General features: G+C 63.8%; 104 protein-coding genes, 2 tRNA genes and 1 pseudogene. 49 read left to right on the forward strand and 58 right to left on the reverse strand.

Annotated elements, in window-relative coordinates; genetic code table 11:
* From Q0X62_RS10830 to Q0X62_RS10845, 4 genes are all read right to left on the reverse strand, one after another.
* Positions 1-304: HK97 family phage prohead protease (locus Q0X62_RS10830; protein WP_297735364.1), on the reverse strand; the 304-nt coding region annotated here is incomplete at its 3' end.
* Between the two features lie 380 nt (positions 305-684).
* A complete protein-coding gene (locus Q0X62_RS10835) occupies positions 685-924 on the reverse strand; it encodes a hypothetical protein (RefSeq protein WP_297735366.1) in 240 nt (79 codons plus the stop codon).
* Positions 917-1,972 (reverse strand): phage portal protein, encoded by a 1,056-nt coding sequence (locus tag Q0X62_RS10840; RefSeq protein ID WP_297735369.1) that lies wholly within the window; start codon positions 1,970-1,972, stop codon positions 917-919. The genes Q0X62_RS10835 and Q0X62_RS10840 overlap by 8 nt, the downstream gene beginning before the upstream one ends.
* A gap of 42 nt (positions 1,973-2,014) precedes the next feature.
* Positions 2,015-3,283, reverse strand: a complete 1,269-nt coding sequence (locus Q0X62_RS10845) for a terminase family protein (protein WP_297735372.1) — start codon at positions 3,281-3,283, stop codon at positions 2,015-2,017.
* Between Q0X62_RS10845 and Q0X62_RS10850 the strand changes: the two genes are divergently transcribed.
* Positions 3,243-3,761, forward strand: a complete 519-nt coding sequence (locus Q0X62_RS10850; RefSeq protein WP_297735375.1) for a hypothetical protein — start codon at positions 3,243-3,245, stop codon at positions 3,759-3,761. The genes Q0X62_RS10845 and Q0X62_RS10850 overlap by 41 nt on opposite strands.
* Before the next feature lie 541 nt (positions 3,762-4,302).
* Here Q0X62_RS10850 and Q0X62_RS10855 read toward each other — a convergent pair.
* On the reverse strand, positions 4,303-4,767 hold the full coding sequence (locus tag Q0X62_RS10855) for a YcgN family cysteine cluster protein (RefSeq protein ID WP_297735378.1): 465 nt from the start codon (positions 4,765-4,767) through the stop codon (positions 4,303-4,305).
* A gap of 99 nt (positions 4,768-4,866) precedes the next feature.
* Here Q0X62_RS10855 and Q0X62_RS10860 point away from each other — a divergent pair, with 99 nt between their 5' ends.
* Positions 4,867-6,804 carry a transglycosylase domain-containing protein gene (locus tag Q0X62_RS10860; RefSeq protein ID WP_297735380.1) on the forward strand — a complete coding sequence of 646 codons (1,938 nt, stop codon included), beginning with the start codon at positions 4,867-4,869 and terminating at the stop codon, positions 6,802-6,804.
* On the opposite strand, the gene Q0X62_RS10865 is transcribed toward Q0X62_RS10860, so the two are convergent.
* Complete coding sequence (locus Q0X62_RS10865) at positions 6,738-7,574, reverse strand: ion transporter (RefSeq protein ID WP_297735383.1); 837 nt, start codon at positions 7,572-7,574, stop codon at positions 6,738-6,740. The two genes, Q0X62_RS10860 and Q0X62_RS10865, sit on opposite strands and share 67 nt — an antisense overlap.
* Positions 7,575-7,778: 204 nt before the next feature.
* Here Q0X62_RS10865 and Q0X62_RS10870 point away from each other — a divergent pair, with 204 nt between their 5' ends.
* From Q0X62_RS10870 to Q0X62_RS10885, 4 genes are all read left to right on the forward strand, one after another.
* Positions 7,779-9,749: an EAL domain-containing protein gene (locus tag Q0X62_RS10870; protein ID WP_297735386.1), complete on the forward strand. Its 1,971-nt coding sequence runs from the start codon at positions 7,779-7,781 to the stop codon at positions 9,747-9,749.
* Positions 9,746-10,129 carry a PAN domain-containing protein gene (locus tag Q0X62_RS10875; RefSeq protein WP_297735389.1) on the forward strand — a complete coding sequence of 128 codons (384 nt, stop codon included), beginning with the start codon at positions 9,746-9,748 and terminating at the stop codon, positions 10,127-10,129. Before Q0X62_RS10870 ends, Q0X62_RS10875 begins: the two co-directional genes overlap by 4 nt.
* Positions 10,130-10,236: 107 nt before the next feature.
* The gene (locus Q0X62_RS10880; RefSeq protein WP_297735392.1) at positions 10,237-11,319 is read left to right on the forward strand and encodes a DUF2336 domain-containing protein; all 1,083 of its coding nucleotides are present in this window, start codon (positions 10,237-10,239) and stop codon (positions 11,317-11,319) included.
* A 43-nt stretch (positions 11,320-11,362) separates the two neighbouring features.
* Positions 11,363-11,836 carry a hypothetical protein gene (locus Q0X62_RS10885; RefSeq protein WP_297735395.1) on the forward strand — a complete coding sequence of 158 codons (474 nt, stop codon included), beginning with the start codon at positions 11,363-11,365 and terminating at the stop codon, positions 11,834-11,836.
* 159 nt (positions 11,837-11,995) lie between these two features.
* Here the strand turns inward: Q0X62_RS10885 and Q0X62_RS10890 are convergent, their stop codons facing one another.
* From Q0X62_RS10890 to Q0X62_RS10905, 4 genes are all read right to left on the reverse strand, one after another.
* Positions 11,996-13,189, reverse strand: coding sequence for a mechanosensitive ion channel family protein (locus Q0X62_RS10890; protein ID WP_297735398.1), 1,194 nt, complete (start codon positions 13,187-13,189; stop codon positions 11,996-11,998).
* Entirely contained in the window at positions 13,186-14,793 is a 1,608-nt protein-coding gene (locus tag Q0X62_RS10895; protein ID WP_297735401.1) for a peptide chain release factor 3, read from the reverse strand. Before Q0X62_RS10895 ends, Q0X62_RS10890 begins: the two co-directional genes overlap by 4 nt.
* 64 nt (positions 14,794-14,857) lie before the next feature.
* Positions 14,858-15,247: a hypothetical protein gene (locus tag Q0X62_RS10900; RefSeq protein WP_297735404.1), complete on the reverse strand. Its 390-nt coding sequence runs from the start codon at positions 15,245-15,247 to the stop codon at positions 14,858-14,860.
* Between the two features lie 55 nt (positions 15,248-15,302).
* Positions 15,303-15,632 (reverse strand): DUF1491 family protein, encoded by a 330-nt coding sequence (locus Q0X62_RS10905; RefSeq protein ID WP_297735407.1) that lies wholly within the window; start codon positions 15,630-15,632, stop codon positions 15,303-15,305.
* A 57-nt stretch (positions 15,633-15,689) separates the two neighbouring features.
* On the opposite strand from Q0X62_RS10905, the gene Q0X62_RS10910 reads away from it, so the two are divergent.
* The 5 genes from Q0X62_RS10910 (at position 15,690) to Q0X62_RS10930 (ending at position 23,595) form a co-directional block, all read left to right on the forward strand.
* Positions 15,690-17,360 carry a cellulose biosynthesis cyclic di-GMP-binding regulatory protein BcsB gene (locus Q0X62_RS10910; RefSeq protein WP_297735410.1) on the forward strand — a complete coding sequence of 557 codons (1,671 nt, stop codon included), beginning with the start codon at positions 15,690-15,692 and terminating at the stop codon, positions 17,358-17,360.
* A 101-nt stretch (positions 17,361-17,461) separates the two neighbouring features.
* Positions 17,462-18,382, forward strand: a complete 921-nt coding sequence (locus Q0X62_RS10915; RefSeq protein WP_297735413.1) for a hypothetical protein — start codon at positions 17,462-17,464, stop codon at positions 18,380-18,382.
* 287 nt (positions 18,383-18,669) lie between these two features.
* Positions 18,670-20,253, forward strand: a complete 1,584-nt coding sequence (locus Q0X62_RS10920) for an ABC-F family ATP-binding cassette domain-containing protein (RefSeq protein WP_297735415.1) — start codon at positions 18,670-18,672, stop codon at positions 20,251-20,253.
* Between the two features lie 401 nt (positions 20,254-20,654).
* On the forward strand, positions 20,655-21,080 hold the full coding sequence (locus Q0X62_RS10925) for a hypothetical protein (RefSeq protein WP_297735419.1): 426 nt from the start codon (positions 20,655-20,657) through the stop codon (positions 21,078-21,080).
* A 196-nt stretch (positions 21,081-21,276) separates the two neighbouring features.
* A complete protein-coding gene (locus tag Q0X62_RS10930) occupies positions 21,277-23,595 on the forward strand; it encodes a DEAD/DEAH box helicase (RefSeq protein ID WP_297735422.1) in 2,319 nt (772 codons plus the stop codon).
* A gap of 151 nt (positions 23,596-23,746) precedes the next feature.
* On the opposite strand, the gene Q0X62_RS10935 is transcribed toward Q0X62_RS10930, so the two are convergent.
* Entirely contained in the window at positions 23,747-25,486 is a 1,740-nt protein-coding gene (locus Q0X62_RS10935) for a HAMP domain-containing sensor histidine kinase (RefSeq protein WP_297735425.1), read from the reverse strand.
* A gap of 191 nt (positions 25,487-25,677) precedes the next feature.
* Between Q0X62_RS10935 and Q0X62_RS10940 the strand changes: the two genes are divergently transcribed.
* The 3 genes from Q0X62_RS10940 (at position 25,678) to Q0X62_RS10950 (ending at position 27,754) form a co-directional block, all read left to right on the forward strand.
* Positions 25,678-26,703, forward strand: coding sequence for a hypothetical protein (locus Q0X62_RS10940; RefSeq protein WP_297735429.1), 1,026 nt, complete (start codon positions 25,678-25,680; stop codon positions 26,701-26,703).
* 229 nt (positions 26,704-26,932) lie between these two features.
* Entirely contained in the window at positions 26,933-27,247 is a 315-nt protein-coding gene (locus Q0X62_RS10945) for a hypothetical protein (RefSeq protein WP_297735432.1), read from the forward strand.
* An 87-nt stretch (positions 27,248-27,334) separates the two neighbouring features.
* Positions 27,335-27,754 (forward strand): SufE family protein, encoded by a 420-nt coding sequence (locus Q0X62_RS10950; protein ID WP_297735435.1) that lies wholly within the window; start codon positions 27,335-27,337, stop codon positions 27,752-27,754.
* Positions 27,755-28,138: 384 nt separating this feature from the next.
* Here the strand turns inward: Q0X62_RS10950 and Q0X62_RS10955 are convergent, their stop codons facing one another.
* From Q0X62_RS10955 to Q0X62_RS11010, 12 genes are all read right to left on the reverse strand, one after another.
* Entirely contained in the window at positions 28,139-28,852 is a 714-nt protein-coding gene (locus Q0X62_RS10955) for a DUF6456 domain-containing protein (RefSeq protein WP_297735438.1), read from the reverse strand.
* On the reverse strand, positions 28,849-29,235 hold the full coding sequence (locus tag Q0X62_RS10960; RefSeq protein ID WP_297735441.1) for a helix-turn-helix domain-containing protein: 387 nt from the start codon (positions 29,233-29,235) through the stop codon (positions 28,849-28,851). The genes Q0X62_RS10955 and Q0X62_RS10960 overlap by 4 nt, the downstream gene beginning before the upstream one ends.
* Positions 29,236-29,395: 160 nt before the next feature.
* On the reverse strand, positions 29,396-31,123 hold the full coding sequence (locus tag Q0X62_RS10965; RefSeq protein WP_297735443.1) for a Na(+)/H(+) antiporter subunit D: 1,728 nt from the start codon (positions 31,121-31,123) through the stop codon (positions 29,396-29,398).
* Positions 31,120-31,437: a hypothetical protein gene (locus Q0X62_RS10970; RefSeq protein ID WP_297735445.1), complete on the reverse strand. Its 318-nt coding sequence runs from the start codon at positions 31,435-31,437 to the stop codon at positions 31,120-31,122. Before Q0X62_RS10970 ends, Q0X62_RS10965 begins: the two co-directional genes overlap by 4 nt.
* Positions 31,434-32,915 (reverse strand): proton-conducting transporter membrane subunit, encoded by a 1,482-nt coding sequence (locus Q0X62_RS10975; protein ID WP_297735446.1) that lies wholly within the window; start codon positions 32,913-32,915, stop codon positions 31,434-31,436. Before Q0X62_RS10975 ends, Q0X62_RS10970 begins: the two co-directional genes overlap by 4 nt.
* A gap of 4 nt (positions 32,916-32,919) precedes the next feature.
* Complete coding sequence (locus Q0X62_RS10980; RefSeq protein ID WP_297735448.1) at positions 32,920-34,443, reverse strand: monovalent cation/H+ antiporter subunit D family protein; 1,524 nt, start codon at positions 34,441-34,443, stop codon at positions 32,920-32,922.
* Entirely contained in the window at positions 34,443-34,958 is a 516-nt protein-coding gene (locus tag Q0X62_RS10985; RefSeq protein WP_297735450.1) for a cation:proton antiporter subunit C, read from the reverse strand. Before Q0X62_RS10985 ends, Q0X62_RS10980 begins: the two co-directional genes overlap by 1 nt.
* A 2-nt stretch (positions 34,959-34,960) precedes the next feature.
* Positions 34,961-35,419 carry a Na(+)/H(+) antiporter subunit B gene (locus Q0X62_RS10990; RefSeq protein ID WP_297735453.1) on the reverse strand — a complete coding sequence of 153 codons (459 nt, stop codon included), beginning with the start codon at positions 35,417-35,419 and terminating at the stop codon, positions 34,961-34,963.
* A gap of 2 nt (positions 35,420-35,421) precedes the next feature.
* On the reverse strand, positions 35,422-35,991 hold the full coding sequence (locus Q0X62_RS10995) for a DUF4040 domain-containing protein (RefSeq protein ID WP_297735455.1): 570 nt from the start codon (positions 35,989-35,991) through the stop codon (positions 35,422-35,424).
* A complete protein-coding gene (mnhG, locus tag Q0X62_RS11000; RefSeq protein WP_297735457.1) occupies positions 35,988-36,359 on the reverse strand; it encodes a monovalent cation/H(+) antiporter subunit G in 372 nt (123 codons plus the stop codon). The genes Q0X62_RS10995 and mnhG overlap by 4 nt, the downstream gene beginning before the upstream one ends.
* Positions 36,356-36,673 (reverse strand): monovalent cation/H+ antiporter complex subunit F, encoded by a 318-nt coding sequence (locus Q0X62_RS11005; RefSeq protein WP_297735460.1) that lies wholly within the window; start codon positions 36,671-36,673, stop codon positions 36,356-36,358. The genes mnhG and Q0X62_RS11005 overlap by 4 nt, the downstream gene beginning before the upstream one ends.
* Positions 36,673-37,179 carry a Na+/H+ antiporter subunit E gene (locus Q0X62_RS11010; RefSeq protein WP_297735463.1) on the reverse strand — a complete coding sequence of 169 codons (507 nt, stop codon included), beginning with the start codon at positions 37,177-37,179 and terminating at the stop codon, positions 36,673-36,675. Before Q0X62_RS11010 ends, Q0X62_RS11005 begins: the two co-directional genes overlap by 1 nt.
* Before the next feature lie 170 nt (positions 37,180-37,349).
* On the opposite strand from Q0X62_RS11010, the gene Q0X62_RS11015 reads away from it, so the two are divergent.
* On the forward strand, positions 37,350-38,258 hold the full coding sequence (locus tag Q0X62_RS11015; protein ID WP_297735466.1) for a diacylglycerol kinase family protein: 909 nt from the start codon (positions 37,350-37,352) through the stop codon (positions 38,256-38,258).
* Positions 38,255-39,040, forward strand: coding sequence for a metallophosphoesterase (locus Q0X62_RS11020; RefSeq protein WP_297735469.1), 786 nt, complete (start codon positions 38,255-38,257; stop codon positions 39,038-39,040). Before Q0X62_RS11015 ends, Q0X62_RS11020 begins: the two co-directional genes overlap by 4 nt.
* A gap of 178 nt (positions 39,041-39,218) precedes the next feature.
* Here Q0X62_RS11020 and Q0X62_RS11025 read toward each other — a convergent pair whose 3' ends face one another.
* Together Q0X62_RS11025 and Q0X62_RS11030 are read right to left on the reverse strand one after the other, a co-directional pair.
* Positions 39,219-40,310, reverse strand: coding sequence for a DUF2336 domain-containing protein (locus Q0X62_RS11025; protein ID WP_297735472.1), 1,092 nt, complete (start codon positions 40,308-40,310; stop codon positions 39,219-39,221).
* A gap of 79 nt (positions 40,311-40,389) precedes the next feature.
* Positions 40,390-40,821 (reverse strand): DoxX family protein, encoded by a 432-nt coding sequence (locus Q0X62_RS11030; RefSeq protein ID WP_297735475.1) that lies wholly within the window; start codon positions 40,819-40,821, stop codon positions 40,390-40,392.
* Between the two features lie 128 nt (positions 40,822-40,949).
* Here Q0X62_RS11030 and Q0X62_RS11035 point away from each other — a divergent pair, with 128 nt between their 5' ends.
* The 3 genes from Q0X62_RS11035 to Q0X62_RS11045 are packed head-to-tail and all read left to right on the forward strand — an operon-like array spanning position 40,950 to position 44,963.
* Positions 40,950-42,272 carry an MFS transporter gene (locus Q0X62_RS11035; RefSeq protein WP_297735478.1) on the forward strand — a complete coding sequence of 441 codons (1,323 nt, stop codon included), beginning with the start codon at positions 40,950-40,952 and terminating at the stop codon, positions 42,270-42,272.
* The gene (gene msrB, locus Q0X62_RS11040) at positions 42,256-42,663 is read left to right on the forward strand and encodes a peptide-methionine (R)-S-oxide reductase MsrB (RefSeq protein ID WP_297735481.1); all 408 of its coding nucleotides are present in this window, start codon (positions 42,256-42,258) and stop codon (positions 42,661-42,663) included. Before Q0X62_RS11035 ends, msrB begins: the two co-directional genes overlap by 17 nt.
* 23 nt (positions 42,664-42,686) lie before the next feature.
* Positions 42,687-44,963 (forward strand): S9 family peptidase, encoded by a 2,277-nt coding sequence (locus Q0X62_RS11045; protein ID WP_297735484.1) that lies wholly within the window; start codon positions 42,687-42,689, stop codon positions 44,961-44,963.
* Positions 44,964-45,199: 236 nt separating this feature from the next.
* On the opposite strand, the gene Q0X62_RS11050 is transcribed toward Q0X62_RS11045, so the two are convergent.
* The 10 genes from Q0X62_RS11050 to Q0X62_RS11095 form a co-directional block, all read right to left on the reverse strand.
* Positions 45,200-45,817: an energy transducer TonB gene (locus Q0X62_RS11050; protein WP_297735486.1), complete on the reverse strand. Its 618-nt coding sequence runs from the start codon at positions 45,815-45,817 to the stop codon at positions 45,200-45,202.
* A 221-nt stretch (positions 45,818-46,038) separates the two neighbouring features.
* Positions 46,039-47,514, reverse strand: coding sequence for a hypothetical protein (locus Q0X62_RS11055; protein WP_297735488.1), 1,476 nt, complete (start codon positions 47,512-47,514; stop codon positions 46,039-46,041).
* Positions 47,515-47,728: 214 nt separating this feature from the next.
* A complete protein-coding gene (locus tag Q0X62_RS11060; protein WP_297735490.1) occupies positions 47,729-49,249 on the reverse strand; it encodes a tetratricopeptide repeat protein in 1,521 nt (506 codons plus the stop codon).
* Positions 49,250-49,389: 140 nt separating this feature from the next.
* A complete protein-coding gene (locus tag Q0X62_RS11065) occupies positions 49,390-50,007 on the reverse strand; it encodes an energy transducer TonB (RefSeq protein WP_297735492.1) in 618 nt (205 codons plus the stop codon).
* 14 nt (positions 50,008-50,021) lie between these two features.
* Positions 50,022-50,423 carry a biopolymer transporter ExbD gene (locus tag Q0X62_RS11070; protein ID WP_297735495.1) on the reverse strand — a complete coding sequence of 134 codons (402 nt, stop codon included), beginning with the start codon at positions 50,421-50,423 and terminating at the stop codon, positions 50,022-50,024.
* 11 nt (positions 50,424-50,434) lie between these two features.
* Positions 50,435-50,842 carry a biopolymer transporter ExbD gene (locus Q0X62_RS11075; RefSeq protein WP_297735498.1) on the reverse strand — a complete coding sequence of 136 codons (408 nt, stop codon included), beginning with the start codon at positions 50,840-50,842 and terminating at the stop codon, positions 50,435-50,437.
* Entirely contained in the window at positions 50,839-51,375 is a 537-nt protein-coding gene (locus tag Q0X62_RS11080; RefSeq protein ID WP_366523972.1) for a MotA/TolQ/ExbB proton channel family protein, read from the reverse strand. Before Q0X62_RS11080 ends, Q0X62_RS11075 begins: the two co-directional genes overlap by 4 nt.
* Before the next feature lie 14 nt (positions 51,376-51,389).
* Positions 51,390-52,778, reverse strand: coding sequence for a MotA/TolQ/ExbB proton channel family protein (locus Q0X62_RS11085; RefSeq protein WP_297735501.1), 1,389 nt, complete (start codon positions 52,776-52,778; stop codon positions 51,390-51,392).
* Positions 52,779-52,802: 24 nt separating this feature from the next.
* Positions 52,803-53,585, reverse strand: a complete 783-nt coding sequence (locus Q0X62_RS11090; RefSeq protein ID WP_297735504.1) for a DUF3450 domain-containing protein — start codon at positions 53,583-53,585, stop codon at positions 52,803-52,805.
* A 634-nt stretch (positions 53,586-54,219) separates the two neighbouring features.
* A tRNA-Gln gene (locus Q0X62_RS11095) sits at positions 54,220-54,294 on the reverse strand.
* A 236-nt stretch (positions 54,295-54,530) separates the two neighbouring features.
* On the opposite strand from Q0X62_RS11095, the gene Q0X62_RS11100 reads away from it, so the two are divergent.
* Both Q0X62_RS11100 and sppA read left to right on the forward strand, forming a co-directional pair.
* Positions 54,531-54,607 (forward strand) — tRNA-Pro (locus tag Q0X62_RS11100).
* A 184-nt stretch (positions 54,608-54,791) separates the two neighbouring features.
* Complete coding sequence (gene sppA, locus Q0X62_RS11105; protein ID WP_297735507.1) at positions 54,792-56,579, forward strand: signal peptide peptidase SppA; 1,788 nt, start codon at positions 54,792-54,794, stop codon at positions 56,577-56,579.
* 72 nt (positions 56,580-56,651) lie between these two features.
* Here sppA and Q0X62_RS11110 read toward each other — a convergent pair whose 3' ends face one another.
* Entirely contained in the window at positions 56,652-57,890 is a 1,239-nt protein-coding gene (locus Q0X62_RS11110) for a DUF3667 domain-containing protein (RefSeq protein ID WP_297735509.1), read from the reverse strand.
* A 75-nt stretch (positions 57,891-57,965) separates the two neighbouring features.
* Positions 57,966-59,600 (reverse strand): peptide ABC transporter substrate-binding protein, encoded by a 1,635-nt coding sequence (locus tag Q0X62_RS11115; protein ID WP_297735512.1) that lies wholly within the window; start codon positions 59,598-59,600, stop codon positions 57,966-57,968.
* A gap of 131 nt (positions 59,601-59,731) precedes the next feature.
* Between Q0X62_RS11115 and Q0X62_RS11120 the strand changes: the two genes are divergently transcribed.
* Positions 59,732-60,334 carry a hypothetical protein gene (locus Q0X62_RS11120; RefSeq protein ID WP_297735514.1) on the forward strand — a complete coding sequence of 201 codons (603 nt, stop codon included), beginning with the start codon at positions 59,732-59,734 and terminating at the stop codon, positions 60,332-60,334.
* A 15-nt stretch (positions 60,335-60,349) separates the two neighbouring features.
* Positions 60,350-61,093, forward strand: coding sequence for a hypothetical protein (locus Q0X62_RS11125; protein ID WP_297735517.1), 744 nt, complete (start codon positions 60,350-60,352; stop codon positions 61,091-61,093).
* A gap of 234 nt (positions 61,094-61,327) precedes the next feature.
* On the opposite strand, the gene Q0X62_RS11130 is transcribed toward Q0X62_RS11125, so the two are convergent.
* Together Q0X62_RS11130 and Q0X62_RS11135 are read right to left on the reverse strand one after the other, a co-directional pair.
* Entirely contained in the window at positions 61,328-62,233 is a 906-nt protein-coding gene (locus Q0X62_RS11130; RefSeq protein ID WP_297735520.1) for an ABC transporter permease subunit, read from the reverse strand.
* On the reverse strand, positions 62,230-63,165 hold the full coding sequence (locus tag Q0X62_RS11135; RefSeq protein ID WP_297735524.1) for an ABC transporter permease: 936 nt from the start codon (positions 63,163-63,165) through the stop codon (positions 62,230-62,232). Before Q0X62_RS11135 ends, Q0X62_RS11130 begins: the two co-directional genes overlap by 4 nt.
* Here Q0X62_RS11135 and Q0X62_RS11140 point away from each other — a divergent pair.
* The 3 genes from Q0X62_RS11140 (at position 63,089) to Q0X62_RS11150 (ending at position 65,386) form a co-directional block, all read left to right on the forward strand.
* A complete protein-coding gene (locus Q0X62_RS11140) occupies positions 63,089-63,295 on the forward strand; it encodes a hypothetical protein (RefSeq protein WP_297735650.1) in 207 nt (68 codons plus the stop codon). The two genes, Q0X62_RS11135 and Q0X62_RS11140, sit on opposite strands and share 77 nt — an antisense overlap.
* A 232-nt stretch (positions 63,296-63,527) precedes the next feature.
* Positions 63,528-64,475, forward strand: a complete 948-nt coding sequence (locus Q0X62_RS11145; RefSeq protein ID WP_297735526.1) for a hypothetical protein — start codon at positions 63,528-63,530, stop codon at positions 64,473-64,475.
* Positions 64,472-65,386, forward strand: coding sequence for an MBL fold metallo-hydrolase (locus Q0X62_RS11150; RefSeq protein WP_297735529.1), 915 nt, complete (start codon positions 64,472-64,474; stop codon positions 65,384-65,386). Before Q0X62_RS11145 ends, Q0X62_RS11150 begins: the two co-directional genes overlap by 4 nt.
* A gap of 26 nt (positions 65,387-65,412) precedes the next feature.
* Here Q0X62_RS11150 and Q0X62_RS11155 read toward each other — a convergent pair whose 3' ends face one another.
* Together Q0X62_RS11155 and pdxH are read right to left on the reverse strand one after the other, a co-directional pair.
* The gene (locus Q0X62_RS11155; protein WP_297735531.1) at positions 65,413-66,204 is read right to left on the reverse strand and encodes a DUF1499 domain-containing protein; all 792 of its coding nucleotides are present in this window, start codon (positions 66,202-66,204) and stop codon (positions 65,413-65,415) included.
* Positions 66,205-66,231: 27 nt separating this feature from the next.
* The gene (pdxH, locus tag Q0X62_RS11160) at positions 66,232-66,900 is read right to left on the reverse strand and encodes a pyridoxamine 5'-phosphate oxidase (RefSeq protein WP_297735534.1); all 669 of its coding nucleotides are present in this window, start codon (positions 66,898-66,900) and stop codon (positions 66,232-66,234) included.
* A gap of 336 nt (positions 66,901-67,236) precedes the next feature.
* Between pdxH and Q0X62_RS11165 the strand changes: the two genes are divergently transcribed.
* The 5 genes from Q0X62_RS11165 (at position 67,237) to Q0X62_RS11185 (ending at position 71,333) form a co-directional block, all read left to right on the forward strand.
* Complete coding sequence (locus Q0X62_RS11165) at positions 67,237-67,746, forward strand: hypothetical protein (protein WP_297735538.1); 510 nt, start codon at positions 67,237-67,239, stop codon at positions 67,744-67,746.
* A 49-nt stretch (positions 67,747-67,795) separates the two neighbouring features.
* The gene (gene aroC / locus Q0X62_RS11170) at positions 67,796-68,887 is read left to right on the forward strand and encodes a chorismate synthase (RefSeq protein ID WP_297735540.1); all 1,092 of its coding nucleotides are present in this window, start codon (positions 67,796-67,798) and stop codon (positions 68,885-68,887) included.
* Between the two features lie 249 nt (positions 68,888-69,136).
* On the forward strand, positions 69,137-69,871 hold the full coding sequence (locus tag Q0X62_RS11175; protein ID WP_297735543.1) for a hypothetical protein: 735 nt from the start codon (positions 69,137-69,139) through the stop codon (positions 69,869-69,871).
* Positions 69,868-70,398: a glycine zipper domain-containing protein gene (locus Q0X62_RS11180; RefSeq protein ID WP_297735545.1), complete on the forward strand. Its 531-nt coding sequence runs from the start codon at positions 69,868-69,870 to the stop codon at positions 70,396-70,398. Before Q0X62_RS11175 ends, Q0X62_RS11180 begins: the two co-directional genes overlap by 4 nt.
* Positions 70,399-70,583: 185 nt before the next feature.
* Positions 70,584-71,333, forward strand: coding sequence for a hypothetical protein (locus Q0X62_RS11185; protein WP_297735546.1), 750 nt, complete (start codon positions 70,584-70,586; stop codon positions 71,331-71,333).
* 16 nt (positions 71,334-71,349) lie between these two features.
* Here the strand turns inward: Q0X62_RS11185 and Q0X62_RS11190 are convergent, their stop codons facing one another.
* On the reverse strand, positions 71,350-72,084 hold the full coding sequence (locus Q0X62_RS11190) for a TlyA family RNA methyltransferase (protein WP_297735549.1): 735 nt from the start codon (positions 72,082-72,084) through the stop codon (positions 71,350-71,352).
* Positions 72,085-72,564: 480 nt separating this feature from the next.
* Here Q0X62_RS11190 and Q0X62_RS11195 point away from each other — a divergent pair, with 480 nt between their 5' ends.
* From Q0X62_RS11195 to Q0X62_RS11210, 4 genes are all read left to right on the forward strand, one after another.
* A complete protein-coding gene (locus Q0X62_RS11195; protein WP_297735552.1) occupies positions 72,565-74,073 on the forward strand; it encodes a SulP family inorganic anion transporter in 1,509 nt (502 codons plus the stop codon).
* A gap of 11 nt (positions 74,074-74,084) precedes the next feature.
* The gene (locus tag Q0X62_RS11200; RefSeq protein ID WP_297735555.1) at positions 74,085-74,939 is read left to right on the forward strand and encodes a universal stress protein; all 855 of its coding nucleotides are present in this window, start codon (positions 74,085-74,087) and stop codon (positions 74,937-74,939) included.
* Between the two features lie 147 nt (positions 74,940-75,086).
* Positions 75,087-75,692, forward strand: coding sequence for a TetR/AcrR family transcriptional regulator (locus Q0X62_RS11205; protein ID WP_297735558.1), 606 nt, complete (start codon positions 75,087-75,089; stop codon positions 75,690-75,692).
* A 32-nt stretch (positions 75,693-75,724) separates the two neighbouring features.
* A complete protein-coding gene (locus tag Q0X62_RS11210) occupies positions 75,725-77,104 on the forward strand; it encodes a S41 family peptidase (RefSeq protein WP_297735561.1) in 1,380 nt (459 codons plus the stop codon).
* 150 nt (positions 77,105-77,254) lie between these two features.
* Here Q0X62_RS11210 and dxs read toward each other — a convergent pair whose 3' ends face one another.
* The 13 genes from dxs to Q0X62_RS11275 all read right to left on the reverse strand — a co-directional run bounded on the left by dxs (position 77,255) and on the right by Q0X62_RS11275 (position 87,608).
* The gene (gene dxs, locus Q0X62_RS11215; RefSeq protein ID WP_297735564.1) at positions 77,255-79,180 is read right to left on the reverse strand and encodes a 1-deoxy-D-xylulose-5-phosphate synthase; all 1,926 of its coding nucleotides are present in this window, start codon (positions 79,178-79,180) and stop codon (positions 77,255-77,257) included.
* A 14-nt stretch (positions 79,181-79,194) separates the two neighbouring features.
* A complete protein-coding gene (locus Q0X62_RS11220; protein WP_297735567.1) occupies positions 79,195-80,082 on the reverse strand; it encodes a polyprenyl synthetase family protein in 888 nt (295 codons plus the stop codon).
* A 59-nt stretch (positions 80,083-80,141) separates the two neighbouring features.
* Entirely contained in the window at positions 80,142-80,495 is a 354-nt protein-coding gene (locus Q0X62_RS11225; RefSeq protein ID WP_297735570.1) for a tRNA-binding protein, read from the reverse strand.
* 2 nt (positions 80,496-80,497) lie between these two features.
* Positions 80,498-80,746 carry an exodeoxyribonuclease VII small subunit gene (locus tag Q0X62_RS11230; protein WP_295696369.1) on the reverse strand — a complete coding sequence of 83 codons (249 nt, stop codon included), beginning with the start codon at positions 80,744-80,746 and terminating at the stop codon, positions 80,498-80,500.
* A gap of 89 nt (positions 80,747-80,835) precedes the next feature.
* Positions 80,836-81,435: a histidine phosphatase family protein gene (locus Q0X62_RS11235; RefSeq protein WP_297735573.1), complete on the reverse strand. Its 600-nt coding sequence runs from the start codon at positions 81,433-81,435 to the stop codon at positions 80,836-80,838.
* Between the two features lie 74 nt (positions 81,436-81,509).
* The gene (locus tag Q0X62_RS11240) at positions 81,510-82,445 is read right to left on the reverse strand and encodes a histone deacetylase family protein (protein WP_297735576.1); all 936 of its coding nucleotides are present in this window, start codon (positions 82,443-82,445) and stop codon (positions 81,510-81,512) included.
* A 64-nt stretch (positions 82,446-82,509) separates the two neighbouring features.
* Positions 82,510-82,917, reverse strand: a complete 408-nt coding sequence (locus Q0X62_RS11245) for an SET domain-containing protein (RefSeq protein ID WP_297735579.1) — start codon at positions 82,915-82,917, stop codon at positions 82,510-82,512.
* A gap of 421 nt (positions 82,918-83,338) precedes the next feature.
* Entirely contained in the window at positions 83,339-84,058 is a 720-nt protein-coding gene (locus Q0X62_RS11250; protein ID WP_297735582.1) for a DUF4386 domain-containing protein, read from the reverse strand.
* A gap of 100 nt (positions 84,059-84,158) precedes the next feature.
* Positions 84,159-85,343, reverse strand: a complete 1,185-nt coding sequence (locus Q0X62_RS11255) for a helix-turn-helix transcriptional regulator (protein ID WP_297735585.1) — start codon at positions 85,341-85,343, stop codon at positions 84,159-84,161.
* A gap of 46 nt (positions 85,344-85,389) precedes the next feature.
* Entirely contained in the window at positions 85,390-86,262 is an 873-nt protein-coding gene (locus Q0X62_RS11260; RefSeq protein ID WP_297735588.1) for an NAD(P)-dependent oxidoreductase, read from the reverse strand.
* A gap of 46 nt (positions 86,263-86,308) precedes the next feature.
* Positions 86,309-87,061, reverse strand: a complete 753-nt coding sequence (gene lepB, locus Q0X62_RS11265; RefSeq protein ID WP_297735591.1) for a signal peptidase I — start codon at positions 87,059-87,061, stop codon at positions 86,309-86,311.
* Positions 87,062-87,069: 8 nt separating this feature from the next.
* Positions 87,070-87,390, reverse strand: a complete 321-nt coding sequence (locus tag Q0X62_RS11270) for a YbjQ family protein (protein ID WP_297735595.1) — start codon at positions 87,388-87,390, stop codon at positions 87,070-87,072.
* 23 nt (positions 87,391-87,413) lie between these two features.
* Positions 87,414-87,608, reverse strand: a complete 195-nt coding sequence (locus Q0X62_RS11275) for a hypothetical protein (RefSeq protein ID WP_297735598.1) — start codon at positions 87,606-87,608, stop codon at positions 87,414-87,416.
* 198 nt (positions 87,609-87,806) lie between these two features.
* Between Q0X62_RS11275 and Q0X62_RS11280 the strand changes: the two genes are divergently transcribed.
* Positions 87,807-88,190, forward strand: a complete 384-nt coding sequence (locus Q0X62_RS11280; RefSeq protein ID WP_297735602.1) for a hypothetical protein — start codon at positions 87,807-87,809, stop codon at positions 88,188-88,190.
* 66 nt (positions 88,191-88,256) lie between these two features.
* On the opposite strand, the gene Q0X62_RS11285 is transcribed toward Q0X62_RS11280, so the two are convergent.
* The gene (locus tag Q0X62_RS11285; protein ID WP_297735605.1) at positions 88,257-88,784 is read right to left on the reverse strand and encodes a hypothetical protein; all 528 of its coding nucleotides are present in this window, start codon (positions 88,782-88,784) and stop codon (positions 88,257-88,259) included.
* Between the two features lie 105 nt (positions 88,785-88,889).
* Here Q0X62_RS11285 and Q0X62_RS11290 point away from each other — a divergent pair, with 105 nt between their 5' ends.
* On the forward strand, positions 88,890-89,582 hold the full coding sequence (locus tag Q0X62_RS11290; RefSeq protein WP_297735608.1) for a cytochrome b/b6 domain-containing protein: 693 nt from the start codon (positions 88,890-88,892) through the stop codon (positions 89,580-89,582).
* A gap of 65 nt (positions 89,583-89,647) precedes the next feature.
* Here the strand turns inward: Q0X62_RS11290 and Q0X62_RS11295 are convergent, their stop codons facing one another.
* Positions 89,648-91,405 carry an acyl-CoA dehydrogenase gene (locus tag Q0X62_RS11295; protein ID WP_297735611.1) on the reverse strand — a complete coding sequence of 586 codons (1,758 nt, stop codon included), beginning with the start codon at positions 91,403-91,405 and terminating at the stop codon, positions 89,648-89,650.
* 154 nt (positions 91,406-91,559) lie between these two features.
* On the opposite strand from Q0X62_RS11295, the gene Q0X62_RS11300 reads away from it, so the two are divergent.
* From Q0X62_RS11300 to Q0X62_RS11320, 5 genes are read left to right on the forward strand one after another with little or no spacing between them, the layout of a single operon-like run.
* Positions 91,560-92,165, forward strand: coding sequence for a YceI family protein (locus Q0X62_RS11300; protein ID WP_297735614.1), 606 nt, complete (start codon positions 91,560-91,562; stop codon positions 92,163-92,165).
* 1 nt (position 92,166) lies between these two features.
* Positions 92,167-92,745, forward strand: a complete 579-nt coding sequence (locus Q0X62_RS11305; RefSeq protein WP_297735617.1) for a cytochrome b — start codon at positions 92,167-92,169, stop codon at positions 92,743-92,745.
* A 6-nt stretch (positions 92,746-92,751) separates the two neighbouring features.
* Positions 92,752-93,300: a YceI family protein gene (locus Q0X62_RS11310; protein ID WP_297735620.1), complete on the forward strand. Its 549-nt coding sequence runs from the start codon at positions 92,752-92,754 to the stop codon at positions 93,298-93,300.
* Positions 93,301-93,350: 50 nt separating this feature from the next.
* On the forward strand, positions 93,351-94,319 hold the full coding sequence (locus Q0X62_RS11315) for an L-threonylcarbamoyladenylate synthase (RefSeq protein ID WP_297735622.1): 969 nt from the start codon (positions 93,351-93,353) through the stop codon (positions 94,317-94,319).
* Between the two features lie 31 nt (positions 94,320-94,350).
* A complete protein-coding gene (locus Q0X62_RS11320) occupies positions 94,351-95,790 on the forward strand; it encodes an FAD-binding oxidoreductase (protein ID WP_297735625.1) in 1,440 nt (479 codons plus the stop codon).
* Between the two features lie 220 nt (positions 95,791-96,010).
* On the opposite strand, the gene Q0X62_RS11325 is transcribed toward Q0X62_RS11320, so the two are convergent.
* Positions 96,011-96,646 (reverse strand): hypothetical protein, encoded by a 636-nt coding sequence (locus tag Q0X62_RS11325; RefSeq protein WP_297735628.1) that lies wholly within the window; start codon positions 96,644-96,646, stop codon positions 96,011-96,013.
* A gap of 490 nt (positions 96,647-97,136) precedes the next feature.
* Between Q0X62_RS11325 and yaaA the strand changes: the two genes are divergently transcribed.
* The 7 genes and pseudogenes from yaaA to Q0X62_RS11360 all read left to right on the forward strand — a co-directional run.
* The gene (gene yaaA / locus Q0X62_RS11330) at positions 97,137-97,928 is read left to right on the forward strand and encodes a peroxide stress protein YaaA (RefSeq protein ID WP_297735631.1); all 792 of its coding nucleotides are present in this window, start codon (positions 97,137-97,139) and stop codon (positions 97,926-97,928) included.
* A 2-nt stretch (positions 97,929-97,930) separates the two neighbouring features.
* On the forward strand, positions 97,931-98,446 hold the full coding sequence (locus Q0X62_RS11335) for a hypothetical protein (protein WP_297735634.1): 516 nt from the start codon (positions 97,931-97,933) through the stop codon (positions 98,444-98,446).
* Positions 98,447-98,964: 518 nt separating this feature from the next.
* Positions 98,965-99,765, forward strand: a complete 801-nt coding sequence (locus tag Q0X62_RS11340; protein ID WP_297735637.1) for a 3-hydroxybutyrate dehydrogenase — start codon at positions 98,965-98,967, stop codon at positions 99,763-99,765.
* Entirely contained in the window at positions 99,762-100,151 is a 390-nt protein-coding gene (locus Q0X62_RS11345; RefSeq protein ID WP_297735640.1) for a VOC family protein, read from the forward strand. Before Q0X62_RS11340 ends, Q0X62_RS11345 begins: the two co-directional genes overlap by 4 nt.
* Positions 100,148-100,615 carry an NUDIX hydrolase gene (locus Q0X62_RS11350; RefSeq protein ID WP_297735643.1) on the forward strand — a complete coding sequence of 156 codons (468 nt, stop codon included), beginning with the start codon at positions 100,148-100,150 and terminating at the stop codon, positions 100,613-100,615. The genes Q0X62_RS11345 and Q0X62_RS11350 overlap by 4 nt, the downstream gene beginning before the upstream one ends.
* An 8-nt stretch (positions 100,616-100,623) precedes the next feature.
* Entirely contained in the window at positions 100,624-101,091 is a 468-nt protein-coding gene (locus Q0X62_RS11355) for a TIGR02301 family protein (RefSeq protein WP_297735647.1), read from the forward strand.
* Positions 101,092-101,180: 89 nt separating this feature from the next.
* Positions 101,181-101,409: pseudogene (locus Q0X62_RS11360) on the forward strand (efflux transporter periplasmic adaptor subunit); the annotation flags it as partial.

The following is a 101,409-nucleotide window of genomic DNA, read 5'->3' on the forward strand; positions in this document are numbered from 1 at the left end:
GCGCGGCGCGGGTGCGAAAGCCGATGGAGAGCCCGTCCACCGCGCCGCGCCGGACCAGGGCCGAGGCGGCCCGGCCACGCGGACCGGAGGTGAGGATCTCACCGCGCACATGCAGGCCGCGCGCATCCTCGGTGATCGCGGTCCACACACCGATCGGCTCGGACGGGTCGTGCTGGAAGAGCATGGGGATGGTGCGGCGGGTGGCGAGCGAGGCGGCAAAGGCGCCAGGCGCCACCACGTCGCCGGAGAGGTCCGCCAACCCGAACAGGCTGGCATGACCCTCAATGGCGAGGGTGTCAGGCATGGGGGAACTCCGGGTTTGGGGAGGGATCGGGCTGAGCTACGGGGGCGACCCCCCCATTTTTCCCGGAAGCGCGCCAGCGCTATCCGGTACCAACGGGAGACTCAGCACTTCAAGGCACGTTCGGTCGGTCCCGGGTCTTCGCCCGGGAAAAATGGGATTGGATTGGAAGCAGAGTGCTTGTGTTGGAAACTCAGCGCCGCTGGCGCGCAATCCTCCATGGATCGCTTGTCAGCCAGCAGGCCGCATCCAGTTTTCCAGCTCAAGGGTGAAACCGCGCAGCGGCGCTTCGCGCCCTTGACCTGGAAAACCGGATGCGGCGACGTCTCGGCAAGCGATGAATGGATTGATGAGCGCAGTGGCGCCTCACCCTCACATCACAATCACTCCTCCATCCGCCGTTCGATCCGCACCAGGCTTTCGCGGGCCAGGCGCATTTCGGCTTCCAGACCGGCCAGGCGTTCGGCCAGCGGGCTCTGGCGGTCGCTGATCTGTTCGAGCTGGTTGAGACGCTCACCCACACGGCCGGACCAGATCAGGGCGCCGGAGGTTTGCAGCAGGATGGCGAAGATCAGGCCGAGCGTGACCTGGCGCTGGACGGTCCAGCTTTCGGCCTCACGCATCACCCGCCTCCCCGTTCTCCTCGAGCCCGGTGAAGTCGGGCGTGACGGCAAGATCGGGGCTCGACCAGGGCCGCAGCCAGACGCTCAGCGCCCGCGCCATTTTCATCACCAGGGGCCGCACGGTCTGGCGCAGGAAGGCGGCATTGGCCTCGGCGTAATTGGCGTAGGTATTATCGCCGGGCAGGCCGAGCAGGAGCGGCGGCACGCCCAGCCCCAGCGCGATCTCGCGCGCGGCTTCGCGGCGGGCGGTGGTGAAATCCATTTCCGCCGGGCTCATCGCCATCGGTGTCCAGTCCAGCCCGCCTTCCAGCAGCAAGGGCCGCCCGGCATTGTTCGGACCCGTATGACTGGCTTCCAGCTCGGCCTTCAGGCGTTCAAACTGGTCCGGCGAAAGCTGGCCATTCTCGCCCTTGAAGACCAGCGCGCCGGACGGGCGGGCGGCATTGTCCAGCAGGGCGCGGGCCCAGTCAGAACCCGCCGTGTGCAGATCCAGCGAGCGGCCCACTGCTTCCAGCGGTGACAAGCCGTAGTGGTCATCGCCGGGATGGAAGAGACGAATATGGAAAACCGGACTGCGACCGGATGCGCGATCACGCTGAAAGCGGCGTTTTCGGCCCGCCGCGGCATATTCCCAGCCCTCGGGCCAACCGGTCGGTCCGGCCAGCACACGCATGCGATCCGGGCGCAAGAGATGGAGGGTGCGCGGCTCGTCAGCCAGGCTGGCTAGTTCGAGATAGGCATTTCCCGCCAGCTGTAGATAACCATAGAGACTTTCCCACAGCTCGGGCCCGGACTGGTCCGGATTGGGCATGTCCAGGAGCCGGGTCATGGCCCCGTCCGATGCCGTCAACGGCACCGAGGCGGCCGCTTCCGCGGTCAACCTCACACAGCGATGGACAATGGCATTGCGGGCATAACCCGCTTGCATCATCGCCGGCAGGGATCGCGGCGACCAGCCGCTTTGCGCGCTGGCAGTCAACGCAATGAGACGGCTCGACAGGGCGGACTTCTCCTCCCGGCCGAACAGACGATCGAGCCAGTGGGGCATGGCTGCCTCCTTGGGGGTTGGGTTTTCAGGTCAGGCGGTCGGTTAGAGCCGACGCAGACGCGGGGCGGCGGTGCGGCCGAGCAGGAGATCGCTGATGGCCCAGACCAGGGCGTCGACCCGGTCCGGACTGGATTTGGCGGCCTCGGGCGCGCCGAAGGCGCACATCTGGTCTTCCAGGCCGGGAAAGGCCCGGGCATGGCGGACCCGACCGGCGGCATAGAGGGCGGCGACGGGTTCGGCCCGCGCCCGCTTGCCACGCGAGGCATGGACCAGACGCACGGGCAGACCCGGCGCGGCGGCTTGCAGCACGGCCCGCACCATTTCCCCGCCCTGATTGGCTTCGGCCACCAAAGCGTCGGCGGCATAATCCTCAAAGGCCGTTGCCGCCCGTCCGGCCCAGTCCGCTGGCAGGGCCGGACCGAAAGAGAGATCGGCCAGCACAACCGCCGACCGGGCCGGGCCCTCGCCATACCCACCGGCCACGACAATCCCGCATTCGTCGCTGCGCGGACCGCCACTGGCCGGCGGGTCGAGCGCCACCACAACCCGGTCCAGATCCGGCACACCGGTTTGCAACCGGGCCGCCTCGACCTGGGCCCGCGTCCACAGGGCGCCATCGGGATCGTCGATCAACAGGCCTTCGACCTCCTGGCGGCCCAGCATGGACCCGCCATAGGCGGCATTGAGCGCGGCCACGAAGCCGGGCGCGAGATTGGCTTCATTGGCGGCAGTCGGTTGATGGGTCAGGCGGACCGGACCCTCCGCATCCGCCGCCCGCACCAGCACCTTGAGCGCCGGGATGGGGCGCGGCGTGGTGGTCAGCAGGATTTGCGGTGCGCCGCCCAACCGGACGCCCATGCGCAGCGTGTCGAGGACACGTTGCGGGTCCGACCAGGCGGCGAACTCATCACCCCAGGCAAAGTCAAATTGCGGCCCGCGCAGCCCGTCCGCATCTTCGGCGGAAAAGGCATAGGCCTGGCTGCCCGAGGGAAAGACCAGACGTTTGCGGCTGGCTTCATAGCGCGGTTGTTCATCCGCACTGCCCAGGTTTTTCAGCCCGGACGGGCCTTCAATCATCACTTCGCGGACATCATTGAAAGTCGGCCCCACCAGGGCGATGCGGCTGACACTGCGCAGCGCCCGGTGACGCACCCATTCCGCCCCCGCGCGGGTCTTGCCCGCCCCGCGCCCGCCCAGAAACAGCCAGGTCAGCCATTCACCCGGAGGCGGCAGTTGCGGGCCCGTCGCGTGGTAGCGGAAGTCGGTGTGGATGGCGGCGTCCAGATGCGCCGAGATCGGGAGTGTCTCCATCGCCACCCCGGCTTTCTTCAGTCTGTACCAGGCATCGACGCAGGACAGCCGCATCGCCAGCAAGCTGTCGGGTGGCGTCGGCGTCTGGACCGGAGGCGGGGTCGGCGGCGTCATCGCGGTCAGCCTCCTTGTTCGGATCTGGTGGGTCGCGGCGGCGCTTGCTACCCAGCGGGGGAAGCTTGCACACGGCGGTGTAGGCCGTGGCCAGGCGCGAGGCCTTGGCCGGATCACCGCGGAGGAATTCAATGTCGATCTGCCGGCGGCGGCGTTCCATCGCGGTCTCGTGGAGCGCGGCCAGCTCCGCTGCCGGCAGGGCGCGCAGATCATTGATGCGCTTTCGCATATGCGCCTCGGTGAGGTCATAGTCCGCAGCGATCTCGCGCACCTTCATTCCGTTCAGGAACATCAGATAGGCGGGGTATATGTCCACCGCGTCGCGGCGGCCTCGTCCGGGTTTTCCAGTCATGCCGAACAATAGGCCGACGCTGTCACCGGTCGGATAAGTGCCAGGAAAAAACCCGCAACCGCCTGGACGGTCACGGGTTCTTCGGGACGGTGGCAGGGATAGCGGCGGGTTTATCCTCGCCTTGTGGCCCTGCCAGGCAATTTCACACGCGTGTCTGGAGCGGGCTCACATGGTGGCGCGGCCCGTCTGGCGGGCTTTGTGACGAATTTGGCTCGAAGTTGAAACAACGGAGTGAGGCAAGGGTTGCGTGCGGGTTAACGGCGCCGTCCTGTTTGTCACCCCTGATGGACGCCCCGCGGAGGCGGGGCGAAAGTCAGGGGCCTAGCTGGTGGCCACCCCATAGGTCCCCGCCTTGCGTCCGGCCTGCGCCGGACATTCAGCGGGGATGACAAGGCTGGAAGTGTTTCAAGACATGGCGCAACGCGCTCACCGATCCGTCAATCACTTGCCGGGAGACAGCCATATCGGCCCGCTGGCTGACAAGGGATTTAGGGGTGGGTCCGCGCCCTGATCAGGTCAGGGCTTCGCCCGGATGACAAAAGGAGAGGCACCCTCAATCCTCCTCCCCCTCACCCGGCCATTCCGTGATCCGCGCTTCCCAGTCCACAGTGTCGGGATCGGGGAAGGTACTTTCCGACGTCACCCGGCCGGCGATGGACATGCCGGCCTTGCGGGTTGAGTCGGGATCGCCGGTTTTCAGCGGGTGCCAGGCATAGAGGTCGCGGCCCTCCGCGATCAGACGGTAGGCGCAGGTCTGGGGTATCCATTTGAGCTGCGGGACATTCTCCGGGGTCAGCATGACGCAATCGGGCACATGCATGTGGCGATTGTCGTAATGGCGGCAGCCACCCTTGTTGCAGTCATAGAGTTTGCAGGCGACATCCGTGTCCAGATTGAGGCCTGTATCCTCGTCTTCCAGCTTGATCAGACAGCATTTGCCGCAGTGATCGCAAAGCGACTCCCACTCGGATTTGCTCATCTGAGCGAGAGATTTCATCTTCCAGAAAGGCAATGCCATGAGAAACGCCTGAATTTGGCCTCGATTGGAAGGCTTTAGACTGTGCCCGAGGGGGGTGGCTATAGCATGTATCAGGAGCCGTTTCGCGCGGATCACATGATGGAACGCGATCGACGCGAACAGCGGCGGCGAATGATTCTGGGCGGCCTGCTGGGCGGGCTTGTCCTGATTGGCACGGTATTGGGCGTAACCGGCTGGCACTGGGCCTTCCACGACCTGCCGCCCGCCCCGACCAGTGCCGCCGAGCTGTGGTCGACCCGGCGCGAACCCTCCGTCACCCTGCAGGATCGTGAGGGGCATGTGCTGGCGGTGCGCGGCCCGCTATATGCCCGCGCGGTGGGGCTCGACACCCTGCCCGACCATGTCCCGCAAGCCTTCCTGGCGATCGAGGACCAGCGCTTTTACGACCATGACGGGGTCGATTTGCGCGGGGTTGTGCGGGCGCTCTGGGTCAATTTCCGGGCCGGGCGGTCCGTCCAGGGCGGGTCGACCATCACCATGCAGCTGGTGAAAAACCTCATCCTCTCGCCGGACCGGCAATTGCGTCGCAAGATCCAGGAGATGCGCCTCGCTCGGCAGCTGGAGAACCATCTCACCAAGACCGAAATTCTCGAGCTTTATCTCAACCGTATCTATCTGGGTGCCCGGGCCTTCGGAGTGGAAGCCGCGGCGCAGCGCTATTTCGACAAGTCGGCGACCGAACTGACCCTGGCCGAGGCCGCCTTGCTGGCCGCCCTGCCCAAGGCGCCGAGTCGCTTGGACCCGACCGTCAATCTCGCCGCCGCCCAGGCCCGGGCCGCTACCGTACTGGATGCCATGCTCGCCGCCGGTTTCATCGACCAGGCAGCCCATGACGCGGCCATTGCCGAACCGGCCAGTCCTGTGGCCGACACGTCCGATCCCGGTGCCACCGCCAATTGGGGCCATGCCTTCGACTATGCCCTGGCCGAAGCCACCGGTCTGGTCGGCGATGACGTGCCGGACCTGGTCATCCGCACCACGCTGGACCCCGCCCTCGCCCGCGCCGCGCATGATCTGATCGAGGAAACCCTGGCCGCAGAAGGCGCCGCCCAGAATGCCGGAGAGGCGGCGATTGTGCTTTTGGCGCCGGACGGGGCGATCCGCGCCTTTGCCGGCGGGCGCGATTATGCGACCAGCCAGTTCAACCGCGCCATCCAGGCCCAGCGCCAGCCCGGCTCGGCCTTCAAACCCTTCGTCTTCACCGCCGCGCTGGAGGCGGGCTATGACCCGTCCTCGGCGGTCTGGGACGAGCCGATCGACCTGGAAGGCTGGACGCCGCAGAATTTCTCCGGTGGCTTCCGCGGTCTGGTGACCTTGCAGGAAGCGCTAAAGCGCTCGATCAATACGGTCGCAGCCCAGGTCGCCGACCAGGTCGGGATTGCCCGCGTGGTCGAGGTCGGACGCCGTTTCGGCCTCACCTCGCCCCTGCCCGAATTGCCGGCCATCGCGCTCGGCGCGGCGGAAGTGAACCTGCTCGAATTGACCTCGGCCTATGCCGTTTTTGCCAATGATGGCGCCCGCCGGGAGCCCTATTTCATCACCTCGATCACCAATTCACGCGGCGATGTCCTCTATGAGCACGCGATGGTCGCGGCGCAGAGGGCGACGACCGCCGAGACGGCCCGGGCCATGTCGACCATGCTGCAGGATGTGGTGTTGACCGGGACCGGGCGGCGGGCCCGGCTGGGCGATCGCCCGGCGGCCGGCAAGACCGGCACCAGCCAGTCTTTCCGCGATGCCTGGTTTGTCGGCTATACGGCCGATTACATTGCCGGGGTCTGGGTCGGCAATGATGATGACACGCCGATGGATGATGTCACCGGCGGGGGTCTGCCCGCCACCATCTGGCAGCGCTACATGACCACGGTCCATGCCGATCTGCCGGTGCGGGCGCTGTCGGCTCCGGCTCCGCGCACACGCTCGGAACGGGAGGAGCGGCTGGCCGCTTTTTATTCCGACTTGTCGGCGTCCTTCTCGGCGATACTGGCCGAAGAGTCCTCACCCAACGAGCGCTGAACCGCCGCCGTCAGTTCGGCCATTTCAGTGCGCATCTGGGCAATTTCCGCATGCAGGCGATCGCGGTCGGCATCGGCCTCGAGATCGCGGGCCTCCTCCTCGTCGAAATGCTTGGCCTGCAGGCTGTCGACGATAATGGCGATGAAGAGATTGAGCACGGCAAAACTGGTCAGGACGATGAAAACAAGGAAGAAAATCCACGCCCAGGGATGAAACTCCATGACCGGCAGGGCGACATCCGTGGCCCAGCCTTCCAGCGTCATCACCTGGAAAAGGGCAAAGGCCGACTCGCCCAGCGAACCGAAGCGCTCCGGATTGCTCTCGGAGAAGAATTTCGTCGCCATGACGGCCGAGACGTAGAACATCAGGCCCAGAACGGCGATCACGGCGCCCATGCCCGGAATGGCCCTGAGCAGGGCTTCCACCACCTTGCGCAGATCCGGCATGACCGAGAAGAGGCGGAAGGCCCGCACGATACGCAGGGCCCGCAGGACCGAGAAGCCGCCCGCGGCGGGCAGGATGGAAATGATGATGACGGCGAGGTCGAACCAGTTCCAGCCATTGAGGAAAAAGCGGTGCCGGTAGACGAAAAGCTTGAGCAGGATTTCGACGACGAACACGCCGACAATCACGCGATCCATGATCGGCAGCCAGGTCGTGAACCAGGCGCCCTCATAGGGGTAGGTTTCCAGTCCGAGCGTGATCGCGTTGAACACGATCAGCGTCATGATGAAATTGCGAAAACCCGAACTCTCGACGAAAGTTTTCACGCGAACCCCCTGCAATGATCCCGGCGCCCCTGTCCCGACAGGCAACGCAGGCCTGCTCCTAGCCCTGTCACCTAGGAAATTCAATCATCTGGTGCCAGTTCAAATTTGAGGAAAATCGCCGATAGTTCGAATTTTAGCGGACCGCTTATCCACGATTTAAGGCGCTTGAGGCATTAAGGTGCCAGACAAGCACGGGACGCAAACATGCGCCTTTCTGGCCCGAAGATCAGCACCAGGTCGACGCCCGCTCCGGGTCAGTCCCTGCAGCATGGCGAAATCACCATTGCCTACCAGCCGATCCTGCGCGGCGGGTCGATCGCCATCATGTGCTATTTCCTGTTCGACCTGGTCACCCGGCTCGCCTTTCCGGGCGAGTCCCATCATGGCGTCATGGTGCTGGCGGTCTCCTTCGCGGCGCTGACATCGATCAGTGTGCGCCTGTATCTGTGCCGGACCCGTTCGGCCGGCCAGCTGGAAGTCGCGGGCAGCATTCTCTGCCTCAGCCTGTTTGCCAATTCGAACCTGCAACAAGTGCTCTATTTCCAGGACGAGAACCTGCTCTACTCGGTCCTCATGATGCCGATTTTCGCCGCCCTCCTGCCGAGCCGGCGGACAATTGCGGTCGCCACACTGCTGTGTTTCGCCAGCCTCGTCATACTGGTCCAGAGCAATATACCGGCGCGTATGAGCGACTATATCTGGATCGGCTTTTCCGGCATTGCCGCTGGGGTCGCCATTTCCCTCATCCTGCGCAATGCGGTCCTCAACTCGGTCAAGGCGCGTCTCGATGCCATCCGCGATCGCGAAACGGCCGAGGCCCTGGCCGCGGAAACGCGCCATCTCGCCGAATGCGACGCACTGACCAATCTGCCCAATCGCCGCAGCTTCTTCACCGAACTGGAAAGCCGCCTGGAGCGCCTTCGCCGCCATGGCGAACCCTTTGTGCTCGGCCTGGTCGACCTGGACGGGTTCAAGCCGGTCAATGACACCTATGGCCACGCGGCCGGCGATGAAATGCTCAAACAGGTCGCCGAACGCCTCAGGACTGTTGCCGGCGACACGGCGATGCCGGCCCGTCTGGGCGGCGATGAATTCGCCCTCATCGCATCGGCGCCCTGCACACGCAGCGAGACCGTCCTGCAGCTGGGCCATCGTATCGAGGCACAGCTTTCCCGCCCCTATGAACTGGGCGAATACACCTGCAAAGGGTCTGGGTCAGTCGGGCTGCTGATCTGCAATGACCCGGACCTCTCGACCCATGACGTCATGGAACGGGCCGATCACGCCCTCTATTTTGCCAAGCGCGCCCTGCAGGGCAAGGCGGTCCTGTTCAACGCCGCGCTCGAACACGAGATGATGGCCTCGAGCCAGGTCGACAAGGCGCTGCGCCGCTGCAATTACGAGACGGAGTTTACGGTCAAATTCCAGCCCCAATACGATCTCATCAAATCGAGGGTCATCGGTTTTGAAGCCCTGGCGCGGTGGGACTCGCCGGAATTGGGCACGGTCTCACCGGACGTCTTCATCCAGGCTGCCGAGCGCGCCGGCATGATCCGTCCGCTGACCCAGGTCCTTCTGACCAAGGCGCTGACCGCGATGAAGGACTGGCCGGACGACCTGACCCTGTCCTTCAACCTGTCCGCCCATGACCTGATGTCACCGCAGGCCATGGAAAGCGTGCTGCAGACCGTGAGAGACAGCGGCCTGCCGACCAAGCGGATCGAGTTCGAGATCACCGAAACCGCCATGATGAGCGATTTCAACCAGGCCCGACGCGCCATCGACCAGATTTCAAAAGCCGGACATTCCGTGGCCCTGGACGATTTCGGCGTCGGCTATTCCTCTTTGCAGTATCTCCAGCAATTGCCGGTCTCGAAGCTCAAGATCGACCGATCCTTTGTCAGCCAGATGCTGGAAGATTCATCGTCCTTCAAGATTGTCCGGACCATGCTTTCCCTGTCCCAGACACTCGGTCTGGGTTGTGTGATCGAGGGCGTGGAGACGGAGGCACAAATGCATATCCTGCGCACACTCGGCGCCCGGCACGTCCAGGGCTATCTGATCGGCGAGCCGATGACCGCCGACGCCGTCCTGCCGCATCTGTCGTCCCCGCTCAAGATCGGCCGGCCCCGGCCGGACATCTGTCCGCCGGGGCTTCGCAAGGCGCGCGCATGAGGCCGCTCGCAGGCCTTCTCTGCGGTCTTGCGGCACTGGCCTGCGGTGCCCCCGCCTTCGCCGATGATGTCATGGAAGGTCATGCCCGGCGCGGCGCCGTCTATGCCCGCATCCTGATGGAAGACCTCACCCCGAATGCCTGTGCCGCCCTGTGCGACGGCGATGGCCAGTGCCAGTCCTGGGTCTGGACCCGGGCCGAGCTGACTGGCACCGATCCGGGCTGCCACCTCCTCTCGGCCGCCCCGACGCCCTATCGCGCGCCCGGTCGTGTCACCGGCCTGTCGGGTCAGCTCAGTGATCGCATAGAAGCCGCCGCCGAGCGCGCCCCCAGCCCCCGCGAGGAAGACGCGCTGCGCGCCACCTTGCGCGGGCCCTACTGAGCGTCCGCCGCAAAACTCCCAATTCCCGTACAATTTGAAACATCCCTCCTACGGTTTTTTTACCTGCTGCTGAGAGATTGAGGCCTCACCATCGCGTGGAGTGGGACATGGCGGTCATCAGCAAGCTCAACAATCTGGTCGGACTGGCGCGCGAGAAGTCGAGCGATCGCCGTCGGGCCCTGTTGCGCGAAGTGACTGACCTTTTCTTCGAGGAAACACCCGAGCGCGACAGCGCCGTCTCCGGACGTTTTGACGAAGTCCTCTCCGCCCTTGCCGAACAGACGGCCCAGGACGCCCGCGAGGAATTGTCCCACCGCTTTGCGGATACGCCGCTGGCGCCGCGCGGCCTTGTGTTGAAACTGGCCCAGGACGCCATCGAGGTGGCCGGCCCGATGCTGTCCCAATCCTCGGTGCTGTCCGAAGATGATCTGGTGAGCATCGCGGAAAAAGGCTGCCAGGACCGCCTCAAGGCTATGTCGAAGCGCGAAGAAGTCTCCGAACGCCTGTCTGACACGATTGTCCGCCGCGGCGATGACGAGACCGTGGCGACGCTGATCTCGAATGAAGGCGCACAGATTTCCCGCGAGACCTTCGAGACCGTGTCCGAACGGGCCGAGACCTCCGAAATCCTTCAGGCGCCGCTGGTCAAGCGCAGCGATACGCCCAATGACATCCTCGCGGACATGATGCTCACCGTACGCAATCACTTGCGTGACCAGATCATGGAACGCTTCGACAGTGTCGACCCGGCCATCATCGACCAGGCCATGGCCGTCTCGAAAGCGCGCCTGGCCGCCCGGATCCGGAATGACAAGCAGATCGAGGACGCGCGAAAATTCATTGCCTCCATGGCGATGCGCAAGAAGCTCGATGGCAGCCTGCTCGCCCGTCTCCTGCGTGAAGGTGAACAGGTGAAATGCCATGTCGGCTTCGCCGAGATGACCGGGGTCGATTACACAGCCGCCAAGCGTGCCATCGAGCAGGAAAGCATCGATCCGCTGGCCCTGATCTGCAAGTCCGCCGGTTTCGACAAGGCGCTTTTCGTGACCCTTGCCGTGCTGCGCCACAGCAATAGCGAAGACGCCTTCCGCGATGCCCGCGAACTGGGCAATCTCTACGACCGCATCACCGCAGATGACGCCGCCCGCGCGATGCGCTTCTGGCGCATGCGCCGGGACATGGCGGCCTAGGCAGCCCCTTCCCTGACCGCCTGGCCCGTGCCAGTCTTCCCCCATGCCCGAGGTCATTGATCCTGACATTGCGACCCGCGTGATCGCCCGGCTGGACACCTGGCTGGGCGAGGCGGGTTTGCGGCTGGAGATTGCGCCGTCGGAGTTTGGGGTCCTTCACGGCGATGCGGTCGATATTCTCGTCCACAGCGCGACACTGCCGCCGCTTCGCATCACTGTGTTTGACGAGTATGGCGACCTGGGCACCCACGATGCCCGTCTGGCCCTGGTGATGATCGGACGCGGGTTTGGTGAGCTGGACGATGCGGGCGATGCCGTCGTCTGGGCCCAGGCCGAGGGGCTCGATCCGGATGATCCGGCCCCGACGCTCCTGCACCAACAGCTGAGCGCGGCGCGCGCGGCCTTTCTGAAGGCCTGGGGCGAGCCGCCGGACGTCGTCACGGATCTGGACTGGCAGCTCAATGCCGGCACGGCGCAAGCGCTGCGGCGGGCGGCGGGGCTCTTGCCGAAGCGGTGACGGCCCTCCAATACCTTGTCATCCCCGCTGAATGTCCGGCGAAGGCCGGACGCAAGGCGGGGATCTATGTGGTCGCCACGAGTTAGGTCCCTGACTTTCGCCCCGCCTTCGCGGGGCGTCCATCAGGGATGACAATCACGCGAACTGTCCGCGCGCCGATCAGCCCTTGCCCGCCTCACTCGCCACCACAGCTTTCGCGCCATCATCACCCGGCGGCGTAAACACCTCGGCGCCGCTTTCGACATAGATACTGGTCGAGGGGAAGGCGAATTCGGTGCCGGCGGTTTCGACCGTGTCCTTGATGAAGAAGGCGAGCTCCTCCTTCAGACGCAGCCATTCGCCCCAGCTCGTGGTCTTGGTGAAGCAATACAGCATGAAATCGATCGAGGACGGGCCAAAACTGTCGACCCGCATGAAGGTCGAAACCTCCGGTGCCTGGGCATATTCCGGATGGCTTTCGATATAGCCCAGCACCTTGTCGCGGATCTCGCGCAGCTGCTCCGCCGTGGAGTCGTAGCGCACGCCGATGATCCAGTAGGTCCGGCGATGCGTCATGCGGGTGAAATTGATGACCGCATTGTCGGCAAGTTTCGAATTGGGGACATAGACCGGGCCCTTGTCGAAACGGCGCACCACGGTGGAGCGGAAATTGATCTCTTCGACCGTGCCTTCGACAATCCCGTCCACCTTGACCCAGTCGCCAGGCAGGAAGCGCTTCTCGGTCAGGATGAGAATGCCGGCGATAAGATTCTTGAACAGGTCCTGGGCGCCCAGGCCGATGGCGACGCCGAACAGGCCGAGACCGGCGACAATGCCGGCGACCGGAATATCCCAGACCTGCAGAACCGCGGCCGCACCGACAATGATGAAGACGATGCGCAATGCCTTGGTCATCCAGTCAATCATGACCGGCGTCAGCGCATTGCGAAGCCCCTGCAGGGCATGGGCGAGCGGACCGACCGCATTGTGCAACGCCCAGAAGAGCGCAATCACCACGAGGGACTGGACGAATTGATGACCGCGCAGCGTGCCCTCCCCGCCGAACTGCAGGATGTTGAGGGCGAAGAAGAGGGCGATGATCACGGGAACCAGTTTCATCGGCCCGGCCAGGGCATCGACCACCGCATCGTCGAATGTGGTCTCGCTTTTCGAGGCCAGGCGCTTGAGCGCGGCAATCAGCCAGCGCGCAATCATGCCGCGGGCGACAATCCCGATCAGCACGATCAGCAGGGCCAACAGGCCCTGGCCGATGCTCACGCCCAGGAAAGACGTGTTCCAGACATCCAGGATCAGGGCCCAGAGCTCCCGCGCCTGCTCCGGCAGATTCCCCTCGGTCGAGGCTGACGTCGTCATGCGGCCCGCTCCTTGGCACGGTGGAAGGTGAGGTCGGGGAATTTCTCTTCCGAATAGGAGACTTCCCAGGCCGATTTGGCGAGGAAAACCGGATCGCCATTGATATCCTCGGCCATGGCCGATTTGTGCCGGTCGGCAAAGGCCTCGATCTTGTCACGCGCGCCGGTGACCCAGCGGGCCGTGTCGTAAGGCGCCGGTTCGAAATCGACCTCCAGCCCGTATTCGGCGGCGACGCGCTCGCGCATCACATCGATCTGCAGCGCGCCCACGGCCCCGACGATGAAATCACCGCCCAGGGTCGGCCGGAAGAGCTGGGTCACACCCTCCTCGGCCAGGCTTTCCAGCGCCTTCTTGAGGTGCTTCGCCTTCAACGGATCGGCCAGGCGGGCGCGGCGCAGGATTTCCGGGGCGAAATTGGGAATGCCAGAGAAGCGCAACTTGCCGGTCTCGGACAGGCTGTCCCCGACCCGCAGCGTACCGTGATTGGGCACGCCCATGACGTCACCGGCAAAGGCCTCGTCGGCGATCTCGCGATCCTGGGCGAAAAAGAGGATGGGCGAGGACACGGTGAGCTGTTTGCCAGCCTCGGTCTTCAGCTTCATGCCGCGTTTGAAGGTGCCCGAACACAAGCGCACAAAGGCGACGCGGTCGCGGTGATTGGGGTCCATATTGGCCTGCACCTTGAAGACAAAACCGGCGACTTCCTTGCCGCCCGGCTCGAGCTCCACCGCCAGGCCATTCTTGACCGCCGGCATGGCGGCCGGCCCCGGAATGATGTCGGCCAGCCCGTCCAGAAGCTCGCGCACCCCAAAGCCGCGCAGGGCCGAGCCGAAGAAGACCGGAGTCATATGACCTTCCAGGAAGCTTTGCATCTTGAAGGCGGGGCACAGCTCGGCCGCGACTTCAGCGCCCTCTTCCAGTTCCGCGACCTCGTCCTCGGAGAGGTGATCGCGGATCTCAGTGCCGTCGAGCGCCCAGCGCGGACTGGCGGCGGTGTCGTCGCGGTCATCGCCGGGCTTTTGATAGCCGACGAAATTCTTTGTCCTGAGGTCGAGCACGCCCTTGAACCGATTGCCCGAACCGGAGGGCCACTGCATTGGCACGGTGTCCAGCGCCAGCTTGTCCTGGATGTCTTCGAGCAGATCGACCGGGTCCAGCGCCTCCCGGTCCATCTTGTTGATGAAGGTGACGATGGGAATGTCGCGCAGGCGGCAGACCTCGACCAGTTTCAGCGTCCGCGGCTCCACACCCTTGGCCGCGTCGAGCACCATGATGGCACTGTCGGCCGCGGTCAGCGTGCGATACGTGTCTTCGGAGAAATCCTCGTGGCCCGGCGTATCGAGCAGGTTGAAGAGGAGGGCCCGGTGTTCAAACGTCATCACCGAGGCGGAGACCGAAATCCCGCGCTCCTGTTCGATCTTCATCCAGTCCGACTGGGTCCGGCGGTTTTCGCCGCGGGCGCGGACCTGGCCGGCCAGGCGGATGGCGCCGGCGGACAGGAGCAGCGTCTCGGTCAGCGTCGTCTTACCGGCGTCGGGATGGGAGATGATCGCGAAGGAACGGCGGCGCGCCCATTCCGGGGCGTCTTGGGTCGGGGCAGTCATGGCGGGCTCATGTGTGATGCAGGGCGTCCGGTTACCCTGTTACCGCCCCCGCGCGCAAGTCACCTCACGCGGCAAGCCAGACCTGGTCATTGATCTGCCCGGCCGTGAGATAGCCCAGCTCCTGGTCCTTCCACAGCGAGGCCAGGGTCGTGATCGTGACATTGGCATAGCGCAGCCCGACCTCGGCATGGCTCGCAGCCCCGTCGGGGCGGACGGCCAGCAGGGCGTTCGCGCCCGGCGCGACATAGCTGATCAGGGCGACCAGGTGGCGCACATGTTCCGGCTTGTTATGAGCAATATTGGGATCAGCGAAGACAGCTTCCCGGACCAGGCTATTGAGCTGGGCGGCGGTCAGAGTCTCGATCTGCTCGGGCGAGAGCGGGATTTGGCCAGAGCGCAAAACCCCGTTCAGATCCCCCAGATCGAAAACGACATCGTTGAAGAGAAACAACATGGCGAACCCGAAGCGCTAGGAGCAATTTGAACCCTCCCAGCCTAGCGCCGGTGCGTTAAGGATTTTCTACCGGCTCGGTCAGGAAATGGCGCCCCTGCCGATCCTCGATCTCGACGATCCAGATATCCGGATCCTGATCGGCCCGCTTGTGGCAATAGGCATCCAGGCTCGCCTCATCCGTCTCGGGACGCCGGGTCCAGATCCGCTCACCCTGATCGTCCCGCGACGGGACATAAAGGTGTGCCAGTTGCGACCCCGATACCACTTTCACGAGTATCGCCCCGGCATCTTCGTCTCCCCGGCGAATCACATAAGCCGACGCAAACGCTGATTCAGCCCTGCGTATCAAGGCATCCAGCCAGAATTTCGATTTCAGAGCACTCATTTCGATTGCTGGCAGCCCAATTGCTTAATAATCTGTAAACGGGTGAGGGAGCGTTTCATGTTTGTAAGAGTATTGTCGTCTGCGGTCGCCGCATTGGCCATCCTTGCGTCCGGCCCGATGGCCGTCTGGGGACAGGACAATCCGGCTGCCAGCGCAGTAGAGACGATTCCGGTCAATACGGAAGAGCGCAGTCTTGCGGACCTTGATGGCGGTTCAAACGCCTTCATCCTGTCCACATCACGTGAGCGGGCGCAGATCCATTTCTCCCTGCCGCCGAATGTCGACACCACGGAAGCCTGGCTTCGCCTCGCCGCCCGTCCGGCCAGCGACAGCACATCCGGTCTCATCCATGTCTCGGTCAATGGCGGCGAAGCCATCACCATCCGCCCCCAGGCCCGGGCCATGGAAGCGCGCTTCGCCCTCTTCTCCGCCGATTTCCGCGCCGGCGATAATACACTCGAGATCGCCTACACCACAGACACCCCGGCGGCTGGCTGGATTGTCGATGCCCGGCGCTCGCAGATGCGCCTGACCCTGGAACCGGTTGCCGCGATCGACACGCTGGATGATCTGGAACACGCGCTCGGCGCCGATTATGCCGCGCCGCGGCGGATCGCGCTTCTCACCGAGGACAGCCGCGAACGCGTGACGCTGGAAGCCCTTGTGGCGCAGGGGCTTGCCCTGCGCGCCGGCCAGGTCCCGCTTTTCACCGCCAATGCCGAAGAGGCCGATCTGGTTGTTCGCATTGGCGACAATGCCCGCCTTGCCGCCGATGATCGCGCGGCCCTGCGCTCCGGTGACCTGTCCACCGGCCCCGAAATCGCCTTCCGCAATGACGGCATCCCGCACCTCATCATCACCGGTCGCTATCTCGATGAAGCCACGGCGGCCGCCCGCCTGATGGCGGCTCGCTCCTTCGATGGCTATCAACGCAGTTTTCTCGCCTCGGATGCGATGACAGCCACGCGACTGGGCACCCGCCAGGTCCGCGATGCCCGCACCCTGCACGCCAATGCCGACCTGAGGACCTTTGCCGATACGGGCCTGCCTTTCTCGGCTGACCAGGGTTCGCGCACGGCAGTCCAGTTCTCGACCCGTTTCGATGCCGATCGGCATGGTGCCCTGTCCGTCATGGCCCGCGCCGCCCTGATCAGCGGCGAAGCCTGGCTCTATGCCTGGTATGGCGATGCTGACGCGACAGCGCCCGCCAATCACAATCTCCTCGTCATCGGCCCGGGCTCGACCGAAATCGCGGCGATCGACCGCAATGCCCCGGCCGAGCTTCGCGCCGCATTGCGCGCTGCCGAACGGTCGCGCGGCCAGCGTGGCCTGATGCGCCTTGCCGCCGCAGCCTATGCCGACGCCGGCGATGTTGAAGCCGGCGCCGAGGTCGGGATCGGCGTAGCCTCGCTCTTCCGCGACCAGGCCAATCAAAGCCGCTGGATCGCCACGCTGACGGCGCCGGACATCGCCTCCTTCGAGGCGGCCGGACGGTCACTGGCCCGCTCCGATCTGTGGATGGCGCTGGAAGGCCGGGCCGCTGTCTGGAGTGCCCGCGGTGTCACGGCGCTGGATTATGCGGTGGTCTCGCCGACCCTGTCAGAACGGGCGCGTGAATTTGCGGTCGACCATACGCGTGACGCCGCCTTCATTCTGTTCGGCGCCGCCTTCCTGCTCCTGATGCGCGGCTTTCTGGGACGTCGCAAGCGGGTTTCCGCGCAATCCTAGTGATTGAATTCGCAGAGAATTAACTACCCTTCTTCACGCCGCATCAAACTCAGCCTGTTAGACATCTCCCCATGCAAGCGGGATTTGTCATGCACGCCAGAATGAAAGCGATTGTCCTCGGGCTGGGCCTCGGCCTGACCGGGATGGGCCATGCGGCCCTCGCCGATGACGCCGCCGCAGCCATTTTTGGCGAACGTCAGCTGGCCCTGGCCGTGGATGATCGCTGCCACCTGTTCACGGACGGTCAGCGCAATGCGCTGGACGCCGCGCGCCTCCAGGCCCGCGGCCTCCTCCTGCGCGAGGGCATCGCGCGCCAGGCGCTGGACGATTACACGGCCGATCTGCACCGCCAGGCGGCCGGTATCGCCTGTGCCGATGACGCGGTCGCCGATCTGCAACACCGGGTGGTCAACGCCTATGCCGGCTGGGTCCGCATTCCGGCGATGGAGTTTCCCGGTCGCCATTTCACCTGGACGGCCAGCCGCACGGTGATGCCGGACACGCCGGTCTGGTCGATCCGCCAGGATCAGGGGGATTTCGTCGTCGGTGTCAGCACGCGCGATGATCGCCGCCAGCTGAGTTTCGCGCTGGCCGGTCAGCCCGATGCGACGTCCGCAATCCTTGTCCTGCGTGACATGGACCGTCAGCCGACGCTTTATGACGCCACGATGGGGGGCATCTATGCCGGCCCGACCGAGGCCGCCTGGGCGCGCTGGACTCCGCCGCGCTTTGCCGAGACCCGGATCTGGGCCCGTGGCCACAATGCCGGACGTCTTGCCGCCACTCTGGCCGAGACGGAAGACGCCGCCACCCTGTTCGATTTCCCGATGAGCGCCGCCGACGCGCTCGCCGCCCGCGATCCGCGCGAAGCCGCCCGCATCGATCTGATGGACCGCCATGGTCGCATCACCGCCAGTCACTACATCGAGATCGGTGACTTCGCGGCTGCCCTCGCCTTCCTGCGTGGCGGCGATCAGCGCGATCTGGCGGGCAGCTCCGCGCCCGAACCGTCCGCGCCGTAAGTCTGCCTTCATCGCTCCTGCGTACCAGACCCCATCGCGCGCGATTATTCACGTGTCATCCCCGAAGGATGCCCGGCGAACGCCGGGCGAAAATCAGGGACCTAGCTGGTCGCCGCCACATAGGTTCCCGCTCTGCGTCCCGCCTTCGCGGGACATACGGCAGGGACGACAAGTCTCGCGTTTTCACTGGCACCGCAGGCTGCGCTGGCCGAATGCCATCCCAAGCGCTATGACCCCGGCTCCGCGATCCCCCGTCCCGCCCGCGCAGTGAAAGTTCGACCGACACGATGCTTACGATTTCCAATCTCGACTATCGCATCGGCGAACGGTCCCTGTTCGAAAATGCCTCGGCGCAAATCTCCGGCGGCTGGAAGGTCGGCCTGGTCGGTCGCAATGGCACCGGCAAGTCGACCCTGCTGCGCATCATCCGCGAAGAGATCGACCAGCCCTCCTCGGATTCGCCCATCCGCCTGCAGCGTGGCGCCCGCATGGGCTGGGTCGCCCAGGAGGTCCAGCCCTCCGACATGACCATTCTCGAGGTCGTGCTGGCCACCGATGCCGAGCGTCACGCTTTGATGCAGGAATCGGAAAGCGCCACCGATCCCGACCGGATCGCCGCGATCTTTGAGCGCCTGGCCGATATCGATGCCTGGTCGGCTGAAGCCCGCGCCGCGGAAGTGCTGATGGGTCTGGGCTTCAGCGATGCCGACCTCGCCCGTCCGACGCGCGAGTTCTCCGGTGGCTGGCGCATGCGCGCCGCCATTGCCGGCGTCCTGTTTTCCGAGCCCGACCTGTTGCTGCTCGACGAGCCGACCAATTATCTCGACCTTGAAGGCGCGGCCTGGCTGGAAACCTATCTCAAACGATATCCCCACACCGTGCTGATCGTCTCGCACGACCGGGAAATGCTGAACCGCTGCGTCACCCACACCCTGGCGCTGGAGCACAAACAGCTCTCCATCTCGCCGGGCGGTTATGATGCCTGGCTGAAACTGCGCGCGGCCAAGACCGCCCTGCTGGAAAGCCAGCGCGCCAAGCAGGAAGCCGATCGCGCCCATCTGCAATCCTTCGTCGACCGTTTTGGCGCCAAGGCCTCCAAGGCCAGCCAGGCCCAGTCGCGCGTGAAACGCCTGCAGAAAATGCAGGAAATCTCCATTCCGATCGCCGAGCGCACGACGCCCTTTTCCTTCCCCACCTCGACCGACAAGCTCAACGCCCCGCTCCTGCAATTGCGCGATGCGGCGGTGGGTTATGGCGAGGATGCGAAAATTCTCGACAAGATCGATCTGCGCCTCGATCCCGATGATCGCATCGCCATTGTCGGCGCCAATGGCCAGGGCAAGACGACACTGGTCAAATCCATCGCCCGGCGCCTGCCGCTGATGGCCGGTGAGCGCACGGCCGCGCGCTCCCTGCGCATCGGCTATTTCTCCCAGGACCAGATGGATGAACTCCATCCCGGCGAGACCGTGCTCGACCATGTCCGCGACGCCCTGCCCGAAGGCACGGCGCCGTCCCGCTGCCGCGCCGTGTCAGCCGCAATGGGCTTTCCGCACGAGAAAGTCGAGACCAATATCGAAAAGCTCTCGGGCGGCGAGAAAGTCCGGCTCCTGCTGGGCCTGATGTCGCTGGACAAGCCGCACATCCTGATCCTCGACGAGCCGACCTCGCACCTCGATATCGACAGCCGCGAAGCCCTGATCTACGCCCTCAACGACTATAATGGCGCCGTCGTCCTGATCACCCACGACGTCTATCTCGCCGAAGGCACCGCCGACCAGCTCTGGCTGGTCAAGGACGGCCGCGCGAAACGCTATGACGGCAATCTGAATGATTACAGGAAGCTGATCCTGCAGGCGGATAAGAGGTAGGCGCGGGCCTGGAGCGGGGTCCGGTCTTCTCAACCTCGCCACCACCGTCATCCCACGGTGACCGCAAAGCGGGCATCCGGGGGACCTCGACTAAGAGGTTCGCAGTACTGGCCCCAGCCTCACCGCTTCACCTCGCGCCCCAAGCGCTGAGGTCCCCCGGATCCCGGCAGGCGCCGGGACCGTGGGATGACGGTGGGAGTGAGGACAGGTCTTGCTGGAACGCGGTGTCCCAACGCGCCACGCCCTGATCCATCCTTGAATCACTTGTCAGCCAGCGGGCCGTTTGAATCGGAGCATGCGCCCGGGTCGCACATTCCAGACGCTGACGGCGTTTACCGCGCGTTACACGTTTAACTTTCAAGATGTCTCCCTACGCCTGATTTGCTCAAGAAAGATCCATCATGCCTTTTCTATCACTCGTCAGCGCCGCCATCGCGCTCACAGCTGGGACCAATCCGCAGATCGACCGGACAGTAGTTGAGGTGACCTTGCACGATGCCCTTGATGTCGCGCTGGGTGAGGCGAGACGGGTGCCCGAATTCACACTGACGGTGGACGATCTCAGCGTTGAAGGAGCCTTCGCCTGTGGCACCTACACAGTCATGATCGAGCAGTCCGGAGAGCAGTACTTTATTTCGAATTTCGGCTTCGTCGTTGAGTTGGCACCAAGTGACGGCCTGCGCGCGCTGCGCCTGAGTGCCTCAGGTAGCGAGATTGTCGAGCATTGCCCGGCCTTCGCCGACGCGCACTGGGCCGACCAGCAGCTTCTCTCGACGATGGGATCAGCAGACGCGTTTCTCGAAGAGGCCTATGCCCACATTCCCTGACCTTATCCGTCCCATCCTTCACCCCCACATCTGCATGCCCGCCCTGCTGCCACACCATTGGCCTTTTGTGGCCAGCCTGTGCTACATGCCTCGCTATTCCGGCCAGTCGCCTTTTATCGGCGTCCTTACCGGGACACTGATGGAACCCGGCCATTGATGGGTTTGGCCGGCATTTTGGCACTGGAAACAGCTTTATATGACCTTGAATCCCCGCATTGCGCCGGCGCTTGCCGCTGCGCTTGAAAAGAAGGGCTATTCTGCCCTCACCGAAGTCCAGTCCGCCGTGATCGCGGAAGAGGCCGACGGGCGCGACCTGCTGGTCTCGGCCCAGACCGGCTCGGGCAAGACCGCCGCCTTCGGCATGGCCCTCGCCCCGACCCTGCTCGGCGACGATACCAGCTTCAATTCCCCCGACCTGCCCATGGCCCTGATCGTCGCGCCGACGCGCGAACTGGCCCTGCAGGTCCAGCGCGAACTGGCCTGGCTCTATGGCGAAGCACGCGGCCAGATCGCCTCCTGTGTGGGCGGCATGGATCCGCGCACCGAGCGCCGCAATCTCGAGCGCGGCTGCCACATCGTGGTCGGCACGCCGGGCCGTCTGCGCGACCATATCGAACGTGGCGCGCTGGACATGTCCCAGCTCAAGGCCGTGGTCCTGGACGAAGCCGACGAGATGCTCGATTTCGGCTTCCGGGAAGACCTCGAATACATTCTCGACGCCGCCCCGGCGAGCCGTCGCACCCTCTTGTTCTCGGCCACCGTGCCGCGCGCCATCGCCGATATCGCCCGCCGCTTCCAGAAGGATGCCCTGCGCATCTCGACGGTCTCCGAGCGCGGCCAGCACGCCGATATCGAATACCGCGCCCTGTCGGTCGCCCCGTCCGATCGCGAGAATGCGATCATCAATGTGCTGCGCTATTACGATGCCGAGCGCGCCATCATCTTCTGCGCCACGCGCGAAGCGGTGAACCGCCTGTCAGCCCGGTTCGGCAATCGCGGCTTTGCCGCCGTCGCCCTGTCCGGCGAGCTGACCCAGAAGGAACGCACCCACGCCCTGCAGGCCTTGCGCGACGGCCGCGCCCGCGTCTGTGTGGCCACTGATGTCGCCGCCCGCGGTATCGATCTGCCCGGTCTGGAACTGGTCATTCATGCCGACCTGCCGACCAATTCCGACGTCCTCCTGCACCGCTCGGGCCGGACAGGCCGGGCCGGCGCCAAGGGCGTCTGCGCGATCATCGTGCCGCACACCCGCCGCGGCCGCGCCAATCGCCTCCTGCGCGATGCCAAGCTGCAGGCCGAATGGGCCGAGGCGCCGAGCTCGGACGATGTCCGCGCCCGCGACCGCGAACGCCTGATGGCCGACCCCATCCTCACCGACGAGATCGACGAGGCGATGAAGGTCGACACCGACGCCCTGCTCGAAAAATTCACCGCCGAGCAGCTGGCCGCCGCTTTCCTGCGCGCCCGCATGGCGACCCTGCCCTCGGCCGAGGATCTCCTGTCCGGTCCCGCCGCGCAGAATGATCGCCCCGAGCGCAAGCCGCGCGAGAATTTCAAGGCCAGTGTCTGGTATCGCCTGTCCGCCGGCCGCAAGGCCAAGGCCGAGCCGCGCTGGCTCTTGCCGCTGATCTGCCGCCTCGGTCATGTCACCAAGCGCGAGATCGGCGCCATCCAGATCGGCGAGAGCGAAACCCGGTTCGAGATCGATGCCGAGCACGCCGAACGCTTCACCAAGGCCCTGGCCGAAAATGGCGGCGGAGAGAATAATATCCGCGTCTCGCCGGATGACGGCTCGGAGATGCAGCGCGCCGGCCCCAATGACGGTCCGACCGATGCCCGTACCCCGAAAATGCGTCACCGCGAGAAGTCCCGTCATCGCGAAACCGACAGCGACGGCTATCCGATCAGCCGCAATCGCGATGACAGCGCGCCGCAATCCTATGAGGATCGCAAGCCGCATGATCAACGCGAGCGCGACGACGCTGCGGGTGACAAGCCGCGCTATGAGAAAAAGCCTTATGGTGACAAGAAGTCGTACGGCGACAAAAAGCCGTATGGGGACAAAAAGCCTTACGGCGACAAGAAACCCTATGGCAAAAAGGCCGATGGCGACCGTCCCTTCAAGGGCAAGCCAAAGCCGCACCAGGACCGGGCCGATACGCCCCTGACCGGCGATGACAAGCCCTGGGAAAAGACGTCCCATGACGACAAGCCGCGCCGTCCGCGTCAGGACAAGCCGCATCGCGCCGAACGTCCCGCTGCGGCAGGCGACGCCGCCCCGGCCCGCAAACCCCGTCCGGCCGGCGACCTGACCAATCCCAATGCCCGCCCCGACAAGGGCGAGGACAGTTCCTGGGCCCGCAAGCGCAAGCCCGCGGCCGGTGGTTTCAAGAAAAAGGCGGGCGGCTATGACAAGCCGGCCGGCAAAAAGCCCGGCTTCAAGAAGGATGGCGCCAAGCCGGGCGCAAAGCCGGGCCCGAAAGGCGCCACGCTGAAGCGCAAGCCGAAGGGCTAGGTCCACAACACCTTGTCATCCCTGATGGACGCCCCGCGAAAGCGGGGCGAAAGTCAGGGACCTAGCTGGTAGCGACCACTTAGGTCCCTGCCCTGCGTCCGGCCTGCGCCGGACATCCGGCAGGGATGACAAATGAATGTGAAATCTGCCCTCAGGCCACGTCCGCTTTCGCGGTCGTCATGTCCTGGCCGGCTTCCTGGGCGCGCTGGATTTGCTGGCGGACATCCATGCCCGGATGAGGCTCAACCTCTCCCTTGGCTTCGGCGAGGATGGGCAGGGAGATGGTCACCGTGGTGCCCTCGCCCTTGCGGCTGGCGATATTCATCGTGCCGCCATGCAGCTCCGACAGGGCGCGAACCAGGGACAGGCCCAGACCGGTGCCGCGCTTCTCGATGTCGCGCGCATTGGCCGCCTGCTGGTAGGGCTGGCCCAGACGGCCGGCCTCTTCCGGATCAATGCCGACACCGCTGTCGCCGACCGCCAGCACGAGCTGACCGCCCGTGGCGCGAGCCATCACCACGATCGCGCCGCCCTTCGGCGTGAACTTGACCGCATTGGACAGGAGGTTGAGCAGGATCTGGCGCAGGGCCTTGCGGTCGCCATCGACCAGGAGCGGGCCGTCATGGCGTTTGACCTTGAGATTGATGCCGGCTTCTTCCGCCTGCAGGCGCATCATCTTGGCGGAGAGATTGATCACCTCGCCGATATCAAAGGTTTCGCGCACCAGCTCATAGCGCTCGGCCTCGATCTTGGACATGTCGAGCACGTCGCCGATCAGCTCCATCAGGTGCTGGCCGCTTTCATGGATCAGGTCGGCATATTCGGCATAGCGCGCCGGCAGCGGGCCGAAGAGGCGCGCCTTCATGACGTCGGAAAAACCGATAATGGCATTGAGAGGCGTGCGCAGCTCATGGCTGACCGAGGCCAGGAACTGGCTCTTGGCGCGCGCTTCTTCCTCGGCCGCATCGCGGTCGCGGCGCGCCTGGGTCAGCGCGGCCTCCAGGGCCGGGCCGCTGTCCTTGGCCAGGGCAATGACCGAACCGCCATGAATAGGACGGGTGGTGATCAGCACATCTTCGCTGCGGCCGCGGACGCCGCGGACCACGAGCTGACCCTCGACTTCGCGCATCGCAGCACGCCGGCCGGACGCCGCGAGCTGGACGCGGTTTTCATCGTCAAAGCCGAGATCGGCCAGCGGCAGACCGGACAGGTCGCGCGGCAGGCCGGGAGAGAGATCCCGTACGCCCCGCGAGGCCGCGAGAATATGCCCATCGGCATTGCAGGCGATCAGGGGCATTGGCGAGGCATCAAACGCCTTGGCCCGAACGCGGCCACGCTCGGCCTCAGCCCGCGCCTTGTCGGCGTCATGGACCGCTCGCAGCGCACCAAAAGCAAATCCGGTCGACAAGGTCAGGACACAGCCCAGGACGAAGGGCAGGTGCAGCTCGACCGCCATCGGGGCGGGCGCGATAAATCCGGTGAGATGCAGGCCGGCCACGACCAGAGCGGCAAGACCCGACTGGGCGGCGGCCTTGACGACCCCATCACGCTCACCACAGGCGGCTGCCATGGCCGGTGCCAGAAGAAAGGCCAGAACACCGATCCCGGTGACGCCGCCGCCCGTCAGGGTGACGCCGACCGCGAAGCCGGTCCACACCAATGCCAGCAAGAAGCGTTCGAACGCGCGGTCCATGCGCGAAATGAGGAGGAAGGAGATCAGCGCCGGGGCCGCGACCGCCGCAACGAGCACCGCTTTTTCGAGCGCGGTGCCGTCAAGGATTGGCCAGAGTCGCGGCAAGGCAGCCGCCAGCGTGCCAAGCCAGAGAAGGTTGACGAGCGTCCCGCCTTGGCGTGCGAACCAGGCTGTTATGGCAGGCGATTTCGGCTTCATCTCGAATCGATGCGACTCGCTTTTTTCACTGATCGGAATCTTCGCCTTTTACGTTAACAAATACTGAATCTTAAACTTTGTTCGTTTACGCATCCCAGACGGTAAGGGTCGTGATAATTCATCCATCGATCCCCCTTGGATGCCGACCGCAGCCGAGGCAGTATGACGTGGGTTCAAAGGAGCATTGCCTAATGTTGACGACTCTCCTCGCCATAGGCGCGCTGAGCATGAGCCTGAGTCTGACGCTTCAGGAAAGCGGCGCCTCGGAGCAGCCGCCGGCCACGACCGACACCACTCCCGCCGCGCCGGTTCTGCAACTGGCTCCGCCTGAACCCACACTGGTCGAACGGTCCGCCGGTGAGTATGCCGCCTATCACGGTGTCATCTCGGATCTCCACTCGGCCCCGATCGGGTCCGGCGAGGATCTCGACGAAGCGATGAACCGCCTCACCGCCTTCTATGGCGAGGAACGCCTGGTCCGCGCCTGGATTGCCTATGCTGCCATCATCGCGGCGCGCCATCCCGAATATATCGATGAGGTTCGCGAACTGGCCGACTATTACGGTCCGGAAGCCGCGATGAGCGGCCTGATGTATGATCCGACCTATGCCACCAGTTTCGCCTCGTCTGAGGATGCGCAGGAGTCAGTCGTCGAAGCGCTGGCCCGCGACAATGCGGAAATCCTCGAGGTCTCGCAGCGGTATCGGGCCGCCGCCTATGACCTGCAGGGCGAACGCTGGGCCAATCGCAGCCATGGTGACCGCACCGACCGCCTGGCCGAGCTCTCCATCATGGGCCGCGAGCCGATCGATCTTTCCGACGAAGTCATGATGACCCTGGCCAACGGCCTCGATAACGGCCTGCCGGCCTCGGCCCTGTTCGATCATTACGACTCGCCGCCGTCGCTTGCCTCGTCTGTGGCACCGCAACTCACCCTGACCGTCGGCGAAGCCGCTCCGGATCCGGATCGTGACCGGATCGGTCGCATTCTCTCGGTCGCCGCCCTGCAATCGCTGACCGGCAATGACCCCGACCGGACCGACGAATTGGTCGAGGCGCTGCTCACCGATCCGGTGGTCGAACGCTGCCTGGCCTGGGTGCGTCTGGACCTGCAGCAATGCGTTGCCGCGGGCCATTTCATGTATGAGGACAGCTTCTGTATCGCCGAACACGCCCTCATGGACGTCAGCCGCTGCCTCGCGAGCAGTGCGAATTGAGTCAAATTTGATCGTTCTGATTGCCCGAAATCGGCGATTTGTTAACGAAGCGTGTGCCGATCAGAGACAAGATCGAATTTGCTGACAATTTTACACAAAAACGGCGCACCGAATTTGCACACCATTTCCGGTAAACCGCGCATTTGCTAGCTATTGCTGATTATTTTCCCTAGCCTCAATCCTGCATTGAGACCGGTACACCCGGTTTCGGTCATTGATGAGGTCGAACATGATGTTTTTGCTGCGTGCCGCGTTTTGGCTGGCAGTGGTCAGTTTCTTCGTTCCGCAGGATTTTGCGGGCGAAGCGATGGACCTGCCTTTCAATACGGCCGAGACCCGGATCGATGCATCCGGCAAGGTCTCGGAGTGGTGCGCCGAAAACGAAGTGATCTGTGAAGCCGGTGAAGAGGCCGCCCGTCTGGGCAGCTTCCTCGGCGAGATGGCCATGACCCGGATCGGGGCCGCGATCGAGGACCACCAGGAACGCCAGACTGCCGCAAGCGCACCGACATCCACGCCAACACCGGCCCGCGCGAAGTCCTGATTGTTCACTCGCACACCGCGCTCAACTGACCGCAAACCGCATTGACGGCTTGCCTCGCCGCCTCGCCCGCACTACCTCGGCGCTGACATGACGGCACAAGATATCCATACCGAAATTGACGAACTCGTCGACGAGTTCGACTTCCTGGACGATTGGGAACAGCGCTATCGCTATCTCATCGACATGGGCAAGGCCCTGCCCGACATGCCGGAAGCCGAGCGCACAGAAGACAACCGGGTCAAGGGATGCGTCAGCCAGGTTTGGCTGGTCACCGAGACCGCCGGCAACACCCTCACCTTCCGCGCTGACAGCGACGCCCATATCGTGCGCGGCCTCGCCGCCCTGATGGTGCGCTTGTATTCCGGCCGCACGGGTAAGGAAATCCTCTCCGTCGACGCCCGCGACGTCCTGGCCCGCATCGGCCTGTCCGAACACCTCTCCCCGCAACGCTCGAACGGCCTAGCCTCGATGATCGGCCGGATCCGAGGTGAAGCGGAGGCGCTTTAGCGGGGTCTGGGCCACTGAGCCGCTTGTCATCCCTGATCTGCGTCCTGCCTGCGAGGCTCGCCTCGCATCGATCCATACATCGCTTGTCAGCCAGCAGGCCGTATCCGGTTTTCCCGGGCTCGCCCTGGCGCAATCCGGGACCTACCGGGGGACTCTTCGCTTGCCGGACAGTTTCCTTGGTCCCGGGTCTGCGTCCGGGAAAAATAGTTTGGTGGGCAGCGCACGAGCCCGCTTCACTTCTACGCTTGTCATCCCTGATGGATGCCCGGCGCAGGCCGGGCGCAAGTCAGGGACCTAGGTGTTCGAGCAGTTAGGTCCCCGCTCTGCGGCCTGCCTTCGCAGGCCATCCGGCGGGGATGACAAAGGTTGGTGAAGCGGCCCCTCTCAAACTAGCCGATAAATCTCCGCCAGGCGGGTCAGTGCCAGACCCAGCACGGTCCGGCCTGACCGCGCCGCCCAGCCGAAACGGCGTTCCAGGGCGGCGGCGCTTTCCTCGCGCACCAGGGCGGCGTCGATGACGCTGGCGAAAGCCGGGCCGAGCTTGTCCTGGGCATCCAGGACGCGCTCCTTGGCGGCGATGGCGCTCAAGGCGGCATCCTCCGGGCCCTTGCGATGGCCTTCAGCGCGGCGCTGGGCGGTGGGGGACCAGTTTCGGGTGACCGGGCTCATCAGGGTCGACGTGTGATAATCGGTGATGAAGCGCTCGCCGGCCTGGCGTTGATGCGGCTCAAGGCCGTCCAGCCAGGGCCCGAGCGGCCCCTCGCGACGATTGGCCCTCGCTGTTCTCACCTGTCCGTCCCGATCCATCACCGGCCGTGCCTCCATCTCGCGATGGCGGGACGCGGGATCCGGCTCCTCGCCGCGCGTGCCCGCCTTCAACGCGGCCTGCCCGTTGGCGGACAGGACCAGGCCGTTTTCGCGCCGGGCCAGCCAGCCGCATTGCATGGCTTCGTCAAAGCGGGCCGGCGAAATCCGGGCGGTGGGACGACGGCGGCGATCGCCGCCCGGTAGCACGACAGCGCGGGCCTCGACATCACCGGGTGGGACGAGCCGGGCGTCCGGCCTTGCCAGCGCCCGCATCCAGCGCGGCGCGCTCATGTCAGATGCTCCGGGCGGTCGAACCGCTCCAGCCCGGCCAGGCGCTGAAGCCCGCTCAGGCGTGGCGCGGTGCGCAAGGCCGCCTCCAGCGCGTCCATATAATCGTCAAAGGCGCTGTCATCGCGACGGTCTTCGATGCGGTGACAGGCATGGGCGGCTGTTGATCGGTCCCGCCCGAAGGCGAGAGCGACCCGGCTCAGCGGCAATTCGAAGGCGACATGGGCGAGATACATCGCCACCTGGCGCGCCAGCGCGGCCTCCCGTGAGCGTCGGGTCGGCGCCTCCAGCTCGCGTTGCGACACGCCGAAGGCATACGCGACGGCGCTCTGGGCCAGACGCGCCCGGGCGACATCCTCTTCCAGTTTGCACATGATACGGCTCATCCGTGCACTCCCGTTCTGACGCGGCGCCCCGATGGCCGCGACTGACGTGATGCTAAGATGGCTACACCCAGGTGGGGATAATATTCCTATTTTTAGTGCAAAGAAAGAGGGCGCAACCTGTACGGGTTGCGCCCTCCGATCTGTCACAAGCCTTTGAGACTTATGGGGAGAGATAGGCGATCAGCAGGACAATAGCCAAAAGCGCGCTGGTCCAGATCGCAAGCAATCCACTGGGGATATCCCGGCTCAAAGCGCCAATAGGACTGAAAACCTCGAAGAGTTTTCCGCCCGTCCGGCTCCGCACACCGCTCACCAGATTGGTGATCGAGGCCCAGAGACGGCCGAACATGGCATGGCCCCAATTGAGCGTGTTGGCCAGGAAGCGGCGATAGACCCAGTCCGTGTCCAGATTCACGCCCCGCTTCTCGTCCGGATACCATTTCATCCGCACCAGGAAGGCGAAGGCGAACATGGCACCCAGCAAGAGCTGCATCTGCCCGACGATATGGTCAAAGGTGTAAGGCTCGTAGTGCAGCGCCGCCTCCGGGAAGGGAACGAGCTCGTAGAGCACACCGTAATTGATCCCGACATAGATGCAGATCAGGGAGGCAATCCCCATCGCCATCAACATGTTGACCGGCGCCTCGCGGACGCGGTGGCCACGGTCATGACTGAAGAAGGCGAAATACGGGATCTTGATGCCCGAATGCTCCAGCACACCGGCCGAGGCAAAGACCAGGACCAGCCAGACGACCCAATGACCTTCCTGGGCCACGGCCGCCAGGGTCAGCGCCTTGGCAACAAAACCGGAGAAGAGCGGGAAGGCGGAGATCGAAGCCGCCCCGATCAGGCAGAAAATGGTCGTCGCCGGCATCGACTTGAACAAGCCGCCCAGCTCGGACGCCTTGACCGTGCCCACACGCAGCAGGACCGCGCCCATACTCATGAAGAGGAGCGCCTTGTAGATAATGTGGACGAAGGCGTGCGCCGCGGCGCCATTGATCGCCAGCTCGGTACCGACACCGATGCCCACGACCATGAAGCCCAGCTGGTTGTTCAGCGAATAGGACAGGACTTTGCGCAGGTCATTCTCGACCACGGCGAAGAAGACCGGGAAGGCCGTCATCACGGCGCCGATCCAGATCAGTTGCTCGGTCCCGGCATAGCCGCGCGCCAGGGCGTAGACGGCCAGCTTGGTGGTGAAGGCCGAAAGCACGACCGCACCGGTGATCGTCGCCTTGGGATAGGCATCCTGCAGCCAGTTGTGCAGGAAGGGGAAGGCGCATTTGATCCCGAAGGCGATGAAGATCAGGAAGCCGCCCAGTGTTTCGATGGACAGGGTCTCGTCGAAGGCCCAGCTGCCGGTCTCGCTGGCCCGGATCACGGCACCGGTGAGCAGGAGCACGCCGGACAGGACATGGATGGCCAGATAGCGCAGGCCCGCCTTGTAGGCGGCATTGTTGCGGGCGCCCCAGATCAGGAAGACCGAGGAAATCGCGGTCAGCTCCCAGAAGAAGAAGAGCGAGAGGAGATCACCGGCAAAGACGGCGCCGAGGCCGGCACCGGCATAGATCAGACCGGAAGCATCAGCGAGGCGGTCCTTCTCATGCAGGCCGTAGAGCGCATTGATGAAGGCGGCGATGATGAAGATCAGGCCCCAGATCCGTGACAGGCCGTCAAAGCGGAAAGTCTCAAGCGTGAAACCACCCAGCTCGATAATCCCGCCGAGATGATCGCCCGAAGGCGCATTGAACCACAGGAAGACCGCCAGCACCGGCGCAATCAGGGCCAGACCCTTGCGCACATAATGCATGGGGAAAGCCGCCGCCAGCAGGCCGGCAATGATGACCGGCCAGGCCGGGGAGACGTCGTAGAGGGCCTCGATCATGACTGGCCCTCCTCGTCCGTACTGTCACCGTCCCAGTAATCCTCCTCACGACCCAGAAGGCCGCGGATCACCCACCAGCCGATCATCACGGCCAGCACGAAGGCGCCGAAGCCCCACATGGCATAGAAGCCGTAGAATTCGGCCAGCTCGACATATTCATGGCGGTGATGGAAAAAATCGACGGCGACCAGGCCCAGTGTCGCCACCAGGAAAATCCAGATCATCGAGGATTTCAGCCACGGCGCGTCGAGCCACAAAAAGGGTCGGGCAGCCGGGTGGATGAGTTCATCATGTTTGCCGTTAGGATCGCTCACAGTGCGGCCTCCGCAGCAAGGGTCGACGACAGAAAGACCGGCGCGAGATAATCGCGCAGCGGGCCGATGAGGAAGAAGAGCACAACCACGCCCAGCGCCGTGATGACCGGCGGCAGGATGACCAGCATGGGCGGTTGTTTCTTCAGCTTCGCCTCTTCCGGCGGCGAGAAGAAACCGCGCGCCGAGAGCGGCAGGAGATAGGCGACATTGAGGATGGAGGAGGCAATCAGCGCCACCATCAACCAGGCCTGCCCGCTATCCCAGGCGCCCTGGAGCAGGAAGAGTTTCGGCCAGGATCCACCCAGCGGCGGCAGGCCGATGATCGACAGCGCACCAACCGTATAGGCACCGAACAGCCAGGGCATGTAGCGGCCCAGACCATTCATCTGCGAGATCTCGGTCTTGCCGGTCGCGGTATAGATCGCACCGGCGCTCATGAAGAGAGTAATCTTGCCCCAGGCGTGCATGACGATCTGCAACGCCCCGCCCAGCATGGCCAGCGGCGAGCCGAGCATCACGCCCAGCGTCACATAGGAGAGCTGGGAGACGGTGGAGAAGGCCAGCCGGGCCTTGAGATTGTCCTTGGTCATGGCGACCACCGAGGCCAACACGATGGAGATGCCGGCAATCCAGGCCAGCGCATCGGCGGCCGGAGTAATCGCGATCAGCGCCGGTCCGAAGATATAGGTACCGACCTTGAGCATGGCGAAGACGCCCGCCTTCACCACGGCCACGGCGTGCAGCAGGGCCGAGACCGGGGTTGGCGCGACCATGGCATTGGGCAGCCAGGGATGGACCGGCATCAGGGCCGCCTTGCCGATACCGAAGGCGAACAGCACCAGAAGAACGCTGGAGATTGCCGGGGTGATCTCGTTCACCGCGAGCAAACCACCGGCGATGAAATCGGTCGAGCCGGCGAGGAAATGCGTGGCGATAACCGCCGGCAGCAGAAGACCGATCGAGGTGCCCAGAAGGATGGAGAGATAGATCGCCCCGCCCCGCTTGGCCTTGGCATCGCCCTTGTGCGTGACCAGCGGATAGGTCGACAGGGTCAGAACCTCGTAAAAGAGGAACATGGTCAGGAGATTGCCGGACAGGGCGACACCCATCGCACCGGCAATGGCGATACAGAAACAGACATAGAAACGGGTCTGGTTCTTCTCGTTATTGCCGCGCATATATCCGATCGAATACAGCGAATTGACGATCCACAGGCCCGAGGCCACGGCGGCAAAGACGGCGCCGAGCGGTTCCAGCTTGAAGACCAGGTGCAGACCGGGGGCCAGCGTCGCCAGGTTCAGCGTCGGATGGCCCTGCGCCACCTCCACCAGATAGGCCACATTGAGCGCCAGCAGGACGGCAGCGATCAGGGTCGCGGCTTCGCGCAGATTGGGGCGCGAGCCGAGCAGCGCCACGAAGACGCCGCCGATCGCCGGGATGGCGAGTGCAAGGGCGAGGGAGAGTTCAGGCGTCCACATCAGATCAGGATCCTCCCATCACGGCCTCGGCCGCGGAGCGGGCCAGCCAGACCAGCGGGTCGGCGTGGAAGAAGAAATAGATATTGGCCAGGGCCAGGATCGACATCGGGACCAGCACCATCCAGGGCGCGAGACGACGCTGGGTCAGCTCGCCATGATGGGTTGGCGGACTGTCCATCCAGATCGCCGACAACAGCCGCGCGACATAGGCCAGGGCCAGCAGCGAGGACAGCATCAGGGCCGCCACGGCCCACCACCAGCCGCGCTCAAGCGCCGCGGTGACAAGATACCATTTCGAGGTGAAGCCGACGGTCAGCGGCACCCCGACCAGGGACAGGCCGGCAATGGTGAAGGCCATGGCCGAGGCCGGCATGGTCTTGCCCATTCCGGCGAGGTCCTTGATCCGGCGCACACCGAAATTCAGCGCGAAGGCCCCCAGGGCCATGAAGAGCGCGCCCTTCATCAGGGCGTGGTTCATCAGGTGCAGGAGACCGGCGGACAGGCCGGACGCCGTGCCCATGCCCAGTCCCAGCATCATATAGCCGACCTGGGCGACCGAGGAATAAGCCAGCAGGCGCCGCGCATCGGTCTGGAAGACCGCCTGCAGCGAGGCCACCACCATGGCGATCGTCCCGACCACGGCGAACAGCCAGACGAAGGACATTTCGACAAAGCTGACATCCGGGTGGAAGACCGAGAAAAGGAATCGGATCAGCGCGTAGAAGGCCACCTTGGTTGCCGTCGAGGCGAGGAAGGCGGTGACAAAATTCGGCGCGAAGGCATAGGCATTGGGCAGCCAGACATGCAGCGGGAACATCGCCGCTTTCAGGCCCAGACCGACCACGATGAAGGCGAAGGCCGCCTGGCTCACCCGGTTATGGCCGTTGGCCTCCAGGATGGCCGCCATGTCGGCCATGTTGAGCGTGCCGGTGGCCATATAGAGGAAGCCGACACCGATAACGAAGAAGGTCGCGCCGATCGTGCCGAGGATCAGATAATTATAGCTGGCCGTCAGCGCCCGCCGATCCTTGCCGGCCCCCATCGCGATGAGGACATAGGTCGAGATCGAGGAGATTTCGAGAAAGACGAAGACGTTGAAGGCGTCGCCGGTAATGGTCACACCGAGCAGGCCGGCAAAGCAGACCAGGAAGGCGGAATAGAAGAGCGCCTGCTTGTTCTCGGCGATCTCGTCGGCAACGCTGGGCAGGGCGTAGAAGACGCATAGCAGGCCGACAAAGCCGACCAGGAGCAAGAGGGCGACATTGAGCATGTCGACCCGATACTCAATCCCCAGCGGCGGCGCCCAGCCACCCATATGGTAGGAAATCACGCCTTCATTCATCACCTGCCCGAGCAGGTTCAGGGACAACAGCGCGACAGCCGCGGCCGTGATCAGAGCCACGATCCAGGCGACACGTCCATTCGGCATCAAGGCCGCCAGGGCCGCCGTGATCAGCGGAATGACGACAATCAGGGCCGGGGCGTGCATGGCGATGCCGGCCGGCAGGAAGTCAGCCAGAAACTGCATTATTCGGCGCTCCCGGATTCAAGCGAGTAATCGGCGGTGTTGAGCGCATCATCCTCGATCGTGCCATAGGCTTCGCGGATGCGCACAACCAGCGCCAGGCCGACCGCCAGCGTCGCCACACCGACCACAATCGCGGTCAGGATGAGAACATGGGGCAGCGGATTGGAGTACAGGACCTCGGCCGCCTGATGAGCCGCGTCGGCAGCCGGCGCGGCCTGATCGGCGCCATGACCGGCAGCCGTCTCGGCGGCATGACCGGCCTCCGCGGCGCCATAGGCCTCGCCCTCACCGCCATGGCCGTAACCATCATCGGCCTTGTAGTCCTCAAGGATGGGCGGCGCGCCGCCGAACACCTTGCCGATGGTGATGTAGAGCAGGAAGACCGAGGTCTGGAAGATCGACAGGCCGACCAGTCGCTTGACCAGATTGCCCGTCGCGATCACCACATAGAGGCCGATCATCATCAGGATGATGATCGGGATGTAGTTGAAGCGTTCTGCGAGGATTTCCAGCATCGCTACCACTCCTCGTCCGGGATGTCCGGCACGCGGCCGGCAAAGGCATAGAAAATCGCCAGCATCACCGAGGAGACCGTCGTCAGCACGCCGATCTCGATCAGGATGATGCCGTAATGCTGGCCGGTATGGTGGCCCTGGTCCGGATGCAGGGCGTCATAATCGAGGTAATTGAGCGGCTCACCGGCCCCGTTCATGAACAGGGTCGCGACACCGACACCGGCGAAGATCAGGACGCCCAGCGCGGCGCCGAAGCGGACCACGACCGGCGGCACAGTGCGCCGGGCCGCCTCGATACCGAAGATCAGCGCGTAGAGGATCACGGCGACAGCGATGATGACACCGGCCTGGAAGCCGCCGCCCGGGCCGTACTCGCCATGGAATTGCACATAAAAGCCGAAGATCACGATCAACGGGATCAAAAGCTTGGCGACAACTTGCAGGATCAGATGCGGAGACATGGTCAATCCTCCCCCTCTTCACGGCGGCGCGCGCCGGTCCCGAAGCCCAGCAGCAGCATCACGCCGAGCGCGGCGGAGAAGACCACCACAACCTCGCCCAGCGTATCAAAGCCGCGATAGCTGGACAGCACCGCGGTGACGACATTCGGGATCGAGATGTCGTGCGGCACCTGTTCGAGATAGTCGCGTCCGACATAGGCATTGGCCGGGCTCTCCGGATCGCCATAGACGGGCATGTCCGGAATGGCGAAGAAGAGCGCCGCACCGGCCGCGGCGACCACGCCGAAAGCGGCCCAGTGACGCCCGGCCCCGGCCGGCTCGCTCTCGCGGGCGGTGAGCAGCATGGCGCCCAGCATAAGCACAGTGGAAATACCGGCGCCCACCGCGGCTTCGGTGAAGGCCACATCGACCGCGTCCAGTGACACGAACCAGGCGGCGCAGAGCAGGGAATAAACCCCGGTCAGCATCACCACGGCGAAGAGATTGCGCAGGCGGACAATGGCGAAGCCAACCGCGAGCAGCATCGCGATCAGCAGATAGTCCAGGTACTGCGTCAGATCGGCATGGTTCATTTTTGCCCCTCCGACGAACCGGCATCGGCCGGGTGTTTCGGCTTGAAGTGCGACAGGTCCGGCTTCTGGCCGGCGCGGTGCGCGGCATTGGCGATGGCATGGGTCGCGGTCGGGCTGGTCAGGAAGAGCAGAAGGCCGACCAGGGCCAGCTTGGCCGCGGTCTGCCAGTCACCGGCCTGGGCGATCAGGCCCAGAATGATCAGCTCGGCACCGAGCGTGTCGGTCACGCCGGCCGCATGCATGCGGGTGTAGAAATCGGGCAGACGCATGACACCTGTGGCGCCGGCGATCACGAAGACCAGGCCGACGGCCATGGCCCCGATCGAAAAAGCGTCGCGCGCATACTGGAAGATCTCGGCAGCGCTCATTTCTCATACTCCCCGTCCAGGGCCTTGCGCAGGGACATCTGGGCCAGGGCGATTTCCAGCGAGCGGTAGCGGAAGAATTTCAGGATCGCGATGGTGGCGACGAAATTGATCAAGGCATAGAGAAGCGCGATATCGATGGCATCCTGGCGCCCGACCAGGGCGGAAAAGACCAGCAGGAAGAGCACCGTCTTGGTGCCGAAGGAATTGGCCGCGAGCACCCGGTCATAGAGGGTCGGCCCGGCGAACAGGCGCGCCAGCATGATGGCCATCGCCACGGCCATGCCGATCGCGACCAGGAAAGTCAGGAAGGTCATCAGCGGTCTCCCGTCTTCTTGCCGTCAGAGGCGGTGTCGGACCGCGCCCCCATTTCCGCGAAACCGGCCGGGTCGGTGAAGGAATTGTCCAGGGCGTGGACGAGGAAGCCGTCATCCTCGACATCCACGGTCACCGTGCCCGGCGTCAGCGTGATCGAATTGGCGAAGACACACAGGCCCAGCTCCGAGCGCTGTTCAGCGGCCACGCGCACCAGCCGCGGTTCGACTTCTATTTCCGGCTTCATGATCAGGCGCAGCACGGCCAGATTCGACTTGACGATCTCGCCACCCAGCCAGCCCCAATAGGCGAAGAGCGGAATCGCCGGCCCGACCGGAACGGTCTGCCGGTCGACAATGCGCATGCGGTAGGTCAGGACCACCGTCACGATGATGCTGATAACACCCAGACCCATGACGATCGGGTAGTCGCCCGACAGGGTGAAGGGTCCGGACAAGGTGAGCCAGAGCGCCACCAGAATGGCGGTCAGGCTGATGCCATAGAACATGGAAACTCCCCGCGCGATAACGCTTATGCCCGGTAATTAGCTTCTCAGACGAGTCTTGACCAGATAAAGCGACCGGTCAGATGCAGACGCACTCGCAGTAGGGATATTTGTGTTTGGGGGCCACACTGGACGCCGCGGCTCAATCGCCCCACCTTCAAGGGCAAGCAGACATGCAGGGGCCGATGCTTCGCCTGGCCATCATCATCAATCCGCGCGGCGGCACGCTCGCCCGTGAGGGCGCGCCGCTGCTGGACGCCCTTACGGCGCATGACGCCGTATGTCAGGTGGAGCGATTGGAGGACGATGCGGCGAAAGCCCTGACCGCCATCGATATCGACGCGGTGGACGCCCTCGCCATTGCCGGCGGGGACGGAACAATCCGGGCGGTCACGGCCGCTGCGGTCGATGCCCGATGCCCCCTCCCCCTCCTGCCACTGCCGCTGGGTACCGCCAATCTCCTGCCGCGCGCCCTTTATGGCGACCGCGATGCCAAGGCTCTTCTCGATGAGGTCGACCAGTTCGAGCGTCATGATCTGGTCGCGGGCGATCTCAACGGACACCTCTTCCTGATCGCCGCCGCCATCGGATTTCCCACCGCCCTGGCCAGGGCCCGAGAGACCCTGCGCGACGAGGGCCGGCGCCATCCATTGACCAGCGCGCTTCGCAATGCCGTGGCGTCCCTGGGCCAGTCCTTCCGGCCGCGCCTGCATTGCCGTTTCGACGGAGAGGAAGTGCCGGGCCGCGCCTCCGGCCTCTATGTCACCCTGGCGACCGACCCGCTACACGAAACCTTCAGCCCGGTCCCGCAGGCCGGCGACACTGACGAGGCCAAGGGCGACTTCACCGCCGTCCTCACACGCTGGCGTCATATCGGCGATCTCGCCGCGGCACCTGTCGACACACTGACCCGCAACGACAATCCTGATGCCCGAACCCGCCCGCTCGCCTTCTCGCAAGCGGATATCCGCTCGCGCAAACCGCTCGCCGCCATGATTGATGGCGAACCGATCACCCTGGGCCGCGAGGCGCAACTGTCGCGCCGGACCGCGCCTGTCACCGTCCTGAAACCGCTCGCATGACCCGTCTCATCCACATTGCCGATTTGCATTTCGGCGCCGAAGATCCCGAGCTGGTGGCCGGTTTCGAACGCGCCTGCGCGGCGCTGGCGCCCGAGCTGATCATCGCCGCCGGTGATTTCACCCAGGCCGCCCGCTGGCGCGAATTGCGCGCCGCCGACGCCATGTTCGCCCGAATTGACCGGCCGGTCGTCGGGCGCCCCGGTAATCATGATGTCCCGGTCTACTCTCCGCTGGAGCGGGCCCTTCGGCCTTGGCGGCGCTATGACCGCACCCTGGGACGGATAATACGCCCGGACTGGTCGAGTGACGCCGTGCAGGTTTCCACGCTTCACACCGCAAGGCGCGCACAATGGCGGCCGGACTGGTCGCTGGGACGCGCCGCCCGGCGCGATGTCGATCAGGCCCTGTCCTGCTTCAAGCAGGCCGGGTCGCGCGCACGGGTGCTGGCCTGCCACCATCCCCTCATCGCCCCCGACCCGTCCGATCCGCGCGCCGCCACCCGCAATGGTCCCGAGACCGCCAAACGGCTGTCAGCCGCCTGCGATCTGGTGCTCACCGGCCATCTGCACGAAACCTTCGTCCTGCCCTCACCCGACACCAAACAGACCTGTTGGTTCATCGGCACCGGCACCACTTTCTCCCGCCGCACGCGGCAGGAATCTGCCAGCTTCAACCTGATCGAGATCGAGGAGGACGGCTTTCGGCTGACCCGCCAGGAAAGCGATGAAGCGGGCCGGTTTGGCGCCGGGCGGATCTGGGAGCTTGAGCGGGGGAAGAGGTAGGCGGAGGCCTGGCACCAGGTCCTCGCCCTTGATGGGCGAGGTGGATCGACGCGCCAGCGGCGAGACGGAGTGGGTGATGGGCGGCCGGCATTGGAACGCTGACGCGTCTCACCCCTTCCGACGCGGCGCGATGCGCCGCGCCACCTTCCCCATCAAGGGGAAGGACCCACCGCCGCCCCTATTTCCCGCCCTTGTCTTCCATGGACAGATTCCAGTAGCGCAACACGGTCTGGGCCTTTTCGACCGAGAGACTGTCATAGACCTTGCGGGCCTGCTCGACCGGTTCGCTGGTCAGGGGACGGCCAAGGCCGCGCCAGAAATGCTCGAAGCTCGGCCATTTCATGCCCGTCGCCTTGCACAGGATCGCGATCGGTTCGCCCGCCATATCATCGGCCATCTGCGCCACGAGTCGGCGATCGACATTGGCCAGAGTCGAGATTTCCGAGATGATTTCCGGCAGGGCGCCATCCATCGACATCGCCTCAAGCGTGCCTTCCAGCGACCCATAGGGGCTCAGCTCGGCCGCCTCGCGATTGCGCTGGCGTCGATCAATATAGCGCAGGATACGCGTCACCATCGGGTCAGACCATTCCTCCGCCGCGGCCATCGGGAAGATGTCTTCCGAGGCATCGATCAAAATCGTCCGGTCGACCGCGAAGCGTTCGAGAATCTGGTAGCGATCCATGTGCTCGCAGGCCCAGAACAGGCGGAAAGCCTGGGCTGGCCGCATCTCCTCGCGGCGAATCAGGAGATGCGCCAGACCGGTCTCCTCGGCCGCCATGCCGACCAGATGGTCGACCGTGGGCATGGCCAGAAGCGCGGTCTTGTTGCGCAGCAAGCGTTCGATCACCGGAATTTCCCCGCCGGCCGCCAGCGCGGCAGACACGGTCGCGGACAGGTTCTCGCGCTTGGCCAGGGCGAGACGGTGCTGCAACCTGCCGACGCGGGCCACTTCCATCATGTCGAAATCAGACAGAGCCTGGCAGTCTTCCAGGATCGGTTCGGCGACCTCGTAATCATCGCAGGCGAGCGTGCGCAACAGCCTGTGCGGTGCGTCAGACAGGGCCGAGAGGCGTTTCGCGCAACGCTTGCGCAGATCGATATCGCTGGCCCGGATCACGTCAAACAGCAAATCGCCGACAATCCAGCGCTCACGCGGGGTGATGCGGCTGGATGGCAAGCCGACAATATCCGCCAGCCGCTTGGCCAGGATGGCACGGGTGCGCGGCGTGACGGGCTCGCTGAGCTCAAAGGGTTCGGCATTCGCCATGGTAAGGCCTGTCAGATCCGGTCTGACCCACAGGATGAGGCCTGCGCGTTAATGAAAGGTAGGGCGGAAACCTTGCATGTCAGGCTTTGCCGACGACCGGCAGCTTGTCCTTGTCCATCCAGACCAGCACCGCCGAAAGCGTGCCGAAGACCACCGCCATGCCGAACAGCATGGGCGAATAGACATAGCCACCGCCCTCGGCGAAGGCGACGGGCGCGTTGATGCCGAGCCAGGGCGAGAAGTGGAAGACAATCGCACCGCCGATCACGCCAAGCGATAGCAGAGCGCCAAGCCCCTCGAAACGCTTGAGGAATACGCCCACGGCCAGCAGGAGAGCAGCGAGCATTTCCAGTACACCGGTCAGCAAGCGCACCTGCGGCTCGAAGAATTCCAGGCCCGATTCCGCCGCGATATGGCTGAAGACCGGATTGGCACCACCGAATTTCTGGATCCCCATGAAGATCATGAAGGCGGCGAGGAGCAGGGCGAGGCCCGGTTTGATGAAAGTCATGATGCGCGACTCATTTCTGGACAGGACAGATTTGCTTACAGCCAACATGTTGCTAGACAAGGCGCAATACAAATCACACCGGTTCACAAAGCCGATCCCCTCCCGTCCGCACGAGACCTGATCACACCTTGCCCGTTTTTCGTCCCCTCGCCGGCAATCGCAAGCTGCGCATGCCGCCCTTCGGCGCCTATCTGGTTCTCGTTGCCGGCTGGTTCTTCGGCTTCGGCCTGCAGACCACCCTCTTTCCCGGCGTCATCACCTTCACCCTGCAGGAAAGCCCGGAGCGGCTGGGTCTGGCCCAGGCGGCGCTGACGGCACCGATGATGCTGCTCCTGCCTTTCGCCGGCGTGCTGGCCGAACGCAAGGACCGGCGCGGTATCGTCTTCTATTTCTACATTTTCGCCGGGCTCTCGGCGGGAGCCCTCGGCCTGATGCTGCTGACCGATCATCTGACCTATTGGGTCATGGTGGGCTTTGCGCTGCTGATCGGCGTGGCGGGCGGTTTCGTGATGCCGGCGCGCGACAGTGCGATCAATCCGGTGGTCCGCATCTCGGCGCGCACCCGCCATGGCGGGATCGAGTTGCAGCGCGCCGTGGTGATGGCCTCGGCAGTCCAGTTCGGGGCCCAGATCGCCGGCATGGCTGTGGGCTATTTCGCGGCCTATACCGGGCCCGGCGCCCTTTTTCTGATGCAGGCGGCCGGTCTGTGCATTGGCGGTATTTCGGCCGCCTTCCTGCCGCGCCTGGGCTCCAAGCGCGACACGTCCACCGCCCATCCGATGGCCGATCTGGCCGATGGCGTGAAAGCCGTCTTCACCTCCCCCATCCTGATGCCGATGACGCTGATCATGATCGCGCTGGGCGTTCTGGTCGTCGGCGGCGCCTTCCTGGTCCTGATCCCGCTCATCATCCGCGAAAGCTATGGCGGCGGCTTCCCGGAGATCGCCTCGCTGATGGTCGCCTTCTGGGTCGGCGCGCTGGTCGCCAATGTCGCCCTGGTGAAATTCGGCCATATCGAGAAACCGGGCCGCGCCCTCATCCTCGCTCAGGCGGTGACGGTCATGGCCACCGGCGCCTTCTATTTCCATCTGCCCTTCTGGTCGCTCTACCTGCTGGTCTTCGGTTGGGGCCTGGGCGCCGGCGTCGCCATTTCCCTGTCCCGCTCCGTGGTTCAGGAACAGGCTCCGCCGGACAAGCTGGCGCGGGTCATGTCGGTTTATCAGCTGGGCCTGTTCGGCGGCATGCCCGCGGGCGCCGTCCTGATGGGGATTGTGGTCGGACAGCTCGGCCCCAACCTGTCGGCACTGATTCCAATGATCGGTCTGGGCCTCGTCCTGGTGGTCATCTGCCTGACAACCCCCATATTGTCGGTCAGACGCGGGTCGGCGCATACGCTTGCCGGCCCGAACCGCAACACCGAGCCGGAGCGCCAGGATGCCGAAACTGAGTGATGCCGAAATCGAGGCCCTGAAGGCCAAACTCGACCCCCACACCTATGCCATCGCCTTCGAGGAAGGCACGGAACGCGCTTTCACCCATCCCTTCAACGCGGAAAAGCGTGACGGCACCTATCACTGCAAGGTCTGCGAGGTGCCGCTTTTCGCCGCCAGCGCCAAGTATGACAGCGGCTCCGGCTGGCCCTCCTTCTGGGAACCGCTGGCCGGCGACAATGTCGAGACCAAGACGGATTACCAACTACGCCTGCCCAGAACCGAGATTCATTGCGCCAATTGCGGCGCCCATCTCGGCCATGTTTTCCCGGACGGTCCGCAGCCGACCGGCCAGCGCTATTGCACCAATGGCGGTGTGCTGGACTTTAAGCCCGAGCACGGCGAGAACTAAGCGACATTCATGAGGGGATACACATGCGTTATTTGCCGCTTGCCAGGCGGATGGGCGTGGGACTTGCCGGTCTCGCACTCGTCGCCTGCAGCCAGGAGACTGATATGACGTCCGACAATCCGGCCGCCACGACCACGACCACCACCGTCGACACGCACGGCGCCCTGATCACCCGCGCCCAGGGCCTGGAAGCCCCGCGCGCCGAACAGCGTCCGGTGACGATCGAACAGGTCGGCTTCACCCGGGTCGACGAGTATCAGTGGATCAAGGACGAAAACTGGCAGCAAGTGATGCGCGAGCCGGAGGTTCTGGACAGCGATGTCCGTGAGCTCCTCGACGCGGAAAACGCCTATCTCGACTCTGTCATGGCGCCGACCGAGGCGCTGCAGGAGCGAATCTTCCAGGAGATCCGCGGCCGCATCAAGGAAGATGACAGCTCCGTCCCCGAGCGCGATGGCGACTACGCCTATTTCACGCGCTATCGCGAAGGCGGCCAGTATCCGGTCTTCTCACGCCGCGCCGTCGATCCGGAAACCGGTGAAATGGTCGGCGAGGAGGAAATCCTCGTTGATGGTGACGCCGAGGCGGCTGATTTCGACTATCTCGACTTCTCCACCATGGAACACTCCCCGGACCACCGCTATGTCGCCTTCGGCGTCGATGTGCGCGGTTCGGAATATTACGAGATCCGGGTCAAGGACGTCGCCACCGGCGCCATCGTCGCAACCCTGACCGATGAAAGCTCGGGCGATTTCACCTGGGCCAATGACAGCGCCACCCTCTACTGGGTCTGGCGTGACGATAATGGCCGCTCCAAGCGCGTCTATCGCCAACCGGCCAGTGGCGGCGCTTCCGAGCTGATCTATGAAGAGCCCGATGACGGCTATTTTGTCTCGGTCGGCCTGAGCGACAATAATAATCACATCGTCATCAATGCCGGCGGCCACACCTCCAATGAGATCCGCCTGCTCGACGCCAATGACCCGGCCGCCGAGCCGGCCCTGATCGCGGCCCGCGAAGAGGATGTCGAATACTATCTCACCGAGGCCTCGGACCGTTTCTATTTCCGGACCAATCTGGACGGCGCCGTCGACTTCAAGATCATGTCGGCCCCGCTCGACAATCCGGGCCGGGAAAACTGGGAAGACTTCATCCCCCATCGTCCCGGCACGCTGATCAATGGCGTCATCGGCTTTGCCGACTGGCAGGTCCGCGTCGAACGCGAGAACGCCCTGCCCCGCATCGTCGTGCGCGACTACGCGACGGGCGAGGAATACAATATCGATTTCGACGAGGAGGCCTATTCGCTGGGCGCCTCGGCCGGTTACGAATTCGCAACCGATGTGCTGCGCTTCTCCTATGAGAGCCCGTCCACGCCGGAAGAGACCTATGACTACAATCTGCGCAGCCGCGAACGCACGCTGCTGAAACGCCAGGAAGTGCCGTCCGGGCACAATCCGGAGGATTATGTCGTTCGCCGCATCATGGCCGAAGGTCATGACGGGGCGCAGATCCCGGTCACCATCCTGCATCACCGCGACACGCCGATCGATGGCAGCGCGCCGCTGATGCTTTATGGCTATGGCTCTTACGGCATCACCATCCCGGCCGCCTTCCGCGTCACCCCGCTCTCGCTGGTTGATCGCGGCATGGTCTATGCCACCGCCCATATCCGCGGCGGCATGGCCAATGGCTATCAGTGGTATCTGGACGGCAAGCTGGAAAACAAGATCAACACGTTCCGTGATTTCGTCTCGTCCGGCGAAGCCCTGGCCGAGCTGGGCTATACCTCGCGCGGCCAGATCGTCGCCTATGGCGGGTCGGCCGGTGGCCTGCTCGTCGGAGCCGCGATCAATCTCCAGCCCGACCTGTTTGCCGGGGCCATTGCGGCCGTTCCCTTCGTCGACGTGATCAACACCATGTCGGACCCGGAATTGCCGCTGACCCCGCCGGAATGGCCGGAATGGGGCAATCCGATCGAGAGCGCGGAAGATTATCAGACGATGATCGAATACTCGCCCTATGACCAGATCCAGGAAATGGACTATCCCCACGTCCTGGCAACGGGTGGTCTCACCGATCCGCGGGTCACCTATTGGGAGCCGACCAAATTCGTCGCCCGCCTGCGTGATCGCCGGACTGATGACGGCCTGACCCTGCTGAAGATGAATATGGGGGCCGGCCATGGCGGCGCCTCCGGCCGCTTCGACAGCCTGCGCGAAACCGCTCTCAACTGGGCCTTCGCCCTGATGACGGTCGGCCTCGCCGACGAAGAGGTCGAGGCCATCGCCGCGGAGTAGCGACATCTTCGAACGAACAGGAAAAGCCCGGGTCAAGGCCCGGGCTTTTTTTTCTGCGCACCAACCCAAACATTTGTCATCCCCGCCGGATAGCCCGCGCAGGCGGGCTGCAGGGCGGGGACCTAACGGGTCAAACATCTAGGTCCCTGACTTTCGCCCGGCCTTCGCCGGGCCTCCATCAGGGATGACAAAGGCGAGTGTGGAGCGGCATATCAAAACCACCCCACACCCCACGCTTACCCGTCCAGACGATAGTCGAGCCGGGTCGTGGCGCCGCGGAAGAGGATGGGTTCGCCATCCTGGACCTGCGGGTTGTAACGCCAGCGGCTGACCGCGTTCATCGTGGCCTGTTCGAAGGCCCGGCTGTCACAGGTCATCGGGCGGATATTGGTCGTCGTGCCCTGCGGGGTGATGTCGAAGATCACCGTACAACTGCCGGAATTGCCGCGCGAGGCTTCCCGGGCCGGATAGACCGGCTCGATCCGCACGATCGGAATCGGTGACCGGTCCGGTGAAACCAGGCCACCCGTCGCCGAAATCACGGAGGGCTCTACCGGCGGGAGCGCATAATTGTCGCCCATCCCGGACATGTCCGGGGCTGCCGAGCGCGGTGTATTCGGGACCGGCATGGGCGGCGGGATGTCGACCGGAACGAATTCCGGTTCCGGTGTTCGATCCGGGTCAGTCTCGACGACATCGAAACGGATCTCGATGGGTGGCATCTCAACCACCTCGTCCGGTGCCACGAATGGCACGTCGATCATCTGCCGCATCATCAGGAAAAGGCCGACGGTAATGGTCGCCGCGACCGGCAGGACCATCGGTGTACGCAAGTTCTGGATTATGGCTGTCATTGAACAAGCCTCCCCACGGGCGAGTTCTGCATGGCCTCACAGAGGAATGCCCCACAATCCGGCCAGGGGCCCGGCACCGGTCACCGGCGCCGGGTTGGCCGGTGCGACCCGCCCCACAACACGAGGTCAGGCCGCACAATCAGCCTCGCCACCGGGCGCGGCAAAAGCGGGGCGCAATCGCGGTCAATTGGGGCGATTGCGGGGAGTTGTCCGGGCGCCCCTCAGGTCCGCTCCGGGTCCGGCAGACGGTTGCCATAGACGTCGAACCATTGCGCGCACTCGGCGGGCTGCTCGATGAGACGCTGCCCCGTGCTGTCAAACTCGTCCTCGGAGCGCACGACGGTTTGGCGGGCTCTGGCAATTGCCAGCTCGCAGGTCTCGATCCCGGTCAGGCGTTCCAGCTCCTCGGCAGCGCTCAGAATTCGGCGCTTCGAGCTGATGAATTCCAGCCAGCCCTGGGCGCCGGCGCGGGAATACTCCCAGTCCAGAGCCCGCAGGAAGGCCCGCTCGGCGCCATTGAGTTGATCGAGCTCCATCCGGGCATTGCCGATATAGGTCCAGATATCGCCCGGCCGCGACAAGCCGCCCCGATTGAGGGCCTGGACGAAAACCGCGTCAGCCTCCTGAAAACTCCCGGCCTGATAGAGCGCCTCACCATAGGCCTCATAGTCCGGGCCGGCGCCCGATGTGGTGGCGACCCGTTCCAGTACGGGCAAGGCCCGCTCCCATTCGCGGGCATGACGCCAGAGATTGGCCAGCAATTGCAGATTCTCGGTCTCGGCATCGACCCGCCCGGCATTGAGCTCACGCTCAAGCATGACGGCCCCGCCATACGGGTAGTCGTAATAGGAGTAGTATTGGGCCAGACGCACCAATTCCTGGCTCGAATTGAGCATGCCGTTCAGATACATGATCCGGTTGACCTCAAAGGCGTCGGTCTCGCGTCCGACCTGCGCCAGCAAGGCGGCATAACTGGTCCAGTTGGCCTTCACGGTCGGCCAGCGGGTCACCATCTGCTCCATCAGGCCGAGCTGTTCGGGCGTGCGCTCGAGCTGCTGGTAGTAGTAGAGCAGAAGGGAGAAATGCTCGCGCGTCGCGCCACCGTCTGCCTCGGCCATCGTGAAGGCCGTGCGGGCATAGGGCAGGCCGCCGCTGTGATCGTCGAGACGGCCATGGGCCTGGGCCAGGCGCATCGCCAGGTCCACGCTCAGCGGGACACCACGATCGATCGCCGCCTCGATGAGATTGATGCCGCCACGATAGTCCTCGGCCGCCATCAGCAATTGTCCGGTATTGATCCGCAAAGCATTGGCATCCTCCTCCGGCAGTACCGCCAGCTCGATCACCGCCCGCCAGTCGCGGATCGCCGCATCAAGACGATCCAGCTCGTAGAGGGCGCGTCCGCGCTGACGCAGGAGGATGGCCCGCTCATAGGGCGACAGCGCGCGCTCATTGATCAGGCGTGTATAACCGGCCTCGACCTCGGACCAGGCGCCGCCCGCTTCCAGCTCCAGCAATTCCAGCAAACGCTCTCCGATCGCCGGTGAAATCGTGCCTTCGGATCGATCTGGGGCTTGCGCGGCCCGGGCTGGCGGAGCGGTCGCCAGCCCGGCGGCAAGGGCCAGGCTGAATGCCAGGGCAGCAAGGGCTACGAGGCGGCGACCGGCGGTACCCACCGGATGGATGATCCTGTCCATGATAGTCTCCCCAAATCATGACGCGAACTCCCCAGCCCGGCATTACCGTCATGTAATGAAAGCATCGGCGGCCAAGACGGCGGGAATGTGGCGATTTGAGGTTGTCTTTGGGGCGAATCCGACCCCTACGAGCACAGAAATCCTGCCCAGCAACGAAAAACGCCCCGGCTGAACCAGCCGGGGCGTTAATCTGTGTCACAGTCGAAGTCGGCGATCAGCCGGCGTCGGCGCCGTTCTCCGCGGCCTCGGCCTCGGCAACTGCACTGCGCTCTTCACCATACTGGTTGTAGAGATCAGAGCAGCGATCCGGAACCTCGATCACGATCCGGCCGGTGTCATCGATATCACCCAGCAGTGTGCCGGTTTCGACCAGGTCACCGACCAGGAAACGGCACTCGTCCTGACGGACGCGCTCACGGATCTGGACCCGCTCGCGAGCCGCCCGCTGACGGTTGGTGAGGAAGGTCACCCAGCCATTGGCCGTCTGGCGCGAATAGGGATAGCGCGCGCCTTCGCGGAAGGCGGCGATCGCCGATTCTTCGCGGCCCAGCTCGGCCCGGACATTGCCCAGCAACGTCCACGCATCACCCGGGCGGTCGAGGCCGCCACGGTTCAGCGCTTCTGTGAAGGCCGCCTCGGCTTCATCAAGTTCACGGCGCTGGAACAGGGCTTCCGCCAGTTTCAGATAGTCATCGCCATCACCCGACAATTGCGCCAGCTGACGCAGGACTGGCGTGGCCCGTTCCCACTCGCGCGACTGGCGCCACATATTGGCCAGAAGGTTGAGATTGTTCCGGGTCCGCTCGACGGTACCGGCGTTGAGCTCTCGCTCCAGAACGACAGCGCCGCGATAGGGGTATTCATAGAAGGAATAATACTGGGCCAGCGCCACCACTTCACGGCTCTCGGTGAGCATGCCGTTGATGTACATGATCTTGTTGGCTTCAAACGCATCCTGCTCGCGGCCGGTCTGGGCCAGGAGGGACGCGTAGGAGCGCCAGTTATTCTTCTCGGTCGGCCAGCGCTGAACCATCTCTTCGATGATACGGAACTGATCCGGAACCCGCTCCAGCTGCTGATAGAAGAAGAGCATGAGCGAGTAGTCACCGCGCACGCGTTCACCCGCCGGTTGGGCGTTCCAGAACCGCTCGGCCCAGACGACACCGTCACGATAGCGCTCGGCCTGGGCATAGGCCTGGGCGAGCATCCGCATGACGCGCGGGTTGAGCGCATCGACGCCCAGCTGGGCGACCGCGGCTTCCAACGACTGGATGCCCTGGGCATATTGACCTTCAGCGATATAAAGCTGGCCAATATTGATCCGCAGATCGGAAATTTCCTGGGGCAGCATCGCGCCGGTATTGATCGCGGCTTCCCAGTCCTGGATGGCGCGGGACACCTGATCCTGCTCGTAATAGGCCCGACCCCGCATCTGCAGCGAGATCATGCGCTCATAGGGGTTGATACTGTCATTACCGAGCGCGCGGTTCAGCGCCGTGATGGATTCCGCGAACTGGTCATTGGCCTGGAATTCCTGGGCTTCCAGCACGATCTGACCGATAGCCGCCGAGAAAACCCGCTCAGCCTGGTTCTGCTCGGAGTCTTCCTGGTTGTTGTTCCGCCGGCGCTGCGCATCGGCGTCGGACAGCGTTACCCCGACCATGGAGACGGCGAGGGCAAGGGTCGCGACAGAGCGCAACAGGCCCGAGGTATCGAAACCGTTGAAACGGATCATCGATGGCTCCTTCATACCGACCCCACTCCCCGGGCCGGCTTTCCAAAAACTATCGGGATGCGAACCGGGCTGGTCCTTGAGTCATCCCGGACAGCTAGTGTCGGCGCGGCCGGCCAAGGAGGCCCGCCGCGCCATTGCCACTAGTCAGCCAAACGGAAGTCAAAGCGGGTCTCAACGCCACGGCGGGCGACGGGAACACCATCTTCGACCTTCGGGTTATAGCGCCAACGCTCGACAGCCCGGATCGATGCGCGCTCGAAGAAGGAGCTGTCGCAACGATAGATGTCGATATTGGTCGGCGTGCCATCAGGTGTCACGTCAAAGCGAACCCAGCAGCTACCCTCGATCCCGCGCTCAGCCGCGCGAAGCGGATATTGCGGCTCGATCCGGACCAGCGGCTGCGCGTCACGGTCAGAGACCGAGAAGCTGATGCTGTCCGAATTGAGCTGCGGCGCCTCGAAGTCCGGGATATTGCCCATGACTGTGGCAAGGCCCTCGGACGGCTGCTCCGCACGTTGCCGCTCGATCTGAGGCGGCGGGGGCGGAGGATCGACCTGCTGAACGTCATCGATCGTGGTGTCGCGGCGACGGGCTTCCACCTCGGCCACTTCATCATTGATCGTGAACTGACGATCTTCGACATCGTCTTCCTGCACCACCTGATCAACCGAGATCAGGCGTTGCATGAGCACAAACAGGAAGACCGTGATGATCGCCGCAACCGGGACACCGATAACGAGACGAATGAAATTACCCATTTTCTTTCCTCTCGCTACTGCAATGTCGAAATCTTCACTTCGACGTCCATCTCCGACAGGAGCTCCTGGACATCGAGGATCAGACCGATATTGGCACCTTCATCACCCTGGATCATGGCACGACCCTTGGGATTCTCTTGCAGCAACTGCTCGATCACCCCGCGGAGTTCGTTCATCTCATAGACCCGACGATTGACCCAGACCTCGTTCTCGGCCGTCACGGCCACGAGCATGGACGGGTTCTCGTCATCTTCTGTCACGGCGTCAGGGCGGACAGTGTCCACACCCGGCTCCTTGATGAAGACGGAGGTCACGATGAAGAAGATCAGGAGGATGAAAACGACGTCCAGCATGGGCGTCATGTTCAGCTCGACTTCTTCCTCATCGGTATTCACGCGGCTTGCACGTCTAGCCATGTATACCTCCCCTATCCGTCGGTCTGACGCTGGATTGAAACCGGCACGCCATTGGCGCCCATTTCATCCCAGATCTGAACGATGATGCCGTGCTCGGCTTCGTCGTAGACCTCGAGAAGGACCGCAGAGTTCGGCTCTTCCGCCCGGAAGCGGTTGACGGCCGAAAGCACGCGGTCGACATCGGTCCGCACCTGGTTGACGAAGATCTCATTGTCTCCATCAACCTGGATGACGATCGGCGGCGCCGCATCCGGCGGCGGCGGCGTGTCATTGTCGGGTGGCGGACGCATGTCGATGCCTTCTTCCGACAGGAAGGTGGCGGTGACGATGAAGAAGATGAGCAGGATGAACACGATGTCGAGCATCGGCGTCATGTTCACTTCGGCCTGATCATCCTTGTGTTGCTGGCGACGTCTCATGACACGGCTCCTTCACCGATCTCGAGCTCGTCGGCCAGCTTCGACACGCGACGCTTGGCGAGGAGTTCGATCTGGGTGGCGAAGATGAGCCCCGAAAGGGACGCAACCATGCCAGCCATGGTGGGAATCGTGGCGCGCGATACACCGGCCGACATGGCCTGGGCATCGGACGAGCCGGAGATTGCCATGACGTCGAAAACCGAGACCATGCCGGTCACTGTTCCCAACAGTCCGAAGAGCGGCGCGACAGCGACGAGGGTTTTCACCAGCTCGACATTCTGATCGCAACGCGATTTGACCTCCGAGATGAGTTGGTCGCGGATGGCGTGGGCATACCAGCTATTCCGGTCTGCCCGCGCATTCCACTCCCTCTTCGCCGACTTCGCCATGGCGTCATGCGCCATGTAGAAGTAGGCGAAGCGCTCGAGGATAAAGGCCCACATCACAAATGTTGTTGCCATGATGACAACCAGGACGGGGCCCCCGCGCTCGAGGAACTCCTGAAGGCCGGTTTGTACGGCCTGGAAATCCATAACGCTTCCTCCGGTTAGCCTTGTGCGCGTTCTTCAGCGTGGCGAGCGATCATGCCGGCCGCCTGCTCTTCGAGCACCTGCTGAACGCCGCGCGCGAAGCTTTGCGCGAAGCTGTGGATGAACAGAAGCGGGATGGCCGCAACCAGACCCAGAACCGTGGTCATCAGGGCTTCGGAGATACCACCAGCCATGATGCGCGGGTCACCCGTACCGAACAGGGTGATCTGGGTGAAGGTCTTGATCATACCGGTGACGGTACCCAGAAGACCCAGCAGCGGTGCGATACCGGCGGCGAGCTTCAGGAAGTTGAGACCGAATTCGAGCTTCGGCGTCTCTTGCAGGATGGCCTCATCCAGCTTGAGTTCCATCGTCTCGACGTCTTTGTCCTTGGCGGCCTCATAAGCCAGCATGACACGACCCAGCGGGTTGCCCTTGGAACCGGAAGACTTGCGCTTCTGGCCACCGACAGCCGCCTGCGTCATCAGCAGCGAGACCATGCGGAAGATACCGAAGAGGGCGGAGATGGCGAGCAGGCCGATGATGACCTTACCAACCGCACCACCTTGCTCGATACGCTCTTCCAGGTCCGGGACGTCCTTGTAGATGTCCAGGAGCGGGCCGCGGGACGGGTCAACAACACCCATCACGACTTCACCCGGATCCGCGTTGAACAGGGTCGAGGCCGCGCCGACGAAGTTTGCCGGCGGCTGAGCCGGCAGGTCGGTCAGGCTGTAGGCGCCCGTATTCTCGCTCTCACCCCAGAGGGCGAAACGCTGGTTGTTGTTGTAATTGGTAAAGGCAACAAACGGACCGACGCGCGTGGTTGCAACGGCAGAGCCGTCGCCGATACCGGTGACGCGGGTGTTGTAGGTGACGACCTGCTGCTGCTGGATCATCTCTTCAATCACGCGACGCGGGATGAAGTCGAGTTCCGCACGGGTCGGCAGGGTCCGGCTGTTGGACAGCGTTTCCAGCGCGTCGGCACGGCCCGGGAACTGGGACGAGATGACGGACTGGTTGATGATGGCAGCGAATTCGCCGGCGGCCTGACGCGCGGCACCGAACAGCTCACCAAACGCACCCTGACGCTGGCGCAGTTCGGCATCGAGTTCGTCGATGCGGACCTGATTGGCTTCAAACTCGGCCGACAGGTTGGTCGCCTGACGCTCGAGGGCTGCCAGCTCGTTGCGGGCCTGCGTGAGTTGGGCCTGCTGCTGGTTGGTGGATTGCTGGAATTCGCGCAGGCGAGCGGCATTTTCAGCGCTGGCCTCACGGGCGTCGGAACGCACGCGGTTGAGGAGTTCATTCAGGGAACCGGCCGGCTCGGTCTGAGCCGCGACACCGGCGGTAAGCGCCACGCCAAGCGAAACGGCGGCGGCGAGCATCTTCATTGTGGTCTTCATAACTTAACTCTCCGTTCCAAGCCGTTACTGGGCGACCGTCGGGCCAGGCAGCGGGACCAGGAAGACAGACGGTGTCGTCACTTCCTGGGCGATGCGAATGGCGCGGGTCACATTGGCTTCATAGCTGCCCGGCAGGGCTTCCCAGTCGCTCGATCCATTGTGGAAGATCGTCATGCGACCATCAGGGTACTGGCGGATCATGGCGACCCGACCAACCTGCAGCACGGTGACATTGACCGGAATGCCGTCTTCGAGAACTTCCTCGTCATACGAGTTGATACCGCGGCCATAGGAGGCTTCGATGTCGTAGGCGTTGAGGATGACGCGATAGCGTTCCGCCGGAGAGATGCTCGGATCGTCGATCAGCTCGTAGAGACGCTCGATGCGGGCCAGTCGGCCGGCTTCGCCTTCCAGGCGGAAGGGCAGGTCGAGCGCCACGAACTCCTCGAGCAGCACAACCATTTCGCGCATCATCGGCGCGAGATCGCGCTCGATATTGTCAACGCGACCGATCTGCTGCTCCAGGGAGGCAATCTCGAATTCCTGCGAGCGCAGGAAGACCTGCTGCTGCTCCACAAAAAGGCGCTGCGACTCGATCTGCTCGAGCAGCGCACGGAATTCCAGCTCGATGTCTGTCCGCTGGTCATCCAGCCGATCAATCTGCGCCTGGGTCTGAGCCCCATTCGCCGTATTTCCCCGCGCGACTTCGAGCGTTTGGTTCAGCTGCGCTACGGCGGCCCCCCCAAAGGCGCCCGCCGCCACAGTCGCCATAAGCGACGCGCGAACCAAATTCTTCAAGTTCACCATTTCTCGCCTCACAATGGTCAATGCGGGTTCGTCTGGAAAGACTCCCCGCCCCAATAAAACTTCGATGCAAAGCCAGCATAAACCTGCTGGCCTGGCCCCCTACCCTTGGTTCAAGCGGCCTTGCCAAGCCGCCGAAACAGCGACTTAGCGTCCCAAGTCTGCATGAGTGGTTACTGCAACTGCAGCCCACCCGGTCCGTGATGGTTGGCCCATCATCTCGTCGGCGCAGCCGCGCCACTTGAAAATCGCAAGAACGCTAACACCAGCGTTACACTACGATCAATACATCTTTGTGGCGGGAATGCGGCCCGAACTGCGCACAATAAGGCGAGATTCGCCTGTCAGGATCACCCGCGCGCTGCAGTTCGCGTCAGGATAGCACAAGTTTCCGCATAAAGTTGCGTGCCCAAACCCGATGCGCACACAAATCAGGACGCTTGGCACCTGCTCACAATTCGGTGATGCCGGCGTCAGGCGGGTCTGACCGCCCCTGCCGCGCGAGTCGCGCCATCGTGCGCGGAGAACTGAACCGGAATCAGCGAAGCCATCACAACGCCATACGCGATCCAATGACCGGATCGGGCGCGATGTCCGGGCGCAATGCGGACGCGATCTGTGACGTGTTATGGAAAAATGGCTGGGGCGCCAGGATTCGAACCTGGGAATGCCGATACCAAAAACCGGTGCCTTACCACTTGGCGACGCCCCAACCGTGGCCGTCAGTGACGACGGTGGGCGGTAATTACATAACCCTCCGAAGGGATGCAACGGCGCATTGCGGTTGATGGCAGTTCAAATGACAGAATCTACAGCCAAAGGTCGCCATCCCCCGAAGAATACAGACGTTTCCGGAAACATCGGCCGCGACACTGCACGCGATCCCACAACGCTGCCTTTGCCGCGTTGCGTGCCGCAAGAGAGTTGGCTATAAGCCGCGCCTCGGTTCGGAGTATAGCTCAGCCTGGTAGAGCACCGTCTTCGGGAGGCGGGGGTCGCAAGTTCGAATCTTGCTACTCCGACCAATCACTTTCCCGCCTCATTGACATCCCTGTTGCCGCTGTCATGCCGGCCGCGCGCCCAGCGCGGGACAGTCCGACTGCGCGTCCCTCGACCCGATCGCCGCAAGACCCTACATAATGGTCCAAACAGGACTGCATCTTGCAGGGCCTGACGCACATCATGAAAGCGCGGGGCGAAAGGGCTCTTATGAAACAGTTCTGGATTACATTCTTCGGATCGATCGTCGGCGTGATCGTCGGCTCCGTCCTGACCGTCATACTCGGGATTTTCCTGATTGGCGGCCTGATCGGCATGGCCGTCGAGGGCGCCCGCACCGAGACCGCCCTGCCCCAGACCGCCATGGTGCTCGAACTCGACCTGCGCGATGGTCGGCTCGACAGCCCGTCGCGCTCACCCTTCGGCTTCGCCGAGCCGCTCTCCGTGGTGGATGTTGTTCGCACAATGGAGCGGGCCGAGCGCGATGACCGCGTTGCCGGCATCTTCATCCGTGCCAATGAGTTCGGCATGTCACCGGGCGTCGCCGAGGAATTGCGCGGCGCGATTGCCGATTTCCGCGATGCGGGCAAATTCGTCGTGACCCACGCCCAGGGTTTCGAAGGCACGAGCGTAACCGGCTATTTCGCCGTTTCCGGCTCCGACCAGATCTGGCTGCAGGACACGGCCAGCTTCACACCGGCCGGTCTGGCGGCGGAAGTCACCTTCCTCGGCGGCCTGTTCGAACGCTTCGGCGCCGTCCCGCAATTCGAGCAATTCCACGAGTACAAGAACGCCGCCAATACCTATACGCAAACCGACTTCACCGAGCCGCACCGTGAGGCGACCCTGTCCTATATGGGGTCAATCTATGACACCGCCATCGCCCATATTGCCGGCGACCGGAATGTCAGCGAAGCGACACTGCGCGGTATATTCGAGGACGCACCGCATACGGCGGAGGAAGCCGAGACGCTCGGCCTGGTCGACCGTCTGGGCCATGTCATCGAGGCTCGCGAAGCCACCCTCGCCCGCCTCGGCAGCCAGGGCAGCTTCATCGACATTCAGCGCTACTCGCAGCAGGCTGCGCCGGCCTGGAATAATGGTCCCATCATCGCCCTCATTGAAGGCCAGGGCGCCATTGTCACCGGCGACGCGGCCGTCGGCGCCTTTGGCGGGGAAGAGCAGATTGGCGGCGATTTCATGTCCGAAGCCATTCTCGATGCGGCCGATGACCCCGCGGTCCGCGCCATCGTCATCCGGGTTGATTCGCCGGGCGGGTCAGCGATTGCGTCCGACCAGGTCTGGCATGCCGTGAACCGGGCCCGCGAGGCCGGCAAGCCGGTCATCGTCTCCATGGCCTCCATGGCGGCCTCCGGCGGCTATTACCTGGCCGCTCCGGCGAATTACGTGCTGGCTCACGCCACGACGCTGACCGGCTCGATTGGTGTCCTCGGCGGCAAGATCGTTCTGGACGGCACCTTTGACATGGTCGGACTGAACGCCGAGTCGGTGTCGGTCGGCGGCGAATACGCCACCGCCTTTTCGGCCCAGGAAGAATGGACGGAAAGCCAGCGCGCCGCCTATCGCAGCCAGATGTCGGACATTTATGACGACTTCACCCAGCGCGTGGCCGATGGCCGCGACCTGCCGCTGGAACGCGTCCTGGAAATTGCCCGCGGCCGTGTCTGGACCGGCGCCCAGGCGCTGGATCTGGGTCTGGTCGACGAGATTGGTGGTCTGCGCGATGCCGTTGATGCCGCCCGCCAGTTCGCGGGGATTGATCCGGACCAGGCGATCCGCCTGCGCCGCTTCCCGGCCCAGCGTTCGCCCTTCGAGGCCTTCCAGGAGATGTTCGGCGTCTCGGCCGATACGGCCCAGACCGCGGCCCGGCTCAATGCGCTGATGGAGCTGCCGGAAGTCCGCGCCGCGCTTGAGGCGCGTGCCGCCGCCGATCGCCCGGGCGTGCAGATGCGCTCGGAGGCGGCCCTGCCGCGCTGATCATCGTCTTCAGCTGAAACGGAAAAGGGCCCGCTCCATGCGGGCCCTTTTTTTTTGTCAGACGACCGGCCGCTAGGAAGTCAGCACGCCCACGATCAGCAAGCCCAGCAGGCCGATGCTCAGAAGAATGGAGTAGGCGAAATCGAGAATCACCACGCGCAGCAGCGAGGTGAAACGCCCGTGCGAATAGACGGTCCGGTGCAGGCGGTAGAGATACCAGTTGGACCAGATCAATCCGGCAAAGACCGCGATTTCGCCCGGAATGATGTTCGCCGCGATCGAAAGTCCGGTGATCAGGAAGAACATGAAGGCGTGGAAATGCAGCGACACCACAAGGTGGTCGTAGAAAAAATAGCCCTTCTTGTAGAAGTGCATGCCGGCCAGCATCAGCGCATAGAGCGGCAGCATGAAGAACATCATGGTCGGCGCCCAGCGTTGCATTGACACCACCAGCGCACGCCCCTCCGTGTCGATGATACGATCAAAGCGCACGACCAGGGCCTCCCGGACTTCCAGTGGCAGATCCTCGAGCCCGGTGGGGTCGACCATCATGCCATCGCCGACCTCGATCGGACCGTCCAACGCCTCGACCGAATCCCCCTCGCCGGACGGATAGAGTTCAGGCAGGAGTGTCCGGCGGAAACCCTGCTTGATCTCATCCCGATTGGCCTGCTCCTGCATGGCCACCATCTCCGGCGGCAATTCCGGGACAGCCTCCGCCTGGGCCAGGGCCGCCTCGACCTCGCCCGCCATCCGCTCGCGCATCTCCGGTGGCAGGCCGGCCTCGGCCAGTTCCGTGTCCAGCGTCGCCAGTTCGGCCTCGATAGCCTCGCCATTGGCCGCGGCATCCTGGGCCGGATCGGGGTCCGCGTCCTCGCCCACACCCCCCATCCCGTCGAAGGCAAAGACGAGCAGGAAGAAGAGCACGCTGGCCGTCAGATAGAGACGGAAGGGCATGACATAGCGGGCGCGCACGCCGCTGAGATAATTCTGGGTGATCTTGCCGGGCTTGAACATGAGCGCCGGGAGGGTGCGCCACAAACGCCCCTCGAGCCCGAAGAGGCCATCAAGGATATCGGTCAGCAATTCCCAGAGCGGCCGATGATAGGTGTCAGCGGTCTGGCCGCAGCTGTGACAGACCGGACCGGATAGCTTGGTCGAGCAATTGGAACAGACGCCGGCCGGCGTCGGGGCCTCAAAGGCGGAGAAGCGTTCGCGCTTTTTGCGCCTGGAGGCGTTGATGGCGTCGCCAAGCTCGCCGGCGGCGCTTCCGGCCACCACGGCCTCACTGATTGGGTCACTTCCGGTCATGAAAAAGCCCTGCCCCCTGGCGTTGTGCGAACACAAGCTAGGTCGGCAGGGCCTCTTCTGACAAGCGCGACAGGCCTATTCGGCTGTTGCGCTGCCCTCTTCCAGGTCCGCAAAGCACAGATAGCGTGTGCGGTGGATATTGGTCAGATTGTCTTCCCAGCCAGTGACCCGCGGGTTTACGAGGTTCTTGTTGACGTAAAAGACGATCGGGATGATCGGCATGTCGTCGATCAACATCTGCTCGGCCTCGGCCATCATTTCGCCGCGCAGTTCCAGATTGAGCTCGCGGTTGGCGTCGGTGACGAGGCTGTCGAATTCCGGGTTGTTGTAGCGCGCGTAATTCATCGGAATTGAGCGATACTCACCCAAGAAGAGGAAGTTGTAGGGATCGTTGTAATCCGCAATCCAGCCGCCATCGGCGACCTGGAAATCGGAGGCACGCAGATTGTCGTAATGGATCTGCGTATCGTTGACGATCAGCTCCGGCTGGACCCAGTCGGCAATCGCCGACCAGTCATTCTGGACAACCGGCGCGATGCGCGGGTTATCGCCGGTGGCGCGATAGGTGTATTCGAAGCGGAAGGGATTATCCGGGCCATAGCCGGCGGCTTCCAGCAGGGCGCGCGCCATTTCGCGACGTTCCTCGACCGGCGTGTCCGCCCATTCGGCTTCAACACCGCCCGGATAATTGGCTACACCCGGCGGGATCATTGCATAAGCGGGAACCTGGCCGGCGCGGAGGATCTCCTCGGCGATGAAATTGCGGTCGATGGCCATGCCCAGCGCATTGCGGACATTGGGATCATCGAACTGTTCCAGCGTCGTGTTCACCGAGAAATAGATCGTGCCCATGAACGGATGGACGCGGACATAGTCCGGGATTTCACGGCGCAGGAATTCCATCTGCTGGCCCGGGAATTCCATGTTCAGGTCGAGCTCGCCATTCCGGACCCGGCGGCCGGCCGCGGAATTGTCCACGGTCGGGTAGAAATAGACGTCATCTACGCAAACATTTGAATTGTCATAGAAATTCTCATTGCGGGCGAGATGGACATAATTATTGGTCCGCCAGTCCTGAAGCGTGTAGGCGCCGTTGGAGACCATATTGCCCGGGCGCACCCACTCATCGCCATAGACCTCAACCACGTGCTGGGGCAGCGGGAAAGTGGTGTAGTGGGTCAACAGGCCCGGCAGGTAGGGGGCCGGATTGACCAGCTGGACTTCAAGCGTGCGGTCATCGATCGCGCGCACACCGATCGAGTTCGGGTCGGCGGCTCCGGTGGAAGCTTCCTCGATCCCGGCAATCGGATAGAGCAGCGAGACATATTGGGCGCCGGTTGTCGGCGTGGCGATACGGCGCCAGGCGAAGACGAAATCACTGGCCGTGACCGGTTCGCCGTCGGACCAGACCGCTTCACGCAGGGTGAAGGTCCAGGTCAGGCCGTCATCGGAGACTTCCCAGCTTTCCGCCATGCCCGGGATCGGTGCGCCATCGGGATCGTCGGTGAACAGACCGAGGAACATGTCCCCGATGATGTTGTTCTCCCAGGTACCGGAGGCCTTGTGCGGATCCAGCGACAGCGGTTCGGCATTATTGCCGCGATGCAGGACGACGGCATCGCTATCGGCGGCGTCATTGCCGCCACAGCTGGCCAGGGCCAGCGCGGAAGCGGTAACGAGGATGGTGTTCAAAATCTTTGTGCGGATCACGGTTTCGGTCTCCCCTCCGAAGCAGCACGACGAGTCAGTTGCCGATGTTCTAGCTGAACATCATCGGCCGGTCGACACTGGCCGACCGGTCGCGCATAGTCGAACAAGCCGAGAGATTTACACGAGTGACCATGAACGCGCGATTACTGATTCTTCTGCCAGCCGCCCTGATGACCGCCCCTGCCGCCGCGCAGTCAGGCGACTCGCCGCTGGACCCGCTCTTCACCTGCCGTGATATCGCCGATGACAGCGCCCGTCTGGCCTGTCTCGACGCGGCGGTCGATGCCCTGCGCAGCGAAACCGAAAGCGGCGATGTCGTCGCCGTCGATCGCGAGCAGATCGAAGCGGCCGAGGAAGCCACATACGGGCTCTCCATCCCGCAATTCCGCCTGCCGGGCCTTTCCTTGCCGGGCGGTGGCGAAGACGCCGAACTGGCCGAGCTCGAATCAAGCGAAGCCTCACCGCAGCGGGTTATCAATCGCGATAGCAACGGCCAGATCGACAGCATTGAGGGCCTCGCGGTCGCGGAGATTTCCGAGAATCGCTCCGGCGAGAAAATCATCCGCCTCGCCAATGGCCAGGTCTGGCGCCAAACCGACAACACCTATGTCCAGCTGTCGCGCTCGCGCGCCGACACGGACTATACAGTGACCATCTCAAACGGAGCCCTGGGTTCCCATTTCATGCGCCTGGACAATGGCGGACGCCGTTTCCGGGCCGAACGTGTCGAGTAATCAATCGAGGGTCTCATGACAGTCTCACGCCATGCGGTAATCGCCGCGCTTCTTCTCACCACGGCCCTGCCCGCCAGCGCCTTCGCCCGTCAGGACGAGGACGCGGTGGACGGCATCCTGGCCTGCCGCGGCATCACCGAGACCGCCGCCCGGCTCGCCTGTTTCGACTCGGCTGCCGAACGCCTGGCCGGCGATCGCGAGAGCGGTGAATTGATGACCGTCACCCGCAGCGATGTGGCAGCGGTGGAAGGCGACAGCTTCGGCTTCTCCATGCCGTCCCTGCCGCGCCTGCGCCTGCCACGGATTGCCCTGGCCACCGCCGGCCGCCAGCACGATGCCCTAGAAGGCGCGAGCAATACGGTCGACAGGACGCAGCAGACACCCGCGCCGGCAGCGACCAGTGACGCCACCCCACCGGTTCCGGCAACAGGCACGGCACCCGCGACCAGCGCGCCAGCGGCCAACACCGCAGCCAGTACGGCAGCCGCAGAAGCCACTTCCGTCGCCATTCTCGAGCGCGATGAGGACGGTGATGTCTTCCGCGTCGAAATGGAGATCGAGCGCACCCGCACGGTCGGCTATGACACCATTGTCTTCTACATGACCAATGGCCAGGTCTGGCGCCAGACCGACTCGACGCGCGTGCGCCCACCGCGCGGCGAAGGCAACACGGCGGAAATCCGCCGCGGGGCCATGACCAGCTATCTCCTGCGCATCAACGGCTCCGGCCGCGCCATCCGCGTCGAACGCCAGCGCTAGCCGCCGGACACCACACGAACAAGGCCGCCGGAGCTGATCCGGCGGCCTTTCTTGTTTGTGTGCCTACCCAATGATTGTCATCCCTGATGGACGCCCCGCGCAGGCGGGGCGAAAGTCAGGGACCTAGCTGGTGGCGACCACATGGGTCCCCGCCCTGCGTCCGGCCTTCGCCGGACATCCCGCGGGGATGACAAGAGAGCGTAAGGGCCGTTTGATATCGCGTGTCCGGCGCGCCTACCGATCCTTCGGATCGATCGCGTCGCGCAGGCCGTCGCCGATGAAGTTGAGACAGAAGAGCGTCACCATCATCGTCACGGCGGGACCGATCAGCGTCCACGGTGCCGGCTCCATGTCCTGGGCACCGGCCGAGATCAGGCGACCCAGCGAGGTCAGCGGTTCCTGCACACCCAGGCCGAGGAAGCTCAGGAAGCTTTCCGCCAGGATGACGACCGGGATCATCAGCGTGACATAGACGACGACCGGACCCAGCACATTGGGAATGATGTGACGCTGGATGATCTTGGTCCGTGAGACACCGGCGGCATGGGCGGCCTCGACGAATTCCATGCCCTTGAGGGCAATGGTCTGGCCGCGCACGATGCGCGCCATGGTCAGCCATTCGACAGCGCCGATGGCGACGAAGATGAGCACGATATTGCGCCCGAAAGTCACCATCAGGATGATCACGAAGAAGATGAAGGGCAGCGAATAGAGGATATCGACAAAGCGCATCATCGCCTGGTCGACCTTGCCGCCGATAAAGCCGGCGGTCGCGCCCCAGGTCACCCCGATCACCAGGGAGACGAAGGTCGCCACGATACCGACCATGAGCGACACGCCCAACCCGACCAGGATGCGCGCAACCATGTCGCGCCCCTGGGCATCCGTGCCCAGGAGGTGCCAGTTTTCCAGGGTCGGGGCGATCCAGACGCGGTCGCGATAGATCGTGTCGTAATCATGCACCCAGAGCAGCTGGCCAATCGTGGCCAGCAGAACAAGCGTGCCCAGAATGACCATGGAGGTGACCGCCGCGCGATTGCGCATCAGGCGGGCCCGCGCATCATCCCAGAGAGAACGCCCCTGGACGGCAGCCTTCTCGAGCAGTTCGGCCTTTTCCTGTGGAGTGGACAGCGTCGTCATGACTCGTACTTCACCTTCGGATTGAGGACACCGTAGAGGAGATCGGCCAGCAGGTTGAGCACGATGATCAAGGTCGCATAGACGATGACCACACCCATCACGACGGTGTAGTCACGCTGCAGGGCGGCATCGACGAAATGCTTGCCGATACCCGGAAGCTGGAAGACCCGCTCGATCACCAGCGAGCCGGAAATCACCGCAGCCGAGGCCGGTCCGAGATAGGAGACCAGCGGCAGGATCGCCGACCGCAGGGCGTGACGGACGATCACCGCCGGCGCTGACAGGCCCTTGGCCCGGGCGGTGCGGATATAGTTGGAGCGCACAACCTCGATCATCGAGGCTCGCATCAGGCGGGCGATGATGGCGATCTGTGGCAAGGCGAGCGTGATCACCGGCAGGATGAGTCGGTCGGGCGTCATGCCGTATCGCGGGTCGAGGCCGCCGGTTGGCACCCATCCCATATAGAGACCGAAGACCAGTGCCAGGATGGGACCCATGACAAAGGGCGGGATGGAAATCCCCACCATGGCAAAGGTCATGACCGAAAAATCGGTCCCGGAATTCTGGCGCAAGGCGGCGATGGATCCGAGCAGCGTGCCCAGGCCGATGGCCAGCAGCATGGAGAAGAGACCAATGGTTGCGGAGACCGGGAAGCCTTCGGCGATGATCTCGGCCACATCCTTGTCGCGGAGCTTCAACGAGGGTCCGAGATCTCCCTGAAAGAGATTTCCCATATAGTCGAAATACTGAAAGATCAGCGGCTTATCGAGGCCATAGCTGGCCAGGATCACCTGGCGCGTCTCCTCCGGCATCGGACGTTCGAGATCGAACGGTCCGCCGGGGGCGACTCGCATCATGAAAAAGGCGACCGTGATGATCACCAGAATCGTCGGGATGGCGACACTGAAGCGCCTGAGTACAAATCCAAGCATGAAGGTTCGGCTCAGTCCATTTTGCGCGCAGTTTCAATGCAAGGCGCCTGATGTCAATGAAGGCTCTGTTGCTGTAATGCAGCATCTTGAGCCGGTGGCGGTGGCAATGGGGCTGTCCGCGACCGTGTAGGCTCAGGTGTCGCTGTACTGATAAAAATCTGCGCCATCATCAGCGCGAGCACGAGCCAGCCCAGCCGCAAGATGCGCTTGCCTAGAAATCGACCGGCGTTCACATTCCCCTCCCGTGATCATGGCGTTTGACCCGGTCACGCAAAAACTGCGCCGTCCGTGACCCGGAGTGAATTGCAAGTGTCCGGCGATTGCCTAGGATGCGCGCAGTTTCGACTGAGAAAGGCCAATCCATGCACAGTGCGCTGTGGTGGCGAGATTTCGAGTTCCAGGACGGTATTGTCACCGTCAAGAAGACGGGCGCCCGTCTTCCGCTCAAACTGGGACTGATTGGCGAAGTCCTGTCCTGGTTCCCGTTTTATTTCGTGGTTGAAGGCTGGCGGATCAAGTCGGCGTCCCAGGATGGGCCGAAAATCTGGTTCGCGCCCGACCGTCCACGCCCCTGGTATCTGATCTGGTCGGTCCTGCACGCCGCCGGCGCCCGCATTGCCGCCCATCCCGGCGAAGCCGATGCGGTTTTCGTTTTCGACGATTCCACCACGTGTTGCCCCTGCAATGTCCCGCCCGATGCCCGGGTCATCAATCGCGACTGCCAGAGCATTGCGAAGAGCCATGTCGCCGCGGTGTTCGAACGATCCTTCGGCTATTCCCTGTCCGTCGACCCGACCAGCTGGACCGGGCCCATGGTCGAGAAGTCCGAGCTCAATGGCGCCCATGACGGTCGCGTGGTCCAGGGCCCGATCGACATGCCCCGGCCCGGCCGCGTCTATCAGCGTGTGATCGACAACACCGTGCCCGGCGACCTGGTGGAGGATCTGCGCTGTCCAACCATGGACGGCCATATACCGCTGGTCATCCGCAAGCGTCGCAAGACGTCATCACGCTTTTCCAATTCCAATGACGAGATCGAGTGCGCGGAAACCGATGAGGTCTTCAGCGTCGAGGAGCGGGCCCAGCTGGCCGCCTTCACCCGGGCCATGGGGCTGGACTGGGGCGGGCTGGATGTTCTGCGTAATCGTGATGACGGTCGGCTCTATGTCGTGGATGTGAACAAAACTGATATGGGGCCGCCGGTCGCGATGCGGTTGGATGACAAGATCAAAGTCACCAAACGGCTGGCCGCGGCATTCCTGGATTTCCTCGGCCACCCCAAACCGGAACCGGCCAAGCGCACACCATGAATTCTATTCCCTTCGAACGCGATTTCGATTTCGAGTACGGGCGTTGCGACACGCTCTCTCCCCTGATCCGGCGCGTCATAGCGCCCAATCCGGGCCCCTTCACCTTCACCGGCACCGGTGTTTACATCATCGGGCATGGCTCGGTTGCGGTGATCGATCCAGGCCCGGTCGACCCGGCCCATATCGCGGCGCTGGATGCGGCCCTTGAGGGTGAAACGGTCAGCCACGTTTTCGTCACCCATCATCATCTCGACCATTCGCCGCTCGCCCATCCGCTCGCCGACCGCCATGGCGCGAAAGTCTATGGCTATGGTCCGCAGCAAAGCGCGCCGGTTGGCGGCGAAGTCCGACTGGAAGCCGGTGATGATGTCGGCTTTCAGCCGGACATCCAGATCACCGACGAGCAAGTCTTCCACGGTGAAGGCTGGACGCTGGAGGCGCTGCACACGCCCGGACACACGTCGAACCATGTCTGCTATGCCCTGCACGAGGAGAACACGCTCTTCTCAGGCGACCATGTCATGGCCTGGTCCACCAGCGTGATCAGCCCGCCCGACGGACATATGGGGGATTACCTCGCCCAGCTGGAACGGGTCCGGGACCGGGATTTTGCTCGCCTCTGGCCAACTCACGGTCCCGCGGTGAGAAGCCCCCGCGCCTTCGTCCAGGCCTATATCGACCACCGCCTCGCCCGCGAAGACCAGATCCTCGCCTGCCTCGCCGACGGGCATGACACGATCCGCGACATGGTCGCGGTGATGTATGCCGATGTCGACAAGCGTCTCCACCCGGCTGCCGCGCACTCCGTGCTGGCCCATGTCATCCACCTGGTGGAACTCGGCAAGGTCGCCAGCAGCACGGTCGACCAGGTCGACCTGACGGCACGCTTCAAGCTGGCCGAAACAGCGTAATTCCTTCCCCGCGCATGGGGGAATCCCTAACCCGCTTCGGCCTCGCCGGACATCGCGGCCAGGAAGCGCTCCACGCGCTCTGCGTTGCGACCGAGATCATGGACCGGCTGGCGGGCCAGTGAGCGGATATCGACCTGGCTGCGCCCGTCCTCCAGCGCGGTCACGCGAACAGAAATGTCATCGCGAAACCCGAACATCAGGCTTTCGGCCGCGGCCTCAAACATGCCGGCCGTGTCTGACGCGGTACCGATACGCCAGCCATTCTCGCGTCCATAGAGCAGGGCCTGACGGAAGACCGTGCGAGCGTCCTGGTCAACAACAAGACTGGTGATTTCCGGATAGGCAGCCTGCTGTGCCGCATGGACTGACGAGTCATAGGCTAGCGGGCGCTCCGACGATGCGCGACGCGCCGCATAGGCCGCCGTGAAATGAGGCGGATCGGCTGCATCGGTGGTGACGTCGGGTATGAAGGGCCGGTTGGCCGCAAGGCCATCATACACATAGCGGCCGGAGAACCCGCCTGCCGCAACCAGCAAAGCCAGGACCGGCACGCTCAGCCCACCGACCCAGCGATGTCCTGCGAGGCGTTGGGCGATAACGAGCGCCGCCAGAAGTCCACCCATGACAGCGCAGGCCAGGATCAGCTTGGGTCCGATGCCCAGCGTCATCCAGTCCAGGCCGTAGGACCAGTTCCAGAAGCTCAATTTGGTGCCAAGCGCCGCGACCAGAAACCAGACCGGCGTGATGAGCGTCAGCAGCGCCGTTATCCACCCCAGCGGCGGGATGATCGCACGCAGGATTTCAGTCAGTCTGTCCACAGGTCCGGCCCCCTCAGGCATTGCGCGTCAGGGATACAACCGGCTCACCGTCCAAGTCGACCCCAAATCGGGCCTGTCAAAAAACATTCTATCATGCAGGCGGAAGGGCCGGTCGCGCCAGAATTCCATACTGAGGGGGCGGATGCGGAAGCCCGACCAGTGCGGTGGACGCGGCACCTCGCCCAGACCGAAGCGCGCCGCCTCGCGCGCCACAGCTTTCTCGAGCGCGAAACGGCTTTCCAGCGGGCGGGACTGCTTCGAGGCCCAGGCGCCGATCCGGCTGTCACGGGCGCGGGAGGCGAAATATTCGTCCGCCTCCTCGGTGCTGACCGCCTCGACCAGCCCCCTCACCCGCACCTGTCGGCGCAGGGATTTCCAGTGAAAGCACAGCGCTGCCTGGGCATTCTCCGCCAACTGGCTGCCCTTGCCGCTTTCCAGATTGGTGTAGAAGACGAAGCCATCGGCATCCACGTCTTTCAAGAGCACCATGCGGACATCCGGGAGGCCGGACGCGTCCGCCGTTGCCAAAGCCATCGCATTGGCATCATTGGGCTCTTTCTTCTTGGCATCAGTCAGCCAGTCGGCGAACAGCGCAAAGGGATCCTCGCGATCAAAGATCTCCGCCGCATTGGCATCCGCCGTCTTCGCATAGGCGTCGGCATCGGGACTGGGCGGGATCAGCTTGTCATCGGACATGGGCGGCACTCCTGGAACACGTCCGCCTAGGTAAGCGCCTGGCCCGGCGCGTCAAGCTTTCCCTGTGGGTCAATCACAAGCGCACCGGCTCCCTGTTCGCCACTGAAAAAGGGCGCCCGGCGCGGGGCCAAACATAAATCGCTTGTCAGCCAGCAGGCCGTATCCGGCAAGCGGTCTTTAAGATGGTTTGCGCAAGGCGCGGGGACGATCACGGGCGCTGAATTCCCAGCGGGACACGTACCAGAGGTACATGTCCCTCGCCCAGCCTCCGGATCGACGCACCCGGCATCCTCCCGCGTCAACCTTTCAGGAATCTTCTTGCGCTAAGACAGTGCCATGACATCGCGTGTTGAGAGTGTGGATGCGGCCTATGCTGTCCTGGGGCTGACCCCGACTGACGGTATGGCGGCGGCGCGTGCGGCTTTCCGGTCGCGTGTGAAAACCCTGCATCCCGATGTCGCCGAGCCGACCCCGGCCACCCTGTCCGAGCTGGCCCGCATCGTCGACGCGATGGATTTCATCCGCGCCCATGCGCCGGTCTGTCTCGAGATCGAGCTCAGCGCCGCGCAGGCCTTGCGCGGCCTGACTCGCACGCTGCGCCATGGCGACAAGCCACTACTCGTACGCATCCCGGCCGGCACGGTCGACGGCACCGAATTGCCCGCCGTCGGCGAAGACCGCATCCGGGTTACCATCCGGGTCCAGGCCGAAAGCGAAACCGCGCCCGCGCCTTCCTCCGAAATCCCTGACGCGCCCGATCTTGACGCCTTCATGCACGAATTCTCGCGCCCCTCGGTGAATACCCTCATGGCCCGATGGATCCGCAAAGCGCAGTCGGCCGCGTGACCTGACGCCAAGCTGTGTCTAATCTGCCCGTACAGCAGGCGGATACATTATGTCTCACAACACGTTCGGACATCTTTTCCGGGTCACGACCTGGGGCGAAAGTCATGGCCCGGCCATCGGCGCCGTCGTCGATGGCTGCCCGGCCGGCATTCCGCTGACCGAGGCCGACCTCCAGCCCTGGCTGGATCTGCGTCGTCCGGGCACGTCCCGCCATGTGACGCCACGCCAGGAGCCGGACCAGGTCCGCATCCTCTCCGGCGTGTTCGAGGATGACCGCACCGACGGTCCGGTGACCACCGGCACACCGATCAGCCTGATGATCGAGAATGTCGACCAGCGCTCAAAGGATTATGGCGCCATCCGCGACAAGTGGCGGCCCGGCCATGCCGACTATACCTATGACATGAAATACGGCATCCGCGATTATCGCGGCGGCGGCCGCTCCTCGGCGCGGGAGACCGCCATGCGCGTTGCCGCGGGCGGGATCGCCCGCAAAGTGCTGGGTGACGGAATCTCGATCCGCGCCGCACTCGTTCAGATCGGTGAGCGCGCCATTGACCGGTCCCGCTGGGACTGGGAGGAAGTCGCCAACAACCCCTTCTTCTGCCCGGATGCCGAAACGGCGGCCTTGTGGGAAGCCGACATGGACGCGCTGCGCCGGGATGGTTCTTCCACCGGCGCGATTGTCGAAGTTGTGGTCTCCGGTCTGCCGGCCGGCTGGGGCGCCCCCGTTTATGCCAAGCTCGACAGTGAACTGGCTGCTGCCATGATGACGATCAATGCGGTCAAGGGCGTCGAGATCGGCGCCGGCTTCGCCTCGGCGGCCCTGCGCGGCGAAGATGCGGCCGACGAGATGCGCATGGGCGATGACGGACCGATTTTCCTGTCCAACCATAATGGCGGCGTGCTCGGTGGCATTTCCACCGGACAGGATTTGGTCATCCGCTTTGCCGTCAAGCCGACCTCGTCGATCACCGTCGAGCGGCGCACGCTGGATCGCAATTTCGAGGAAACGGTGATCGAGACCCGCGGGCGTCATGACCCCTGTGTCGGCATCCGCGCCGTCCCGGTCGGCGAAGCCATGGCCGCCCTTGTCCTGGCCGACCAGAAACTGCGCCATGCGGGCCAGTCCGCCTACTGAACCTTGCCTGAAAGCCCAAGGTGAACCCCGCGTTCATGTTCGGCTCATGCGCGAATTTCTAGTGTAATGGCAGATTGGCCGGGTCTGCCCGGCGACACGCCCTGGAGGTAACCCGCATGCAGCAGCTCAAGCGCAAATGGCTTGGCGCCTCGCTCGCGTCACTCATCCTGGTCCCAGCCCTGCTGTTTGTGGCGCCGGCTGAAGCGCAGCGCAGTGATCGCGGCGACGAGTATCGCCGGGATCGCGGCAATGAAACCGGTCGTGGCGCTCGTCGCCAACCTGACCAGCAACGCCACGCCTCCCGCGGTGACCGACCGCGACGCGAGTCCGGCCCGGCATCGCGGCCCACTTCTCGTGATCGCCCGGATCGGGGATCGCGGCCTGATCGAGGACCGCGCCCGGACGCCGGACGGCCAGGCCGCCGTCCTGATGCGGGAAATCCCGGACGTCGTCCCGATACCCGTCCTGATCGTCGTCGCCCGGACACGCGACCGGATCGGCGCCGTCCTGACGCGGGCAATCCCGGACGCCGTCCCGAAACCCGCCCTGATCGTCGCCGCCCGGACACGCGGCCGGATCGGCGCAGACCCGATGCGGGCAATCCCGGGCGCCGTCCTGATACGCGCCCCGATCGCCGTCGTCCGGACTCCCGTCCGGATCGGCGCAGGCCTGATGCGGGCAATCCCGGGCGCCGTCCCGATACGCGCCCCGACCGTCGTCGTCCGGACTCCCGTCCGGATCGGCGCAGGCCTGATGCCCGCGGGCCCGGCAGCCACCGTCCCGATACGCGCCGGCCGGATCGCCGCAGACCCGATACGCGGCCGGACCGCCGTCGTTGGGACGCTCGCGGTCCTGGCAATCACCGCCCGCGCGGCCATCGCGGCGGCCGTGATCAACGTCGTTGGGACTACGCCCAGCGCCGACATAATTTCTATCGCGATCGCAACCGGCACAATTCCCACCGCCGCTGGGTCCGCCACATGAATCACGGCTGGTCCAATGCGCGCTATTATGGCCGCTGGGGTCCGTCGAGCCGCTGGCGCTACCACACGCGCTATTACGACTATGGCTACACCAATCGCCAATTCGCCTATTATGACGGCATCTGCCGCTATAACGGGAATGGGGATGGAGCGGTTGTCGGCGCCCTGCTTGGCGCGCTGATCGGCGGCGCGGCCGCCAGCGATGACAATGTTGGTGCGGGCATCCTGATCGGGGCCGGATTCGGCGCCGTCCTCGGTGACAGCCTGGGTCGCATGGATAATTGCGACCGTGCGCAATACCACTACGCCATGAATTACGCCTTCGAATACGGCCAGCCCTATTACTGGGGCAATCCGTATTCCGGCGTGCGCGGCGCCATCATCATCCGCGAGACCTATTACAATTCCGGCGTCGAATGCCGCTGGGGTGATGCCGAGGTCTACATGCCCGATGGCACCTACAGCTATGACCGCGTGCGCATGTGCCGTGACGGTTATGGCGAGTGGGAAGTGGCCCGTATCCAGTAGCCCGCTCCGGGGATAAGCAGTCCTGTGTGCGTGGGATTGCGACGGAGAGAGGCCGACCCGATCCGGGTCGGCCTTTTTCTTGCGTGATGTTCATCCAGTCGTTCATCCGCGGCTCATCGACGACGCGCTAGAACGGGATCAACACCGGCGAGAGACCGTCGGACCGACCCTTAATGGAGGTAGAGATGAAATTGCTGACCCCCACGCTTCTGGCCGCCACGGCACTGAGTTTCACCCTGCCGTCGATGGCCCAGGCCCAGAATTACCAGGATTGTGAATCCGAGCGCCAGGGACGGCAAGTCGCCGGCGCCATCATTGGTGGCCTGCTGGGCGCTGTGATCGGCAATGAACTCGCCGATGACAGCAATAACAACCGCCACAGCCGGGACAGCCATTGGGGCCGCGGACGCGGTGGGCATGGCAGTTGGGGTCGCGGTGGTCGCGGCCATCGCTACCAGCACCGCGATCGCGGCAATGCCGAGGAAGTCGGCACCATTGCCGGCCTGGGTGTCGGTGCCGTGATCGGCGCCGGCATCGCCGGTGGCGGCGACTGCAATACCCGCCGCCCGGTCAACCAGCGACCCTATTATGGCGACAAGCCGGGTGCACGCTATTCGGACGCCGGGTATGGCAATGATGGCTATTATGACGACCGCTACCAGGCGGATTACGGCGATAACAGCTATTATGAAGACGAGTATTACGCCAACAGCCAGGACTATGGCTCATCGGGCGAATTGCTCGGCGGCCGCGAGCGCGCCGAGCCGGCCCGCGTCTACAACGCCGCGTCCTATTCCACCAATAGTGCCACCGGCACCTGCCACTGGTCCCAGACGCGTCGCCTGGACGCCTACGGCCAGACCGTCACCGACCAGGTCTATATGTGCCAGGGCAGCGACGGTATCTGGCGCCCGGCCGACACATACGGTCAGTAGACCGCAAGAGAGCGATTCAGCCCTGAATGGAGCGGTTGGCGGCGATAAGGTATTCCTTATTGCCGTCGCCCCCGTCGATCGGACTGTCAATGATCGCGCCGACGGAAAACCCCTCAAGCCCTTCAAGGCCGGCCCGCACGGCAGCCACAGCGTCGTCGCGGGCTTGGACATCCTTTACCAGCCCGCCCTTGCCGATCAGCGCTTTGCCAACCTCGAACTGGGGTTTGATGAGAGCCATCAGAGTCGCGCTCGGTGCGCTCAGCGCCAGGGGTCGGGCGATCACCTTGAGCAGGGAAATGAAGCTGGCATCACAGACGACCAGCGAGGGCGGCTCGGAAAATGCCTCCGCCGCCAATGATCTGGCATCGGTCGCCTCCAGCGATGTGACCCGCCGGTCCGCCTGAAGCGAGGGGTGGAGCTGATCCCGCCCGACATCCACCGCATAGACGTGCCGCGCCCCGCGCGAGAGCAGGACCTCGGTAAACCCGCCGGTCGACGCCCCCACATCAAGGCAGACCCGATCCGCCGGATCCACGCCAAACGCATCCAGCCCCGCCACCAGTTTCAGCGCGGCCCGCGACACCCAGGGATGAGCTGCCTCGGCGACAATCTCGGCCCCGTCCGCGATTTTCTGCGACGGCTTCGTCACCGCCACGCCATTGGCCGACACCTTCCCCGCCGCAATCGCCGCCTGGGCCCGCGCCCGCGTGTCGAAATGACCGTGTTCGACGAGATAGAGGTCTGCACGCATGGGCGGGGTCCGGTTGGGGTTGGGTTTGTGGGTCAGGATAGCGCGAGGCGCGGTGCGGGAGCCATGGCGGTTTGCATCGGGGTTGGCGCGCCTGGCGCGCGGCCTTGCCTCTCCAAGGGAAAAGGGCCGGGGCGACGTCGAACGCCCAGCAGTCCCGCTTGGTGCCGCGCGCCGACGCTTCTGCGCGCCAGAGGGTGGCCGCAATCCGCGACATGTGCGGAAACGCCATGCCGCCTCTGTTAGCGCACCCGTCGCCAGACTGACCGGCAAGAGAGGCTGGCAGGGCCATCCGGACTCTCTCCGGCAGGTTTGCCATTCCCACCAATTGTGCTATCCGCTCGCCAACGGCTACAGCGCTGCCCGCGTCACGGGCCACGCGAATTCAACAGCCAGTTCCGAAATTACGCTGCTGCGGCAGCCTGGACCACGCGCCTGGAGCATCCATCGCCGGGATGCTGGCGCGAGCGAACGGATATTGTCATGCGACTCCCCACTCTTGACCCTGCGGTCTTCGACCAGTTCCGCCGGACCTGGCTTTTCAATCTGCGCGGTGACGTGCTCGCCGGCATCGTGGTGGCGCTGGCGCTGATACCGGAGGCGATCGCCTTTTCCATCATCGCCGGGGTCGATCCGCGGGTCGGGCTTTATGCCAGTTTCTCCATCGCGGTGATCATCGCCTTCACCGGGGGGCGTCCGGGCATGATCAGCGCCGCGACGGCGGCGACGGCGGTGCTGATGGTCACTCTGGTCCGCGAACACGGGCTGCAATACCTGCTCGCCGCGACCGTGGTCGCCGGCCTGCTGCAGATCGGCGCCGGTTTTCTCAAGCTGGGTGATCTGATGCGCTTTGTCTCGCGCTCGGTGATCACCGGCTTCGTCAATGCGTTGGCGATCCTGATTTTCATGGCGCAGCTGCCGGAGCTGACCAATGTCAGCGCCTTCACCTATGTGTTGGTCGGCGCCGGCCTGGTGATCATTTACGGCTTCCCCTACATCACCAAGGCCATCCCCTCGCCGCTGGTCTGTATCATCGTGCTGACCAGCCTGGCGCTCTTTTTCGGCTGGGACAATGTGCGCACGGTTGGTGACATGGGCGATCTGCCAACGACATTGCCGGTCTTCCTGATCCCGGACATCCCGTTCAATCTCGACACGTTGATGATCATCCTGCCCTACTCGGCCGCCGTGGCCGCCGTCGGCCTGCTGGAGTCATTGATGACAGCCCAGATCGTCGATGATCTCACCGACACGCCCAGCGACCGCAATCGCGAATGCATCGGTCAGGGCATCGCCAATTCCATCACCGGTTTCTTCGGTGGCATGGCCGGTTGCGCCATGATCGGCCAGTCGGTGATCAATGTGAAATCGGGTGGGCGCGGTCGCCTGTCAGCGCTGACCGCCGGCTCGGTGCTGTTGTTCATGATCCTGGTGCTTGGCGATCTGGTCGCGCAAATCCCGATGCCCGCCCTGGTGGCCATCATGATCATGGTCTCGATCGGGACCTTCTCCTGGAGCTCGATCCGTAATCTGCGCGATCATCCCAAGAGTTCCAGCTTCGTCATGGTCGCCACCGTGATCGGCGTCGTGGCGACGCATAATCTGGCGATTGGCGTGGGCGTCGGTGTCCTGCTCAGCGGGCTGTTCTTCGCCTGGCGGATATCACGCGCCTTTACTGTTACCAGCGCGTTGTCCGAGGGCGGGCGAACCCGTACCTATGTGGTCGATGGTCAACTCTTCTACGCCTCGTCCGAAGATTTCCTGCGTGCCTTCGATTTCAAGGATGCGGTCGATACCGTGATCATTGATCTCAGCCAGGCCCATGTCTGGGATCTCTCCAGCGTCGCGGCAGTCGACATGGCCGTGCTGAAGTTCCGGCGTGAGGGCGCCGAGGTGGAATTGCTCGGCATGAATGAGGCGAGCAAGACCCTGGTCGACCGACTGGGCATTCATGACACGCCCGGCGCGCTCGACAAGCTGATGGGCCATTAGGGGAGATTTCCATGACCAAACTCATCCTTCTCGTCGACGGCTCGATCTATGGCGAAAGCGTCTGCGATCATGCCGCCTGGGTGGCCTCGAAAATGGGGGCCGACATCGAGCTGTTGCACGTGCTCGGGCGCCGCGACACACAGAGCCTGCCGGCCAATCTCTCCGGCTCGCTGGGCCTGGGCGCCAAGCACGACCTGCTGGACAAGCTCGCCGCGCATGACGAAGAACGCGCCAAGCTGGCCAAGGAACGCGGCCACGCCATCCTTGACGCGGCAGCCGCCTATCTCGCCGACCACGGCGTACCCGAGGTGTCCCGCCGCTTGCGCCACGGCGATCTGGTCGAAGCGCTGCAACAGGTCGAGAGCGACGCCGATCTCATCCTGGTCGGCAAGCGCGGCGAGGCCGCCGATTTTGCCCCCGAGCATCTCGGTTCCAACCTGGAACGCATTGTCCGCGCTGCCCACAAGCCGGTCATGGTCGCATCAAGAAAGTTCGTCCCGGTCGAGCGGGCGCTGATTGCCTTCGACGGCGGTTCCAGTGCCCGCAAAGCCGTCACCCACATCGCCGACGGCCAGCTCTTCAAGGACATCCCGCTGCACCTGCTGACGGTCGGCAAGGACGACACCAACCGCATTGACGCCCTGGAAAGCGCCGCTGAAGACCTGCGCGCGGCCGGCCACACCGTCACCACCGCCATCCGCACCGGCGACCCGGACAAGGTGATCGTCGATTATGTCGAGGACGAAGCCATCTCGCTCCTGGTGATGGGCGCCTACGGCCATTCCCGCCTGCGCAATCTGGTGATCGGCTCGACCACCACCGACATGATCCGCAATTGCCACATCCCGGTGATGCTGTTCCGGTAGAGACGTGTGTCATCCTCGTTGGATGTCCGGCGAAAGCCGGACGCAGGACGGGTATGTCCCCTGGTTGACCTTGGACTTCAGGGGACCACCCGCCCCCGGCTGAAACGCCAAAGTGACCGCGGTCACAATATCGCTCATACTCGCACCATGACCGGATTGCGCGACCGCAAGAAACAGGCCCTCCGCCAGGCGATCTATGACGCCGGCCTCCAGCTTTTCGAGCGGGACGGCTATGACGCGGTCAGCGTGGCGATGATCACCCGTGAGCTGAAAATCGCCAAGGGCACTTTCTTCAATCATTTCCCGAACAAGGCCGACATTCTGGCGGAGTGGTACGAAACCACGATGATGGCCAGTCTCGCGGCTGCCCTGCCCGGCGGCCTGTCCCCAATCGAACGCCTCGTGGAACGGATCCACAGCGGTGGGGCCGAGGCCGCGAAAGCACCGGAATTGTGGCGCGCCAAGAATGCGGAAGCGACCCGGACCGCCTCGATCCAGGACGCCGAGTACAGGGTCGATACGGCGTTTCGGGCGTGCTTGCTGGACGAGATCCAGTCGGCAATGCAAGACCGGGTCTGGCGCAGCGATGTCGCGCCTGACGCCCTCGCTGACCTGGTCGCGGCCCTGGCGACGGGCACCTGGCGCGAAGTGATGATCGCCAACCGCGTCGCCGACGCGCGCAGCCTGCTCAATGCCCGCCTCGCGACCCTTCAGCAGTTGTGCAGGATTGTCAGCGAGCCACCGAAGCGCTAAAAGATGACCGCGGTCATTTTTTAGGAGTTCCCATGTCTCGCGCCCTGATTTCCATCGCCACCGCCCTGTGCCTGACGGCCTGCGCCTCGCCGGACCAGCCGGCTGAGCGGCAAGTGATCATGAGCGAAGGGGTCACCCTGCCGGTCGCCCGCGGTGTCTGGCTGTCTCAGGAGAGCGGCTGGATTCTCGAAATTGATGCAGACGGGATCACACGCTGGCAGGACACCCCGGCCGGCTGCTATCGCACGATGCAGGACGGCCCGACGCTGATGAGCCAGGTCGAGTACCGCTATTTCACCCCCATCAATGACCAGACCGCGCGCTTCGAATACCTGCCGAGCGATGGGCATGCCGTGTTCGAGCGACACGCCAGCCTGCCCGCCCATTGCGGCGCCGAGGACCTGACCTCACCGACTGCCGTGTTCGACACCTTTGTCGGTATTTTTACGCGCCACTACGCTGCTTTCGAGCGTCGCGGGGTCGATTGGGACGCCGCCGTCGAGGCTGCGCAGTCCCGTGTCAGCGATGAGATGGATGACGAATCCCTGTTCGATGTCCTGTCCGATCTGATCGAGCCGCTCGGCGACAGCCATACCAAGCTCATCGCCGAAATCGATGGCGAACGCCGCCGGGCCCAGTTCGGCCTCGGCGAGACCTTGCCCATGATCACGAGCGGTATGGGGGAAACGCCCTGGCTGATCGGTCTGATCGACCAGACGATGACGGATCTGCTCGACCCCGGCGCCCGCCATATCGGCAATGACCGGGTCATCATTGGCACGATCGATCAGCGCATTGGCTATATCCAGATTTTCACCATGGGCGGTTTCGTCGACACCGAAACCCCCGGCACGCCGGAATGGGCCGCAGCGGAACTGGCAGCGCTGGACGCGATGCTGGACGAGGCCCTGACCGCGTTTGCCGATCTGGATGCTGTCATCCTCGACCTGTCCAACAATCGCGGCGGTTATGACGCCGTCACCCGGGACATTGCCAGCCGCTTCACGGACGCCGCCTATGACGGCTACACCGTGCGCACCGACTGGGATGGAGACGCGCTCGCCAGCTACCGCATCGAGCCTCATGACGGGCCGCGCTTCACCGGTCCGACCTATGTGCTGACCAGTGATGTGACGGTCTCCGCCGGCGAGATCACCACGATGATGCTGCGCCAATTGCCCCATGTGACCCAGGCCGGCACCACCACGCGCGGCGCCTTCTCCACCCCGCTCGCCAAACCCCTCCCCAATGGCTGGTATCTGGAACTGGCCAACGAGATTTTCGCGGATGGGGATGGTGAGGTCCACGAAGCGCGCGGTCTGGAGCCGGAGATCGAGCTGAATGTTTACCCGGCCGACGATCCGGTGGGCGGGCATGCCGCGGCGGTACGGGCTCTGGCAGAGCTGCACTAGGCCGGCGGATTTCCGGATGAAGGCGCCTTCCCTCTCCCTTGGGAGAGGGTCAGGGTGAGGGGGACATCCCGGCGCCGGACAGCGCTTCCCCCTCATCCGGCCCTACGGGCCACCTTCTCCCCAAGGGAGAAGGACGCGATGCAACCGCCCCTAGCCCGCGATCAGCGCTGCAGCCACACGTTCCGCAGCCGCGTCATCCTTGCCCATGGCTTCCAGCGCCTTGGCGGCGATGTGGCGGGCGTTGAGGCCGGCGGTTTCGTACATGTCGAAAGGGGCTTCCTGGTCCTGGAAGATGTCCGGCAGGGTCATGGTGCGGACGCGCAGGCCGCGATCGAGCGCGCCCGTCTCGGCCAGCAGGTGCAGGACAAAGGCGCCGAAACCGCCGCGGGCGCCCTCTTCCACCGTGATCAGGACTTCATGCTCGCGCGCCAGACGCAGGACGAGGTCCTCGTCGAGCGGTTTGGCGAAGCGGGCATCGGCGACCGTGGTCGAGAAACCCTGGGCGGCGAGCGCATCGGCAGCCTTGAGGCTTTCCTCCAGGCGAGTGCCGAGCGAGAGAATGGCGATGCGCGAGCCTTCACGGACGATGCGGCCCTTGCCGATCTCCAGCGGCTCGATCACGTCCGGGATCTCGATGCCGGTGCCATTGCCACGCGGATAGCGGAAGGCGGAGGGGGTATCGTCGATCAGGGCTGCCGTCTTGACCATGCGCGACAGCTCGAGCTCGTCTGCGGCGGCCATGACCACCAGGCCCGGCAGGGCGCCGAGATAGCCGACATCGAAACTGCCGGCATGGGTCGCGCCGTCAGCGCCGACAAGGCCGGCGCGGTCGATGGCAAAGCGCACGGGCAGTTTCTGGATCGCCACATCATGGACGACCTGGTCATAACCGCGCTGCAGGAATGTGGAATAGAGCGCCGCAAACGGCTTCATCCCGTCGGCGGCGAGGCCGGCGGCGAAGGTGACGGCATGTTGTTCGGCGATGCCGACATCGAACATGCGATCGGGGAAGCGCTCGCCGAACAAATCCATGCCCGTGCCGCCCGGCATGGCGGCGGTGATACCGACAACACGGTCATCGGCCTCGGCCTCACGGATCAGCTGGCGGGCGAAGACCTTGGTATAGGAGGGCGCATCGGCCTTGGATTTTTGCTGCTCGCCGGTGATCACATTGAACTTGGCGACACCATGATACTTGTCCTCGGCGGCCTCAGCCGGGGCATAGCCCTTGCCCTTCTGGGTCACGACATGGATCAGGACCGGACCGGCATCCCCGTCGCGCACATTGCGCAGGACCGGGACGAGCTGGTCGAGATCATGGCCGTCGATCGGGCCGACATAGCGAAAGCCCATCTCCTCGAACAGCGTACCGCCCATGGCCATGCCGCGCATGTATTCCTCGGCCCGGCGCGCCGCTTCCTCGACGCGCAACGCCTTGGCGACGCCCTTGCCGAGCTTGCGGATGGAGCGATAGCTCTGCGAGGAGACCAGGCGGGCGAAATAATGGCTCATCGCGCCGACCGGCGGGGCGATGGACATGTCATTATCGTTGAGGATGACGATCAGGCGGCCACCGATATGGCCGGCATTATTCATCGCCTCATAGGCCATGCCCGCCGACATGGAGCCATCACCGATGACGGCGATCACATTGCGCTGCTCTTGCTTGATGTCGCGACCGACGGCAAAGCCGAGGGCGGCCGAGATCGAAGTCGAGGCATGAGCGGCGCCAAAGGGGTCGTATTCGCTTTCCGAGCGCTTGGTGAAGCCGGACAGGCCGCCCGGCTGGCGCAGGGTGCGGATCCGGTCGCGGCGACCGGTCAGTATCTTGTGCGGATAGCATTGATGGCCGACATCCCAGATCAGCGTGTCGGTCGGCGTGTCGAAAACATGGTGCAGGGCCGTGGTCAGCTCGACCACGCCGAGACCGGCGCCCAGATGACCACCGGTGACCGAGACCGCATCAATCGTCTCCGCGCGCACTTCGTCGGCCAGCGTCCTGAGCCGGTCGAGCGGCAGATTCTTGAGGTCTGCCGGCGAGTTGACGGTGTCGAGGATCGGGGTCTTCAGTGCCATGGGCATGTGGCCTTTCACGAGCGCCGCGCGAGGATGAAGTCGACGGCCTCTCTCAAAACATCTGCTCGCGCACCGAAAGGTTCAAGGTGTTCCTTGGCCTGTGCGGCCAAGTGCCGCGAACGGTCTTGCGCGCCTTCAACTCCCAGAATGGTGACGAAGGTGGCTTTTCCTTGACCGGCATCCTTGCCGACCGCCTTGCCCGCTTCGCCCGCATCGCCCGTGGCATCCAGGAGATCGTCGGTTATCTGATAGGCCAAGCCGAGATCATGGGCAAACCCTTCAAGCGCCCGGCGTACATGATCCTCGACATCCTTGAGAATGGTCGCGCTCTCGACCGCATAGGAGATCAAAGCGCCGGTCTTCATCCGGTGCATGCGGGTGACCACGGAAATGTCGAATTGCTCGGTCTCGGCACGGATATCGATCATCTGCCCGCCGACCATGCCATAGGGTCCCGAGGCGCGCGCAAGGCGCTCAACCAGGCGGGCACGCACACTGCCGCGCTGATGCGTATCGGGATGGGCGAGGATTTCAAAGGCGACCGATTGCAGACCATCACCGGCAAGGACCGCCGCCGCCTCGTCATAGGCCTTGTGCACCGTCGGGCGGCCCCGGCGCATATCGTCATCATCCATGCAGGGCAGATCGTCATGGATCAGCGAATAGGCGTGGATGCATTCCAGGGCGCAGGCAGCGCGCAGAACGCCGCGCTCCTCGGCATGAACGAGATGACCGGCCTCGATCGCCAGGAAAGGACGCAGACGCTTGCCCGGCCCGAGGGCGGCATAGCGCATGGCGGAATTGAGGTGGGCTTCGGGCCCTTCGGCACGCGGCAGCAGCGCATCGAGCGCGACCGTCACGCGGTCGGCATGCTCATTGAGTCGCTGTTCGAAATTGTCCATCGACCTGCCTGCTCCACTTTGCTGACAGCCCGGTTCGGCCGGGCGGCGAGCCTGTTCGTCTAATGCAATCGCGTACCGTCGGGCACAGCCTGATCCGGCGCCATCAGCACGATCTCTCCTGTGCCATCAGAAACGCCCAGTGTCAGCACTTCCGAGCGCATCGGCCCGATCTGGCGCGGCGGAAAATTCACGACCGCCAGAACCTGCCGTCCGATCAGGGCGTTCGGCGTATAATGGGCGGTGATCTGGGCCGAGGATTTCTTCTCGCCCAGCTCGCCGCCGAAATCGATCCACAGGCGGATGGCCGGCTTGCGGGCTTCGGGAAAGGGTTCGGCGCGCACGACCGTCCCGATACGGATATCCAGCTTGAGGAAATCCTCGATGGAGGCGAGTTCGGGCGCGTCGTCCGACATGCCTAGTCGAGCCCGGCCGGTTCCGTGGCCGGCTGACCATCCTCGCCGCGGACGATTTTCTCGACCTTCAGCTCGGCCGCCTGCAGCTTGCTGTCGCAATGCGCGCGCAGGGCCGCGCCGCGCTCGTAAATCTCGATCGAGCGCTCCAGTTCGACCTCGCCGGATTCTAGCTGGCGGACGATACCTTCCAGCTCGGCGAGGGCTTTTTCAAAGCTCAGGGTCGCAATGTCGGCATGCGGCTCGGACGCCATCCTGTCTCTCCGTCAACGGTCAGGGTCGGAATTCGTGGCCACCATAGGAAGCCCGGTCCGGCGCGGCAATCGCCCGTTCAGTCGGCGGGTCAGTTGCCGCGATACTCATAGCGACGCCAGGACCAGTAGCTGTCCCCGCCATCGCGGACACAGACCCAGCCGGAGGCCTTGAGATGCGGGCGCATCATGCGGTTGAACCAGCCATGAGCGCAGCAAACCACCGGGCCCGCCTCGGCGGCCGCGATCAGGCGCTCGACGGCACGCGCCGCGCGTTCATCGGCCTCGACCCGGCTTTCCCGACCGCGCGACTGACCCAGCCACCAGGTGCAGCGGGCGAACACACCCCAGGTCTTCGCCATGAATCGCCCCGGCCAGGGTGGTGGGGGCAGCTCGGCCTCGACTAAATCCTTGTCGATCACCAGCTCACGTCCTGGCGCAACGGCCTGGGCGGTCTCGATGGCACGGCGCAAGGTCGAGGCGAAAATCGTGTGTGCCTCGACGGCCTGGGCTTTCAGCGGCTCGGGCGCGACCTGGCCATCGACCAGCGGGGCCGGCTGGTAGATATTGTCCCACCAGTCCTCATAGCCGCGCCAATCCATCATCGCCTCGCGGTTCGCGAGCGGCTGGCCGTGTCGGGCAATGGTGATCGAGCCGGGCCGCTTGGGCGTGGCGGGGGTGATTTCGGTCATGCAGAGTCACGGTCACGCGCGGGGCGAAAGGCCTCAAGCCGGTGCGCCCCGACGCAGCCTGGCAGAAAACGGGTTCACGCCTCGGACAGCGCGCCGACAAAAGCCGCCGCCGATCGCCCCAGGGCCGGACAGTCGTAGCCACCCTCCAGCACGGAAACAAGCCGGTATTGGGCAAAATCGCGAGCAATCCCAGCCAGCTGCCTTGCCGCCCAGGCATAGTCATTGCTGCGCAGGCCCCAGCCGCCAACCGGATCATCCGCATGCGCATCGAATCCGGCCGAGACCAGGACCAGCTCCGGACGCACACGCTGCAGCGCCGGAACGAGCTGGGTTTCGAAGCGGGCCCGCCATTGCGCGCCCGTTGTATCCGCCGGCATTGGCATGTTGAGCACATTGCCGCCCAGGCCGGTTTCGCTTTCCGCGCCCGTGCCCGGATAGAGCGGCGCCTGGTGCAGTGAGGCAAAGAAAACATGCGGGTCGCGCTCGGCCAGGCATTGTGTGCCATTGCCGTGATGCACGTCGATATCGATGATCGCCACGCTCTTGAGGTCATGCACTTCCAGCGCATGCGTGGCCGCGATGGCAATCGTGTTGAAGAGGCAGAACCCCATCGCCCGATCGGGCTCGGCATGATGGCCTGGCGGCCGGGCCAGCACGAAACCGGCTCCGCCTTCCTCCGCCATGACGCGGTCAATCGCGGCCACGGCCGCTCCGGCGGCATTGAGCGCTGCCGCGGCCGAACGGTCGCAGACCAGTGTATCGGGATCCAGTGCCACCCACTCGCCGGCCTCCGCCTCCGCGCTGGCACTGAGCACGCGGTCGACATGGGCGGCGGTGTGAAAACGCGCGAGATCGGGCATGCCCGCGGGGCCGGAATTCTCGACCCAGTCACATCCGGGCAAGGCCATAAGAGCGGCACGCGTTGCCTCATAGCGCCCGGAATGTTCGGGATGGCCGGCCGGCACGGCGTGAAGGCGACTGGCCGGGCTGTCGAAGATGGTGGTTTTCATGACTGCCAGTGTGAGCGTTTCGGGCGCCGCTTTCCAGCCCGCCCGAAACGATATCCCCGGCGGATCAGGCGGTCATGCGCGCCGGCTCATGACGGACGACGGTCGGCAGCAACACGACTTCCGCCATGAACTGGCTGTAGTCGCACAAGATTTCCTCACCCGGATGGATATCCCGGCGGGCCTCGCCATTGCCGTCCGCGCGAAAGTCCAGATTGGGCTCACCGCAATGATTGAGGAAACGGGCATGATCGCCGTCCAGCAGATAGGCGCCCAGGCTGCGATCGAAATAGGCATAGCGCTGCATGTATTGACGGTAGACGGGCGGGCGCTCGGACAATTGCGCCTCGGTCAGAATGATGTCGACATCCGGATCAAGCACCCAGACCAGGGTCCCGGCCGGGATGAAATCGGACGCAAAAACGCCCAGCCCTTCCAGCGGGCTGGGGGCGAGATAGGTCTCCACGAGAAGCATGGATGGTCACTCCGGCCAGCCGCGTCGACGGCCGACGATGGATTGGCGCTCGCCGGGTCCAGCCCAGCCAGCGCAGAGTGCGACGCTCCAATGCTCATATTGGCGAATTTTCGAAAAGCGCAAGCGGGATTTTGAGGCCGGCGGCGAAAATCCGCGCGCGGTTGGTGGGCTCAGAAGCCGACGCTGGAGCCGGCCCGGATCCAGGCGAGCGCAAAACCGACCGCCACACCGGCAATCACCACCACGCTGATCCAGCCGCTTCCTGATCGTGTGCGCATGTCCCCGCCCCTCTCAGCTTGTCCGAGACACAGATCAGGCTAGCGGTGAATCGGATTCAGGCAACGGTTAAGTTGTGAGTGGCGGCAAGGGCTTATTCAGGGTGTGATGAACATCACACCCTGAATTTGCGGCGCAGGGACAGTCAGGCAAGCGCCGCGCGCCCCGCCTCGGGCGCCTTCGTGTTAATGCCCATGAAGAGCAACCAGAGCGCAGCAACCCACTCGAACAGCGCGCCCGGTATGAAGAAGAGCATGACGTGCTGTTCGAGCGCCGGAAAGAGCACGATGGACGCGGCCAGGAAACCGATCACGGTATAGGTCAGCATACCCCAGGCAGACAGCCAGCGTGGAATAAGGCGCGTGCGCAAGAAGAGCGAGAAGAACAGGACCCCGCCGACTGCCATCGGGATGAGCAGGAAATACAGGGCAGAGCCTGTCACGTCGCGCAGCAGCATCATCAGCGAGGCCCGCTCCTCGCCCGAGAAAGCCGGTGTCAGATCCGGATTCACGACGGCTGCGAAGGCGGCATATTTGAAGATGATGAAGGTGACGCCTAGTGCGCCCTCGATCAATCGGCAGAAGGCCGCGACCAGCGCTCCGCCCTCGCTCACCGACCGCAGGACAACATACATGGCGGCTGCCGAGATGCAGACAAAGACATAGAGCACCGACTCGGCGAGCAGCCCCGTGCGGAAGCCGAATTCGAGGCTCTGCGACGCGGCACTTCCGTCGACGAATGCGCTCAGCGGCGGCACGGACCCGAAGGTGATGTAGAGCCCGGCGAGCGTGTAGATGACATAGGACAGGCCGGCCAACCGGGCCATGCGGCGGGCGGACTCCTCGGTGTGATGAATGGCAGACATGGCGTTCTTGCCCCCGTCTTGAAAACAGTGATCCAGGCCGGTCATGACTGCCGGCGTGAGGAAACTGGGGACGTTTGACAGACCTGTCGTCCGGATGGGGCTATTCGGACACGCTCATGGGCTCTTTTTGCGAGTGTCTCCCGGTATCCGCAGGCGCCTGGCCTGGCGCCTCCCGGAAACGACTCGGCGGCAGGCCGACATGTTTCTTGAACGCGACATTGAAGGTTGAGCGGGAATTGAAGCCGACCTCGAGGCTGATCTCGAGTATGCCGAGGTCGGTTTGCGAGAGCAGGCGTTTCGCCGCTTCGGCCCGGTGACTGTTCACAAAGTCGAAGAAATTGACACCCAGGTGCTGAGACAGCGTCTCGGAGATGTGATTCTTGGTCACGCCCGTGATGTCGGACAGTTTGCGCAGCGAGAGATCATTCTCGGCATAGAGACCGTTCTTGCCCAGGGCATCGCGGAGCTTGGTCGCCGTGCGGCGCATCCGCTCTTCGGTGAGAATTGGGCGCCGGGGCGCGGTGTCCGGCTTTGGCGCTGGCTCGATGTGCAAGGAAGGCTGATTCAGTCCCAGGAAGGCAAAGGCCGCGATCGCCAGCATCTCGGTGAAGGCCAGGGCCGCGTTGAAGGCCGGGATCGACATCCCGGACAGCCAGAGCGCCTGCTTGATCGCAAAAAACAGCCAGGCCCCCGCGAAGACGATCAGGATGGTGCGAAGCCAGTCGAGGGATTGCCGCTCGATATTCGCCAGCTCCTGCATCATCTGGCGCCGGTGCCGCTTCTGCAGCCTGACAGCTGCGACGATGTAGACCGCGGTGAATGTGAGGAAAAGCAGAAGCGAGGCGGTGCAGGTAAAGAGTGCGATCCGGAAATGGTCGGGATTGCGTGTCGCCGGATCGACGAGTGCGAGCTTCTCTTCGGCGCTCAGCGCCGCGAAAGGCAGGCTGACAAGAATCACGAGGACCGGACCGACCATCGCCGTCCAGTCACGGCCGCCAAAGCAGGGCGCCTCGGGCGAGACCAGCGCCCGGGTATAGAAATAGACCGCCGGCCCCAGCGCCATCTTCAATGAGAGATCCAGACCCACCAGGTGCGGTGCGAAACGGAAGGCGCCCGACAGGATTAGCAATTGGCCGAGCGCATGCACGAGCAAGGCGAGCAGGACGAGGCTGAAAAACAGCACGCGGTCGCGGCGCGGGTCCGGCCTGGACAGCGCCATCGCCAGAGCAAAACCGATCGACCCGGCCGCAAGCGCATAGCTGATTGTCGAGAAGGTGTCGGACATCAGGTCCTGCTAACCCTCCGTCGCGACCGCGCCCGAAACACCGCCCTCAATGCCCAAGCGTGACATTCATGATCTTCACGCCGGGAGGCGCAGCGGGCTCTTCCGGGACGAAGAAATCCGGCAGGAGTTCGATCGACGGGTCGTAGGAATACTGGTCGAGATCGCGCTCGCCCTCTTCCCAGAGAAAGCTGTCATCAATGAGGAAATTGCCGGTGAAGTCGGCCGCCGGCTTGTTGAGGACCTTGTAGGCCGTATCGGCGAGGATTTCCGGTTTGCGGCAATTCTTCATCGCCTCGTCATTGGCCAGCACATTGGAGATGGCAGCTGTGGCGACGGCGGTGCGCGGCCAGATCGCATTGGCGCCGATCTTCCCCTTGAACTCCTCGCCCCAGCCCAGGATGCACAGACTCATCTGGTATTTCGCCGAGGTGTAGGCGACATGCGGCCCGAACCACATGCCGCGCATGTCGAGCGGCGGGGCGAGGGCAATGATGTGGGGGTTCTCGGCCTTCATCAGGTGCGGCAGGCATTTCTGGGTGGTCAGGAAGGTGCCGCGCCCATTGACCTGGTGCATCAGGTCGTAGCGCTTCATCGGCACGTCCGCAGTACCGCGCGGATAGATGGCGGACGCATTATTGATCACCGCATCGATCCCGCCAAAACGGTCAACCGCCGCAGCGACCGCCGCCTCGACCTGGGCCTCGTCTCGGATATCGCATTTGACCGCCAGCGCCTGCCCGCCAGCCGCCTCGATCGCAGCGGCAGCCGTGTGGATCGTGCCTTCCAGACGCGAATCCACCGTGTCCGACTTGGCGGCGATCACGATATTGGCGCCATCCCGGGCACAGCGCTCACCGATCGCCAGGCCAATGCCGCGCGACGCGCCGGTGATGAATATGGTTTTTCCCTTGAGGCTCATGCGGCTCTCCCCGATCCTGTTGTATCGGGGAGAGACTAGAGCGCCCCTACAGCCCGCGCCAGACCCGGCCGGTAGGACAATGCAGGCCCTGCTCACGGCGGCAACGCTCAAGCGTGAACAGAACCGTCTCGGCGCGGCCGACAACATTTTCCAGCGGTACGAAACCCGGACCGCCCGACGCTCGACTGTCACGCGACGCGTCACGATTATCGCCCATCACGAAGACGGTGCCCGGACGCACGGTGACCGGGCCGAAATCGTCGAGGTCATAATTATCGCCACGCTCATAGATCGGGTGCTCGCGATCCCCTGGCAGGATCTCGGTGTAATGGCTCACCGTCACGGCCGCACTGGAGCGATCCTCACGATAGGAGCGCACGTCTTCCAGCAGGCGCGGGGCGGCGTCGCCATTGATGTAGAGACGTCCTTCGCGAACCTCGATCACATCGCCTTCCACGCCCACCACACGCTTGATCAGATTGCGCGCGGGTGACTGGTTTTCGTCCCGGAAAACAACGACGTCGCCGCGACGGGGTTGCGACCAGCCGACACGTCCATTCCAGCTGTCCGGCAGGACATAGCCCAGTCCGAGCGGCAAGGAATGCACCGAGTAGCCATAGGCCCATTTCGACACCAGCACCCGGTCGCCGACTTCCAGCGATGGCTGCATGCTTTCAGACGGGATGTGAAAGGCGGCAAAACCAAAGGTCACCAGACCCAGCCAGACCGCGACCACACCGCCAATGAACCGGACGGTTTCCATAATTTCGTCGGCCGCACGGCCAGCAAGACGCTTCATCAAGGGACTCATTTCAGTTTTACAGCCGTTCCATAGGCGAGAATTTCCGCCGCACCTTCCATGACCGATGAGGTCGACAGGCGCAGCGTCACAATGGCGTCGGCACCCAGCGTTTCCGCATGCCTGGCCATGCGGTCAAGGGCCTGTTCGCGGGATTCGGACAGGAGATTGGTATATTCGGGCACTTCGCCGCCGACGAGGTTGCGCAGACCGGCGATGAAATCGCGCCCGAAAAAGCGGGCGCGAACCACATTGCCCCGCGCAATGCCGACCACGCTGTCAATCTCGCGGCCTGGCACGGTATCGGCCATCGTGACAATCAAACTCATTTCTCTTCCCCTTCCGGAACCGGCTAGTCCGAATAAGCCCGCCAATACATCAAGGCCAGCCCCAAAGCCGGGCACCCCGTCACTGCCAGCCACCAATAGCTCGCCGGATAGGGCAAGTGCCAATCCGCCAGCAATCCTGCCGCCAACAGGCCGAAATAGACCAGTCCACCGCCAATCAGCAGGACCGGTATCAGGATATCGAGTATTCTGGCTAACACGGGCTGAACAGGTCCTGACCGGTTGTGTTACTGTCTTCGATACGTCGAAACGCGCGCACAACCAAGCAGCCCACCTGTCCATGACGGTATTTTAAGCTGCCTGCGTGGCCGCAAGGCCGCAGGGGATCAAGCGCCGACCTGTCCCGCTTGGAGGCGTGCTTCGCTTCAGCCATCCTGGGCATGAAGGAGAATTGCCAGATGTCAGACACAATTTTCGAGCCCGGCTCCAGCCGATCTGCAGACCGCGATGACAAGCTGTTCGCGGGGCTCAATTATGTGCTTTTCCTGATCGGCAACATCATTGGCATTTCAAGCCTGCTGGCCGTGATCATCGCCTATGCCAGGCGGGACCAGGCGCCACACTGGCTGCAATCTCACTATACCTTCCAGATCAAGTCCTTCTGGACGGCGGTGGTAGGCATTCTCGCCTGTACGCTGATGATCATGACCGTGATCCTGCTGCCCTTCGGCTTCATCGGCCTGGCCCTGATCTGGCTGTGGATGCTGGTCCGCGGCGTGGTCGGCCTGATCCGCTTGCTCGACGGACGCGGTCACCCGGATGCGGACGCGATGTGGGTCTGAAGCGCGGCTGACGACCTCGGGCGGGTTCGACACCAACACCATGATCAATCAGCCGCGCAGGCGCGTTCAGCCCTTAGCAGGCTGCGACGCTCCCGCATGCGGGGGCAGCAAGTCTTCCAGGAAAAAGGCCGACAATTCGCTGCGGCCAGACAGCTCGGCCTTGGCGTAGACCGAACGGGCCTGCTCGCGGGCCGTACGCTCGGTGGTGCCGCGGACCTCGGCAATCTCCTTGTGACTGAGCCCCTTGAGCAGAAGGAAGCCGATCTCGGCCTCGGCCTCGGTAAAGCGCCAGTTGTCGAACTGGCTGCGAATGGCGGCGCTCAATCCTTGCAACAGGGATTGATGCTGGTGGCGCCAGCGCTCGGCGTCGCCACGGGCTCGAGCCAGATCGGTGGTCACGCGACCGAAGCGGCGAAGCATGGTGACCATGCCGATCAGCGCGGCAATCAGCACGCTGCCTTCCAGACCAATGTGGAAAGCTCCGACACCGTCCCGGCTGTCGAGCAGGAGATCGAGCCCGATCAGGACAGCAATCAGTGCGAATATCGCGGCTGACACCATGCGAGCCAGTTTCTGTCCTGCGTCATCCGACATCAAAATGCCTCCAGCACCAAATTTCGACAAACCTGTCGTTTGACGCATGGCGCCTGCGCCGCGTTTGGCCGATCAGATCCATCACAGATTTGATGAGGTTCAACTATGACCGCCACGCCAAGACAAGCAGAAACCGTCCGCGTCTGGGACCCGATCGTGCGCATCGGCCACTGGGTGATCGTAATCGGCTTTTTCACCGCCTATCTCAGCGGTGACGAGCTACCCGGCATCCATACCTGGGCGGGCTATGTCGTCGCCGGGACGGTCCTGGTGCGCGTGATCTGGGGCCTGGTGGGCACCCGCCATGCCCGCTTCTCCTCCTTTGTCACCGGCCCGCGCGGTTTTTTCCGCTACATCAAGGGCCTGTTCGCAAAGAAGGCCGACCGTCACCTCGGGCACAACCCGGCCGGCGCCGCGATGATCATCGCGCTGCTGATCGCGCTGACCGGAACCACGGTTTCCGGGATGGCCCTGCTAGCGGCGGAAGAGGGTCGCGGCCCGTTGACCGGCATGATCGCTTCGCAGGACAGCGGCGCCACCGCGCAGGCGGGCATTTCGGGCGGAGACGAGGCCTTTGGCGACCGCGATGAACATCGCGGGGACGGGTATGAGGAGGACGATGATGACACCCATGACGGCGGATCAGGCGAGACGCTGGAAAACCTCCACTCGGCCTTCACCTATCTCACGCTCGCCCTCGTCGCCCTGCACATTCTCGGCGTCATCGCATCGAGCCTGATGCATCGCGAGAATCTGGTGCGGGCCATGATCACAGGTCGCAAGCGCAAGTCCGACTGATCCGCCTGCGGATTCGTCGCCGCCACCGGTTCTCTGCGCAGCCCGATGCGGGAAGCGCTGCGCCGCTAAACGCCGAAACCGACCTCGTCGATCATGTCGGCGCCCATGGTGATGTCGTCGACGCGGGAATGGCCGAGGGTGAGGACGGCTTCGGCGTAGAAATTGGCCAGGGCGATGCGCTGGGCGGCGAAGGCCGGATCCCCGACATTCTCTTTCTGGCGGCGACGCGCAGCGACAGCGCCGACACACAAGAGCCATCCGCCAACCGTCTCCCCGGCGAGGGTCAGGAAAGGTGTGGCCCCGGCCAGACGGTCCTTCATGTCCGCCTCGGCCAGCCAGTCGGCGGCCTCCTGGAGGGCTTCCAGACTGTCACGCAGGCGCTCGCCGAGCGGCGGCAGATCGGGGTGAGACGAGGTCAGGCAACTCTCAATGGTCTGGTCGATATCGGCATAGAGTTCGTCAAAGGCTGCGCCATCCGCCATGGAGAGCTTGCGTCCGACCAGATCGATGGCCTGGATCGCATTCGTGCCTTCATAAATCGGCGTGATGCGGGCATCGCGCAGATGCTGGGCGGCACCGGTTTCCTCGATATAGCCCATCCCGCCATGAACCTGGATATTGGCCGAGGCGACCTCGACCCCGATATCGGTGGACCAGGCCTTGGCGATCGGGGTGAGCAATTCCTCGCGCCGCTTGGCCGCGGCCTTTTCCTCGGCGTCGTCGGAGAAATGGGCGAGATCCGCAGAGACGGCACAGGAGATGCAGACAGCCCGCGAGGCGGCGATCTTGGCCTTCATCAGCGACAGGGTCCGCTTGATATCAGGATGATGGATGATGGCGTGCGGGGCCGGCCCCTCGGCGTCGATGGCCTTGCCCTGCTTGCGGTCTGCGGCGTAGGCGACAGCCTGCTGGTAGGCGCGTTCGGCAATGCCGACGCCCTGGACGCCGACATTGAGACGGGCCGAATTCATCATTGTGAACATGCAGCGCATGCCGGCATTTTCCTCGCCGATCAGCCAGCCGGTCGCACCGGCATATTCCATCGTGCAGGTCGGCGAACCGTGTATGCCCAGCTTGTGCTCCAGACCGATCGGTTTGAGCGAATTGGCCGAGCCATCAGGCAGGATTTTGGGCACGATGAAGAGCGAGATGCCCTTGGTGCCCTCGGGCGAGCCCGGTGTCCGGGCCAGAACGAGATGGATAATGTTCTCGGCGCAGTCATGATCACCCCAGGTGATGTAGATCTTCTGGCCGGAGACCGCCCAGCTGCCGTCCGGATTGGGCTCGGCCTTGGTGCGCAGGGCCCCGACATCGGAGCCGGCCGACGGCTCGGTCAGATTCATCGTGCCCGACCATTCACCGGTGATCAGCTTGGGCAGATACATCGCCTTCTGCTCATCCGTGCCATGCGCAATCAGCGCCTCGATGGCGCCATAGGTCAGCATCGGGCCGAGCCCGAAGGCGAGATTGGCGCCCTGGATCATTTCCAGCACGGCGACGCCAAGCGCCCGCGGCAAGCCCATACCGCCATGCTCGGCCTCGAATTGCAGACCCTGCCAGCCGCCCTCGACGAATTGCGCATAGGCGTCCTTGAAGCCGGTCGGCGTGGTCACCGTGTCATTGGCCAGCTGGCAATGCTCGGCATCGCCGACCTTGTTGAGCGGCGCCAGCACGCCTTCAGCCAGCTTTGCCGCTTCGTCCAGGATGGCGCCGGTCAGGTCGGAGGAGAAATCGGGGAAGGCGCCGGTTGCCTTCAGCCCTTCCACGGCCGCCACTTCTTCCAGCGTGAAACGCATTTCGTCGACGGGCGCGCGATAGGACATGACCAACCTCCTTATGGATCGCCTTGATGGCATTTCCTGTGGGCCGCAACATAGCTCCAACCTCCCATGAAGCGAATCCGGAAACAGTGTTTTGTCCATCCCGGCGCAAGGTGTGGCTTTCACGCGACGGCGGTTCACCCCATATCTGGGTGAGATGACAATCCTGCTCCGCCTCTTCGCCCTTGCCGGCTGCCTGTCCCTGGGTGCCTGCCTGACGCCGACCACCGACCCCGAGCGACTGCCAGCAGGCGAGTGGGCGCTGGATACCGCGCATGCCAGCGTGACCTGGCAAGTCCGCCATATGGGACTGAGCTGGTACACGGGCCGCTTCGACGGGATTGAGGCGAGTCTCGATTTTGACCCGTCACGACCGGAGGCCGCGCGGCTGACCGCGTCGATCAACCCCGCCTCCATCTCCACCGGTGACGCGGATTTCGACAGCGAGCTCGCCGAGGATTGGCTAAATGCCGGTCGTCACCCGCAAATCCTGTTCGCGAGCACGGCCATCCGGGTCACCGGCGAAACGACGGGCGAGATCACTGGCGATCTCACACTCAATGGCGTCACGGCACCGGTCACGCTGGACGTCACCTTCCATGGCGGGCTGACCAATCCGCTGGAAGGCCGGCCGGCCATCGGGTTCAGCGCCACCAGTGAGCTCGATCGCGACCTGTTCAATATCGGCAATTTGCCACACAGCATTGTCGGCCCGACTGTGCGTATCCTGATCGAGAGTGAATTCCTGAGGGAGGGAGACTGAGATGTCGGACTCAAAGCGTTACACGGGCGTCGCCATCGCCTTGCACTGGATTCTCGCCGTACTTCTGGTCGGGATGGTCTTCTACGCCTGGAATATGGAAGACCTCCGCGACGCGCTCTTCGCCGGCGGTGATGTCACCATCGGCGAGGTCCAGTTCGCCTATAACATGCACAAGACGACCGGCCTCCTGATCCTGGTCCTCTCCCTCGCCCGCCTCGCCTGGCGCCTGACCCATCCGGTCCCGGCCCTGCCCGCGGGCATGGCCGGCTGGGAGCGCTTTGCCGCGACGGCCACACATTGGGCCTTCTACGCCATCATGATCGGCATGCCGCTGGGGGGCCTCGTCGCCGCCTCCGCTGCCGAGCCACCCACCCTTCTCTTCAACAATCCCGATCTTGTCCTGCCCAAGCTCCCGGTTCCGCAGACCGAAGGCTTCGCGGACATCACGGCCAGCGTGCACGGTGCCGGTGGCTGGGCCATTCTCGGCCTGCTCGGCCTGCATGTTGCGGCCGCCCTTAAGCACCAGTTCATCAACAAGGATGGATTGATCGGCCGCATGATCCCCGTCCTGAAAGGATAATCTGCCATGTTGCGTACCGCCCTCCTCGCCCTCGCCGGTTCTGCCGCGCTCAGCCTGCCGGCGTCTGCCCAGGACTGGACCGTCGATCATGACGCGTCCAGCCTCGGCTTCGAGACGACCGTCTCCGGCGGGGCGGTGAGCGGCGCGTTCGAGACCTGGACCGCCACCATCACCCTCGACCCGGACAATCTGGACGCGGCGCGGATCGAGGCCAGCGTGAGCACGGCCAGCGGCGCGACCGGCAATCGCCAGATGGATGACAGCATGCTGTCCAATGCCGGTCTCAACCCGACCGATTACGAGACCGCGCGCTTTGTCTCCGAGGATGTCCGCGCCACCGAGACCGGCTATGAGGCCCATGGCGTCATGACCATGCGGGGTGTCGAGCAGGAAATGGTCATGCCCTTCACGCTCGAGATCAGCGACGGCCGCGCGATCGCAGACAGCCGCTTCACCATCGCCCGCGCCGATTTCGGTGTCGGCGGGTCGAGCTGGGGTTCGGCCGCGGCCGAAGTCACGCTCGTCATCCATGTCGAAGCGGATGCCGCAGAATAACTTGCCAGCGGCGCTTGCATGAATACCCCACCCGGGGCTAGCTCATCGCCATGAGCGCATCCGTCACATCTGCCCCGATCAAACCGGCCAGCGACCCGGCCGTGATCGAAGAGGCCGCCGCCATCCTCAAGGCCGGCGGTCTCGTGGCCATGCCGACGGAGACCGTCTATGGCCTGGCGGCAGACGCCGGCAATGCTGACGCCGTCGCCCGCCTCTATGCCGCCAAGGGACGTCCGCGCTTCAACCCGCTGATCGCCCATGTCTCCGGTCCGAACATGGCCTGGCGCCTGGCCGGCTGGCCGGACATGGCGGACCAGCTGGCCGAAAGCTTCTGGCCGGGTCCGTTGACCCTGGTCCTGCCCAAGCGCCCCGACGCTCCGATCGCGGATATCGCCAATGCCGGGCTCGACTCCATTGCCTTGCGCGCGCCGCGCCATGCGGCCGCCCAGGCGCTGATCCGTGCCTTTGACGGCCCGCTGGTCGCGCCCAGTGCCAACCCGTCCGGCGCCATCAGCCCGACAACGGCAGCCCATGTCGCAGAAGGCCTGGGCGAGCGGATCGACCTCATCCTGGATGGCGGTGCCTGTCCGGTCGGGCTGGAATCCTCCGTCATCGCCCTGCTGGGCGGTACGCCGACCCTGTTGCGCCCGGGTGGTCTGGCCCGTCGGCAGATTGAAGCGATTACCGGTCGCCTGGCCGAGCCGGGCTCAAGCGAAACCCTGCTCGCGCCGGGCATGATGAAAAGCCACTACGCCCCCAAGGCCGCCATGCGTCTGAATGCGACCGATGCCAAAGGCGGCGAGGTCTTGCTCGGTTTCGGCGCCATTGCCGGCGATCTCAACCTGTCTGCCAGCGGCGATCTCGCGGAAGCGGCGACCGGCCTGTTTGCGGCCTTGCGGGCGCTGGATGCCAAGGGTGCGTCCCGGATTGCGGTTGCGCCCATCCCCAATGAGGGTTTGGGTGAAGCGATCAATGACCGCCTGCAGCGCGCCGCCGCCCCCAAAGACGATCTGATCTGACCTGACCTCGAACGCCCGACCGGACCCTGCCATGACCGTGACCGACACGCCCGCCGACACCCTGACCGCCACGCCCCTTCCGACCGCCCTGCTCGACCAGCTCAAACAAGTGCTCGGACCGAAGGGTTGGTCGCAAGACAGCCATGAACTGGCGCCGCATGTCGCCGACTGGCGCGGTCGCTATCAGGGCTCGACCCCGATCCTGCTCAAGCCGGCCAATACCGAAGAGGTCGCGGCCTGTGTCCGCCTGTGCCACGAGGCCGGTGTCGCGATCACGCCCCAGGGCGGCAATACCTCGCTGTGCGGCGCGGCCACGCCCATGGGCGAAGTCCTGCTGACGCTCAAGCGCATGACGGCAATCCGCGAGATCGATGTCGATAATGACTCGATGACGGTCGAGGCCGGCTGCGTGCTGGAGAATCTGCAAACCCTCGCCGCCGACAATAATCGCCTCTTCCCGCTCTCGCTCGGCTCACAAGGCTCGGCGATGATTGGCGGACTGATCTCGACCAATGCGGGCGGCGTGCACGTCCTGCGCTATGGCATGACCCGCGAGCTGGTGCTCGGCCTGGAAGCCGTCCTGCCCGACGGCACGATCTGGTCTGGCCTCACCGGCCTGCGCAAGGACAATACCGGCTATGATCTCAAGCAATTGCTGATCGGCGCCGAGGGCACGCTGGGCATCATCACCGCCGCGACCCTGAAGCTCTTCCCGCGACCCTCGCGCATGGAAGTCGCTTTTTGCGGCCTCGACAGTGTCGACGACGCGGTCAAATTCCTCGGCCTCGCCAAACAGGTCTCCGGCGGTTCGGTCACAGCCTTCGAGATCATGCCACGCATGGCGTTGGAGATGGTGCTGGAACACGTCCCCGGCACCCGCGACCCGCTGGCCGGTGAACACGCCTGGTATGTGGTCTGTGAGATGAGTTTCGGCCGCGCCGACGGCGCCCGCGAGACGCTGGAAGACGCGCTGGGTCAGGGCTTTGAGGCCGGGCTGATCAGCGACGCGGCCATCGCCGAAAATGACAGCCAGATCCAGGACTTCTGGCGTCTGCGCGAGACCATCGCCGAGGCGGAGCGGGCGCATGGCAAGGCGGTCAAGCACGACATCTCCATCCCGGTCTCGAAAATGCCGGCCTTCATGCGCCAGGCCACAGCCGCCGTGGAAGCCGAATTTCCCGGCGCCCTGGTCGTCGCCTTCGGCCATGTCGGCGACGGCAATGTCCATTTCAACGTCGCCGCCCGCGAGGCCGGGGCCGATGATGACTTCATCGCCCAGGCCGCCCCGCTCTCGCGTCTGGTCTATGATCTGGTGGACACCTTCGGTGGCTCGATCTCGGCCGAGCACGGGATTGGCATATTGAAGCGCGCCGAACTGGCCAGCCGCAAACCGGTCGATGTCGCGGTGATGCGGGCCATCAAGGCCGCGCTCGACCCCAAGGGGATCATGAATCCGCGGGTTTTGCTGTAGCGGCGGATGCGAGACTGCCCCCACCCGCCAGGCGCGTATCACGTCGGCGCGCCTGCGCAGGGCTGTCCATAGACCGCTTTTCAGCCAGCACACGGCCTCTCCGCACGCTGTCTATGGGTTGGTTTGCACTAGGCGCCCGGGGGGAACGATTGCCTCTGCCCCAGCTTCTTAAGCTCTCAACAATTCAAAACCCCCACTATAAAAATGGCAAATACAAACACTATTTCATTCTATTAGAGCCAACCTCAAGCAATCCATCCTGAGACATAACAAGAGACAAAACCCAATCACTAGAACTTTTTTCTAAATTGGCGATAAGCATGAAGGAATCTGAATATTTTTCGTCAAAAATATCTTCATACTCAAACGCCGCAATGCAGATTATCGTAAATTTGTCTCCAAATTCTTCGAATGACGGATAATCGCAAGGAGCAACTTCGACTTCGCGGGAAGGAACGCGTGCTCCAGCCGACAAAGAGCCACCAATAAACGAAGAAAATTTAGGATCAGACTCTATCGCATCGCCAATGGCCATGCCGCTTTTGGCAAATAAAAATTGAAATCTAGCATTCCACTTTTTTATCAACCCAATGCCATCATTTGATACAATATATTTGCCCCTCACCTTTCCATCGGCAAATAGAAATTTCGACTCTTTTAGCTGCAGTATGCCTCGATGCTGAATTTTCGTGAGAGATTTTTGTGTTTCTATTGCCTTGTCGGCGACCGCATTCGCATCTGCCGCTTTCTCTACGGCGGCGCGAGTTTCCTTTAGTGTCAAATAGAGCAGCACGACCGCAAGAACACTTACGAAAACAGAAACAACCGCTGAAGCTGCCGAAATGAGATCGGCCACAGAACCTAGATCATCCCTCGACCCGCTCGCTGCGACCGTTCTTACGGTATTATCCTCAAACACAACGGAAGCAGGATGCGCGAAGCACGCATCTCGGCACCAATTAGCAACACTCGCCGCGTCAAAGTCCCACGCTAGACTGCATTCGCAGACAATCGGTACGCCTTGAAGTATCTCTGGCAACATAAGCGCCACTCCGCTCACTCACGCTGAACACGTTCCATTTCTCTTTGCTGCTTAACCGCGTCTCTCAGCTCGCCCCGGCGATCCAATTCGACGACAGCCCTGACATCAGTCCCTCCGGCCCCTCGCTTGTTTCGAGAGTCTAACCCTATCACTAAACTGTGTTGTCGTCGGCCTCATGGGTATAGCGCCCCCTCATAGCTGGCCTCTACTATCGCGGCCATAAATCATTTCACGCCGACAAGCCGCGTCCATGTCTGGAAAGCGGGCGCTGCGATCCCTATCCTCGAGGACAAGGAGATTGCCCATGCTGATTCTGCTCTCGCCCGCCAAGAACATGAATTTCGATCCGGTCGATCGTGACCTGCCGACGACCACGCCGGACCTGATCGACGAGACGCGGATCCTGTCCAAGACGACGCGCCAGCTCACCGCGCCCAAGATCAAGGCGATGATGAAGATCAATGATGATCTCGCCCGCCTCAATCGGGAGCGTTTCCAGGCCTTCGACGCCGATCAGCCGGGCGTGAAACAGGCGGCCTTCGCCTTCAATGGCGAGGTCTATCGCGGGCTTGAGGCGCACACCATGTCGGCCGAAGATCTCGACTGGGCGCAAAGCCATTTGCGCATTCTCTCCGGCATGTATGGCGCGCTGAAACCGCTCGACGCCATTCACCCCTACCGCCTGGAAATGGGCCGCAAGCTGCACACGCGGCGCGGTGAGAGCCTGTATGATTTCTGGGGCGACCGGATCGCGAAGGAGCTCAACAGCCTGCAGGCCAATGCGGCCGAGCCGGTCATCCTCAACCTGGCCTCCAATGAGTATTTCAAGGCGGTCGACAGGAAGACCATCAAGGGCCGGATCATCACCGCCACCTTCAAGGAAGAAAAAGACGGCCAGCTGCGCGCTCTCATGGTCTTCGCCAAGAAGGCCCGCGGCATGATGGCCCGCTGGGCCATCGAAAACCGCATCACCGACCCGGCCGACCTGGTGAAGTTCGACCTCGGCGGCTACCGCTTCGAAGCGGAGGGATCGAGCGAGGGCGATCTGCTGTTCACGCGACCTCAGCCGGCTGCGGCGGGAAAGAAGGCGGCTTAGGGATGCAAGTCTCGCTTGCGCCGATCGTCGTCATCGCAGCAACCATAGCCGGGGCTTGCGCGCCAAGCTCGAGCGACTCCTGGAAAGACAACGGTGAATACCACTTCCAGCTATTTTCAGACGCGCTGGCGGGGTCCGACGCCGCTGTACTCCATGTCCCGGCTGCAAGCCTCTACGAAAAAGAACCTCGCTTCGTTTGCACTTTCAGCTTTTTGGATGACTGCAGCGACGAGAGCCCGGCATGCCAAGCACAATCCATTGCCAAAGCGCGCGCAAATGATGCCTATTCACGTGAGTACGTTTACATTTTTGCTGGTTTTGACGACGGCCCGCCAATGATCGATCGGGCTCATTTCCAGTCGACCTTCTGGCGGTTGGGCGGATCGGAAGCGCCTCACTGCGTTCCTGGCGAGCGGGCAGAGTTCGAAATTTCCATCACGGCCGGCTCCGAGGATTACGCCCCATTCCTGGTCCGCCTGGAAGACACTGCCAATCCTGAAGACAGCAACCATCCCTAATCCTGTTCCCTGCACGCCTGCATTGTGTTAGGCTCCAAGGGCCGCAGGAGGTGGATCTGACCCACCCCCTTTGGCCGCCCTTTAGGCGATAGAGAGCCGGATCAACAGGGTCCACCCGCCGATCCGCCTTCTCCTCACCCAGAGGACGAGGCAGCATTTCGGAAACCGAAACATTGCTCCCTCCTTGGATTGCGCCGGCCCTGGTGGCCGGCGTTTTCATTCTAACACAAAATGCAATCAATACGTGCTCTAGTAGATCTCACCACCTAACACGCCGTCATCCCACGGTGAGCGGGCATCCGGGGGACCTCGACTGGCCGACGGAGCTTACGCTCAGCAGCTTCCCCGCTTCGCCTGGCGCCCCCAGCGCTGAGGTCCCCGGATCGCCGCGGCGCCGCGACCGTGGGATGACGGTGGATGGAGAGCGCCTTCCCATGGGCCAGCGCTAAGCAGCATACCCTTGACCTCCCCGCTGCCTTCCCGTCTCTTGCGGCGAGCGCAAACTTGAAGGGTGGTTCATGTCTGGAATTCGTACCGATCTCACCGGCCAGGTGTCCATCATTACCGGCTCGACGAGCGGGATTGGGGCGGCGATGGCCGAGGCGTTGGCTCAGAATGGCTGTCACATCATCCTGAACGGGTTGGGCGAGCCGCAAGAGATCGAGACCCTGCGGGCGCGGCTGGCCAGCGACCATGGTGTCGAGGTGCGCTACCATCCCGCCAATATGCTCAAGCCGGACGAGATTGCCGACATGGTCGCGTCGGCGGAGCGTGAATTCGGGCGGCTGGACATATTGCTGTCCAATGCTGGCATCCAGCATGTCTCGCCGGTCGAGGACTTCCCGGCCCAAAAATGGGACGCCATCATCGCCATCAATCTGACCTCGGTCTTCCACGCCGCCAAGGCCGCGATCCCGATCATGAAACGCCAGGGAAAGGGCCGGATCGTCAATCTGGCCTCGGCCCACGGTCTCGTCGCCTCGCCGTTCAAATCGGCCTATGTCGCGGCCAAGCATGGGGTGATGGGTTTCACCAAGACGCTGGGTCTGGAACTGGCCGAGGATGGCATCACCTGCAATGCGATCTGCCCGGGCTATGTGAAGACGCCACTGGTGGAAAACCAGATCGCAGACACGGCAAAGGCGCGCGGGATCAGCGAGGATGAGGTCGTGCGCGATGTCATGCTGGCAGCCCAGCCGACCAAGAAATTTGTCACCTATGAGCAGCTCGCCGGTGCTTTGCTCTATCTTGTCTCCGACGCCGGGGCCAATATGAACGGATCCTGGATCAGCGTAGACGGCGGATGGACGGCGAAGTGAACGATAACGAAGCCATTCTCAAGATTGACTATAACGAGATACCGGTCACCGACATGGCGGCCGCCAAGGCCTTCTATCGCAAGGCGTTCGGCTGGGATTTCATTGATTTCGGGCCGACCTACGCCGCCTTCGAAAATGCCGGCCTAGATGGCGGGCTGCGCCTCGAGGACAAGGCGTTCGAGACTGGCTGCCTGATCATTCTCAAGGCCAAGGACATTTTGGCTGCAGAATCGCGGGTGGAAATCGCCGGGGGGACCATCACCAGTCGCGAGGACTTCCCCGGCGGGCGCCGCTTCCATTTCACCGACCCCAGCGGCAATGAGCTGGCGATCTGGTCGCCCAATGGCAAATACGACCCGCAGGCCGCCAACGATCCGGACGCATGACGGACAGAATGGATGAGCCGCGCCGTCAGCCCGTGCCCGGCGCCGGCATGGTCGTGTTTCGCGGCGATGACGTCCTGCTGATCAAGCGTGGCAAGCCGCCCTATGAAGGCCAGTGGTCCCTGCCCGGCGGCAAGATCGAATATGGCGAGACCGCTGCCGAGGCAGCCCTGCGCGAACTGGCCGAGGAGACCGGGACAACGGCACGCATTGTCGGCCTGATCGATGTCATCGACAGTATCGGCCTGCGCGAAGCGGGACAGCCGGGCGACTGGCATTATCTGCTGGTCGATTTTGCCGGCGTGTGGACCGGCGGCGAACCGGTCGCGGCGGATGACGTCACCGAAGCCGCCTTCTTCCCCTTTGACGAGGCCATCCAGCGCACCAAATGGGACCGCACCCGCGATGTGATCGGGCGGGCCCGCAAGATCGTCGCCGCCTTGAGCACGCCACAATCTGTGCGATGATGCCCGCCATGCGCGCGCTCTTATGTCTGCTTGTCCTGTTCGCCCTCGTGACGGCTTCGACCCTGGCCCAGAAGCCGCGCAATTTCCCGCGCCCGGACCCGGTCAACGCGGCGGCGGAGCGCCACGTCGAGACCGTGCAGGACGACGCGATCAGTCCGGAAATCCGCGAAGAGCTGGACCTCGAACGCACCCTGCCCTTCCTCGCCTATACGCTCGGCGAGCTGCACTATTTGGCTTTCGCCTGTGAAGGCCCGGATGACCAGGAATGGCGCGAACAGATGGTCGAGCTCCTGGCCATGGAAGCGGCCGATGACCGGCGCTGGCGCGACCGGCTGATCTCGAGCTTCAATGACGGCTATCGGGCCCAGCAACGCTATCGCACACGCTGCGGCCTGGAAGCCGAGGCCGAACGCCGCTCGCTTGCCCATCGTGGCCGGGATTTGTCGGAGATGATGCGCGCGGCCTATTTCGACTGAGCGCCGACAGGGGGACTTATCTCCGACCAGTCCCGTTCCCATTGTCATGAACTCGTGCTTAGGATGTGCGAGCATATGCAAGAGGGGGCATGATGTCGGATCGCCGGTCACAACTGGAATCATTGAGCATTGATCGTGAGGCCGAGAGCGCCCCGGGCGGAATCTCCATTCCGGTCTTGATCATCATCGTCATCATCTTTTCCGCACTCTCGGCCGGCGGGACCTGGTTTCTTACCCGCAATGCCGCCCCGGCGCCGCAGCCGGTCGCCGCCGTCGAGGCCCCGGCGCCGGCCAGCGAAGCGCCGGCCGAAGACGCGA

Origin of the sequence: uncultured Maricaulis sp., from assembly GCF_947259345.1 — a bacterium.
Lineage (GTDB): Bacteria > Pseudomonadota > Alphaproteobacteria > Caulobacterales > Maricaulaceae > Maricaulis.

Excerpts from the sequence above, each read along its gene's own strand:
- Q0X62_RS10835 (WP_297735366.1), bottom strand. The coding sequence starts at position 924 with ATGCGTGAGGCCGAAAGCTGGACCGTCCAGCGCCAGGTCACGCTCGGC.
- Q0X62_RS10840 (WP_297735369.1), bottom strand. The coding sequence starts at position 1,972 with ATGCCCCACTGGCTCGATCGTCTGTTCGGCCGGGAGGAGAAGTCCGCC.
- Q0X62_RS10850 (WP_297735375.1), top strand. The coding sequence starts at position 3,243 with ATGGCGGCGTCCAGATGCGCCGAGATCGGGAGTGTCTCCATCGCCACC.
- Q0X62_RS10845 (WP_297735372.1), bottom strand. The coding sequence starts at position 3,283 with ATGGAGACACTCCCGATCTCGGCGCATCTGGACGCCGCCATCCACACC.
- Q0X62_RS10855 (WP_297735378.1), bottom strand. The coding sequence starts at position 4,767 with ATGGCATTGCCTTTCTGGAAGATGAAATCTCTCGCTCAGATGAGCAAA.
- Q0X62_RS10860 (WP_297735380.1), top strand. The coding sequence starts at position 4,867 with ATGGAACGCGATCGACGCGAACAGCGGCGGCGAATGATTCTGGGCGGC.
- Q0X62_RS10870 (WP_297735386.1), top strand. The coding sequence starts at position 7,779 with ATGCGCCTTTCTGGCCCGAAGATCAGCACCAGGTCGACGCCCGCTCCG.
- Q0X62_RS10875 (WP_297735389.1), top strand. The coding sequence starts at position 9,746 with ATGAGGCCGCTCGCAGGCCTTCTCTGCGGTCTTGCGGCACTGGCCTGC.
- Q0X62_RS10880 (WP_297735392.1), top strand. The coding sequence starts at position 10,237 with ATGGCGGTCATCAGCAAGCTCAACAATCTGGTCGGACTGGCGCGCGAG.
- Q0X62_RS10885 (WP_297735395.1), top strand. The coding sequence starts at position 11,363 with ATGCCCGAGGTCATTGATCCTGACATTGCGACCCGCGTGATCGCCCGG.
- Q0X62_RS10890 (WP_297735398.1), bottom strand. The coding sequence starts at position 13,189 with ATGACGACGTCAGCCTCGACCGAGGGGAATCTGCCGGAGCAGGCGCGG.
- Q0X62_RS10895 (WP_297735401.1), bottom strand. The coding sequence starts at position 14,793 with ATGACTGCCCCGACCCAAGACGCCCCGGAATGGGCGCGCCGCCGTTCC.
- Q0X62_RS10900 (WP_297735404.1), bottom strand. The coding sequence starts at position 15,247 with ATGTTGTTTCTCTTCAACGATGTCGTTTTCGATCTGGGGGATCTGAAC.
- Q0X62_RS10905 (WP_297735407.1), bottom strand. The coding sequence starts at position 15,632 with ATGAGTGCTCTGAAATCGAAATTCTGGCTGGATGCCTTGATACGCAGG.
- Q0X62_RS10910 (WP_297735410.1), top strand. The coding sequence starts at position 15,690 with ATGTTTGTAAGAGTATTGTCGTCTGCGGTCGCCGCATTGGCCATCCTT.
- Q0X62_RS10915 (WP_297735413.1), top strand. The coding sequence starts at position 17,462 with ATGAAAGCGATTGTCCTCGGGCTGGGCCTCGGCCTGACCGGGATGGGC.
- Q0X62_RS10920 (WP_297735415.1), top strand. The coding sequence starts at position 18,670 with ATGCTTACGATTTCCAATCTCGACTATCGCATCGGCGAACGGTCCCTG.
- Q0X62_RS10925 (WP_297735419.1), top strand. The coding sequence starts at position 20,655 with ATGCCTTTTCTATCACTCGTCAGCGCCGCCATCGCGCTCACAGCTGGG.
- Q0X62_RS10930 (WP_297735422.1), top strand. The coding sequence starts at position 21,277 with ATGACCTTGAATCCCCGCATTGCGCCGGCGCTTGCCGCTGCGCTTGAA.
- Q0X62_RS10935 (WP_297735425.1), bottom strand. The coding sequence starts at position 25,486 with ATGAAGCCGAAATCGCCTGCCATAACAGCCTGGTTCGCACGCCAAGGC.
- Q0X62_RS10940 (WP_297735429.1), top strand. The coding sequence starts at position 25,678 with ATGTTGACGACTCTCCTCGCCATAGGCGCGCTGAGCATGAGCCTGAGT.
- Q0X62_RS10945 (WP_297735432.1), top strand. The coding sequence starts at position 26,933 with ATGATGTTTTTGCTGCGTGCCGCGTTTTGGCTGGCAGTGGTCAGTTTC.
- Q0X62_RS10950 (WP_297735435.1), top strand. The coding sequence starts at position 27,335 with ATGACGGCACAAGATATCCATACCGAAATTGACGAACTCGTCGACGAG.
- Q0X62_RS10955 (WP_297735438.1), bottom strand. The coding sequence starts at position 28,852 with ATGAGCGCGCCGCGCTGGATGCGGGCGCTGGCAAGGCCGGACGCCCGG.
- Q0X62_RS10960 (WP_297735441.1), bottom strand. The coding sequence starts at position 29,235 with ATGAGCCGTATCATGTGCAAACTGGAAGAGGATGTCGCCCGGGCGCGT.
- Q0X62_RS10965 (WP_297735443.1), bottom strand. The coding sequence starts at position 31,123 with ATGATCGAGGCCCTCTACGACGTCTCCCCGGCCTGGCCGGTCATCATT.
- Q0X62_RS10975 (WP_297735446.1), bottom strand. The coding sequence starts at position 32,915 with ATGTGGACGCCTGAACTCTCCCTCGCCCTTGCACTCGCCATCCCGGCG.
- Q0X62_RS10980 (WP_297735448.1), bottom strand. The coding sequence starts at position 34,443 with ATGCAGTTTCTGGCTGACTTCCTGCCGGCCGGCATCGCCATGCACGCC.
- Q0X62_RS10985 (WP_297735450.1), bottom strand. The coding sequence starts at position 34,958 with ATGCTGGAAATCCTCGCAGAACGCTTCAACTACATCCCGATCATCATC.
- Q0X62_RS10990 (WP_297735453.1), bottom strand. The coding sequence starts at position 35,419 with ATGTCTCCGCATCTGATCCTGCAAGTTGTCGCCAAGCTTTTGATCCCG.
- Q0X62_RS10995 (WP_297735455.1), bottom strand. The coding sequence starts at position 35,991 with ATGAACCATGCCGATCTGACGCAGTACCTGGACTATCTGCTGATCGCG.
- mnhG (WP_297735457.1), bottom strand. The coding sequence starts at position 36,359 with ATGAGCGCTGCCGAGATCTTCCAGTATGCGCGCGACGCTTTTTCGATC.
- Q0X62_RS11005 (WP_297735460.1), bottom strand. The coding sequence starts at position 36,673 with ATGACCTTCCTGACTTTCCTGGTCGCGATCGGCATGGCCGTGGCGATG.
- Q0X62_RS11010 (WP_297735463.1), bottom strand. The coding sequence starts at position 37,179 with ATGTTCTATGGCATCAGCCTGACCGCCATTCTGGTGGCGCTCTGGCTC.
- Q0X62_RS11015 (WP_297735466.1), top strand. The coding sequence starts at position 37,350 with ATGCAGGGGCCGATGCTTCGCCTGGCCATCATCATCAATCCGCGCGGC.
- Q0X62_RS11020 (WP_297735469.1), top strand. The coding sequence starts at position 38,255 with ATGACCCGTCTCATCCACATTGCCGATTTGCATTTCGGCGCCGAAGAT.
- Q0X62_RS11025 (WP_297735472.1), bottom strand. The coding sequence starts at position 40,310 with ATGGCGAATGCCGAACCCTTTGAGCTCAGCGAGCCCGTCACGCCGCGC.
- Q0X62_RS11030 (WP_297735475.1), bottom strand. The coding sequence starts at position 40,821 with ATGACTTTCATCAAACCGGGCCTCGCCCTGCTCCTCGCCGCCTTCATG.
- msrB (WP_297735481.1), top strand. The coding sequence starts at position 42,256 with ATGCCGAAACTGAGTGATGCCGAAATCGAGGCCCTGAAGGCCAAACTC.
- Q0X62_RS11045 (WP_297735484.1), top strand. The coding sequence starts at position 42,687 with ATGCGTTATTTGCCGCTTGCCAGGCGGATGGGCGTGGGACTTGCCGGT.
- Q0X62_RS11050 (WP_297735486.1), bottom strand. The coding sequence starts at position 45,817 with ATGACAGCCATAATCCAGAACTTGCGTACACCGATGGTCCTGCCGGTC.
- Q0X62_RS11055 (WP_297735488.1), bottom strand. The coding sequence starts at position 47,514 with ATGGACAGGATCATCCATCCGGTGGGTACCGCCGGTCGCCGCCTCGTA.
- Q0X62_RS11060 (WP_297735490.1), bottom strand. The coding sequence starts at position 49,249 with ATGATCCGTTTCAACGGTTTCGATACCTCGGGCCTGTTGCGCTCTGTC.
- Q0X62_RS11065 (WP_297735492.1), bottom strand. The coding sequence starts at position 50,007 with ATGGGTAATTTCATTCGTCTCGTTATCGGTGTCCCGGTTGCGGCGATC.
- Q0X62_RS11070 (WP_297735495.1), bottom strand. The coding sequence starts at position 50,423 with ATGGCTAGACGTGCAAGCCGCGTGAATACCGATGAGGAAGAAGTCGAG.
- Q0X62_RS11075 (WP_297735498.1), bottom strand. The coding sequence starts at position 50,842 with ATGAGACGTCGCCAGCAACACAAGGATGATCAGGCCGAAGTGAACATG.
- Q0X62_RS11080 (WP_366523972.1), bottom strand. The coding sequence starts at position 51,375 with ATGGATTTCCAGGCCGTACAAACCGGCCTTCAGGAGTTCCTCGAGCGC.
- Q0X62_RS11085 (WP_297735501.1), bottom strand. The coding sequence starts at position 52,778 with ATGAAGACCACAATGAAGATGCTCGCCGCCGCCGTTTCGCTTGGCGTG.
- Q0X62_RS11090 (WP_297735504.1), bottom strand. The coding sequence starts at position 53,585 with ATGGTGAACTTGAAGAATTTGGTTCGCGCGTCGCTTATGGCGACTGTG.
- sppA (WP_297735507.1), top strand. The coding sequence starts at position 54,792 with ATGAAACAGTTCTGGATTACATTCTTCGGATCGATCGTCGGCGTGATC.
- Q0X62_RS11110 (WP_297735509.1), bottom strand. The coding sequence starts at position 57,890 with ATGACCGGAAGTGACCCAATCAGTGAGGCCGTGGTGGCCGGAAGCGCC.
- Q0X62_RS11120 (WP_297735514.1), top strand. The coding sequence starts at position 59,732 with ATGAACGCGCGATTACTGATTCTTCTGCCAGCCGCCCTGATGACCGCC.
- Q0X62_RS11125 (WP_297735517.1), top strand. The coding sequence starts at position 60,350 with ATGACAGTCTCACGCCATGCGGTAATCGCCGCGCTTCTTCTCACCACG.
- Q0X62_RS11130 (WP_297735520.1), bottom strand. The coding sequence starts at position 62,233 with ATGACGACGCTGTCCACTCCACAGGAAAAGGCCGAACTGCTCGAGAAG.
- Q0X62_RS11140 (WP_297735650.1), top strand. The coding sequence starts at position 63,089 with ATGAAAAAGGCGACCGTGATGATCACCAGAATCGTCGGGATGGCGACA.
- Q0X62_RS11135 (WP_297735524.1), bottom strand. The coding sequence starts at position 63,165 with ATGCTTGGATTTGTACTCAGGCGCTTCAGTGTCGCCATCCCGACGATT.
- Q0X62_RS11145 (WP_297735526.1), top strand. The coding sequence starts at position 63,528 with ATGCACAGTGCGCTGTGGTGGCGAGATTTCGAGTTCCAGGACGGTATT.
- Q0X62_RS11150 (WP_297735529.1), top strand. The coding sequence starts at position 64,472 with ATGAATTCTATTCCCTTCGAACGCGATTTCGATTTCGAGTACGGGCGT.
- pdxH (WP_297735534.1), bottom strand. The coding sequence starts at position 66,900 with ATGTCCGATGACAAGCTGATCCCGCCCAGTCCCGATGCCGACGCCTAT.
- Q0X62_RS11165 (WP_297735538.1), top strand. The coding sequence starts at position 67,237 with ATGACATCGCGTGTTGAGAGTGTGGATGCGGCCTATGCTGTCCTGGGG.
- aroC (WP_297735540.1), top strand. The coding sequence starts at position 67,796 with ATGTCTCACAACACGTTCGGACATCTTTTCCGGGTCACGACCTGGGGC.
- Q0X62_RS11175 (WP_297735543.1), top strand. The coding sequence starts at position 69,137 with ATGAAACCGGTCGTGGCGCTCGTCGCCAACCTGACCAGCAACGCCACG.
- Q0X62_RS11180 (WP_297735545.1), top strand. The coding sequence starts at position 69,868 with ATGAATCACGGCTGGTCCAATGCGCGCTATTATGGCCGCTGGGGTCCG.
- Q0X62_RS11185 (WP_297735546.1), top strand. The coding sequence starts at position 70,584 with ATGAAATTGCTGACCCCCACGCTTCTGGCCGCCACGGCACTGAGTTTC.
- Q0X62_RS11190 (WP_297735549.1), bottom strand. The coding sequence starts at position 72,084 with ATGCGTGCAGACCTCTATCTCGTCGAACACGGTCATTTCGACACGCGG.
- Q0X62_RS11195 (WP_297735552.1), top strand. The coding sequence starts at position 72,565 with ATGCGACTCCCCACTCTTGACCCTGCGGTCTTCGACCAGTTCCGCCGG.
- Q0X62_RS11200 (WP_297735555.1), top strand. The coding sequence starts at position 74,085 with ATGACCAAACTCATCCTTCTCGTCGACGGCTCGATCTATGGCGAAAGC.
- Q0X62_RS11205 (WP_297735558.1), top strand. The coding sequence starts at position 75,087 with ATGACCGGATTGCGCGACCGCAAGAAACAGGCCCTCCGCCAGGCGATC.
- Q0X62_RS11210 (WP_297735561.1), top strand. The coding sequence starts at position 75,725 with ATGTCTCGCGCCCTGATTTCCATCGCCACCGCCCTGTGCCTGACGGCC.
- dxs (WP_297735564.1), bottom strand. The coding sequence starts at position 79,180 with ATGGCACTGAAGACCCCGATCCTCGACACCGTCAACTCGCCGGCAGAC.
- Q0X62_RS11220 (WP_297735567.1), bottom strand. The coding sequence starts at position 80,082 with ATGGACAATTTCGAACAGCGACTCAATGAGCATGCCGACCGCGTGACG.
- Q0X62_RS11225 (WP_297735570.1), bottom strand. The coding sequence starts at position 80,495 with ATGTCGGACGACGCGCCCGAACTCGCCTCCATCGAGGATTTCCTCAAG.
- Q0X62_RS11230 (WP_295696369.1), bottom strand. The coding sequence starts at position 80,746 with ATGGCGTCCGAGCCGCATGCCGACATTGCGACCCTGAGCTTTGAAAAA.
- Q0X62_RS11235 (WP_297735573.1), bottom strand. The coding sequence starts at position 81,435 with ATGACCGAAATCACCCCCGCCACGCCCAAGCGGCCCGGCTCGATCACC.
- Q0X62_RS11240 (WP_297735576.1), bottom strand. The coding sequence starts at position 82,445 with ATGAAAACCACCATCTTCGACAGCCCGGCCAGTCGCCTTCACGCCGTG.
- Q0X62_RS11245 (WP_297735579.1), bottom strand. The coding sequence starts at position 82,917 with ATGCTTCTCGTGGAGACCTATCTCGCCCCCAGCCCGCTGGAAGGGCTG.
- Q0X62_RS11250 (WP_297735582.1), bottom strand. The coding sequence starts at position 84,058 with ATGTCTGCCATTCATCACACCGAGGAGTCCGCCCGCCGCATGGCCCGG.
- Q0X62_RS11255 (WP_297735585.1), bottom strand. The coding sequence starts at position 85,343 with ATGTCCGACACCTTCTCGACAATCAGCTATGCGCTTGCGGCCGGGTCG.
- Q0X62_RS11260 (WP_297735588.1), bottom strand. The coding sequence starts at position 86,262 with ATGAGCCTCAAGGGAAAAACCATATTCATCACCGGCGCGTCGCGCGGC.
- lepB (WP_297735591.1), bottom strand. The coding sequence starts at position 87,061 with ATGAAGCGTCTTGCTGGCCGTGCGGCCGACGAAATTATGGAAACCGTC.
- Q0X62_RS11270 (WP_297735595.1), bottom strand. The coding sequence starts at position 87,390 with ATGAGTTTGATTGTCACGATGGCCGATACCGTGCCAGGCCGCGAGATT.
- Q0X62_RS11280 (WP_297735602.1), top strand. The coding sequence starts at position 87,807 with ATGTCAGACACAATTTTCGAGCCCGGCTCCAGCCGATCTGCAGACCGC.
- Q0X62_RS11285 (WP_297735605.1), bottom strand. The coding sequence starts at position 88,784 with ATGTCGGATGACGCAGGACAGAAACTGGCTCGCATGGTGTCAGCCGCG.
- Q0X62_RS11290 (WP_297735608.1), top strand. The coding sequence starts at position 88,890 with ATGACCGCCACGCCAAGACAAGCAGAAACCGTCCGCGTCTGGGACCCG.
- Q0X62_RS11295 (WP_297735611.1), bottom strand. The coding sequence starts at position 91,405 with ATGTCCTATCGCGCGCCCGTCGACGAAATGCGTTTCACGCTGGAAGAA.
- Q0X62_RS11300 (WP_297735614.1), top strand. The coding sequence starts at position 91,560 with ATGACAATCCTGCTCCGCCTCTTCGCCCTTGCCGGCTGCCTGTCCCTG.
- Q0X62_RS11305 (WP_297735617.1), top strand. The coding sequence starts at position 92,167 with ATGTCGGACTCAAAGCGTTACACGGGCGTCGCCATCGCCTTGCACTGG.
- Q0X62_RS11310 (WP_297735620.1), top strand. The coding sequence starts at position 92,752 with ATGTTGCGTACCGCCCTCCTCGCCCTCGCCGGTTCTGCCGCGCTCAGC.
- Q0X62_RS11315 (WP_297735622.1), top strand. The coding sequence starts at position 93,351 with ATGAGCGCATCCGTCACATCTGCCCCGATCAAACCGGCCAGCGACCCG.
- Q0X62_RS11320 (WP_297735625.1), top strand. The coding sequence starts at position 94,351 with ATGACCGTGACCGACACGCCCGCCGACACCCTGACCGCCACGCCCCTT.
- yaaA (WP_297735631.1), top strand. The coding sequence starts at position 97,137 with ATGCTGATTCTGCTCTCGCCCGCCAAGAACATGAATTTCGATCCGGTC.
- Q0X62_RS11335 (WP_297735634.1), top strand. The coding sequence starts at position 97,931 with ATGCAAGTCTCGCTTGCGCCGATCGTCGTCATCGCAGCAACCATAGCC.
- Q0X62_RS11340 (WP_297735637.1), top strand. The coding sequence starts at position 98,965 with ATGTCTGGAATTCGTACCGATCTCACCGGCCAGGTGTCCATCATTACC.
- Q0X62_RS11350 (WP_297735643.1), top strand. The coding sequence starts at position 100,148 with ATGACGGACAGAATGGATGAGCCGCGCCGTCAGCCCGTGCCCGGCGCC.
- Q0X62_RS11355 (WP_297735647.1), top strand. The coding sequence starts at position 100,624 with ATGCGCGCGCTCTTATGTCTGCTTGTCCTGTTCGCCCTCGTGACGGCT.